At 67.8% G+C, this 113,304-nt stretch carries 103 protein-coding genes, 3 tRNA genes and 2 pseudogenes (1 of these 108 only partly in view); 65 read left to right on the top strand and 43 right to left on the bottom strand.

The window, feature by feature from the left end:
• From FN976_RS15320 to FN976_RS15295, 6 genes are all read right to left on the bottom strand, one after another.
• Positions 1-291, bottom strand: the 5' end (the start) of a protein-coding gene (locus tag FN976_RS15320; RefSeq protein ID WP_145893908.1) for a 50S ribosomal protein L25/general stress protein Ctc. Its footprint begins 417 nt before the window's first position; only the first 291 of its 708 coding nucleotides appear in the window; the start codon lies at positions 289-291; its stop codon lies beyond the left edge, outside the window.
• A gap of 82 nt (positions 292-373) precedes the next feature.
• Positions 374-1,351, bottom strand: a complete 978-nt coding sequence (locus FN976_RS15315; protein WP_145893907.1) for a ribose-phosphate pyrophosphokinase — start codon at positions 1,349-1,351, stop codon at positions 374-376.
• Positions 1,352-1,420: 69 nt separating this feature from the next.
• Positions 1,421-1,497: transfer RNA gene (locus FN976_RS15310), tRNA-Gln, on the bottom strand.
• Positions 1,498-1,517: 20 nt separating this feature from the next.
• Positions 1,518-2,381, bottom strand: coding sequence for a 4-(cytidine 5'-diphospho)-2-C-methyl-D-erythritol kinase (gene ispE / locus FN976_RS15305; RefSeq protein ID WP_145893906.1), 864 nt, complete (start codon positions 2,379-2,381; stop codon positions 1,518-1,520).
• A gap of 11 nt (positions 2,382-2,392) precedes the next feature.
• Positions 2,393-2,890 (bottom strand): outer membrane lipoprotein LolB, encoded by a 498-nt coding sequence (locus FN976_RS15300; protein WP_145893905.1) that lies wholly within the window; start codon positions 2,888-2,890, stop codon positions 2,393-2,395.
• Positions 2,890-4,644 carry a tetratricopeptide repeat protein gene (locus FN976_RS15295; RefSeq protein WP_145893904.1) on the bottom strand — a complete coding sequence of 585 codons (1,755 nt, stop codon included), beginning with the start codon at positions 4,642-4,644 and terminating at the stop codon, positions 2,890-2,892. The genes FN976_RS15300 and FN976_RS15295 overlap by 1 nt, the downstream gene beginning before the upstream one ends.
• A gap of 41 nt (positions 4,645-4,685) precedes the next feature.
• Between FN976_RS15295 and mutM the strand changes: the two genes are divergently transcribed.
• The 3 genes from mutM to mutY are packed head-to-tail and all read left to right on the top strand — an operon-like array spanning position 4,686 to position 8,551.
• A complete protein-coding gene (mutM, locus tag FN976_RS15290; protein WP_145893903.1) occupies positions 4,686-5,501 on the top strand; it encodes a bifunctional DNA-formamidopyrimidine glycosylase/DNA-(apurinic or apyrimidinic site) lyase in 816 nt (271 codons plus the stop codon).
• 57 nt (positions 5,502-5,558) lie between these two features.
• Complete coding sequence (locus FN976_RS15285) at positions 5,559-7,523, top strand: dynamin family protein (RefSeq protein WP_145893902.1); 1,965 nt, start codon at positions 5,559-5,561, stop codon at positions 7,521-7,523.
• Positions 7,520-8,551: an A/G-specific adenine glycosylase gene (gene mutY, locus FN976_RS15280; RefSeq protein ID WP_145893901.1), complete on the top strand. Its 1,032-nt coding sequence runs from the start codon at positions 7,520-7,522 to the stop codon at positions 8,549-8,551. Before FN976_RS15285 ends, mutY begins: the two co-directional genes overlap by 4 nt.
• Before the next feature lie 26 nt (positions 8,552-8,577).
• Here the strand turns inward: mutY and rapZ are convergent, their stop codons facing one another.
• The 3 genes from rapZ to FN976_RS15265 are packed head-to-tail and all read right to left on the bottom strand — an operon-like array spanning position 8,578 to position 11,988.
• Positions 8,578-9,462 carry an RNase adapter RapZ gene (gene rapZ, locus FN976_RS15275; protein ID WP_255440453.1) on the bottom strand — a complete coding sequence of 295 codons (885 nt, stop codon included), beginning with the start codon at positions 9,460-9,462 and terminating at the stop codon, positions 8,578-8,580.
• A complete protein-coding gene (gene recN, locus FN976_RS15270; RefSeq protein WP_145893900.1) occupies positions 9,446-11,098 on the bottom strand; it encodes a DNA repair protein RecN in 1,653 nt (550 codons plus the stop codon). The genes rapZ and recN overlap by 17 nt, the downstream gene beginning before the upstream one ends.
• Positions 11,095-11,988, bottom strand: coding sequence for an NAD kinase (locus FN976_RS15265; RefSeq protein ID WP_145893899.1), 894 nt, complete (start codon positions 11,986-11,988; stop codon positions 11,095-11,097). Before FN976_RS15265 ends, recN begins: the two co-directional genes overlap by 4 nt.
• 42 nt (positions 11,989-12,030) lie before the next feature.
• Between FN976_RS15265 and hrcA the strand changes: the two genes are divergently transcribed.
• The 3 genes from hrcA (at position 12,031) to FN976_RS15250 (ending at position 13,404) form a co-directional block, all read left to right on the top strand.
• Positions 12,031-13,035, top strand: coding sequence for a heat-inducible transcriptional repressor HrcA (hrcA, locus tag FN976_RS15260; protein ID WP_145894072.1), 1,005 nt, complete (start codon positions 12,031-12,033; stop codon positions 13,033-13,035).
• Between the two features lie 95 nt (positions 13,036-13,130).
• Positions 13,131-13,337, top strand: coding sequence for a hypothetical protein (locus FN976_RS15255; protein ID WP_145893898.1), 207 nt, complete (start codon positions 13,131-13,133; stop codon positions 13,335-13,337).
• Positions 13,328-13,404, top strand: a tRNA-Ile gene (locus tag FN976_RS15250). The genes FN976_RS15255 and FN976_RS15250 overlap by 10 nt, the downstream gene beginning before the upstream one ends.
• 28 nt (positions 13,405-13,432) lie before the next feature.
• Here FN976_RS15250 and FN976_RS15245 read toward each other — a convergent pair.
• The 4 genes from FN976_RS15245 to FN976_RS15230 all read right to left on the bottom strand — a co-directional run bounded on the left by FN976_RS15245 (position 13,433) and on the right by FN976_RS15230 (position 15,903).
• Positions 13,433-13,639 (bottom strand): hypothetical protein, encoded by a 207-nt coding sequence (locus FN976_RS15245; RefSeq protein ID WP_145893897.1) that lies wholly within the window; start codon positions 13,637-13,639, stop codon positions 13,433-13,435.
• A complete protein-coding gene (locus FN976_RS15240) occupies positions 13,640-14,650 on the bottom strand; it encodes an isopenicillin N synthase family dioxygenase (RefSeq protein ID WP_145893896.1) in 1,011 nt (336 codons plus the stop codon).
• 35 nt (positions 14,651-14,685) lie between these two features.
• Positions 14,686-15,090 (bottom strand): hypothetical protein, encoded by a 405-nt coding sequence (locus FN976_RS15235; protein WP_145893895.1) that lies wholly within the window; start codon positions 15,088-15,090, stop codon positions 14,686-14,688.
• Between the two features lie 72 nt (positions 15,091-15,162).
• On the bottom strand, positions 15,163-15,903 hold the full coding sequence (locus FN976_RS15230; RefSeq protein ID WP_145893894.1) for a siderophore-interacting protein: 741 nt from the start codon (positions 15,901-15,903) through the stop codon (positions 15,163-15,165).
• A gap of 37 nt (positions 15,904-15,940) precedes the next feature.
• On the opposite strand from FN976_RS15230, the gene FN976_RS15225 reads away from it, so the two are divergent.
• Entirely contained in the window at positions 15,941-16,417 is a 477-nt protein-coding gene (locus FN976_RS15225; protein ID WP_145893893.1) for a MarR family winged helix-turn-helix transcriptional regulator, read from the top strand.
• 11 nt (positions 16,418-16,428) lie between these two features.
• On the opposite strand, the gene FN976_RS15220 is transcribed toward FN976_RS15225, so the two are convergent.
• Entirely contained in the window at positions 16,429-18,051 is a 1,623-nt protein-coding gene (locus FN976_RS15220; protein WP_145893892.1) for a Na+/H+ antiporter, read from the bottom strand.
• Positions 18,052-18,112: 61 nt separating this feature from the next.
• Positions 18,113-18,979, bottom strand: coding sequence for a nucleotidyltransferase (locus tag FN976_RS15215; protein ID WP_145893891.1), 867 nt, complete (start codon positions 18,977-18,979; stop codon positions 18,113-18,115).
• 139 nt (positions 18,980-19,118) lie between these two features.
• Here FN976_RS15215 and FN976_RS15210 point away from each other — a divergent pair, with 139 nt between their 5' ends.
• The 3 genes from FN976_RS15210 to FN976_RS15200 all read left to right on the top strand — a co-directional run bounded on the left by FN976_RS15210 (position 19,119) and on the right by FN976_RS15200 (position 21,210).
• The gene (locus FN976_RS15210; protein ID WP_145893890.1) at positions 19,119-19,898 is read left to right on the top strand and encodes a metallophosphoesterase family protein; all 780 of its coding nucleotides are present in this window, start codon (positions 19,119-19,121) and stop codon (positions 19,896-19,898) included.
• A 33-nt stretch (positions 19,899-19,931) separates the two neighbouring features.
• On the top strand, positions 19,932-21,122 hold the full coding sequence (locus tag FN976_RS15205; protein ID WP_145893889.1) for a lipase family alpha/beta hydrolase: 1,191 nt from the start codon (positions 19,932-19,934) through the stop codon (positions 21,120-21,122).
• Positions 21,123-21,133: 11 nt separating this feature from the next.
• A tRNA-Arg gene (locus tag FN976_RS15200) sits at positions 21,134-21,210 on the top strand.
• Between the two features lie 113 nt (positions 21,211-21,323).
• Here the strand turns inward: FN976_RS15200 and FN976_RS15195 are convergent.
• Positions 21,324-21,599: a hypothetical protein gene (locus FN976_RS15195; protein ID WP_145893888.1), complete on the bottom strand. Its 276-nt coding sequence runs from the start codon at positions 21,597-21,599 to the stop codon at positions 21,324-21,326.
• On the opposite strand from FN976_RS15195, the gene FN976_RS15190 reads away from it, so the two are divergent.
• From FN976_RS15190 to FN976_RS15165, 6 genes are all read left to right on the top strand, one after another.
• Positions 21,577-22,134, top strand: a complete 558-nt coding sequence (locus tag FN976_RS15190) for a hypothetical protein (protein ID WP_145893887.1) — start codon at positions 21,577-21,579, stop codon at positions 22,132-22,134. The two genes, FN976_RS15195 and FN976_RS15190, sit on opposite strands and share 23 nt — an antisense overlap.
• Positions 22,135-22,300: 166 nt before the next feature.
• Positions 22,301-29,458 (top strand): HAMP domain-containing protein, encoded by a 7,158-nt coding sequence (locus FN976_RS15185; protein ID WP_145893886.1) that lies wholly within the window; start codon positions 22,301-22,303, stop codon positions 29,456-29,458.
• Complete coding sequence (locus tag FN976_RS15180; protein WP_255440452.1) at positions 29,455-31,125, top strand: response regulator; 1,671 nt, start codon at positions 29,455-29,457, stop codon at positions 31,123-31,125. Before FN976_RS15185 ends, FN976_RS15180 begins: the two co-directional genes overlap by 4 nt.
• Positions 31,126-31,144: 19 nt before the next feature.
• Complete coding sequence (locus FN976_RS15175) at positions 31,145-31,537, top strand: hypothetical protein (protein WP_145893884.1); 393 nt, start codon at positions 31,145-31,147, stop codon at positions 31,535-31,537.
• Between the two features lie 7 nt (positions 31,538-31,544).
• Positions 31,545-31,808 carry a DUF5985 family protein gene (locus tag FN976_RS15170; RefSeq protein ID WP_145893883.1) on the top strand — a complete coding sequence of 88 codons (264 nt, stop codon included), beginning with the start codon at positions 31,545-31,547 and terminating at the stop codon, positions 31,806-31,808.
• A gap of 61 nt (positions 31,809-31,869) precedes the next feature.
• The gene (locus tag FN976_RS15165) at positions 31,870-32,136 is read left to right on the top strand and encodes a DUF5985 family protein (protein WP_255440450.1); all 267 of its coding nucleotides are present in this window, start codon (positions 31,870-31,872) and stop codon (positions 32,134-32,136) included.
• A gap of 81 nt (positions 32,137-32,217) precedes the next feature.
• Here the strand turns inward: FN976_RS15165 and tcuB are convergent, their stop codons facing one another.
• From tcuB to FN976_RS15120, 10 genes and pseudogenes are all read right to left on the bottom strand, one after another.
• Positions 32,218-33,378, bottom strand: coding sequence for a tricarballylate utilization 4Fe-4S protein TcuB (gene tcuB / locus FN976_RS15160; RefSeq protein WP_145893882.1), 1,161 nt, complete (start codon positions 33,376-33,378; stop codon positions 32,218-32,220).
• Complete coding sequence (tcuA, locus tag FN976_RS15155) at positions 33,365-34,771, bottom strand: FAD-dependent tricarballylate dehydrogenase TcuA (RefSeq protein WP_145893881.1); 1,407 nt, start codon at positions 34,769-34,771, stop codon at positions 33,365-33,367. Before tcuA ends, tcuB begins: the two co-directional genes overlap by 14 nt.
• A gap of 60 nt (positions 34,772-34,831) precedes the next feature.
• Positions 34,832-35,014 (bottom strand): hypothetical protein, encoded by a 183-nt coding sequence (locus FN976_RS28895; protein WP_186510922.1) that lies wholly within the window; start codon positions 35,012-35,014, stop codon positions 34,832-34,834.
• Between the two features lies 1 nt (position 35,015).
• A pseudogene (locus FN976_RS15150) lies at positions 35,016-35,198 on the bottom strand (LysR family transcriptional regulator); the annotation flags it as partial.
• A gap of 10 nt (positions 35,199-35,208) precedes the next feature.
• On the bottom strand, positions 35,209-36,012 hold the full coding sequence (locus FN976_RS15145; RefSeq protein WP_145893880.1) for an SDR family NAD(P)-dependent oxidoreductase: 804 nt from the start codon (positions 36,010-36,012) through the stop codon (positions 35,209-35,211).
• Positions 36,013-36,062: 50 nt separating this feature from the next.
• Positions 36,063-37,208 carry an extracellular catalytic domain type 1 short-chain-length polyhydroxyalkanoate depolymerase gene (locus tag FN976_RS15140; protein WP_255440449.1) on the bottom strand — a complete coding sequence of 382 codons (1,146 nt, stop codon included), beginning with the start codon at positions 37,206-37,208 and terminating at the stop codon, positions 36,063-36,065.
• Positions 37,209-37,300: 92 nt separating this feature from the next.
• On the bottom strand, positions 37,301-38,692 hold the full coding sequence (locus FN976_RS15135) for an efflux transporter outer membrane subunit (RefSeq protein ID WP_145893879.1): 1,392 nt from the start codon (positions 38,690-38,692) through the stop codon (positions 37,301-37,303).
• Positions 38,693-38,697: 5 nt separating this feature from the next.
• On the bottom strand, positions 38,698-41,919 hold the full coding sequence (locus tag FN976_RS15130; protein WP_145893878.1) for an efflux RND transporter permease subunit: 3,222 nt from the start codon (positions 41,917-41,919) through the stop codon (positions 38,698-38,700).
• A complete protein-coding gene (locus FN976_RS15125; RefSeq protein ID WP_145894069.1) occupies positions 41,916-43,073 on the bottom strand; it encodes an efflux RND transporter periplasmic adaptor subunit in 1,158 nt (385 codons plus the stop codon). The genes FN976_RS15130 and FN976_RS15125 overlap by 4 nt, the downstream gene beginning before the upstream one ends.
• A gap of 146 nt (positions 43,074-43,219) precedes the next feature.
• Positions 43,220-44,056, bottom strand: coding sequence for an alpha/beta hydrolase (locus tag FN976_RS15120; protein ID WP_145893877.1), 837 nt, complete (start codon positions 44,054-44,056; stop codon positions 43,220-43,222).
• 123 nt (positions 44,057-44,179) lie between these two features.
• Here FN976_RS15120 and FN976_RS15115 point away from each other — a divergent pair, with 123 nt between their 5' ends.
• Genes FN976_RS15115 through FN976_RS15100 form a run of 4 tightly spaced genes read left to right on the top strand, consistent with a single transcriptional unit; the run spans position 44,180 to position 47,982 of the window.
• Positions 44,180-45,094, top strand: coding sequence for a LysR family transcriptional regulator (locus FN976_RS15115; RefSeq protein WP_145893876.1), 915 nt, complete (start codon positions 44,180-44,182; stop codon positions 45,092-45,094).
• A gap of 28 nt (positions 45,095-45,122) precedes the next feature.
• Positions 45,123-46,061 (top strand): hydroxymethylglutaryl-CoA lyase, encoded by a 939-nt coding sequence (locus FN976_RS15110; protein ID WP_145893875.1) that lies wholly within the window; start codon positions 45,123-45,125, stop codon positions 46,059-46,061.
• Positions 46,054-47,235, top strand: a complete 1,182-nt coding sequence (locus tag FN976_RS15105; protein ID WP_255440448.1) for a CaiB/BaiF CoA transferase family protein — start codon at positions 46,054-46,056, stop codon at positions 47,233-47,235. Before FN976_RS15110 ends, FN976_RS15105 begins: the two co-directional genes overlap by 8 nt.
• Before the next feature lie 12 nt (positions 47,236-47,247).
• Positions 47,248-47,982: a ribonuclease activity regulator RraA gene (locus tag FN976_RS15100; RefSeq protein ID WP_145893873.1), complete on the top strand. Its 735-nt coding sequence runs from the start codon at positions 47,248-47,250 to the stop codon at positions 47,980-47,982.
• Between the two features lie 69 nt (positions 47,983-48,051).
• Here FN976_RS15100 and FN976_RS15095 read toward each other — a convergent pair whose 3' ends face one another.
• On the bottom strand, positions 48,052-48,945 hold the full coding sequence (locus FN976_RS15095) for a LysR family transcriptional regulator (RefSeq protein WP_145893872.1): 894 nt from the start codon (positions 48,943-48,945) through the stop codon (positions 48,052-48,054).
• 60 nt (positions 48,946-49,005) lie between these two features.
• Between FN976_RS15095 and FN976_RS15090 the strand changes: the two genes are divergently transcribed.
• From FN976_RS15090 to FN976_RS15065, 6 genes are read left to right on the top strand one after another with little or no spacing between them, the layout of a single operon-like run.
• Entirely contained in the window at positions 49,006-50,370 is a 1,365-nt protein-coding gene (locus FN976_RS15090; protein ID WP_145893871.1) for an acyclic terpene utilization AtuA family protein, read from the top strand.
• Complete coding sequence (locus tag FN976_RS15085; protein WP_145893870.1) at positions 50,367-50,699, top strand: AtuA-related protein; 333 nt, start codon at positions 50,367-50,369, stop codon at positions 50,697-50,699. Before FN976_RS15090 ends, FN976_RS15085 begins: the two co-directional genes overlap by 4 nt.
• Before the next feature lie 17 nt (positions 50,700-50,716).
• A complete protein-coding gene (locus tag FN976_RS15080) occupies positions 50,717-51,685 on the top strand; it encodes a Bug family tripartite tricarboxylate transporter substrate binding protein (RefSeq protein ID WP_145893869.1) in 969 nt (322 codons plus the stop codon).
• A gap of 24 nt (positions 51,686-51,709) precedes the next feature.
• Entirely contained in the window at positions 51,710-52,678 is a 969-nt protein-coding gene (locus FN976_RS15075) for a threo-3-hydroxy-L-aspartate ammonia-lyase (protein ID WP_145893868.1), read from the top strand.
• 27 nt (positions 52,679-52,705) lie between these two features.
• Positions 52,706-53,983, top strand: a complete 1,278-nt coding sequence (locus FN976_RS15070) for a toll/interleukin-1 receptor domain-containing protein (protein WP_145893867.1) — start codon at positions 52,706-52,708, stop codon at positions 53,981-53,983.
• A 13-nt stretch (positions 53,984-53,996) separates the two neighbouring features.
• The gene (locus FN976_RS15065; protein WP_186510917.1) at positions 53,997-54,533 is read left to right on the top strand and encodes a 5' nucleotidase, NT5C type; all 537 of its coding nucleotides are present in this window, start codon (positions 53,997-53,999) and stop codon (positions 54,531-54,533) included.
• 2 nt (positions 54,534-54,535) lie between these two features.
• On the opposite strand, the gene FN976_RS15060 is transcribed toward FN976_RS15065, so the two are convergent.
• Genes FN976_RS15060 through FN976_RS15045 form a run of 4 tightly spaced genes read right to left on the bottom strand, consistent with a single transcriptional unit; the run spans position 54,536 to position 55,976 of the window.
• Complete coding sequence (locus FN976_RS15060) at positions 54,536-54,853, bottom strand: hypothetical protein (protein WP_186510916.1); 318 nt, start codon at positions 54,851-54,853, stop codon at positions 54,536-54,538.
• Positions 54,854-54,873: 20 nt separating this feature from the next.
• Positions 54,874-55,341, bottom strand: a complete 468-nt coding sequence (locus FN976_RS15055; protein ID WP_145893864.1) for a metallophosphoesterase family protein — start codon at positions 55,339-55,341, stop codon at positions 54,874-54,876.
• A 9-nt stretch (positions 55,342-55,350) separates the two neighbouring features.
• Positions 55,351-55,551 (bottom strand): hypothetical protein, encoded by a 201-nt coding sequence (locus FN976_RS15050; RefSeq protein ID WP_145893863.1) that lies wholly within the window; start codon positions 55,549-55,551, stop codon positions 55,351-55,353.
• 2 nt (positions 55,552-55,553) lie between these two features.
• Entirely contained in the window at positions 55,554-55,976 is a 423-nt protein-coding gene (locus tag FN976_RS15045; RefSeq protein ID WP_145893862.1) for a VOC family protein, read from the bottom strand.
• A gap of 68 nt (positions 55,977-56,044) precedes the next feature.
• On the opposite strand from FN976_RS15045, the gene FN976_RS15040 reads away from it, so the two are divergent.
• Positions 56,045-57,787: an IlvD/Edd family dehydratase gene (locus FN976_RS15040; protein WP_145893861.1), complete on the top strand. Its 1,743-nt coding sequence runs from the start codon at positions 56,045-56,047 to the stop codon at positions 57,785-57,787.
• A gap of 2 nt (positions 57,788-57,789) precedes the next feature.
• On the opposite strand, the gene FN976_RS15035 is transcribed toward FN976_RS15040, so the two are convergent.
• The 4 genes from FN976_RS15035 to FN976_RS15020 form a co-directional block, all read right to left on the bottom strand.
• Complete coding sequence (locus tag FN976_RS15035; protein WP_145893860.1) at positions 57,790-61,128, bottom strand: response regulator; 3,339 nt, start codon at positions 61,126-61,128, stop codon at positions 57,790-57,792.
• On the bottom strand, positions 61,125-62,252 hold the full coding sequence (locus FN976_RS15030; RefSeq protein ID WP_145893859.1) for a response regulator: 1,128 nt from the start codon (positions 62,250-62,252) through the stop codon (positions 61,125-61,127). Before FN976_RS15030 ends, FN976_RS15035 begins: the two co-directional genes overlap by 4 nt.
• A gap of 508 nt (positions 62,253-62,760) precedes the next feature.
• Positions 62,761-63,228: an SMI1/KNR4 family protein gene (locus FN976_RS15025; RefSeq protein WP_145893858.1), complete on the bottom strand. Its 468-nt coding sequence runs from the start codon at positions 63,226-63,228 to the stop codon at positions 62,761-62,763.
• Complete coding sequence (locus FN976_RS15020; RefSeq protein WP_145893857.1) at positions 63,216-68,237, bottom strand: RHS repeat-associated core domain-containing protein; 5,022 nt, start codon at positions 68,235-68,237, stop codon at positions 63,216-63,218. Before FN976_RS15020 ends, FN976_RS15025 begins: the two co-directional genes overlap by 13 nt.
• 229 nt (positions 68,238-68,466) lie before the next feature.
• On the opposite strand from FN976_RS15020, the gene FN976_RS15015 reads away from it, so the two are divergent.
• The 13 genes from FN976_RS15015 (at position 68,467) to FN976_RS14955 (ending at position 81,320) form a co-directional block, all read left to right on the top strand.
• Positions 68,467-69,195 (top strand): TetR/AcrR family transcriptional regulator, encoded by a 729-nt coding sequence (locus FN976_RS15015; protein ID WP_145893856.1) that lies wholly within the window; start codon positions 68,467-68,469, stop codon positions 69,193-69,195.
• A 3-nt stretch (positions 69,196-69,198) separates the two neighbouring features.
• Positions 69,199-70,995, top strand: coding sequence for an acyl-CoA dehydrogenase C-terminal domain-containing protein (locus FN976_RS15010; RefSeq protein WP_145893855.1), 1,797 nt, complete (start codon positions 69,199-69,201; stop codon positions 70,993-70,995).
• On the top strand, positions 70,992-71,459 hold the full coding sequence (locus tag FN976_RS15005) for a DUF2147 domain-containing protein (protein WP_145893854.1): 468 nt from the start codon (positions 70,992-70,994) through the stop codon (positions 71,457-71,459). Before FN976_RS15010 ends, FN976_RS15005 begins: the two co-directional genes overlap by 4 nt.
• Entirely contained in the window at positions 71,459-72,331 is an 873-nt protein-coding gene (locus tag FN976_RS15000; protein WP_145893853.1) for an alpha/beta hydrolase family protein, read from the top strand. The genes FN976_RS15005 and FN976_RS15000 overlap by 1 nt, the downstream gene beginning before the upstream one ends.
• Positions 72,332-72,412: 81 nt before the next feature.
• On the top strand, positions 72,413-74,812 hold the full coding sequence (locus tag FN976_RS14995) for a 3-hydroxyacyl-CoA dehydrogenase/enoyl-CoA hydratase family protein (protein ID WP_145894068.1): 2,400 nt from the start codon (positions 72,413-72,415) through the stop codon (positions 74,810-74,812).
• A 56-nt stretch (positions 74,813-74,868) separates the two neighbouring features.
• Positions 74,869-75,282, top strand: coding sequence for an endonuclease domain-containing protein (locus FN976_RS14990; RefSeq protein ID WP_145893852.1), 414 nt, complete (start codon positions 74,869-74,871; stop codon positions 75,280-75,282).
• Positions 75,279-76,484, top strand: coding sequence for an acetyl-CoA C-acyltransferase (locus tag FN976_RS14985; protein ID WP_145893851.1), 1,206 nt, complete (start codon positions 75,279-75,281; stop codon positions 76,482-76,484). The genes FN976_RS14990 and FN976_RS14985 overlap by 4 nt, the downstream gene beginning before the upstream one ends.
• 131 nt (positions 76,485-76,615) lie before the next feature.
• On the top strand, positions 76,616-77,479 hold the full coding sequence (locus FN976_RS14980; protein WP_145893850.1) for an alpha/beta hydrolase family protein: 864 nt from the start codon (positions 76,616-76,618) through the stop codon (positions 77,477-77,479).
• On the top strand, positions 77,476-78,288 hold the full coding sequence (locus FN976_RS14975; protein WP_145893849.1) for an acyl-CoA thioesterase: 813 nt from the start codon (positions 77,476-77,478) through the stop codon (positions 78,286-78,288). The genes FN976_RS14980 and FN976_RS14975 overlap by 4 nt, the downstream gene beginning before the upstream one ends.
• A 4-nt stretch (positions 78,289-78,292) precedes the next feature.
• The gene (locus FN976_RS14970) at positions 78,293-79,030 is read left to right on the top strand and encodes an SDR family oxidoreductase (RefSeq protein ID WP_145893848.1); all 738 of its coding nucleotides are present in this window, start codon (positions 78,293-78,295) and stop codon (positions 79,028-79,030) included.
• Entirely contained in the window at positions 79,030-79,620 is a 591-nt protein-coding gene (locus FN976_RS14965) for a 2-hydroxychromene-2-carboxylate isomerase (protein ID WP_145893847.1), read from the top strand. Before FN976_RS14970 ends, FN976_RS14965 begins: the two co-directional genes overlap by 1 nt.
• A complete protein-coding gene (locus FN976_RS14960) occupies positions 79,617-80,384 on the top strand; it encodes an enoyl-CoA hydratase (protein ID WP_145893846.1) in 768 nt (255 codons plus the stop codon). Before FN976_RS14965 ends, FN976_RS14960 begins: the two co-directional genes overlap by 4 nt.
• A gap of 108 nt (positions 80,385-80,492) precedes the next feature.
• Positions 80,493-81,320 (top strand): SDR family oxidoreductase, encoded by an 828-nt coding sequence (locus FN976_RS14955; protein ID WP_145893845.1) that lies wholly within the window; start codon positions 80,493-80,495, stop codon positions 81,318-81,320.
• A gap of 12 nt (positions 81,321-81,332) precedes the next feature.
• Here the strand turns inward: FN976_RS14955 and FN976_RS14950 are convergent, their stop codons facing one another.
• Entirely contained in the window at positions 81,333-82,295 is a 963-nt protein-coding gene (locus FN976_RS14950) for a tripartite tricarboxylate transporter substrate binding protein (protein ID WP_145893844.1), read from the bottom strand.
• 152 nt (positions 82,296-82,447) lie between these two features.
• On the opposite strand from FN976_RS14950, the gene FN976_RS14945 reads away from it, so the two are divergent.
• Positions 82,448-83,245 (top strand): IclR family transcriptional regulator, encoded by a 798-nt coding sequence (locus tag FN976_RS14945; protein ID WP_186510915.1) that lies wholly within the window; start codon positions 82,448-82,450, stop codon positions 83,243-83,245.
• Here FN976_RS14945 and FN976_RS14940 read toward each other — a convergent pair.
• The 3 genes from FN976_RS14940 to FN976_RS14930 form a co-directional block, all read right to left on the bottom strand.
• Positions 83,242-84,090, bottom strand: a complete 849-nt coding sequence (locus tag FN976_RS14940) for a helix-turn-helix transcriptional regulator (RefSeq protein ID WP_145893842.1) — start codon at positions 84,088-84,090, stop codon at positions 83,242-83,244. The genes FN976_RS14945 and FN976_RS14940 overlap by 4 nt on opposite strands.
• A gap of 78 nt (positions 84,091-84,168) precedes the next feature.
• Positions 84,169-85,920 (bottom strand): hybrid sensor histidine kinase/response regulator, encoded by a 1,752-nt coding sequence (locus FN976_RS14935; RefSeq protein ID WP_145893841.1) that lies wholly within the window; start codon positions 85,918-85,920, stop codon positions 84,169-84,171.
• Positions 85,917-86,534 carry a response regulator transcription factor gene (locus FN976_RS14930; protein WP_186510914.1) on the bottom strand — a complete coding sequence of 206 codons (618 nt, stop codon included), beginning with the start codon at positions 86,532-86,534 and terminating at the stop codon, positions 85,917-85,919. Before FN976_RS14930 ends, FN976_RS14935 begins: the two co-directional genes overlap by 4 nt.
• Positions 86,535-86,740: 206 nt before the next feature.
• On the opposite strand from FN976_RS14930, the gene FN976_RS14925 reads away from it, so the two are divergent.
• The 12 genes and pseudogenes from FN976_RS14925 to FN976_RS14870 all read left to right on the top strand — a co-directional run bounded on the left by FN976_RS14925 (position 86,741) and on the right by FN976_RS14870 (position 95,875).
• A complete protein-coding gene (locus FN976_RS14925; protein WP_145893839.1) occupies positions 86,741-87,586 on the top strand; it encodes a class I SAM-dependent methyltransferase in 846 nt (281 codons plus the stop codon).
• Positions 87,583-88,122, top strand: a complete 540-nt coding sequence (locus tag FN976_RS14920) for a DUF3455 domain-containing protein (protein ID WP_145893838.1) — start codon at positions 87,583-87,585, stop codon at positions 88,120-88,122. Before FN976_RS14925 ends, FN976_RS14920 begins: the two co-directional genes overlap by 4 nt.
• 9 nt (positions 88,123-88,131) lie before the next feature.
• A pseudogene (locus FN976_RS29490) lies at positions 88,132-88,962 on the top strand (alpha/beta fold hydrolase).
• Positions 88,963-88,966: 4 nt separating this feature from the next.
• On the top strand, positions 88,967-90,166 hold the full coding sequence (locus tag FN976_RS14910) for a vanadium-dependent haloperoxidase (protein WP_145893837.1): 1,200 nt from the start codon (positions 88,967-88,969) through the stop codon (positions 90,164-90,166).
• Positions 90,163-90,699: an OsmC family protein gene (locus FN976_RS14905; RefSeq protein ID WP_145893836.1), complete on the top strand. Its 537-nt coding sequence runs from the start codon at positions 90,163-90,165 to the stop codon at positions 90,697-90,699. Before FN976_RS14910 ends, FN976_RS14905 begins: the two co-directional genes overlap by 4 nt.
• A 50-nt stretch (positions 90,700-90,749) precedes the next feature.
• Positions 90,750-91,208, top strand: a complete 459-nt coding sequence (locus FN976_RS14900; RefSeq protein WP_145893835.1) for a hypothetical protein — start codon at positions 90,750-90,752, stop codon at positions 91,206-91,208.
• A 14-nt stretch (positions 91,209-91,222) separates the two neighbouring features.
• Positions 91,223-91,579 carry a YciI family protein gene (locus FN976_RS14895; protein ID WP_145893834.1) on the top strand — a complete coding sequence of 119 codons (357 nt, stop codon included), beginning with the start codon at positions 91,223-91,225 and terminating at the stop codon, positions 91,577-91,579.
• A 92-nt stretch (positions 91,580-91,671) separates the two neighbouring features.
• Positions 91,672-92,097, top strand: a complete 426-nt coding sequence (locus FN976_RS14890) for a YciI family protein (RefSeq protein WP_145893833.1) — start codon at positions 91,672-91,674, stop codon at positions 92,095-92,097.
• Between the two features lie 7 nt (positions 92,098-92,104).
• The gene (locus tag FN976_RS14885) at positions 92,105-92,632 is read left to right on the top strand and encodes an SRPBCC family protein (protein ID WP_145893832.1); all 528 of its coding nucleotides are present in this window, start codon (positions 92,105-92,107) and stop codon (positions 92,630-92,632) included.
• A 31-nt stretch (positions 92,633-92,663) separates the two neighbouring features.
• Positions 92,664-93,077: a VOC family protein gene (locus tag FN976_RS14880; RefSeq protein WP_186510913.1), complete on the top strand. Its 414-nt coding sequence runs from the start codon at positions 92,664-92,666 to the stop codon at positions 93,075-93,077.
• 6 nt (positions 93,078-93,083) lie between these two features.
• A complete protein-coding gene (locus FN976_RS14875) occupies positions 93,084-94,364 on the top strand; it encodes an RNA polymerase sigma factor (RefSeq protein ID WP_145893830.1) in 1,281 nt (426 codons plus the stop codon).
• Between the two features lie 128 nt (positions 94,365-94,492).
• Positions 94,493-95,875: an MATE family efflux transporter gene (locus FN976_RS14870; protein WP_145893829.1), complete on the top strand. Its 1,383-nt coding sequence runs from the start codon at positions 94,493-94,495 to the stop codon at positions 95,873-95,875.
• Here the strand turns inward: FN976_RS14870 and FN976_RS14865 are convergent.
• Positions 95,859-96,452: a DUF2889 domain-containing protein gene (locus FN976_RS14865; protein ID WP_145893828.1), complete on the bottom strand. Its 594-nt coding sequence runs from the start codon at positions 96,450-96,452 to the stop codon at positions 95,859-95,861. The two genes, FN976_RS14870 and FN976_RS14865, sit on opposite strands and share 17 nt — an antisense overlap.
• An 87-nt stretch (positions 96,453-96,539) precedes the next feature.
• On the opposite strand from FN976_RS14865, the gene FN976_RS14860 reads away from it, so the two are divergent.
• The 9 genes from FN976_RS14860 (at position 96,540) to FN976_RS14820 (ending at position 108,213) form a co-directional block, all read left to right on the top strand.
• Entirely contained in the window at positions 96,540-99,227 is a 2,688-nt protein-coding gene (locus tag FN976_RS14860) for an excinuclease ABC subunit UvrA (RefSeq protein ID WP_145893827.1), read from the top strand.
• A gap of 31 nt (positions 99,228-99,258) precedes the next feature.
• Entirely contained in the window at positions 99,259-100,191 is a 933-nt protein-coding gene (locus FN976_RS14855) for an adenylate/guanylate cyclase domain-containing protein (protein WP_145893826.1), read from the top strand.
• Positions 100,192-100,260: 69 nt separating this feature from the next.
• Entirely contained in the window at positions 100,261-100,926 is a 666-nt protein-coding gene (locus FN976_RS14850; protein WP_145893825.1) for a TetR/AcrR family transcriptional regulator, read from the top strand.
• Positions 100,923-101,813, top strand: coding sequence for an SDR family NAD(P)-dependent oxidoreductase (locus tag FN976_RS14845; RefSeq protein WP_255440444.1), 891 nt, complete (start codon positions 100,923-100,925; stop codon positions 101,811-101,813). The genes FN976_RS14850 and FN976_RS14845 overlap by 4 nt, the downstream gene beginning before the upstream one ends.
• 14 nt (positions 101,814-101,827) lie before the next feature.
• Positions 101,828-103,417 (top strand): acyl-CoA carboxylase subunit beta, encoded by a 1,590-nt coding sequence (locus FN976_RS14840; protein WP_145894067.1) that lies wholly within the window; start codon positions 101,828-101,830, stop codon positions 103,415-103,417.
• A 10-nt stretch (positions 103,418-103,427) separates the two neighbouring features.
• Positions 103,428-104,606, top strand: a complete 1,179-nt coding sequence (locus FN976_RS14835) for an acyl-CoA dehydrogenase family protein (protein WP_145893824.1) — start codon at positions 103,428-103,430, stop codon at positions 104,604-104,606.
• Between the two features lie 4 nt (positions 104,607-104,610).
• Positions 104,611-106,512 carry an ATP-binding protein gene (locus FN976_RS14830; RefSeq protein WP_145893823.1) on the top strand — a complete coding sequence of 634 codons (1,902 nt, stop codon included), beginning with the start codon at positions 104,611-104,613 and terminating at the stop codon, positions 106,510-106,512.
• Between the two features lie 55 nt (positions 106,513-106,567).
• A complete protein-coding gene (locus tag FN976_RS14825; protein ID WP_145893822.1) occupies positions 106,568-107,731 on the top strand; it encodes an acyl-CoA dehydrogenase family protein in 1,164 nt (387 codons plus the stop codon).
• The gene (locus FN976_RS14820; protein WP_145893821.1) at positions 107,728-108,213 is read left to right on the top strand and encodes a thioesterase family protein; all 486 of its coding nucleotides are present in this window, start codon (positions 107,728-107,730) and stop codon (positions 108,211-108,213) included. Before FN976_RS14825 ends, FN976_RS14820 begins: the two co-directional genes overlap by 4 nt.
• Positions 108,214-108,232: 19 nt before the next feature.
• On the opposite strand, the gene FN976_RS14815 is transcribed toward FN976_RS14820, so the two are convergent.
• On the bottom strand, positions 108,233-109,378 hold the full coding sequence (locus FN976_RS14815; protein ID WP_145893820.1) for a helix-turn-helix transcriptional regulator: 1,146 nt from the start codon (positions 109,376-109,378) through the stop codon (positions 108,233-108,235).
• Between the two features lie 150 nt (positions 109,379-109,528).
• Between FN976_RS14815 and FN976_RS14810 the strand changes: the two genes are divergently transcribed.
• From FN976_RS14810 to FN976_RS14800, 3 genes are all read left to right on the top strand, one after another.
• Positions 109,529-110,053 carry a hypothetical protein gene (locus FN976_RS14810; RefSeq protein WP_145893819.1) on the top strand — a complete coding sequence of 175 codons (525 nt, stop codon included), beginning with the start codon at positions 109,529-109,531 and terminating at the stop codon, positions 110,051-110,053.
• 82 nt (positions 110,054-110,135) lie between these two features.
• Complete coding sequence (locus FN976_RS14805) at positions 110,136-110,825, top strand: DUF6781 family protein (protein WP_145893818.1); 690 nt, start codon at positions 110,136-110,138, stop codon at positions 110,823-110,825.
• A complete protein-coding gene (locus tag FN976_RS14800; RefSeq protein ID WP_186510912.1) occupies positions 110,825-111,583 on the top strand; it encodes a hypothetical protein in 759 nt (252 codons plus the stop codon). The genes FN976_RS14805 and FN976_RS14800 overlap by 1 nt, the downstream gene beginning before the upstream one ends.
• Positions 111,584-111,614: 31 nt before the next feature.
• Here FN976_RS14800 and FN976_RS14795 read toward each other — a convergent pair whose 3' ends face one another.
• Both FN976_RS14795 and FN976_RS14790 read right to left on the bottom strand, forming a co-directional pair.
• Positions 111,615-112,739 (bottom strand): ABC transporter substrate-binding protein, encoded by a 1,125-nt coding sequence (locus tag FN976_RS14795; RefSeq protein WP_145893816.1) that lies wholly within the window; start codon positions 112,737-112,739, stop codon positions 111,615-111,617.
• A partial coding sequence (locus tag FN976_RS14790) for a type 2 periplasmic-binding domain-containing protein (RefSeq protein ID WP_489885973.1) occupies positions 112,736-113,304 on the bottom strand: 569 nt, incomplete at its 5' end. The genes FN976_RS14790 and FN976_RS14795, both read right to left, overlap by 4 nt.

Raw genomic sequence — 113,304 nt, 5'->3', positions numbered from 1 at the left:
GGTGTTGGCATCCACGCGCTGGAAGTCGATGTGCTGGACTTGCTGCTTGTACGGGTGGTACTGCACGTCGCGCAGCAGCACCTTGCTGGTGGCGCCGGCCAGTTCCATCTCGAGGATGGTGGAGTGGAAGGCTTCCTTCTTCAGGGCGTGCCACAGCGCATTGTGGTCGAGCTCGACCAGCTGCGGCTGGCCGGAGCCCCCATAGACGATGCCGGGCGTCTTGCCCACGATGCGGAGACGGCGGCTCGCACCCGTGCCCTGCTTGGCGCGCTCGAAAGCGACGAATTTCATGTTCATTCTCCAGACTGGGGAGCCGGCCGCGACCAGCCTGGCCCCCATTTCAAAATGGCCCGCGAACGGGCCCGCGACGCTCTCAGAACAAGTTCACTTGATCCGAGAACAAACTCATCACCGACTCGCCCTTGGCGATGCGCTGGATCGTTTCGGCGATCAGCGGCGCCACGGTGAGCTGGCGGATCTTGCTGCAGCCGCGCGCGGCGTCAGACAAGGGAATCGTGTTCGTCACCACCACTTCGTCCAGGGCCGAACCCTGGGCGATGCGGTCGATGGCGGGGCCCGAGAAGATGGCGTGCGTGCAATACGCATAGACCTTCTTCGCGCCGCGGTCCTTCAGCACCTCGGCCGCCTTCACCAGCGTGCCGGCGGTGTCGATCATGTCGTCCATGATCACGCAGTTGCGGCCTTCGATCTCGCCGATCACGTGCATCACTTCGCTCACGTTGGCCTTGGGCCGCCGCTTGTCGATGATGGCCAGGTCGGTGTTCAGCTGCTTGGCCAGCGCCCGGGCGCGCACCACGCCGCCGACGTCGGGCGAAACGACGATCAGGTCGTCGTAGTTCTTGCTGCGCACGTCGCCCAGCAGGACCGGCGACGCATAGATGTTGTCGACCGGGATGTCGAAGAAGCCCTGGATCTGGTCGGCGTGCAGGTCCATCGTCAGCACGCGCGCCACCCCCACCGTTTCGAGCAGGTTGGCCACCACCTTGGCCGAGATCGGCACCCGGCTGGAGCGCGGCCGGCGGTCCTGCCGCGCGTAGCCGAAATACGGGATCACCGCGCTGATCCGCTCGGCCGAGGCGCGCTTGAGCGCATCGACCATGATCAGCAGTTCCATCAGATTCTCGTTCGTCGGGGCGCAGGTGGACTGCACCACGAACACGTCGCGCGCGCGCACGTTCGTGTTGATCTCGACCGTCACTTCGCCGTCGGAAAAACGGCCCACCGACGCCGCGCCCAGGCTGATGCCCAGGTGGCTGGCGATTTCCGCGGCCATTGCCGGATTGGCATTGCCCGTGAACACCATGAAATCGGGAGGAGGCGCAGCCTGCATCGACGGTCCCAGCGATCTGATTAGTCAGTGGGGGACAGAGCGCGCTCTGTCCCCGGTTTCTCGTGTTTCTGGCAGGGGAGGAAGGACTCGAACCCTCGAATGCCGGAATCAAAATCCGGTGCCTTAACCAACTTGGCGACTCCCCTACACGGGTCGCCGGCTGAAATCAGCCGCCAACCGATGAATCGTCGCTGGGTGCCCATCCCACCAGGGGATGAACATCCAAATTGCCGCATACACGAACCCGCCAGGCCTCCGGGGCTTCGGCCACCGTCTCGCCGGGCTGCAGCAGCGCGAACACCGCGCTGCCCGAACCGGTCATCCGGCCATGCAAGCCCTGCGAACCCAGCCATTCGAGCGCCCTTCCGACATCGGGACAGAGCTCTCGCGCCACCGGCTCCAGCACGTTCGTGCCAAAACCGAACGGGTTTGCAGCAAAGCCTGAAATTATAGCAGTGTCGCTGTCGCGTTTCAGGCCGGGGTGGCCGAAGATGCCCTTCGTGGCCAAGCCCGCGGGCGGTTTGACCACGGCAAATCGGGCCGCGGGCAGCGCCAGGGGCGTGATCTGCTCGCCGATGCCCTCGACCCAGGCGTTGCGTCCACGCAGGAAAAACGGCACGTCCGCGCCCAGCGCCAACCCGATCCGCTCCAGCCGGGCGAGCGGCAAGCCGAGGCGCCAGAGGCGGTTGAGTGCCAGCAGGCAGCTCGCCGCGTCGGAGGACCCGCCCCCCATGCCCGCTTCGGCCGGGATGCGCTTTTCGATCTGGATGTGCGCCCCGAGCGCAGTGCCGCTTTCCTGCTGCAGGGCGCGTGCTGCCCGCAGGACCAGATCGTCCGCCGGCAGCTTCTGCTCGCCCAGGTCTTCCCGGCTCAGCTGGCCATTGTCACGCCGCTCGAAGTGCAGCGTGTCGTGCCAGTCGATCAGCATGAAGGCCGACTGCAGGAGGTGATAGCCGTCCGGCCGGCGACCCGTGATGTGCAGGAACAGGTTGAGCTTGGCCGGTGCCGGCACGTCGTACAACGCGCGCATGGTTGATGTTTTCAGCGCTCGAAGGCAACACGCAACTCGGCGACCGGAGGCGGGGCGTTGCGCTGAGCGCGCAGCCGTCCCTGGGCAACCTGGCTGACGTCGGCCTGCCAGCCGGCCACGGGCGTTTCGACGCCCCGCAACCAGTCGAACAGCGCGGTGATCGGCAGCGGCGCGCCCGTCGCCTGCACGGCGAGCGCCTCCACCGATTCGAACTGCTGCACCTTGTCGCCCGAACGCAGCGTGGCCGCGCCAGGGGACCAGGCCAGGACGGCGAGCGTCCCGCCCAGTGGATTGAACAAGGTCAACTGACCGGTTTCGGGTCGGCCCTGCAACTCGAAGCCCGCCGAAAACGACTGGCTCTGGTTGCCTTCGACCGTCAACGCCAGCCGGCCCGACCAGACCTGTGCCTGCGGGTCGGCCGGCGCCTGGCGCACCGGCGTGGCACAACCCGCGAGCAACAGGCCCAGCGCAAGCGCCCACGCCGCCAAACGTGCAACGCGAACCAGCATCAGGGCTTGACCTTGAGCCGCTTCAGGGTCTCCTGCAGCGTCTCGTTCTCGTTGTTCAGCAGCAGGCCTTCGCGCCAGACGCTTTGCGCCCGATCCCGCTGGCCCAGGCTCCACAGCACTTCGCCCAGGTGCGCGGCGATTTCGGCGTCGGGCTTGGCCTTGTAGGCCGTCTCGAGGATCCGAACCGCTTCGGCCTTGTTCCCCATGCGGAATTCGACCCAGCCCAGGCTGTCGCTGATGAAGGGGTCGCCCGGCGCGAATTCCAGGGCTTTCTGGATCAGTTGCTTGGCTTCGGGCAGCCGGATGTTGCGTTCGGCGAACGAATAGCCCAGGGCGTTGTAGGCGTGGTGGTAGTCCGGCTTGGCCGCCATGATCTGCCGCAGCAGCTTCTCCATGTCGGCGAAGTCGCCCAGCTTCTCGGCCATCATGGCCTGGTCGTACAGCAGGTCGGTTTCGCGCGGGTCCTTCGCGATCGCCTCGGCCAGCAGGTCGTAGGCCGGCTTGTATTGCTTGTTCTCGCGCAGCAGCTGGATTTCGGCCATCAGTTTCATGCGCGCATCGCCCGGGTTGCGGTCGGGGATGGTGCGCAGCAGCTTGCGGGCCTCGTCCAGCTTGCCCTGGCGCGCCAGGATGGACGCACGCCGGCTCTGGGCCGCCAGCAGGTCCTGCGAACTTTCGATGCGGTCGAGATAGGCCGAGGCGGCGGGGAAGTCGCGGCGCTTCTCGGCCACCTGGGCGAGCGACAGGTAGGCCTGGGCGAGCCCGCGGCTGCGCTCTTCACCGGTGCGTTGCGCCTGGGCCAGTTCCACGTAGCGCTTGAGCGCGGCTTCGGCGGGCACCAGCTGGTTGTCCTGGACCAGCAGGGTGCCCTGGACCAGCCAGGCCTCGGCAAATTCCGGCCGCTCGCCGGTGATCGCCTGCAGCTGCTGCAAGGCCTCGGCGTAGCGCTGGCCGTCCAGCAGGGCCCGCGCGTAGCCCATGCGGATTTCGGGCAGCGGCTTGCCTTCCAGGTATTTCTTGACCAGGGCTTCGGCCTGCGGCTGCTTCGGCTCCATCAGTTCCAGCGCGAGAAGGGCGGGTCCTTCGGCGCGCGCGTTGAGCGCCTGGCCGCGGCGGGCGGCCTCGAGCGCCCCTGGTGCGTCGCCGGCGGCCAGGCGCATGCGGCCGATTGCCGTCCAGGCCGGGGCGCCCGTCGCCGGGTTGCCGATGTATTCCGTCAGGGCCTGCTCCACCATCGCCGCCGCCTGCTTCTTGTCGCTGACGCGGGCGAAGTTGCGCGGAATCACGGCGATGACGGCCGGGCGGTCCTTGGGGTCCGCCAGGGCGATCTCGTTCTTGAGGATCTCGGAGCTTTCCGGCACGCGGTTGAGCGCCACCAGGATCTGCAGGACGTAGCGATTGGCCTCGCGCGATTGCGGGAAGGCCTGCTTCCAGGCCCGCGCGGCCTGCAGCGCCGACTCGCCGGAGCGCGCCTGGAAGGCGAGTTCCACGGCGCGCTGGTAAAGCGCGGCGTCGTTGGTCTTGCGCGCGGCGTCGAGGATCAGCGCGAAACCGGTGCCCGGCTCGTTGGCCCGGACGTTGAGTTCGCCGAGCAGCAACTGGTAGAAAAGTTCAGCGTCGAGACTGCTGGACGGCGGTGCGGCAGGCGTCGCGGAAGCCGCGGCCAGCGGGGCTTGCGCCATCTGGGCGTGCGCGGCCGGCGCGCCCACCAAGGTCAGCAGCGCCAGCAGCGCAGCAGGGGTCATACGGGTCATCGACCCATCATAATCCGAGGCCCGTTTTCAGGGCCTCTCCCATGCCCGAACTGCCCGAAGTCGAGGTCACCCGCCTCAGTTTTGCCGATCGCATCGCAGGCGCCCGTGTGGCCGCCGTGCGCCTGGGCAAGCCGCTGCGCTGGCCCCTGGGCTGCCTGCCCGCCCAGCTGGTCGGGCGCGAGGTGACGGGTGTGCGGCGGCGGGGCAAATACCTGCTGCTGGACCTGGACGAGGGGCTGCTGCTGCTGCACTTGGGCATGTCGGGCAGCCTGCGGTTCGCGCCGCAGGTGCCGGAAGCCGGCAGCCACGACCACTTCGACCTCGTCACCGACCGCGGCGTGCTGCGGCTGAACGACCCGCGGCGCTTCGGCGCCGTCGTCCATGCCGCCTCCGAGTCGGCGCCCGAAGCGGTCAAGCTGCTGGGGGGCCTGGGCGTCGAGCCTTTGCTCGAGGGCTTCGACGTGGACCACTTCCACGCGGGCCTGAAGCGCCGCAAGGCCCCCATCAAGCAGGTGCTGCTGGCGGGGGACCTGGTGGTGGGTGTAGGAAATATTTATGCGTCGGAAGCCCTGTTCCTCGCCGGCATCCGGCCGACGCTGCGAGCCGACCGGGTCAGCCGCCCGCGCGCGGCCCGCCTGCGCGAGGCGGTGCGTGAAGTGCTGACCCGCGCGCTCGCCAAGGGCGGCAGCACCCTGCGGGATTTCTCCAACGCGCATGGGGAGTCCGGGTACTTCCAGCTGGAGGCGATGGTCTACGACCGGGCGGGGGAGCCGTGCCGGGTCTGCGGCACGCCCATCCGGGTGATCCGGCAGGGCCAGCGCGCAACGTTTTTCTGCCCGCATTGCCAGAAACCATGAGGCTGCAAAAGCGCCGAATGCTATAGTCTTTGCGACTGACGGGGACCCAGGACACCAGTGGCGACATCATTCAACGAACAGTTCGACCAGCACGGTGCGTGGCGCCGCGAATTCGCGCTGCGGCTGAAATTGCTGTCGGAATGGCTCAAGGACCACGAGCTGCTGGACGCCGCCGTCGAGGAGCGCCTGCGCCGCCTCGAAGGCTCGATGCGCTCCGACAAGGTCATGGTCGCCTTCGTCGCCGAGTTCTCGCGCGGCAAGTCGGAGCTGATCAACGCGATCTTCTTCGCCGGCTACAAGCGCCGCATCATGCCGGCTTCCGCCGGGCGCACGACGATGTGCCCGACCGAGCTGGGCTACGACGCCGACGTCCCGCCCTGCCTGCGCCTCTTGCCCATCGAGACGCGCCTGCACATGCAGCCGCTGATGGAATGGCGCATGGTCCCCGAGAAGTGGACGCGCATCGACCTCGACGTCAACGACCCGGCGCAGCTCGCCAAGGCCTTCGAAAAGGTGGCCGAAGTCGTGCGCGTCACCAAGGACGACGCCAAGGCGCTCGGCTTCTGGCACGACGACACGCCGGAAGACAACCCCCCGCTCGGGTCCGACGGCCTGGTCGAGGTGCCCAAGTGGCGCCACGCCCTCATCAACATCGCCCACCCGCTGCTCAAGCAGGGGCTGGTCATCCTGGACACCCCGGGCCTGAACGCGATCGGCGCCGAGCCCGAGCTGACGGTCAACCTGATCCCGCAGGCGCACGCCGTCGTCTTCATCCTGGCCGCCGACACCGGCGTCACCAAGTCCGATCTCGCCATCTGGCGCGAGCACCTGATCGCCGAGGACGCCGACACCGACGCTCGCCTGGTCGTGCTGAACAAGATCGACACGATGTGGGATTCGCTGAGCACACCCATCCAGGTGCAGGCCCAGATCGACCGGCAGCGCGCGACCACCGCCGAGATCCTCGGCCTGCAGGTGGAGCAGGTGATCCCCGTCTCGGCCCAGAAGGGCCTGGTCGCCAAGGTCAACGACGACATGGAGCTGCTGCAGGCCAGCCGCCTGCCGGTGCTCGAGCAGGCCCTGTCGCAGGGGGTCATGGGGCAGCGCCAGAAGATCCTGCGCTCCGCCGTCTCCGGCAGCATCGGCGACCTGCGCCTCGAGGCGACGCGGGTCATCCAGATCCGCCGGCGCGACCTGGCCGAGCAGATGGTCGAATTGAAAGGCCTGCGCGGCAAGAACACCTCGGTGATCAAGCACATGCGCGCGCGCATCGAGCAGGAGCAGGGCGATTTCGACGCCAGCGGCGCCAAGATCCACGCCGTCCGCTCCGTGCACCTGAAGCTGCTGCGCGAGGTCTTCAGCCTGCTGGGCAACAGCACCCTGAAGACCGAGATGACGGAGCTCACCACCGCGCTGCGCCAGCCCGGCATCAAGCTGGGCGTGCGCAAGGCGTACTCGGAAACATTCGACCGCTTGCGCGCCGGCCTGCGCAAGGCGGCCACCACCAGCGCCGACATCCAGTCGATGCTCACGGGCACCTTCAAGCAGCTGAACGCCGAATACGGGTTCTCGTTGCAGGCCCCGCGTGAACCCGAGCTGGCCCGCTATGAGCGCGACCTCGACCTCGTGGAACGCAGCCACAACCAGTACCTGGGCATGAGCAACGCCCTGCGCCTGGCGCAGCCCGAGTTCGCCGACCGCCTGGTGCGCGCCCTGGCCACGCGCCTGCGCGTGATCTACGAATCGGCGCTGGGTGAAGTCGAGCTGTGGAACAAGTCGGCCGCCGCGCAGCTTGACGCGCAGCTGCGCGAACGCCGCCGCAATTTCGGCCGCCGCATCGAAGCCATCGAGCGCATCCAGCAGGCAGCGAGCGGCCTGGACGACCGCATCTCCGAGATCGAGTCGCAGGAAGCCACGCTCGACCAGCTCGATGCCAAGCTGGCCGAACTCACGGCGCACCTGACCAGCACGTCGGTGTCCGCCGGCGCTGCCAACTCCGACTCGGCCCTCAAGCAGGCATGACGATGGCCGGCTTCGCCGGCCATGTCGTGCGCTGGCAGCGTGAGCACGGCCGCCACCAGCTCCCCTGGCAGAACACGCGCGACCCGTATCGCGTCTGGTTGTCCGAGATCATGCTGCAGCAGACGCAGGTGTCCGCGGTGCTCGGCTACTACGACCGGTTCCTCCAACGCTTCCCTGATGTCGCGGCACTGGCCGCCGCGACGCTCGATGACGTGCTGGCGCTGTGGGGCGGCCTCGGCTACTACAGCCGGGCGCGCAACCTGCACCGCTGCGCGCAGGAAGTGATGCAGCGCTTCGGCGGTGCGTTCCCGCGCACCGCCGCGGAGCTCGTGACCTTGCCCGGCATCGGCCGGTCGACCGCGGCCGCCATCGCATCGTTCTGCTTCGGCGAGCGCGCGGCCATCCTCGACGGCAACGTGAAGCGCGTGCTCACGCGCGTGCTGGCCTTCGAAGCCGACCTGGCGAGCGCGGCCAACGAGCGCATCCTGTGGGACCACGCGGAAGCGCTGCTCCCGAAGCGCGACCTGCAAGAGGCGATGCCGCGCTACACCCAGGGCCTGATGGACCTCGGGGCCACCCTGTGCCTGCCGCGCAATCCGTCCTGCCTGCTGTGCCCTTTGCAGGGCCTCTGCGCCGCCGCGCGGGAAGGCCGTCAGGCCGAATTCCCGCGCAAGACGCGCAAGCTCAAACGCAGCGCCGAGTCGCTCTGGCTGCTGCACGCCCGTTCACGCGAAGGCGCGATCTGGCTGCAGAAGCGGCCCACGCCCGGCGTCTGGGCCGGCCTGTATTGCCTGCCGGTGTTCGGCGACCGCGCGGCGCTCGAAGCCGCCTTGCCCGCGTCGGCAAGGCGCAGCCTGCGCGACGCCGAGCCTTTCGTGCACGTGCTCACCCACAAAGACCTGCATCTGCATCCGGTGGCGGCGCAGCTGACTGGTGCCTGGGCTGCGGAAGGCGCTTGGTTCGAGCCGCACCAGTGGGTCAAGCTCGGCCTGCCCACGCCCGTGCGCAAGCTGCTCGAAAAGATGTGAGGCCCGTTTCTCTGCCGCCCAGGCTCCTAGGGGTGTCCCAGCTCGCGGTGGCGCTTTAGGGTGGTCCAGTTGGAGCCGAATTCCGTGGCCAGCTTTTCGACGAGATACACCGAACGGTGCTGCCCACCCGTGCACCCGATGGCCACGGTGACGTAGCTGCGGTGGTTGCGCGCCAGCGGCCCCAGCCAGTGCCCGATGAACCGGGCGATGTGCTGGAACATCTGCTCCACCTCTGGATAGCTGCGCAGGTAGTCCACCACCGGCTGCTGCAAGCCCGTGAGATCGCGCAGCTCGGGTTCGTAATGCGGATTGGGCAGCATGCGGACGTCGAACACGTAGTCGGCGTCCACCGGGATGCCGCGCTTGAAGGCAAACGATTCGAACACCAGCGTCAGCTGCCCCGGCGGCGCGGAGATCAGCGACTTGATATAGCCCTGCAGCTGCGCCGGCTTGAGCACGCTGGAATCGATCACGTGCGCGTTCTCGCGCAGCTCGGCGAGCAGTTCGCGTTCGAGCTCGATGGCATCCACCAGCGCGCGCTGCTGGTTGATGCCTTCGTCAGGCCCGCCCGCGCGGTTGGACAACGGGTGACGCCGCCGGGTTTCGGAAAAGCGCCGCACCAGCGTGTCGGTGGTCGAATCGAGGAAGATCTGTTCGACGGCGATGCCTTCCTCGCGCAGTTCGACCAGCTGCGCCGGCACCAGCGGCAGCGAGGTCGCGCTGCGCACGTCCATCGCGATGGCCACCCGGTTGGCCATGTGGTGCTGCTCCAGCGCCACGAAGGACAGCAGCAGTTCCGGCGGCAGGTTGTCGACGCAGAAGTAGCCGGCGTCTTCCAGTGCGCGCAGGGCGACCGACTTGCCCGAGCCGGACATGCCGGTGATCAGGACGAGTTCAAGCGGCGCTGTCACCCAGCATTTCCTTCGCGTGCGCAAGCGTCGTGCCCGACAGCCTTTCGCCCCCCAGCATGCGTGCGACTTCCGCCACGCGCTTCTCCCCCTCGACCGGCGCGACGCTGCTGGCCACGCCCTTGGCATCGCTCTGCTTGGCGACGACCAGGTGGTGGTCCGCGCAGGCCGCGACTTGCGGCAGGTGGGTGACGGCCAAGACCTGGCGGTCACGCCCCAACTGCTTCATCAGGCGCCCCACGGTTTCGGCCACGGCGCCGCCGACACCCGAGTCGACCTCGTCGAAGATCAGCGTTTCGGCCGCGCCGAGCCGGCTGGTGGTGACGGCGATGGCCAGCGCAATGCGCGAGAGTTCGCCGCCGGAAGCGACCTTGCCAATGGGGCGCGGGGTGCCGGATGCATGCCCCGCGACCAGGAAGGCGACGTCCTCCAGGCCGAAAGCGGTGGGCGCCTCGGACTTCTCGAGGGCCACCTCGAAGCGGCCGCCCTGCATGCCCAGGCCCTGCATCGCCTGCGTGACCGCCTTGGCGAGCTGCGGGGCAGCCTTCGCACGCGCCTTGGACAACGTGCGCGCCTCGGCCAGGAAGGCGTCGTGCTCCTTCTTCTCCGCCGCTTCCAGCGCGGCCAGGTCCGCCGCAGCGTCGAGTTTCTGGAGCTCGTCCTTCCAAGCGGCCAGCAGGCCCGGCAGTTCCGCCGGGGCGCGCTTGTAGCGGCGGGCGAGCGAAACCCAGGTGCCCATGCGTTCGTCGAGTTCGGCCAGGCGCTGTGGGTCGAGTTCCGTCTTGCGCAGGTAAGCCTGCAGCGTGTGCGCCGCGTCTTCCGCCTGCGCGAGGCTGGAGGCCAGAACTTCACAAGCCTCGCGGAACTGCGGCTCCAGGTGTTCCTGCGCCCGCAGCGCCTCCAACGCCTGCGCGAGGGAGCGGCAAGCGCCGCCATCGTCGCCATCCAGCAACTGGCCGGCGCCGTGTGCCGCATCGAGCAGGGCTTGGGCATGCGACAGCCGGGTGTGGCTGGCGTTCAGGTCGTCCCACTCGTCCGCGCCTGGAGCAAGCTTGTCCACCTCGCCGATCTGCCAGGCGAGGCGTTCGCGCTCGCGCTGCAGCGAATCCTGCGCCGCGCGCGCATCGGCCAGCGTCTTCTGCGCCGACCGCCAGCGCTGCCACAACTGCTGCAGCGCCTGGGTGCTGGTGCCCGCGTAGCCATCGAGCAGGGCGCGCACCGAGGCCGGGCGTGTCAGGCTCTGCCATGCGTGCTGGCCATGGATGTCGACCAACTGTTCGCCAATCTCCCGCAGCTGCGCCGCCGTCGCCGCGCTGCCGTTGATCCAGCCGCGGCTCTTGCCCTGGCTGTCGATGCTGCGCCTGAGCAGCAGGGTGTCTCCGGCGTCGAAGCCGGCTTCCTCCAGCCAGCCCAGCAGCGTGGCGGGCAGGTCGAATTCGGCGCTGATCTCGGCGCGAGCGGCGCCTTCGCGCACCACCAGGGCCTCGGCGCGGGAGCCCAGCGCCAGCTGGAGGGCGTCGACCAGGATGGACTTGCCCGCACCTGTTTCGCCGGTGAGCACCGAGAAGCCGGCCCCCAGCTCGAGTTCGAGCTCGCGGACGATGGCGAAATCGCGCAGGGCGATGCGTTTCAAAGTCATTGCGCTTCGTTCCAGTGCAGCTTCTTGCGCAGCGTGTCGAAGTAGGTCCAACCCTTGGGATGCAGGAATCGTACCCTGTGCTGCGAACGCCGCACGGTGATGCGGTCCCCGTGCAGCAGCGAGGCAAGGGACTGCATGTCGAAGTTGGCGCTGGCGTCCCGGCCGGCCACGACTTCGATCGCGATCTCCACGGCGTCCGGCAACACCAGCGGCCGGTTCGACAGCGTGTGCGGCGCGATCGGCACCAGCACCCAGCCTGGAGTGGACGGATGCAGCAGCGGCCCGCCGGCGGAGAGCGCGTAAGCGCTGGATCCGGTGGGCGAAGCGACGATGAGCCCGTCCGCCCGCTGATTGGCGACGAAATGGCCGTCGACCTCCACCCGCAGTTCCACCATGCCCGACGTGGCACCGCGGTTCACCACCACGTCGTTCATGGCCAGGGCGTCGAACACGACGCGGCCGTCGCGCATCACGCGAGCGTGCATCAGCGAGCGGTGGTCCTCCTCGTATTCACCCGCCAGCATGGGCGGCAGCACCGTGCGGAAGCTCTCCAGTGCGATGTCGGTGATGAAGCCCAGCCGGCCCTGGTTGATGCCGACCAGCGGCACGCCATGCCGGGCCAGCTGCCGGCCGATGCCCAGCATGGTGCCGTCGCCGCCCACCACCAGCCCCAGGTCGCACTGCGCGCCGATCCCCGGAACGTCCAGGGTGGTGTAGCCTGTGATGCCGGCATTGGCCGCGGTATCGCGTTCCACCACCACCTCACAGCCCTGCGATGCCAAAAAATTCGCGATGTCTTCCAGCGCGGCCCGTGTCGACGCCCCCGCGCCGGCCGGAACCGTCGCCTGGTACTTGCCGATCAGGGCAACCTGCCGGAAGATGGATTTCATCGGCAAATTACATCACTAAAATTCCCCAAAGACCCCCTCATGATGCTGGATGATCGCGCCAAACTGTTGTTGAAGGCCCTGATCGAGCGCTACATCGCCGAGGGCCAGCCCGTGGGTTCGCGCACGCTGTCGCGCGCTTCGGGGCTGGAACTGTCGCCCGCCACGATCCGCAACGTGATGTCGGACCTGGAGGAGCTGGGCCTGGTCGCCAGCCCGCACACCTCGGCCGGCCGCATCCCCACCGCCCGTGGTTACCGTTTGTTCGTGGACACCATGCTCACGGCCAAGCGCGACGAATTCGCCACCCCCTCGTTGCCCCCCGACCAGCCGCAGAAGGTCATCGCGCATGCGGCCCAGCTGCTTTCCAGCATGTCGCAATTCGTGGGCGTGGTGGTCGCGCCGCGCCGCAGCTCGGTGTTCCGCCACATCGAATTCCTGCGGCTGTCGGAACGGCGCTTCCTGGTCATCATCGTGTCGCCCGACGGCGACGTGCAGAACCGCGTGGTGCACACCGCCGCGGATTACACCCAGTCGCAGCTGGCCGAGGCGGCCAACTACCTGAACGCCAACTACGCGGGCCTCACCATCGAAGCCGTGCGCGAAAGGCTCAAGGGGGAGGTCGACGAGTTGCGCGGCGAAATCGTCGTGCTGATGAAGACGGCCGTGGAGGCGAGCTCCGAGGCGTTCACGCAAGAGCAGGAAGACGTGGTGATCTCCGGCGAGCGCAACCTGCTGGCGGTGAGCGACTTCTCCGGCGACATGTCGCACCTGCGGCGCGCTTTCGAGCTGTTCGAGCAGAAGACGCAGCTGATGCGCCTGCTGGACGTGTCCAGCCAGGCCGAAGGCGTGCGCATCTTCATCGGCGGCGAGAGTCACATCGTGCCGTTCGAAGACCTTTCCGTGGTCAGCGCGCCGTACGAGGTGGATGGGCAGGTGGTCGGCACGCTGGGCGTGATCGGGCCGACGCGCATGGCCTATGACCGGATGATCCAGATCGTGGACATCACCTCCAAGCTGGTGAGCAACGCGCTGAGCCACAACCGTTGACGGCTTGGCCGCGGCACGCGGTTGGGCAATAGCGCACAAGTTTCCTGGTCACTGTTTCATGGTCTGCGGCCCGGCCCGGCGGCACGATGAAGGCCATGAAGAAGTACATCACTGCGGCCACCAATTCCTCACAGACCTGCGAGTTCAAGCGGATGCGCCGCGAGCTGCATCGGTGCGCGGGACGCGTGCGCCGGGTGCCGATGGCCGGCGTCGAGGTCGCCTACCTGGCGCTCGCCGACTGGCTGGCCGCCACGGGCGAGCAGGCCCAGCATCCCTACAATCCCGAGTTGGCGGGCCGTTAGCTCAGTTGGTTAGAGCAGGGGACTCATAATCCCTTGGTCGCAGGTTCAAGTCCTGCACGGCCTACCAGGTGCCTTGCGCACGCCGAGGTCCAGGCTCAGGGCCTGGACAGCGGGGTGGGGTAAGTCAAATCCAGGCGTTCGCGCACATGCCGCACCGCCTGTGCGTGGCGCTCCTGCTTCCTCAAGACCTGGACCAGGGTGCCTTGCCCGGCCTGGTGCTTCAACAGCGCGTCGTTCAACTCGAAGCGGGCAATGAGCACCTCCGTCCAGCTGACCGCGATCGCGCACGCCTCAGCCAGCAACTACCCCGCCTTCGGCAGCGACCGGCGAAGCTCCGGAAACACCTTCCCCACCTTCGCGGTGACGTAGTCGCCGTACGTCCCGTGGAACGCCTGCAGGTTGGCGCCGTCCCAGCGCCGCCCGCTGTCGTCCTGGCCGGGTCCCGCGCCCGGCACGGGGGCGATCACCGTGTCGAAGTCGGGATCGAAGAACAACGGGATCGACAGGCGGTCACGCCCGCTCGTGTTGATGGCCACGCGGTGCGGCACCGAGCGGTAACGTCCGCCCGTCATGCGGTCCAGCATGTCGCCGATGTTGCACACGAAGGTGCCGGCGATCGGCGGCGCGTCGAACCAGTCTTCATCCTTGCGCACCTGCAGGCCACCCACGTCGTCCTGCCACAGGATGGTGAGCAGGCCATAGTCCGTGTGCTCTCCCACTCCCCACGCGGCGGGCACGTCCTCGGGCGCAGGGCGGGTGGGGTAGTTGAAGAAGCGCAGCAGCAACAACGGATCATGCGTGCCGTGTTCGTCGAAGTAGGACTCGGGCAGCCCAAGTCCCAGCGCGCAGCCGCGCATCAGCGCGTGGCCGAGTGCTTCCAGTGCATCGATGTAGGCCAGCACGGTCTCCCGGAAGCCCGGGATGGCAGGCCACAGGTTGGGACCGTGCAGGATGACGCCATCGCGCACCCTCGGGTGCTCCGGCGGCAGTTCGCTGCCGAGGTACAGCCCTTCTTTCCAGTCGGGCCGCCCCGAGGTGAGTTCGCCCCCTGCCGGAAAGAAGCCGCGCCACGCGGTGCCGCCGGCCGCCATGGGGATGCGCATCTTCTCGGCCTCATCCAGCGCGAAGAAGGCGCGCGCGAGCCGTTCGACTTCGCCCACCAGCCTGGCGTCCACGCCGTGCCCGGAAACATAGAAGAAGCCCCAGCTGCGCGCCGCGGCGTCCATGTCCCTGGCCGCGGCAGCGCGCGCGGCCATGCCGGCGTGCGGATCCACCAGCGCGCTGACGTCAACGAGAGGGGGTTGGGCCCGCATCACGCTCGAACCGGCGGCTGACGTTGCCGGTGCCGCTACCTGGCGTAACCCGCTGGCGCGGTGGGCCCGGGGGCGACCGGATTCGTGACCGTCGCCGCGCGGGGAACGATGGGCTGGACCTGGTTGTTGCGCGCGCTGCGCGCCCAATCCTCGGCGGCGGCCGCACGCTGGACCCGGGCCGCGTGCTCGGCCTGGGCCGTGTGGTGGCGCTGCACCTCCCGTGTCCGCTCCCGCGACTGGTGCTGCGCGTTCCGGAGGCGCTGCTTGTCAGCGGGCGTGAGATCCACCGAGTTGCGGCTGGCGTTCACGGGCTGAGCTTCGGTGGCGCAGGGCGCGTCCGTGTACGTGACGGCGTCGCCTTCATCGCTGACGCACTTGTTCACTGCCCAGGCATGCGGGATGAAGCAGGCGGCGGCGAAGGCGATGAACAGGCTGCGCATGGGAAGGTCTCCAGCCCACGATTGAACCATGCAGCGTTTCGCGGCTCAAGGGGGCGGTGTAAACCTTCCTGATCAGTCCGGCAGGTTTTCGTGGTGAGCCGGGGCGCCCTGTTTCCAGTAGGCGGCCGCACGGATCGCATGGCGGTCGTGGCCCTTCTCTTCCACCAGCACGCGGCGCACGGCGGCGGCGATGCGGGCCTCGGCCGCGCACCAGGCGTAGCCTTCACCGGTGGGCAGTGCGAGGGCCTGCGTCGCCGCGAGCAGCTCGGCAGGTGTTGGCGCCCAATGCACTGTGAGCTCCGCGGCACTGGCGAACTCGCGCCGGTCGGCGGGGTCGGCCACTTGCCCGAGTACCGTCACCCGCGCGCCGGCCGGGAGTTCTTCCAGGCGCCGCGCGATGGCGGGCAGGGCGGTTTCATCGCCCACCAGCAGGTGCCAGTCGTAGTCGACCGGGATGATGAACGAGCCGCGCGGACCCGCGATCGTCACGCCCTGGCCCACGGCCGCCTGTGCCGCCCAGTTGGCCGCCGGTCCATCGCCATGCAACGCGAATTCGATGGTGAGCTCGCGGGCGACGCGGTCGAAGCGGCGCGGCGTGTAGTCACGCATGGCCGGCGCGCCGTCGGCGCCATGCACGATGAATTTGACATGGTCGTCGAAGGACGGCGAATCGAAATCGGCCAGCGCCTCGCCGGCGAAAGTGATGCTCCGGAAGCTCGCGCCGAGCGTGGCGACGCCAACGACCTCGACCGGGCGGCGCTTGGGTTCCTGGCGCACGCGTTGCACGCGGCTGGCGGCGATGGGTTGGTTCATGGGAGCGCTGGCTTTATAGGAGATAATGTCAACCATTATGGCCAAGACAGGTGACATTGTCAACCATCCGGGCGCAGGCACGGATGAAGGCGCGGACGACGTGCTCGAGCTGGTTCACCGGCTGATGCATGACTACCGTGCGCTGCAGTACCGCGCGCTGCGCGACGCGCCCCATGGCGTGACGCACATGGAGGCCAAGGTGCTCGCCTTCTTCCAGCGGCACCCGGGGGCGACGCAGAGCGACCTGGCGCAGCACAGCGGTCGCGACAAGGCGCAGCTGGCCCGCCTGATCAAGAGCTTGCGCGAGCGCGACCTCCTGGTCGCGGAAGTCGACGCGGCCGACCGGCGGAACGTGCGGTTGTCGCTTTCGCCGGAGGGCCTCGCGATCCAGCGCGCGCTGCGCGTGCAGGCGAAGAAGCTGGGGGCGAAGGCGGTGAGGGGCCTGAGCGAGCGCGAACACCACCAGCTGCTGGCACTGCTGCGCAAGGTGCGCGGGAACCTGGCGGAGGAGTGAGCCGCGGCCCGTCAGTCGCCGGCGCGGCTGGCGGCCAGGTTCGTCGGCGCTGTCGTGCCGGCCGGCGTGGCAGCCGGCAAGTGGGCCTGCTCGTAGTCCAGCATCTCCATCAGGTGATGCATGACTTCGTCGCCGATCGCGTTCTCGCGCCACAGGCGGATCAGCTCGCGGCGCTCGGCCTGGATCGCCGCGTGGCGCAGGCGCGTCACCAGCTCCATGCGCGGCGTGAGTTCCTCGCCATCGGAGGCCACCAGCGCGATCCGTTCGGTGATCTCGCCCTTCAGGCCATCGGCCCAATGCGCAGGCACGCCCTCGGCGGCCAGCGCGCCGTCGATGGCCGCGAGCGCGGCCGCGCTCATCGCCGCGCGCACGCGCAGTTGCTCGTCGTGCAGGCTCCAGTCGCTGCCGACCTTGAGCCGGCGGATCAGCGGCGTCAGCGTCAGGCCCTGGCCCACCAACGTGGCCACGATCACCACGAAGGTGAGGAAGATGATGAGGTCGCGATGCGGAAATGGCTGGCCGCCGGGCAGCGTCAGGGGCAAGGCAAGTGCCGCGGCCAGCGAGACGATGCCCCGCATGCCGCACCAGCCGATGATCAGCAGCTCACTCTTGCGCGGCGGCGCTGCCTGCACCAGCAGGCGCTGGGCCAACCAGCGCGGCAAGTAGGCTGCTGGCAGGACCCAGGCGAAGCGCACCGCGATCGCCACGGCGGTGACGACGATGCTGATGGCCGCGAGCAGGCCGGTCGGATAGCGGCCCAGGCTTTCGAGCACGTCCGAGAGCTGCAGCCCGATCAGCGTGAACACCAGGCTGTTCAGCAGGAACACCAGGAGGTTCCAGACCGAGCGCGCCATGATGCGCATTTCCGCCGAGACGATTTCCGGCGCGTAGCGCCCGCGCACCAGGCCGGCCGCCACCACCGCGAGCACGCCCGAGACGTGCAGCGCTTCCGCGACCAGGTAGGCCGTATAGGGAATGGTGAGGACCGTGAGGACCTCGATGAACGGGTCGCCCAGCCGCTTGTGGATGGCGATGAAGACGTGGGCCAGCGCCACGCCCACCGCAATGCCGCCGGCCGACACCAGCGCGAATTGCCCGGTGGCTTCGACGAAGGAGAACGCGCCCGTCAGCACCGCGGCCACGGCGAACTTGTACAGCACCAGGCCCGAGGCATCGTTGACGAGGCTCTCGCCTTCGAGGATGGTGACGATGCGGCGCGGCATGTTCACGCGCGAAAGGATGGCGGTCGCGGCCACGGCATCGGGCGGCGACACGATGGCGCCCAGCACGAAGGCCACGGCCCACGGCACGTCCGGCACCATCAGCTTCAATGCCGCGCCCACGGCCAGCGTCGTCACCGCGACGAGGCCGATGGCGAGCAGACCGATCGGCCGGATGTTGGCCTTGAAATCCGACCATGAGGTGAGCAGCGCCGCCTGGTACAGGATGGGCGGCAACACGGCCACCAGGATGAGCTGCGGGTCGAACGCGACCTGCGGCAGGTTGGGCACCAGCCCGAGCACGGCGCCGCCGGCCACCAGCGCGATCGGATAGGGGAATTTGAAGTGGCGCGCGACCCAGCCCAGCGCGACCGCGCTGAGCAGCAGGACAAGCAGGAGTTCGAGGACCGCCATGGGCCCCCGATTATCGCTGGGCCACTTGGCTGGCCCGGCCGTTTCCCTGCCGCCCAGGCTCCTAAGCCGCGAGCCCGCCGCTGGGTGCGACTGGCAACGCCGGATCCAGTTGCCGCGCGGGGATCGCCTCGGTCCAGCGGGCGACGTCGTCCTCGGTCATGGTGCTGACGGGTGTCAGGCGTCCGTCGACATAGCCAAGCTGCTCCACGTCATGCAGGTATTGCTCACGCGACAGCAGGGTGCCCGCGCAGACGTGCGGATCGGCGGCCGGCGGCTGGGCCGATTCGGCCGCCAGGCGCGCGGTCAGTTCGTCCATCAGCCATTGCGGCACGCGGTGCCGCTCGCCGGGGTAGATGTAGCCGAAGAGCGTCAGGTGGGCCAGCAGCACGCGCCAGTTGGCGCTGAAGCGCTTCAGCAGGCCCGGCCAGTCCAGGTGTTCCGCGTTCGCCTGGATCAGGTGGGCCACGTCGGCGCCGTCGTAACGCTCGCGCTCCATGATGAAGGCCTTGGAGAGCAGGCCGTCCTCCGCATTCGCGATCCGCACGGGCACGCCCAGCACGTCCGCCTCCGGGTTGTCGCGGAACCAGCTTTCGTTCACCGGCGTCAGGCCGTTGCCCGAATTGAAGATCAGGTCGATGAAGTCGGCCCCCGCATAGACCTTGGCGAGCCAGTGCGGGTAGGTCAGTTCGGCCTCCCATCCTTCGGCCCGAGCCAGCGCGGCCACGCGCTCGTAGTCCTCGCGGCGGATGAACAGGTCGAGATCCTTGGTCGAGCGCCGGATGCCGGTGAAGCAGGCATGGGCGAAAGCCCCGCCCACCAGGAATGGGATGTCCGCATCGACGAGCAGGCGCAGCGCGCGCCGGTAGAAGGCGGCCGTGTCTGGCGCGACTTCTTCCTCCAGCGATGGGGCGAGTGGGGCGGTAGGCATGGTGCAGACTAACCCGGCAGAACGCCGGGGGAAGCAGACGTGTCACCTCATGCGGAGTCAGCCCCCGCCTACAGCCAGGACGGCGGAAAGGCCGCAGCATGGAGGTCTTTCAACCTCACGCCCCTCCAAGATCCAACCCATGCCCAAGTCGGCCACCCACGTGCGCTTCGCCGTCGTCGGCGACATCCACGTCAACAAGGACTCCGGCGGGACGCTCCGCGGCTTCTTCGCCCAGGCCTCCGAGGCCGCCGATGCGCTGCTGCTGTGCGGCGACCTCACCGATTACGGCACCGCGGAGGAAGCCCACATCCTGGCGGATGAACTGGGCGCCGTCTCGGTGCCCATCATCGCCGTCCTGGGGAACCACGACTACGAATCGGGCACGCCGGAAGTGGTGGTCGAAACGCTCACGCGTGCGGGCGTGCGGGTGCTCGATGGCGAGGCCTGCGAGATCGAAGGTGTCGGCATCGCCGGCATCAAGGGCTTCGCGGGCGGCTACGGCCGCGGCTCGCTCGGCGCCTGGGGCGAACCCGCGATCAAGATGTTCGTGCAGGAAGCCCTGCATGAGGCCATGAAGCTCGAGTCGGCACTGGCCAAGCTGCGCATGCCGCGACGCATCGCGATGCTGCACTACTCGCCCATCGCGGGCACGATCCAGGGCGAGCCACTCGAGATTTTCCCCTTCCTCGGCAGCAGCCGCCTGGAGGAGCCCCTGCTGCGCTACCCGGTGGATGCCGTCTTCCACGGCCACGCCCATCGCGGTACGCTGGAGGGCAAGACCATCAATGGTGTCCCGGTGTTCAACGTCGCCAAGCCCTTGCTGACGCGAAGCCGCCCGGACCGCCCGCCGTTCCTGCTGTACGAACTGCCGCGCGAGCCCGTCGAGGAAGCGCAAGGCACTTTGGTGGCGACGCCCTAGATTCACCACGCACGCGCCAGTACCATCCGGCGCATGCCTACCTCCCGCTCCCCTGTTGCCGCGCCGCGGATCTCCACCGACGTGCGGGGCGGCGTCCGCCTGGCCGTCGAAGGCGTGCAGGGCGTGGTCGACATCGTCGAATCCATGCACCAGCGCATCGCGAGCCTGGCGCCGCCTTTGGGAACGGTCCCCGACCGCCGTACGAGCGGCATCACCGGTTTCGTCTATCGCCGCGTGCGCGGCACGACGCGGCTCGTCGGCTCCGGGCTCGACCTGGCGCTGGCTGCGGCCGAACGCCTGGTGCCGGGAGCCACGCAACGTGGGGACGCACCGCAGCGCGACGCCGTCGTCGCCGCACTGAACGGCATCTGCGGCGATCACCTGCACCGCACCGGCAACCCGTTGGCAGTGACGATGGAATTGCGCCCCGCCGCGGGGGCCACACCGAGCCCCCACTTGCTGGTGCTGGTGCACGGCCTGTGCATGACCGGCAGTCAATGGGACCATCGCGGGCATGACCACGGAATGGCCCTGGGCGACGCGCTGAAAGCGACGCCGGTGTACGCCTCGTACAACAGCGGACGCCACATCGCCGTGAATGGCGCGGAACTGGCGGGCCGCATCTCTGAACTGGTTGCGTCGTGGCCAGTCCCAGTCGCTTCGGTCACCCTGATCGGCCACAGCATGGGCGGCCTGGTCGCGCGCAGTGCGGTCGCACGTGCATCTGGCAGCGGCATGCCGTGGGCGAAGCTGCTGCGCGCCATGGTCTTCCTAGGCACGCCGCACCACGGCGCACCGCTGGAGCGCGGTGGGAACTGGGTGCACCGGGCGCTGGGCGTGTCGCCGTATGTCGCGCCCTTCGCGCGGCTCGCGGGGCTGCGCAGCGAAGGCATCACGGACCTGCGGCATGGCAACCTGCATGGCGCCGGCACGGAGAGCCGCTTCGCCCCGGGACACGTGCCGGCCGCGGTGCCGTTGCCGGTGGGTGTCGCTTGCTACGCCATCGCCGGCTCACTGCGTCCGGCGCCGCTGGGTGATGGCCTCGTCACCGTGGCCAGTGCGCTGGGGCGCGCGGAGAGCCCGGAGCGCGACCTGGCGCTGCCGGCCAACCGCGTGCGCGTCATCGAAGATTGCGGGCACCTCGACCTGCTGCATCACCCGGAAGCTTTCGGCCAGATGCGGCAGTGGCTGGTGGGCGAACGGGCTCCAAATCAGCTGCTATAATCTGCGGCTTCGCGGCTGTAGCTCAGTTGGATAGAGTACTTGGCTACGAACCAAGGGGTCGTGGGTTCGAATCCTGCCAGCCGCACCAAAAAAATCGTAAAGGAATCAAGGGCTTGGAGAGAAATCTCCAGGCCCTTTTTCTTTGGTTGCGAAGACCGGGGCCCCATCCCACGGGATCGCGCGCCCGGCCCTGAGCGGCGGCTACTTGTCCTTCTTGTCCTTGTTGTGGCCCTTGGCCTTGCCCTGGCCACGGTTGCCTGGACCGTCGGCGTTGATGTCGCTGCTCACCGCGCCGGCGCTGACCGCGCCGGTGCCACCCGCGCCGGCACCCGCAGCTGCCGCGCCGCCGAGGGTCGAGGTCGTGCTGCCACCGCTGGCGCCCGCCTGTGTGTTGCTCGTCGTCGCCGTGTTTTGCGTCGCGCTCGTGCTCTGGTTGGTCGTGCCGCTCGGGCTGATGGTGACGTTGCTGTGCGGCATCGCCCTGAAATTCGCATCCGTGTTCACTGACGTGCCCGCGCTTGGCGCCACCGACTGGCTGGCATTGGTGCTGGTGGTGCTGCCGGCCTTGTTCGTCGTGGTGCCGGTGCCCGACCCGCTGCCTGCCTGGGTGTTGCTCGTGGTTCCGGTGTTCTGGGCCGCCGAGGTGGTCTGGTTGGTCGTGCCGCTCGGGCTGATGGTGACGCTGCTGTGCGGCATCGCCCTGAATTCCGCATTGGTGTTGACGGACGTGCTGGCGCTGGGGGCGACCGACTGGGTGGCTCCGGTGCCGGTGTTGCTTGTCGCCGTATTGCCGGTCTGGGCGAGGGCCAGGCCGCTGGAAGCCGCCAAGGCGACAGTTGCGAGGATGTTGAGTTTGGTCCTGATCATTTGCGTCTCCGAAGTAGATGCAAAAATATCCGTGTGCGTGTGCGCCGCCAAACGTCAGTGGCGTGCCATAGCGTCCGACGGTGTGCTCTTACGACCGCTGCCGAGTCTCATCGGATTGGCGAACACCACGCACCATCGCCGTTGAGTGGATGAGGGTTTTCACCATGAGCCGGGGCATGGCGAAGCCCGGTCTTGCCGGTTTGTCGGAAACGTCCTACGGAAGGGCGCGCTGCCATGGAAGACACTGCAACTGACGAGCAGTTGCCGGGCGAATGTGGGACTGCTTTCATGAACCACACCGCAGGACTTTCATGGATCAAGCCGTTCACGCCCCGTCCGTCAAGAAGAGGTCGAGCAAGTCCGCGGTTGCGCGCAAGACCAAGACCCCAGGCCTTGCGGCCATCCACACACGCGACGGCACAGACGCCCCGGAAATCCGGTCCCGCCTGCTGCTGTCCGCCATGACGGCTTTCGCCGAGGGTGACTTCACGGCCCGCTTGCCGTCCGACTGGAGCGGCATGGATGCCCGGATCGCCGAGGCTTTCAACCAGAGCATCCGCAATGCCCAGCAGATCACCGGTGAAGCGGCGCGTCTCAGCAACACGGTGGGCAAGGAAGGCCGGCTGGCCGAGCGGATCGCGGCACCCGCGGTCATCGGGGGCTGGGCCAACCAGGTCGACTCGCTCAATACACTGATCGATGACCTGGTGCGGCCGACCACCGACATCGCCCGCACGATCGGCGCGGTGGCCAAGGGCGACCTGGGCCAGTCGATGGACCTGCAGGTGGACGGCCGTTCGCTCAAGGGTGAGTTCCTGCGCTCGGCGAAGCTGGTCAACACCATGATCGAGCAGTTGGCGGTGTTCACCTCCGAGGTGACGCGGGTCGCCCGCGAGGTGGGTACCGAGGGCAAGCTGGGCGGCCAGGCCAAGGTCAAGGGGGTGTCGGGCGTCTGGAAGGAACTGACGGACTCGGTCAACCAGATGGCCGGCAACCTGACGGCGCAGGTGCGCAACATCGCCGACGTGACGATCGCCGTGGCCAACGGCGACCTGTCCAAGAAGATCACGGTGGACGTGCGCGGCGAGATCCTGCAGCTGAAGGAAGCCACCAACACCATGGTGGACCAGCTGCGCTCTTTCGCTTCGGAGGTGACGCGGGTCGCGCGCGAAGTGGGTACCGACGGGCGCCTGGGCGGCCAGGCGGTGGTGCCCGGCGTGGCCGGCACCTGGAAGGACCTGACCGACTCGGTCAATTCGATGGCCAACAACCTCACGTCGCAGGTGCGCAACATCGCGACCGTGACGACGGCCGTGGCCCGCGGCGACCTGTCGCGCAAGATCACGGTGGACGTGAAGGGCGAGATCCTGGAGCTGAAGGAAACCATCAACACGATGGTCGACCAGCTGAACGGCTTCTCGTCCGAGGTGACGCGGGTCGCGCGGGAGGTCGGCACCGAAGGCAAGCTGGGCGGCCAGGCGCAGGTGCCGGGCATCGCCGGCACCTGGAAGGACCTGACCGACTCCGTGAACTCCATGGCGTCCAACCTCACCGGCCAGGTGCGCAACATCGCCGGCGTGGCCACGGCCATTGCCAAAGGCGACCTGTCGTCCAAGATCACGGTGGAAGTGAAGGGCGAGATCCTGGCGCTGAAGGAAACCATCAACACGATGGTGGACCAGTTGAACGGCTTCGCGTCCGAAGTCACGCGGGTGGCGCGCGAGGTCGGCACCGAAGGCAAGCTGGGCGGGCAGGCGCAGGTGCCGGGCGTGGCGGGCACCTGGAAGGACCTGACGGACAACGTCAACTTCATGGCCTCCAACCTCACGGGCCAGGTGCGCAACATCGCCGAGGTGACCACCGCGGTGGCAAACGGTGACCTCTCCAAGAAGATCACGGTGGACGTGCGTGGCGAGGTGCTGGAGCTGAAGAACACCATCAACACGATGGTCGACCAGCTGAACGGCTTCGCTTCCGAAGTCACGCGGGTGGCGCGCGAGGTCGGCACCGAAGGCAAGCTGGGCGGCCAGGCCCAGGTGCCGGGTGTCGCGGGCACGTGGAAGGACCTGACCGACTCGGTCAACTTCATGGCGTCCAACCTCACGGGCCAGGTCCGCAACATCGCGGAAGTGACGACGGCCGTGGCGCGCGGCGACCTCTCCAAGAAGATCACCGTCGACGTGCGCGGCGAGATCCTGGAGCTGAAGAACACCATCAACACGATGGTCGACCAGCTGAACGGCTTCGCGGGTGAAGTGTCGCGCGTGGCGCGCGAAGTAGGCACCGAAGGCAAGCTGGGTGGCCAGGCCCAGGTACTGGGCGTGGCCGGGACATGGAAGGATTTGACCGACAACGTCAACTCCATGGCCTCGAACCTCACGGCCCAGGTCCGCAACATCGCCGACGTGGCGACGGCCGTGGCCAACGGCGACCTCTCCAAGAAGATCACGGTGGACGTGAAAGGCGAGATCCTGGAGCTGAAGAACACCCTCAACACGATGGTCGACCAGCTGAACGGCTTCGCGTCGGAAGTGACGCGCGTGGCGCGCGAAGTGGGCACCGAGGGCAAGCTCGGGGGCCAGGCGGTCGTGCGGGGTGTCGCGGGGACGTGGAAGGACCTGACCGACAACGTCAACTCCATGGCCAACAACCTGACCGGCCAGGTCCGCAACATCGCGGACGTGACGACGGCGGTGGCGCGTGGCGACCTCTCGCGCAAGATCACGGTGGAGGTGAAGGGCGAGATCCTGGAGCTGAAGAACACCATCAACACGATGGTCGACCAGCTGAACGCGTTCGCCGCCGAAGTGTCGCGGGTGGCGCGCGAGGTGGGCACCGAAGGCAAGCTGGGCGGCCAGGCGCAGGTGCCGGGCGTGGCCGGCACCTGGAAGGACCTGACCGACAACGTCAACTTCATGGCGTCGAACCTCACGGGCCAGGTGCGCAACATCGCGGACGTGGCCACGGCCATCGCCCGCGGCGACCTGTCGCGCAAGATCACGGTGGAGGTCAAGGGCGAAATCCTCCAGCTGAAGGAAACCATGAACACCATGGTCGACCAGCTGAACTCCTTCGCCGGCGAGGTGAGCCGCGTCGCGCGCGAGGTCGGCACGGACGGCAAGCTGGGCGGCCAGGCGGCGGTGGAGGGCGTGGCGGGCACCTGGAAGGACCTGACCGACAACGTCAACTCGATGGCGTCGAACCTGACGAACCAGGTCCGCAACATCGCGGACGTGACGATCGCTGTGGCCAACGGCGACCTGTCCAAGAAGATCACCGTGGACGTGCGCGGCGAGATCCTGGAGCTGAAGGAAACCATCAACACGATGGTCGACCAGCTGAACGGCTTCGCTTCGGAAGTGACGCGCGTCGCGCGCGAAGTGGGCACGGAAGGCAAGCTGGGTGGCCAGGCGCAGGTCCCAGGCGTCGCGGGCACCTGGAAGGACCTGACGGACAACGTGAACTTCATGGCCAACAACCTGACGGGCCAGGTTCGCAACATCGCCGACGTCGCCACCGCCATCGCCCGCGGTGACCTGGGGCGCAAGATCACGGTGGACGTGAAGGGCGAGATCCTGCAGCTGAAGGAAACCATCAACACGATGGTCGACCAGCTGTCCGCGTTTGCCTCGGAAGTGACGCGCGTGGCGCGCGAGGTGGGCTCCGAAGGCAAGCTGGGCGGCCAGGCCGCGGTACCGGGCGTGGCCGGCACCTGGAAGGACCTGACCGACAACGTCAACTCGATGGCGTCGAACCTGACCAACCAGGTCCGCAACATCGCCGAAGTGACGATCGCCGTGGCCAACGGCGACCTGTCCAAGAAGATCACCGTCGACGTGCGCGGCGAAATCCTGCAGCTGAAGGAAACCATCAATACGATGGTGGAGCAGCTGCGCTCGTTCGCCTCGGAAGTCACGCGCGTGGCGCGCGAGGTCGGCACCGAAGGCCGCCTGGGCGTGCAGGCCGTGGTGCCCGGCGTGGCCGGCACCTGGAAGGACCTGACCGACTCGGTCAACACCATGGGCGCCAACCTCACGTCCCAGGTGCGCAACATCGCCGAGGTGACCACCGCCGTGGCGCGCGGCGACCTGAACCGCAAGATCACGGTGGACGTGAAGGGCGAGATCCTGGAGCTGAAGAACACCATCAACACGATGGTCGACCAGCTCAACTCGTTCGCCGGCGAGGTGACGCGCGTGGCGCGCGAGGTCGGCACCGAAGGCAAGCTGGGCGGCCAGGCCCAGGTGGGCGGCGTCGGCGGCACCTGGAAGGACCTGACCGACAACGTGAACTTCATGGCGTCGAACCTCACCGAGCAGGTGCGCGGCATCGTGAAGGTGGTGACCGCGGTGGCCAACGGGAACCTGTCGCAACGCCTGACGGTGCAGGCCAAGGGCGAGGTGGCGGCGTTGGCGGACACCATCAACGGCATGACGGACACGCTGGCGACCTTCGCCGACCAGGTGACCAACGTGGCGCGCGAAGTCGGTGTGGATGGCCGGCTCGGCGGCCAGGCCAACGTGCCCGGCGCGGCCGGCACCTGGAAGGACCTGACCGGCAACGTGAACCTGCTGGCCGCCAACCTGACGACGCAGGTCCGCGCCATCGCCGAGGTCGCGACGGCCGTGACCAAGGGCGACCTGACACGCTCCATCCAGGTCGACGCGAAGGGCGAGGTGTCCGAGCTCAAGGACAACATCAACACGATGATCTCGAACCTGCGCGAGACCACGGAATCGAACCGCGAGCAGGACTGGCTGAAGACCAACCTGGCGCGTTTCACCGGCATGCTGCAGGGGCAGCGCGAACTTTCCACCGTGGGCAAGATGCTGCTGTCGGAGCTGGCGCCGCTGGTCAACGCCCACCAGGGCAGCATCTACCACAGCAGCCGGGCCGGCGAAGAAGGCGGCGAACTCGTGCTGCTGGCGAGCTACGCGCAGGCCGGCAGTGTGAGCCTCTCCTCCACCATCGCGCTCGGCGAGGGCCTGGTCGGCCAGTGCGCCGTGGAGAACCGCCGCATCCTGATGACGGACGTGCCGCCCGACTTCGTCAGCATCGCGTCCAGCCTGGGCGCGGCGCGCCAGGTGAGCGTGGTGGTGCTGCCGGTGCTGTTCGAGAAGCAGACCAAGGCGGTGATCGAGCTGGCCTCGCTGCACCCGTTCACGCCCGTCAACCTGAACTTCCTCGACCAGTTGGCCCTGGGCATCGGCGCCGTGTTCAACACCATCGAGGCCACGATGCGCACCGAGGGCCTGCTGAAGCAATCGCAGGAACTGACGGTCGAGCTGCAGTCGCGCCAGGCCGAACTGCAGCAGACCAACGAGGAGCTGGGCACCAAGGCGCGGCTGCTGGCGGAGCAGAACGCCGAAGTGGAGCGCAAGAACTCCGAGGTGGAGCAGGCCCGGCGCGCACTGGAGGAAAAGGCCTCGGAACTGGCACTCACCTCCAAGTACAAGTCGGAGTTCCTGGCGAACATGTCGCACGAGCTGCGCACGCCGCTCAACTCCATCCTGATCCTGTCGCAGCAGCTGGCCGAGAACAACGCGGGCAACCTGCTGCCCAAGCAGGTGGAGTTCTCGCGCAACATCAACTCCTCCGGCAGCGACCTGCTGAACCTGATCAACGACATCCTGGATCTGTCGAAGATCGAATCGGGCACGGTGACGGTGGATGTGGAAGAGATCCCGTTCGCCGGCCTGCGCGACAGCATCGACCGGAACTTCCGGCACGTGGCCGAGGCGAAGAACCTGCCCTTCCTCATCCGCTTCGCGGACGACCTGCCGCGCTCGATGGACAGCGATCCGAAGCGGCTGCAGCAGATCCTGAAGAACCTGCTGTCCAATGCCGTCAAGTTCACGGCGCAGGGCCAGGTGGAAGTGCGCGTCGGGCTGGTGTCCAGCGGCTGGAGTCCCGATCACCCGGTGCTGAACCAGGCGCAGCACGTGGTGGCCTTCGCGGTGGAGGACACCGGCATCGGCGTGCCACCCGACAAGCAGCGGCTGATCTTCGAGGCCTTCCAGCAGGCCGACGCCGGCACCTCGCGCAAGTACGGCGGCACCGGCCTCGGCCTGGCGATCAGCCGCGAGCTCGCGGCGCTGCTCGGCGGCGAGATCAAGCTCGCCAGTGTGCACGGCAAGGGCAGCACGTTCACGCTGTACCTGCCGCTGCACTTCGCGGGCCTCGACCAATCCACCGTCACGATCAACGCCAAGGGCAACGACCCGGCGCCGGTGATCACGCTGCCCGTGGCGCGTGAGGAGCACGTGCTGGACGACCGTGACCAGATCGAGCCCGGCGACATGGTCATCCTGGTGATCGAGGACGACCCGCACTACGCGCGCATCCTGCTGGGGCTGGCGCGCGACAAGGGCTTCAAGGGACTGGTGGCGACGAAGGGCGCGATGGGGCTTTCGCTCGCGCGCCAGTACCAGCCGGCCGCGATCTCGCTGGACATCTTCCTGCCCGACATGCTGGGCTGGACCGTGCTCAACCAGTTGAAGCTCGACCCGATGCTGCGCCACATCCCCGTGCAGATCATCACGCTCGAAGAGGAAAGGCAGCATGGCCTGTCGCACGGCGCCTTCGCCTATCTGCTGAAGGAGCCGACCACGGCCGGACTGGAGGCCGCGTTCGACCGGCTGAAGGAGTTCACCGTCCCGCGCACCAAGCGGCTGCTGGTCATCGAGGACAACGAGATCGAGCGCAATGCCGTGGTGGAGCTGCTCGGCTACAAGGACATCGAGATCGCCACGGCGGGCAGCGGTGAGGAAGCGCTGGCCGTCCTGGCCGAGGCCACGGTCGACTGCATCGTGCTCGACCTGCGGCTGCCCGACATGTCGGGCTTCGACCTGCTGGAGAAGATCAAGGAACTCCCGGCCGCGGCCGCGATCCCCGTGGTGGTCTTCACCGGGAAAGACCTCAGTGCCGCCGAGCAGAACCGCCTGGGCACCATGGCGAAGAGCATCGTCCTGAAGGACGTCCGGTCGCCGGAGCGGCTGCTGGATGAAACGGCGCTGTTCCTGCACCGCGTGGTCACGCAGCTGCCGGCCGAGCGGCAGGCGATGCTGGAAAAGTTGCACAACTCGTCCGAGGTGCTGCGCGGCCGCAAGGTGCTGGTGGTGGACGACGATGCGCGCAACATCTTCGCGCTGACCTCGGTACTCGAGAACCACGAGATGAACGTCATCAGCGCGACCAACGGCCGCCACGCCATCGACATCATCAAGAGCACGGACGGCCTCGCGATGGTCCTGATGGATATCATGATGCCGGAAATGGACGGCTATGAAACCATGCGCGAAATCCGCAAGGAACCCGAGTTCCGCACGCTGCCGATCCTGGCACTCACGGCCAAGGCGATGAAGGGCGACCGGGAGAAGTGCCTGGAGGCGGGCGCCAGCGACTACATCGCCAAGCCCGTCAACACCGACCAGCTGCTCTCGCTGATGCGCGTATGGCTGTTCCGATGAGCGCTGCCGGTGGCGCCGGGCAGGTCAACATCCTGATCGTCGACGACGAGCCCCGGAACCTGGCCGTGCTGGAATCGGTCCTGGACGACCCGGACTACCGGTTGGTGCGCGCGAACTCGGGCGACGAGGCGCTGCTGGCCCTCATGGCCGACGAGTTCGCCGTGCTGGTGCTCGATGTGCGCATGCCCGGCATGACCGGGTTCGAACTGGCCCAGATGATCAAGGAGCGCAAGAAGACGGCGCGCATCCCGATCATCTTCCTCACCGCCTATTACAACGAGGACCAGCACATCCTCGAAGGCTACGGCACCGGCGCGGTGGATTACCTGCACAAGCCGGTGAATCCGTCCATCCTCCGCTCGAAGGTCTCGGTGTTCGCCGAGCTGCACCGCACCGGGCGCGAGCTGGCGCTCGCCAACGAGCGGTTGACGGCCGAAGTGGCCGAGCGCCGCAAGGCCGAGCGCAACCTCAGCGAACTCAACGAACACCTGGACCGCCGCGTCAGCGAGCGGACAGTGGCGTTGCAGGCCAGCGAGGAGCGCCTGCTGGAGGCCAGCCGCCGCAAGGACGAATTCCTGGCCACGCTGGCGCATGAACTGCGCAACCCGTTGGCGCCGGTGCGCAACGCGATCCAGTTGCTCAAGCTCAAGGGTGGAGCGTCGGCTGACGTGCTGTGGGCCGGCGAGCTGATCGACCGGCAGATCAGCGCGATGGCGCGGCTGATCGATGACCTCATGGACGTGAGCCGCATCAACCAGGGCCGCATCGAGCTGCGGCGGGAAGAGCTGCCGCTCTCGGTGGTGCTGGGCGATGCGTTGCTGACGGTGCAGCCGCTGATCGACGAGCTGGGCCACACGGTCAGCGTGGCCGCGGCCGAGGACGAGATCCTGGTCGACGCGGATCGCGCGCGGCTCGCCCAGGCCTTCACCAACATGCTGAACAACGCGGCCAAGTACATGGACCGCGGCGGCAGCATCGGCGTGTTCGTCGAGCGCAGCGGGGATGAAGTGGTGGTCCGCATCAAGGACAACGGCATCGGCATTCCGGGGCATCGCCTGGAGCGGGTCTTCGACATGTTCTCGCAGGAAGAGGCGGCGCTGTCGCGCTCGCGCGGCGGCCTGGGGATCGGCCTCTCCCTGTCGCGCCGCCTGATCCAGATGCACGGCGGCAGCGTGACCGCGGTGAGCGACGGGCCGGGGCGCGGCAGCGAGTTCCTGGTGCGGCTGCCCTGCGCGCAGCCCAGCGTGCGCACCCCCAGCGCGGAGCGTGCACCACCGGTCTTCGCTCCAATCGCCCAGATGCGCGTCCTGGTGGCGGACGACAACAAGGACGCGGCCGAAACGCTGGCCATGCTCCTGGAGATGATGGGCCACTCGGTGCGCCAGGTGCACGACGGCGAGGCCGCCGTGGCTGCCGCGGCCGAGTTCGCGCCCCAGCTGGTGTTGCTCGACATCGGCATGCCGAAGCTGAATGGCTACGAGGCTTGCCGCCGCATCCGCACCCAGGCGGACGGCCGTGCCATGACGGTGGTGGCGATCACGGGGTGGGGCCAGCCCGAGGACCTGCAGAACGCCCGGTCGGCCGGTTTCGACCGCCACATGGTCAAGCCGATCGACATGAACCTGCTGGCCGCGCTGCTGTCCGACAGCACGCCCGCCGCCGGTTGAGACCAGGGATGCCAGGCGAATGAGTGTTCGCGAAGTCCCTCCGGATTTGCGCCGTTTCATCGCCGCCGCGATCCCGTCGGTCCCGTTCCTGGAGGCCATGCTGCTGCTGCGGTCCGATGCGCCCGCTTCCTGGAACCCGGCACGCCTCGCCCAACGGCTCTACGTGTCGCCGGCCGACGCGGCATCGCTGCTGAAAGCACTGTGCGCCTCAGGGATGGCGCGCCCGGCGGAGGACGACGAGCAGGTGCAGTTCGGTCCGCAGACGCCGGAACTCGCCGGGCTGCTGGACCGGCTGGCCGAGACCTACACCAGCAACCTGGTCGGCGTGACCGACCTGATCCACTCACGCGTCGACAAACGGGCGCAGCGGTTCGCCGATGCCTTCCGCTGGCGCAAGGACGAAAACCAATGAGGGCGCCATGGCCGCACTGATCTACTCCCTCTGCGCGCTCACGTGCCTCGCATGCAGCGTGCTGCTCTGGCGTTCCTGGGCGGGCTCGCGCCACCCCCTGCTTTTCTGGAGCGGTATCTGCTTCACGCTGCTCACGCTGAACAATGCGCTGCTGGTGCTGGACAAGGTGGTGTACCCGGTCGAAGTCGATCTGACGGTGTGGCGCCTGTCCGCGGCGCTGGTGGCCCTGGTGGTGCTCGTCGGCGGCATGATCTGGGAGGAGGATCAATGAGCACCGCACGGCCGCTCCGAAGGTGCTCAGCCCCGCAGTCCGCAGGACGGAGGGAATCCGAATGAGCCTCACGGAACAGATGCTCACGGGCGCGATCGCGTCGCTCTCCTTCGTGGCGGGTCTGCTCTTCCTGCGGTTCTGGCGGAGCACCAGGGACCCGTTCTTCCTGCTGTTCGCGCTGTCCTTCGGGCTCGAGGGCTGCAATCGCGTCGCGCTTGGCATGCTCGCGGCAACGGACGAGAACCTGCCCTTCGTCTACCTGGTGCGGGTGATCTCGTACGGCCTCATCCTCGTGGCCATCTGGCAGAAGAATCGCAGGGGCCGATAGCGCGTCAGGCAGCCAAGCCCCTGTGCCTCGGTGGGTGTGGCGCAGCGCAGGACGCGATCGGTCACGGTTGTTCTCCGGAGGTCAATCGGCGCCCAGCTGCAGGCGGCTCGGCTGGCGCCGTTCGATCGCCCACTTCAGCAAGGTCGCCACGCGATAGACCGCATGGGCGAATTTGCCGTAGGGCAGGGTGAGGAAGAGAGCCATCACCGTCCCGAGGTGAACGGCGAGCAGCAGCGCCATGGCCCCGGTGTCGCGCAGGGCCAGGAGCGCGAGGCCGGTGAGGCTGGTGGCGAACAGCAGGACGATGAAGGCGCGGTCCATGGGCCGCTGCGCGGGGTCGCCGTGCAGCGGATGGCGGCGCAGGTTCAGCCAGAGCAGGCCGGCCGGGCCGGCGAGCAAGCCGAGGCCGCCAACGGTGCCCAGGAGCACTGGCATGCTGAGGATGGGGTACGGGGCCTGCAGGCCCAACACGTAGTGATAGAGCGTGGCCACGCTGGTGGAGGCGAAGCACAACATGAAGCCGTAGAAGGTGAGATGGTGGAAGCGGCGCCGCAGCAGCGTGGACCTGTCATCGGCTTCGTTGCAGCCGTCGCCATGGCCGCCATCGAGATAGGTGAGCGCCAGGGCGTTGCGCACCGCCTCGCCGGCCGATTCGCCTGTCACGACCCCTGGCGACTGGCCGCGCCAGAATCGCACTGCGCCGATCGTGAGCGCGAGCACCGCCCAGCCGAAGGCCAGGCCGAACATCCACACCATGGTTCCATGGGGAAACACGGCGTAGAAGTTGCCCGCGAGCGGTTCGTGGAAGAGCGAGCCGCGTTGCGCCAGCAGCATCACGAGGAAGAGCGCGAGTCCGCCGGCCGTGGCCAGGGCCAGCGTCAACCCGTTGTTGCGGTACAGCGCGCCCAACGGCTGCGGCCAGGCGTAGCCGGCGTAAGTCTCGTGCCGCACTTCCGCCATGGCGCGCGGCACATTGACGGCGAACTCGTGCGGCGGCGCGTACTGGCAGGCGTGCAGGCAGGCGCCGCAGTTGTGGCACAGGTTGGCGAGGTAGTGCGCGTCGCCCGCGCTGAAATCCAGCCGCCGCGCCATCGCGGGAAACACCGCGCAGAACGACTCGCAGTAGCGGCAGGCGTTGCAGATCTGCAGCTGTCGCGCAGCCTCCGCGGTCGCCGCGCTGTGCGCGGCTTCGCCGTTGGCAAGTGCCACGGCCTCCCGCGCGAGCGCATCAAGCGATTGCATGGGCAGTCTCCGTCGCCAAGGCCGCGCGTGCCGCTTCGGTTCCGGCGATGCGCCCGAAGGCCGTGCCGATGCTCATGCCCACACCGGCGGTGTAGCCCTGGCCCAGGACGTTGCCGGCCATCATCTCGCCCGCCACGAACAGGTTGCCGCTGGGTTGGCTGCCGAAGTAGACGCGCGCCTGCGCATCGGTTTTCAAGCCCAGGTAGGTGAACGTGATCCCCGGACGCAGTGCGTAACCGAAGAACGGCGGCTGATCGATCGGCCGGGCCCAATGCGTCTTGGGCGGCGTGAGGCCTTCGGTGCGGCAATCGTCCAGCACGGTGTGGTCAAACTGGCCGACGCGGCAGGCGGCGTTGTACGCATCCAGCGTCTGCACGAACCGATGCTCGTCCAGCTGCAGCGCGCGCGCCAGTGCGGGCAGGCTGTCCGCCTTCACGCCGGGGAACACCGGCGGCATGAAGCGGCCGACCGCCTTGCTGTCGATGATGCAATACCCCACCTGGCCCGGCTGCATCGCCACCAGCCGGCCCCAGATCGCATAGCGCTTGGGCCAGAAGTCCTCGCCCTCGTCGTAGAAGCGGACGGCGTCGCGGTTCAGCATCACCCCCAGCGAGACCGCGTCCACCCGTGTGACGATGCCCCCGTCATACAGTGGCGCGCGTGCATCGATGGCCACGCAATGCGCCTGCGTCGGATCGCCGATGATGTCCGCGCCCTGGGCCATCATGTGCTTGAGCAGCACGCCCTGGTTGAAGCGCGTGCCGCGGATCAGGAAGTTGTCGGCGGGCCATTCGCCGCGTTCGTTCTGGCCCCACGCTTCCCGCAGCCATTCGCGGTTGGACTCGAAGCCACCGGCGGCCAGCACGCAGGCCTTCGCTTCGAATCGCTTCGATCCCGCGTGCGCCGCGACGAAGCGGCCATCTTGCAGTTCCAGCGCCTCCACCGGTGAGTCGTAACGCACTTCGACGCCAAGGCTTTCCGCGCTCCGGTAGTAGGCGTTGACCAGGGCCTTGCCGCCGCCCATGAAGAAGGCATTGGTGCGCGACAGGTGGAGCGTGCCTGCCAGCGAGGGCTGGAAGCGCACACCGTGCTTGCGCATCCAGGGCCGGCAGGTGGCCGATGCGCGGATCACCAGCCGCGCCAGTTCCTCGCTGGTCTTGCCCGCGGTGACCTTGCGCAAGTCCTGCCAGAACTCCTCCTCGCGGTAGGCCTCCAGCAGCACGTCCTGCGGTTCGTCGTGCATGCAGCGCAGGTTGCGGGTGTGCTGCGAGTTGCCGCCCCGCCACTCGCGCGGCGACGCTTCCAGCAGCAGGACGCTGGCACCCGCCTCGCGGGCCATGAGGGCGGCGCAGAGGGCCGCGTTGCCCCCGCCGATGACGAGAACATCATGCATTGGAGCTGCACTGTAGGTGGGAAGCGGGCGGCCGACCAGCAGCCAACGCTGAAGGGGGTATCAGGGATCGAGATGGCTGAACCGGGCGCCGGCCCAGCGGCCTTTGGCGACGAGTTCGCTTGCGCAGTCCGCCAGCACGACGCGCACCGCGCGGCCGGCCGGCGACAGCTCCTCGTCGGACACGCTGCACAGCGAGTTGAGGCGCCGCAGGCGCGCACCGGCGATTTCCGCCACTTCGAACACTTCCGGCTTCGGTGGGTGAGACGCCCTTGGACCCGCGTTGCAGCAGCCGGGTGGACAGTTCGCTTTCCAGCCGCGCGACCTGCTGGCTGAGCGCCGACTGCACCACGTCCAGGTCGATCGCCGCCCGGCTCATGCTGCCGAGTTCGACGATGCGCACGAAGTAGCGCAGTTGCCGCAGTTCCATGCGCAGCCGCTCAGAGCGCCTTGCGGCCGATCACGCCGCCGATGCGCCGCACCAGCCACTTGGGCGTGCCGCGCGAGGCGATCATCGCCGTGCGGTTGAGGATGCCCGGCACGCAGATCACCTCGCCCTTCATGCAGGCGGCAAAGCCTTGCCGCGCGACGTCGTCCACGTCGCCGACCAGGAAGCCCGGCAGCTGGTTCAGGCGTGCATTGGCGCCGCGCGCCCCCTGCAGCATGTTGGTGGCGGTGATGCCCGGGCAAAGCGCCGTGACCGTCACGCCGGTGCCCTGCAATTCTTCGGACAGCGATTCGGTCAGCGACAGCACGTACGCCTTGGTCGCGGCATAGGTGGCGAGCGTGGGCACGGGCTGGAAGGCGGCGATGGAGGCGACGTTGAGCACCCGGCCGCGGCCGCGCTCGACCATCCGCGGAACGAAGTGCGCGAGCAGGGCGGTCAGGCCCGTGATGTTCAAGTCGATCAGCTGCTGGTGGTCCGCGGGCTTCATGCCGGCGAAGGAGCCCTGGTGGAGCACGCCGGCGTTGTTGACCAGGACGTCGATGGGCCGGCGCTTGCGCTTCAGGGTGGCGGCCAACTTGGCCGCTGCGCCATCGACGCCGAGGTCGGCGGGCTCGCACCAGACCTTCACGCCATGGCGAGCCGCCAGGTTCTCGGCCAATGCCTCCAGCTTGTCCGCGCTGCGTGCCACCAGCACCAGGTGGTGGCCGGCTTGCGCGAAGCAGTGCGCGAGCGATTCGCCGATGCCCGAGGAGGCGCCGGTGACGAGGACCGTGCTGGTGGGCGGGGCTGCGGGCATGGCGTCTCCGGGGGCAGTAGGCGCCCATTGCACCACAGCCGGGTGCGCGCCTAGGAAGCGGGGCGCCGGTGCCGCAGGAAGAAGCGCAGCATGGCCGCGGAAGCGGAAGGCCCCGACGGATCCGTGTACGACCCCGCCGCGTCGCCGCCCGACCAGGCGTGCGGGCCCGCGGCCACTTCCCAGTATTCGAGCATGACGGTGCCATCGTCGCGGCTGTAGGACGTGCGCATCGCGGCGCGGTCACCTTCGGTCGACTTCGTCAGTACGCGTTTCAGTTCGCCGCCGGACTTCAACGCCGCCACCGTTTCCTGCACGATCTGGCTGCCGTTCGACGGATGCACGGTCTTGTCGGCGCTGCCGTGGAACACGATCGTCGGCAGGGCCGCGGCGGCTTGCCGCGGCGCACCCGTCTTGCGTTGCGCCTTGCGCATGGCGGCGAAAGCCGACACGACGTCGTTCGCGGAGCCGGGGCCCAGCCCCGAATGCACGCCCACTGCCGCGAACACGTCAGGGTAGAGCTGCGCGACGATCGTCGCCATCGCCCCACCGGCCGAAAGGCCCGCGACATACACGCGGCCGGCGTCCCCGCCGTGCTGCTCGACCACCTGGCGGGCGAGCGAGGCGATCATCTCCGGCTCGCCGCTGCCGCGCCGCTGGTGCGCCGGTTCGAACCAGTTCCAGCAACCCATCTGGTTGGCGCTGCGCAGCTGCTCGGGGTAGACCACGATGCACTGCTGCTCCTGGGCCAGGACGTTCATGGCCGTACCGGCCGCGAAATCGGCGGCGTCCTGCTTGCAGCCGTGCAGCAGCACCAGCACGGGGCGGGGTCCTTGGGCCGTGCCGGCGGCGGCATCGGGCGTGAAGAGGCGGTAGTTGTAGCTCTTGCCGCCGGAAATGAAGACGTGGCTGTCGAAGGCACCCGGGCGGTGCACGGTGTCGGCGGGCGCAGGTTCTGGCTCGGGGCGCGCGATGTCGGGTTGCGCCGGGAGTTCGCGGAAGGCAACGTCCTCGACTTCGGGGAGCACGTGCGCCATCGGCGCAGCGGGGTTCGCGGCCCGCGGCTCAGCTTGTTCCGTTGCGGGCTTGGGGGCACGCAGCCCCTGCAGCGCGCGCTGGATGAGCCGCGTCGCTTCCGCCAGCTTGCCCTGCCGGGTGAGCCGGGTGGCGTCCGTCATGTCTTCGAGAGGGGTGTACATCTGTTCCTTCGAGTATGTTGCGGTGCAACAATACTCCCATCTCGGGCTTCCGGGCGCGGTTGCAAGGCCGCTGCAAGCAATTGGGCGGCGTCCTACCCCCAGCCGCCGCCCAGCGCCCGGATCAGGCCGACTGTCGCCTGGTACTGGCTCGAACGCACCTGCAGGGCCTGGCGGCGGTTGCGCAGCTCGCTGCGGCGCGCGTCCAGCAGTTCCAGCTGGCTCACCAGGCCGCTGCGGTAGCGGGTGTCCGAAAGCGTGGTGGCCCGGCGCGCCGCGTCCACGGCGCGGCCTTGGGCGCCTGCCTGCTCGTGCAGCAGCCGCAAGGCGGCCAGCTGGTCCTCCACGTCGCGGAACGCGACGAGTACGTTGCCGCGATAGACCGCCAGCGCTTCGTCGAGCCGGCCTTGCGCGCCTTGCACCCCGGCCTCACGCCGCCCGCCATCGAAGATCGGCAGCGAGAGCAAGGCGCCGATGCTCCACGCGCGCGCCGACCACTTGAACAGGTCGCCGAGTTCGGGCGACGCGAAGCCGCCGTCGGCAGTCAGCGTGATGCCGGGGAACCATGCGGCCTGTGCAATGCCGACACGGGCTTGCGCCGCGAGCAGCGAGGCTTGCGCCGCCGCGACGTCAGGACGGCGGGTGAGCACGGTGGCTGGGACGCCAGGTGGGATCACAGGCAAGGCCGTGCGCCAGTCGGGCGCTTCCTGCAAGGTGAAGCCCGAGGCGACTTCACCGACGAGCACCGCGAGCGCGTGCTCCGTCTGCGCACGCTGGCGGTCCAGCGCCAGCAGCTCCGCTTCGGTCGCCGCCAGCTCCGACTGCACGCGCACCACATCCAGCTCGGCGATGTCACCGGCCTGGAAACGCCGCTGCGTGAGCCGCAGCGTGTCGGCATGCGCTGTGATGGTTTCGCGCACCAGGGCCCGCTCGACATCCAGCGCACGCACGGCCAGATAGGTCTGTGCCGTCTCGGCCTGCGCCAGCAGGCGCGTGCTTTGCAGCAGGGCCTCGCGCGCCTGGGCATCGAGGGTCGCGGCGTCCTGACTGCGTGCGAGCCGCCCGAAGAGGTCGACTTCGTACGACAGGCTTGCGCCGGCTTGCAGCAGGGTGCCAGGCGCCGCGCCGGCTGCGGTGTTCGCGCCAGCCTGGCGCGTTGCGCCGGCCCCCACGCCGATCTGCGGCATGCGGTCCGCCTGCGCGTTGCGCACCAGCGCGCGCGCCTGGGCCAGGCGCGCGGCGGCTTCCTGGATGCTGGTGTTGCCCGCGCCGGCGCGCATCACCAGGTCATCCAGCACAGGGTCGGCAAAGGCCTTCCACCAGGTGCCGCGGTCCTGGGCTTCGGCGGGGGCCGCCACGGTCCACGGTTGCGCGCTTCGCTTGAACTGCGCGGGCGCCTGCGGTGAGGCGGGCAACTCGGGCAGCGCGGTGGCGCAGCCGGCCAGCAGCAACGCGGTGGCCAGCGGGAGCAATCTGAGTTGGTTCATGTGATTCATTCCTGGTGCGGCGCGGCTACCACGGGGCGGGCGGAGGCGCCGCCACCAAAGCTTTCGGGCTGCGGCACGGTGCCATGCAGCTTGAGCGGCCGGTTGCCGGTGAGGGCGCGCAGCGCGACGTAGAACACGGGCGTGAGGAACAGGCCGAACGCAGTGACGCCGATCATCCCGGCGAACACCGCGATGCCCATCGCCTGGCGCATCTCGGAGCCGGCGCCGCTGGAGAGCACGAGGGGCAGCACGCCCATGACGAACGCCAGCGAGGTCATGAGGATGGGGCGCAGGCGCAGCCGGCTCGCCTCCAGCGCGGCCTGCACGGGCGTGCGGCCGGCGAACTCCAGTTCGCGCGCGAACTCCACGATCAGGATCGCGTTCTTCGCGGACAACCCCACCAGCACCATCAGCCCGATCTGCGTGAAGACGTTGTTCTCCCCGCCTGCCAGCCAGACGCCCGTCATTGCCGCAAACAGGCCCATGGGGACGATCATCAGGATGGAGAGCGGCAGCGTCAGGCTCTCGTACTGCGCGGCCAGCACCAGGAACACCAGCAGGATGGCGAGCGGGAATACCCACACCGCGGAATTGCCGGCCAGGATCTCCTGGTAGGTGAGGTCCGTCCACTCGAAAGCGATGCCCTTGGGCAGCGTCTCCGCGGCAATGCGCTCGATGGCCGCCTGGGCCTGGCCCGACGAGACGCCGGGCGCCGGCCCGCCGTTGATGTCGGCGGTGAGGTAGCCGTTGTAGCGCATGGCACGTTCCGGGCCGAAGCTGGATTGGACCTTCATCAGCGCGGAGAGCGGCACCATCTCGCCCGAAGACGAACGCACCTTCAGCGCGCCGATGTCTTCAGCGCGGGCCCGATATGGGGCATCCGCCTGCACCCGCACGCTGTACGTGCGGCCAAACTTGTTGAAGTCATTCACGTAGAGGCTGCCCAGGTAGGTCTGCATGGTGTCGAACACGTCCGTCACCGCCACGCCGAGCTGCCGCGCCTTGGTGCGGTCGATGTCGGCGAAGAGCTGCGGCACATTGACTTGCCAGCTGGTGAACATGCCGGCCAGCTCGGGCGTCTGGTAGGCCTTGGCCATGAACGCCTTCACCGCGCCGTCCATCGCTTCGTAGCCGAGCGAGCCGCGGTCTTCCAGCTGCAGCTTGAAGCCGCCTGTCGTGCCGATGCCCTGCACGGGCGGCGGCGGGAACATCACGATGAACGCGTCCTGGATGCCCGCGTAGGCCTGGTTCAACTGGCCGGCGACCGCGCCCCCGCTCTGGTCTGCGCGCTTGCGTTCGTCGAACGGCTTGAGCATGGCGAACACGATGCCGGAGTTGGAACTGTTGGTGAACCCGTTGATGGACAGCCCCGGGAAGGCCAGCGTGCCTTCCACGTTCGGGTTCTTCTCGGCGATCTCGCCCATGCGGCGGATCACTTCCTCCGTCCGGTCGAGCGTGGCACCGTCAGGCAACTGGGCGAATCCGATCAGGTACTGCTTGTCCTGCGCCGGGACGAAGCCGCTGGGCACGATTTTGAACAGGCCCACCGTCGCGACGGCGAGCACCAGGTAGACGCCGAACATCACGGCCTTGCGTTTGACAGCGCCGCGCACGCCGCCGCTGTAGCTGGTGGCGCCGCGCTGGAACACGAGGTTGAAGCCACGGAACAGCCAGCCGAAGGCACGGTCCATGCCGCGCGTCAACGCGTCCTTGGGCGCGTCGTGACCGCGCAGCAGCAGGGCGGCCAGCGCGGGCGACAAGGTCAGCGAGTTGATCGCCGAGATCACCGTGGAGATCGCGATGGTCACCGCGAACTGGCGGTAGAACTGGCCGGTGAGCCCGCTGATGAAAGCCAACGGCAGGAACACGGCGACCAGGACCAGCGCGATGGCGACGATAGGACCGGACACTTCCTTCATCGCCTGGTAGGTCGCCTCGCGCGGCGACAGCCCGCCTTCGATGTTGCGCTCCACGTTCTCCACGACGACGATGGCGTCGTCCACCACGATGCCGATCGCCAGCACCAGCCCGAAAAGGCTGAGCGCGTTGATCGAGAACCCGAGCAGGTGGAGCACGGCGAACGTGCCGACCACCGACACCGGCACCGCCAGCAGCGGGATGATCGAGGCGCGCCAGGTCTGCAGGAACAGGATGACGACCAGGACCACCAGCAGGATGGACTCGATCAAGGTCTGCACGACCGACTTGATCGAGGCGCGCACGAACTGCGTCGGGTCGTAGGCGATCCGGTACTCGACGCCTTCCGGCATCGACTTGGAGATCTCGTCCATGGTGGCGCGCACCTGCGAGGAGATGTCCAGCGCGTTCGAGCCCGGCGCCTGGAACACGCCGATGCCGACGGCCGCGTCGTTGTTCAGCAATGAACGCAGCGAGTAGTCGGCGGCGCCCAGTTCGGTGCGGGCGATGTCGCGCAGCCGCGTGACGGCGCCGTCGGTGCCGGTCTTGACGACGATGTCGCCGAATTCCTCCTCGTTCTGCAGCCGGCCCCGCGCATTCACGGAGAGCTGCAGGTCCACGCCCGGCATCCCGGGCGAAGCGCCGACGACGCCGACGGCGGCCTGCACGTTCTGCTCGCGGATCGCCTTCACCACGTCGCTGGCCGCCAAGCCGCGCTGCGCGACCTTCTGTGGATCCAGCCAGATCCGCATCGCGTATTCGCCGCCGCCCCAGATGGCGACCTGGCCCACGCCCTGAATACGTGCCAGCCGGTCGCGCACGTTCAGCACGCCGTAGTTGCGCAGGTAATCCATGCCGTAGCGGCCGTTGGGCGACACCAGGTGCACCACCATCGTGATGTCGGGTGTGCTCTTGACTGTGGCGAGACCCAGGCGGCGCACTTCTTCGGGCAGTCGCGGCTCGGCCTGCGCCACGCGGTTCTGCACCAGTTGCTGCGCCTTGTCGGGATCTGTACCGAGCTTGAAGGTGACGTTGAGCGTCATCAGGCCGTCGGTGGTGGCCTGGCTGCTCATGTAGAGCATGCCTTCGACACCGTTGATGGCTTCTTCCAGCGGCGTCGCCACCGTTTCGGCGATCACCTTGGGGTTGGCGCCGGGATACGTCGCCCGCACCACCACCGAAGGCGGCACGACCTCGGGATATTCCGAGATCGGCAGCCCGCGCAACGCGATCAGCCCGGCCAGGAAGATCAGCACCGACAGCACGCCGGCGAAGATCGGCCGGTCGATGAAGAACTTGGAGAAGTTCATCCCGCCTTCCCTTCCATCGGCACCGCTTGCGGCTGCACCACGGCGCCGGGGCGCACGCGCTGCAGGCCGTTCACGACGATGCGCTCGCCGCCCTTCAGGCCGCTCTGCACCACGCGCAGGCCGTTCACCGGCGCGCCCAGCGTCACCTCGCGGTATTCGGCCTTGTCGCCCGTGCCCACCACCAGCACGTACTTCTTGTCCTGGTCGGTGCCCACGGCGCGCTCGCTCACCAGCACGGCGCGGCCGGTCTGCGGCTGGCCCATGCGGATGCGGGCGAACTGGCCGGGCATCAAAGCGCCATCGGCGTTGTCGAAGGCGGCGCGCACGCGCACCGTGCCGCTCTTGGCGTCCACCTGGTTGTCGATCAGTTGCAGGCGGCCGCGGTGCGGCGTGTCCGCCGATGCCGCCGTGCCCATTTGCACCGGCACGCGTGCTATCAGCTGGCGGGCGCTGGCGCCGGTGTGCAGGTCCTTCAGCGCCTTGGCGATCACCTGTTCGTCGGCGTCGAAGCTGGCGTAGATCGGGCTGACGGACACGAGCGTGGTCAGCACCGGCGCACCAGGGCCCGCGGCGACGAGGTTGCCGGCCGTCACTTCCACCTTGCCGATGCGTCCGGCGATGGGCGCGCGCACCTGTGTGTAGCTCAGGCTCAGGCGCGCGCTCTGCAACTGCGCCTGCGCGGCGCGCAGGTTGGCCTCCGCCTCGCGACGCGCGTTCTGGCGCTCGTCCAGTTCGCGCTGCGCGATCGCCCGGTCTTCCCACAGGCGCTGCGCGCGCGTGAATTCGCTCGTGGTGTGGGCGACGCGCGCTTCGGCGGCAGCCACCTGGGCTTCGGCCTTTTCCACATCGGCCTGGTACGGCGCCGGATCGATGCTGACCAGCAGGTCGCCCTTGTGCACCAGTGCGCCTTCGCGGAAATGCGTGGCAAGCACGGCACCGGCCACCCGCGAGCGCACTTCGACACGTTCAACGGCTTCGAGCCGGCCGGAGAATTCGTCCCAGGCGGTCACGTCGCTTTCGGCGACGGTGGCCACGGAGACAGGAATGGCCTGGGGCGCGCCGGCGGCGGCCGTGGCCTGCGCCTTGCCGCTGGGCAGGCCGAACACGATCGCCATCGTCGCAGCCGTGGCGGCGGCGATGGCACCGGTGGCCATCCACCAGGGACGGGAACGGGAGTAGACGTGGAGTTTCAAGTTTCTTTCCTTCTCGGTTCTTGTTCGGGCAAAGCAGGGGCTGGCCAGGCCCGCGAATCTCGGGCTTGACACGATGTCAACGTCAAGGGGAGGGTTGCGAGGCGCGCTTAGGTGGGCGGCGGCGTCGGTGCGTAGAGGAAGCCGCGCAGGTGCTCACGGACCGTGTCCGCGCAGGCGCACATTTCGGCGCCGGTTTCGCCCAGCGATTCGGGCCAACCGGTGTTGGGCGGCAGCAGGCCGCTGCGCACGGGGATGCCGGCCTCCTGCAGGCGCCGCGCATAGGTCAGCGCTTCGTCCCGCATCGGATCGTCACCACCGGTCAGCACCAGCGTAGGGGGCAGCCCGGCGAGGCGCAAAGCGCGGCCGGGGACTGCGTAAGGGTGTTCGGCATCCATCGGGCTGCGCAGGTACTTGCGCCAGCCTTCAGTGAATTTGCAACCGGCGAAGTCGCAGGTGGCTTCGCGCAGCGAAGCCGTGCCGGTGCACGGATCGAGCATGGGCGCCACCAGCAACTGGCCGGCCAGCGGAGGATGCGCACGGTCGCGTGCCACCAACGCCACGGAAGCGGCCAGGTTGCCGCCGGCTTCCTCGCCGGCGACGAACACGCGGGCTTCCTTGCCGGCGAGCTGCGCGCGGCTCTTGTAAAGCCACTCCAGCGCCGCATATCCGGTTTCCACGGCCTGCGGAAACGGATTCGCGGGGGCGAGGGGGTAATCGACGGACAACACGACCGCATCCGCCTCGGCCAGCAGGCGTGCCAGGCAGGCGCCGCTGTCCAGGTCGCCCTCGACGAAAGCGCCGCCGTGGAAGTGCAGGACCAGCGCACGCTCCCGGTCCCCACGGCGCTTGGCACCGTACTGGCGCATGCGCACATCGCCATGGCCGGCCAGCGCGACGACGCTGTCGGACTCGGGCACGGCGGGCAGGGACACGGTGGAAGGCATGGTTCGAATATAGGCACAACGAATCTGCGGATAAAGCGGGCTCCTGCCAGTTGTCTGTTTCCACCGGGTGAACAATCGCGGCCTTGAATTCCCGGAATCGGGAAGAACTGGAAGAAAAAGAAGATGGACCAGATTCAGTCGATGCGCGTGTTCGCCCGCGTGGTGGAAGCCGGCAGCTTCACCCGCGCCGCCGAATCGCTGGACTTGCCCAAGGGCACGGTGACCAAGTTCGTCCAGCACCTGGAGACTCGGTTGCGCGTCAAGCTGCTGAATCGCACGACGCGGCGGGTGACCGTCACGCCGGACGGCGCGGCCTACTACGAGCGCACGGCGCGCGTGCTCAACGACCTCGACGACATCGAGGCCAGCATGAGCAATGCGCAAGCCAACCCGAGCGGGCGCCTGCGGGTCGACGTCGGCTCGTCGGTCGCCAGCCTGATCATCATCCCCGCGCTGCCGGAATTCTTCCGCCGCTACCCGGAGATCCAGCTCGACCTGGGCGTGGGCGACCGGCCGGTGGACCTGATCGGCGACAACGTCGATTGCGTGATTCGCGGCGGCGATCTGGTCGAGCAGTCGCTGGTGGCGCGGCGCATCGGCAACATGTCGCTGGTGACGGTGGCGACACCGGACTACCTGAAGCGCCATGGCACGCCGCGCCATCCGCTGGAGCTGGAAGACAAGCACACCACGGTCAACTACTTCTCGCCGCGCACGGGGCGCCCGTTCCCACACGAGTTCGTGAAGGACGGCGAGATGCTGGAGATCAGCGGGCGCTACAGCGTGGCGGTCAATGAATCGAATGCGCACTTGGCGGCTGTACTCGCGGGGCTGGGCGTTTCGCAAACGGTGGTGTTCAGCGCGGCACCGCATCTCGCGAGCGGCGAGCTGGTCGAAGTGCTCACGGAGTGGACGCGACCTGCCATTCCGCTGCATGTGGTGTACCCGCCGAATCGCCACCTGAGCGCCAAGGTGAGAGCTTTCGTCGAGTGGACGGCTGAGTTGTTCGCGAAGCACCCGCACCTTCACCGGAGCTGAACACACCGCGCTCCGGCAGAATGGGCGGATGACAGCCCGGGAACCCGAAGTCCTGATCAGCGAAGTGGGCCCGCGCGACGGCCTGCAGTCCGTGCGTGCGGTCATGGCCACGCCCGACAAGTTCGCCTGGATCACGGCGCTGCACGCGGCAGGCATCCGCGAGATCGAAGTCGCGTCCTTCGTTCCGGCCAAGCTGTTGCCGCAGATGGCGGACGCGGCGGAAGTCGTGCGGCATGCGCTCGCATTGCCCGGCTGGACGGTGATGGCGCTGGTGCCCAACCTGCGCGGCGCCCAGGCGGCGCTGGCGGCCGGCGTGCGCAAGATCACCATTCCGGTGTCCGCCAGCGAAGCGCATTCGCTTGCCAACGTGCGCAAGACGCGCGAAGAGATGGTGGAAGAGGTGCGGACCATCGTCCGGCTGCGCGACGGGGCCGCGCCGGACGTGCTGGTCGAGGCTGGCCTCTCCACGGCGTTCGGTTGCACGTTGCAAGGCGACGTGAAGGAAGACGACGTCGTCTGGCTGGCGGCCCAGGTAGCCGCGGCGGGCGTCGACGAATGCGGGCTGTCCGACACGACTGGCATGGCCAACCCCGCGCAGGTGAGACGCCTCTTCCAGCGCGTGCGCGCCGAGATCGGCGAGAAGACGGGCGCGGCCCACATGCACAACACTCGCGGGCTGGGGTTGGCGAACTGCCTTGCGGCTTACGACGTCGGTGTGCGCACTTTCGATGCGTCGCTGGGCGGCCTGGGTGGTTGTCCCTATGCGCCCGGCGCTTCCGGCAATGTCGTCACCGAAGACCTGGTGTTCATGTTCGAGGCCATGGGTGTGCACACCGGCATCGATCTGGAAAATCTCATGGCGGCGCGTGCGCCTTTGCAAGCTGGCTTGCCGGGCGAGCCGGTGTACGGCATGACGCCCGAAGCGGGCCTGCCCAAGGGCTTCGTGCAGGGACATGCGCATGCCTGAGAACACGCTGCCGAATACGCTTCCTTATGCCGGCCTGCGCGTCGTCGAGTTCACCCACATGGTGATGGGCCCGACCTGCGGCATGGTCCTGGCCGACCTGGGGGCAGAGGTCATCAAGGTCGAGCCATTGGCCGGCGACAACACCCGGCGTCTGCTGGGCTCCGGGGCCGGATTCTTTGCCTTGTTCAACCGCAACAAGAAGAGCATCGCGCTCGACCTGCAATCACCTGAAGGCCGCGAAGCCGCGCTGCGCCTGGTTGCCACCGCCGACGTGGTCAGCGAGAACTTCAAGCCCGGCACCATGAAGAAGCTGGGGCTGGATTACGCCAGCCTGAAGCAGCTGAACCCGCGGCTGGTCTACGTCAGCCACAAGGGCTTCCTGCCGGGTCCCTACGACCACCGCACGGCGCTCGATGAAGTGGTGCAAATGATGGGCGGGCTCGCCTACATGACGGGCCGCCCCGGCGACCCGCTACGGGCGGGAACCAGCGTCAACGACATCATGGGTGGCATGTTCGGTGCCATCGGTGTGATGGCGGCGCTGGCGCAGCGGGAGAAGACCGGGCATGGGCAGGAGGTGCAGTCCGCCCTGTTCGAGAACAACGTGTTCCTGGTGGCGCAGCACATGATGCAGTACGCGGTCACGGGAAAGCCTGCGGCACCCATGCCGGCCCGCATTTCGGCTTGGGCCGTGTACGACGTGTTCCAGGCGCGCGGTGGTGAGCAGATCTTCCTGGCGGTCGTGAGCGATTCGCAGTGGGCCGTGTTCTGCGACGCCTTCGGATTCGCCGACCTCAAGGACGACGCGCGGCTGAAGACGAACAACGAGCGCGTGGTGGCGCGCGAGTGGCTGATCCCGATGCTGCGCGAGCGCATCGCCAGATACGGTGTCGCCGAGCTCTCCGCCATGTTCGAGAGGCATGCCTTGCCCTTCGCACCCATCACCAAGCCGGAGGACCTGCTGGACGATCCGCACCTGCAAGCCACCGGCGGCCTGGCACCCATCACGCTGCCTGATGGCCGTGAGACGCGCACCGTGCTGCTGCCGCTGACGCTGGATGGCGAGCGTCCCGGTGTCCGGCTCAATCCGCCGCGCCCGGGTGAGCACACGCGGGAACTGCTCGCCGAGCTGGGCTACTCGCCTGAAGAGATCGATCGACTCACGAAAACCTGAAGGAGACCGGCCATGGCCGCTGTGGAATCCCAGCCCCTCGACGACAACGTGGTGCGTGCGCTGCAAGGCGTTTCGACCGCCACGCTCACCACCGTGCTGCTCAAGCACGGGCTGCGGAATGTGTGGATCCGCGGCACGCGGCCGCTCGCGCCGGGCTATCCGCGCATCGTGGGACGCGCGTTCACGCTGCGCTTCGTCTCGGCGCGCGAGGACCTGGCGACGCCGGCTTCCTGGGGCTCGCCGATCTCGACCCGAGCGGCCATCGAGGAAATGCCGGCCGGCTGCATCGCCGTGGTCTGCGCCATGGGCGTGACGGATGCCGGCATTTTCGGCGACATCCTGTGCGCGCGCATGCAGAAGCGCGGCGTGGGCGCGCTGGTGACCGACGGTGTGGTGCGCGACGTGGCCGGCGTGCTCGGCACGCACCTGCCCGTGTGGTGCCAGGGCACAGCCGCGCCGGCATCGGTGGCCGGACTCACATTCGTTGGCTGGCAGGAACCCATCGATTGCGGCGGCGTCGCGGTGTTCCCCAATGACATCATTGTGGTGGACCAGGACGGGGCGGTGCTGATCCCGGCCGCGATGCTGGATGAAGTGCTGGCCGCCTCGGTGGAGCAGGAACGGCTGGAAGGCTGGATCATGAGCCAGGTGGAGCAGGGCGTGAAATTGCCGGGACTGTATCCGCCGAACGAGGAGAACAAGGCGAAGTACGCGGCCTGGGTGAAAGAAATGTCATCCCGGACTTGATCCGGGATCCATCGGAGCACGTCGACACGCCGCCATGGATGCCGGATCAAGTCCGGCATGACAGCACTTCTAGTCGCGCGCCTGCGCGACGATCTCCGCCACCATCGCCTGCGCTGCCACTGACAGCGTCTTGCCCTTGCGACGCGCCAGGTAGATCGGCCGCACCAGGTGGGCCGCGCGCACCGGCACCGCGGCCAGCTCGGCGCGGCGGAAGTGGAACAGCGTGAGTTCCGGCACGACGCTCACGCCCAGGCCTTGCGCCACCAACGCAGCAACGGTCGCGAGGTGCTCCGCTTCCAGCCCGCCGGCGTCCCCGAGCGGCTGCGCCTGGGCTGCGTCGATGCATTGGCGCACGCTGCTGCCGCGCGCGAGGTGAATGAACTCTTCTTCCGCCAGTTGCGGCAATGTCACCCAGCGCTTGCGCGCCAGTGCATGGTCGGGCCGGCACACCAGGAAGAAGCGTTCCTGCTTCAGTTCGGTCAGGTCGAACTCCCGCAGGTCACCGCCCGCGGTGATCGCCATGTCGACCGTGCCGGCCCGAAGCAGGTCGAGGCTGCGCTGCGCCAGCGAATCGAACAGCTGCACGCGAATCATCGGGTTGGCCGCGCGATAGCGCGCGATGACCTGCGGCATCCAGACCGCCGCAACCGAAGGCAACGCGGCCACAGCCACCTTGCCGACGCGCCGCGTGGCGAGATCCTGCAGGTGCGCCAACGCATGCCGCAGGTCCTGCTGGATGCGCCGCACCTCCTCGACGAAGACTTCCCCTTCGGGCGTGAGGGCGACGTTGCGCGTGGAGCGCACGAACAGGGCGACGCCCGCCACCTTCTCGATGCGCGCGATCTTGTGGCTGAACGCGCTCTGCGAAAGATGGCAGCGCTCGGCGGCGCGAGTGAAGTGCTGCGCTTCGGCGAGCGCGAGGAAGGCCTCGAGGTCGCGGGACGAGAGATTGATTGGCTGCATCGATCAATTCATCGAAGAATTCCATTTTACAGATGACCGGCGGTGCCGGACGATGCGGCCATGGCTTCCAAGGGCATGCTGCGCATCGGGGGCGGCGCCGGTTTTTCCGGCGACCGCTGGGACGCGGCCGTCGCCGTGGTCGAGACGCTGGCGCGCGCTGGCGGTCCGGCCGTGCTGATGTTCGAGACGTTGGCCGAACGCACGCTGGCGCTGGCCCAACTGCAGCGCCGCGACAACCCCGATGCCGGCTGGGAGCCTTCGCTGGAGCGTTTCGTGCAGCCCGTGCTGGCGCGTTGCATCGCGGCCGGCATTCCCATCGTCGGCAACTTCGGCGCGGCCAACCCTCGTGGCGCTGCGCACAAGCTGCAGGCGCTGGCGGCTTCGTTGGGGCTGGGCACGCTGAAGATTGCTGTGGTGGAAGGCGACGACCTGAAGGCGGCTTTGCCGCCCGATCGGCTGGCCGAATTGCTGCCGCCGTCCCTGCGAGACCGTCCGCTGGTCAGCGCCAACGCGTACCTGGGCGCGCAGGAGATCGCCGCAGCCTTGCGCGGCGGCGCGCAAATCGTGGTGACGGGCCGCGTCGCTGATCCGGCGTTGGCCCTGGGGCCCATCCTCGCGCACTTCGACTGGAAGGCCGACGCCTGGGACCTGCTGGCCTGCGGAACCATGGCGGGCCATCTGCTGGAATGCGGGGCCCAGGTCACCGGCGGCTACTTCGCCGACCCGGGTTTCAAGGACGTGCCGCGTCTCGCGGAAGTGGGCTTCCCCATCGTCGAGATTCACGCGGATGGGGGCTTCGTGGTGACCAAGGCCGAGGGCACGGGTGGCATCGTGAACCGCGCCACCGTCATCGAACAACTGCTGTACGAAGTGCACGATCCCGCCGCTTACCTCACGCCGGACGTCGTGGCGGACATCAGCCAGGCCGAAGTGGTCGACCTGGGCGGTGACCGCGTGGAAGTGCGTGGCATCCGGGGCCAACCCGCACCGGAGCGCCTGAAGGCGACCGTCTGCTACGAAGGCGGCTGGCTCGCCGAAGGCGAGATCTCCTATGCCGGCCCCAACGCCGCGGCCCGCGCGCAATTGGCAGGCGACGTCGTGAAGCAGCGCGTCCATGCGCTGGGCCTGACGCCGCTGGCCCTGCGCCGCGACCTCATCGGCGTCACCAGCGTGTTCGCCGACGACGCCGGGGCCTGGTGGGACGGCCAGCCGCCCCCTTCCGCTCCCGATGTCCGCCTGCGCATCGCCGCCAGCACCGCCACGCGCGGGGAAGCCGAAGCCATCGCCCGCGAAGTGCTGGCGCTCTACACCTGCGGCCCCGCCGGCGGGGGCGGCGTGCGCACGCATGTGACGCCGCGCTTGGCCAGCGACTCCTGCCTGGTGCCGCGCCAGTGGCTGCAGCCCCGCTGGAGCTTTGCAGAATGAGCGCATCGCGTACCGTCCTGCTGCATACCCTGGCCCATGGGCGCACGGGCGACAAGGGCAACCGCTCCTCCATCAGCGTGATTGCCTATGATGCAGTCCACTGGCCGTTGCTGGTCGAGCAAGTCACCGAGGCACGCGTGGCGCAGTTGTTCGCTTTCCGCCGCCCCAGAGCGGTCAAGCGTTACCTGCTGCCGCAACTGTGCGCGATGAACTTCGTGATCGACGACGTGCTCGATGGCGGCGTGAACGGCGCGTTGAACCTCGACGCGCACGGCAAGACGCTGGCCAGCCTGCTGCTGACACTGCCCATTCCGATTTCTGACCCATGACGACAAGGAGACTCCCCATGCGCATCCCGCGCCGCCTGCTGGCCACCCTGGCCGCGACCGTTCTCTTCAGCCCGCTGGCATTCAGCCAGGCCTTCCCCAACAAGCCGATCAAGGCCGTGGTGCCGTTCGCGCCCGGCAGCGCCACCGACCAGATCGGCCGCGCGTTCGCCGCCGAGATGGTCAAGGTGCTGGGCCAGCCCATCGTCGTGGACAACAAGCCCGGCGTGAACGGCATGCTCGGCGCGGCCGAAGTCGCCAAGGCCGCGCCGGACGGCTACACCATCCTGATCGGCACGAACAGCACGAATGCCGCGCTGAAGTTCCTGCAGAAGACGCTGCCCTATGACCAGGACACGGCGTTCGCGCCCGTGGGGTACATGGGATCCGTCCCCCTGATCGTCGGCATCAATAACGACGTGCCGGCGAAGACGCTGAAGGAATTCGTCGACATGGCCAAGGCCAAGCCCGGCCAGGTGACCTTCGCCAGCGCCAGCACGTCGCAACTGGTCTCCAGCGAGATGCTCTCCAGCATGGCGGGCGTGAAGATGACCAACGTGCCTTACAAGAGTGGCCCGGCGGCCATGACCGACCTGATCGGCGGCCAGGTGAACATGTTCACCGCCGACTTCGCCGTGATGCTGCCGCAGGTGAAGGGCGGCAAGGTCCGCGGCCTGGCCGTGACCTCTTCCAAGCGCTCGGCGGCCATCCCGGAGCTGCCCACCGTGAACGAGGCGCTGGGGCTGAAGGACTACGAACTCATCGCCTACTTTGCCGTTTTCGCGCCCGCCGGTACGCCGCCGGACGTGATCGCCAAGCTGAACCAGGCCGTGAATGCGGCGGCCAACAGCAAGGAAGTGCAGGACAAGTTCGCTGCCATCGGTTTCGCGGTCGAGCCGGGCACGCCGGAAGCCCTGGCACAGCGCGGCCGGCTGGAAACGGCCAAATGGGGCAAGGCCATCAAGGACGCCAAGATCGAACCCCAGTGAGGCGGTGCGGGCAAAATAGCCCGCATGCTCCAGTTCGAAGACGTCCAAGCCGCCGCAGCGCGCATCCAGGGGGTTGCCCACCGCACCCCCGTCCTGACCTCCCGCACCCTGGACGAACTCCTGGGTTGCGAGGTCTTCCTGAAGGCCGAGAACCTCCAGCGCATGGGGGCCTTCAAGTTCCGCGGCGGCTACAACGCCGTCAACGCGCTGACCGATGAACAGCGCCAACGCGGGGTCGTCGCCTTCTCCTCGGGCAACCATGCACAGGCCGTGGCACTGGCCGCCCGGCTGCACGGCTGCCCCGCCACCATCGTCATGCCGCATGATGCGCCCGCGCTCAAGCTGGCCGCCACGCGCGGCTATGGCGCGGAAGTCGTCATCTACGACCGCTACAAGGAAGACCGCGCGGCCATCGCCCGCAAGCTGGTCGAGGAACGCGGCGCCAATCTCATCCCGCCCTTCGACTACCTGCCGGTGATGGCGGGGCAGGGCACCTGCGCGCTGGAACTGCTGGAGGACGTCCCTGATCTGGACTCGCTCATCGTCTGCGCCGGCGGTGGCGGTTTCCTCTCGGGCTGCACGGTCGCGGCCAAGCACCTGCGCCCGGAGATCCGCGTCTATGGTGCGGAGCCGGAACGCGGCAACGACATGCAGCAGTCGCTGCGGGCGGGCCGCATCGTCAGCATCGATGTGCCGCGCACTATCTGCGATGGCCAACAGACGCAGGCTGTCGGCGTGAACCCGTTCGAGGTGATCCAGGCGCTGGTGACGGACGTGCTCACGGTTGGCGATCCGCTGGTGGTGGAAGCCATGCGCTTCGCCTTCGAGCGCATGAAGATCGTGCTGGAGCCGTCAGGCGCTTGCGCACTGGCGACGCTGATGCAGCACAAGGAGATGTTCGCGGGTCAGCGGGTTGGAGTGACGCTGTCCGGGGGGAACATTGGCATCGACCGGTTTGTGGCGTTGATCACGGGCGCTGAAAAGGTCGACTGAAGCGCCGGCGACAGGCATCATCCCGCCATGCCCGGCATCAAGCTCCAGAAGCGCGACAAAGACTTCTTTGTCAGCTACGGTCATCCCGACGTCGCGAAGGTGGCCGACATCGTTGCGTTGCTTGACGACAAATGCGGACTCCGCCTGTGGTTCGATGCGATAGAGGGCAATGCCGCCCAGCGCTCCTCGGAGCTGCTGAGCGGCGCGATCCGCAACTGCCGCGGCACACTGATCTGCCTGTCCAAAGCCTGGCTCGCTTCGACGTGGTGCAAGGCCGAATACGAGGTCTCGCTCAACGAGCAGCGCGCGAACGACGGGTTCGAGTTGGTCTGTGCGCGCCTGGACGACGCGGAAGCGCCCCCTTGGCTTCAGGCCTCGGAGATCATTGATTTGAGGCAGCTGGACGCCCGCGGCATGGCGCGATTGCTTTGCTCGCTGGCGTCTGATGTTCCGCATCGATTCGACAACGAGCACGACGTCTATTTGGCCGTGCCCTGGAGCAGGCGTTCGGCGCTCGCGCGGGAATCCCTGGAGGTGTTACGTAACGTAGGCTGGCGATTGATCGGCGACGCGCCGAACCTCATGCATCTCGCGGACGACCGGGTCCGAGCCATCCAGCGGACGACACGTGGTGTCGTCGCGTTGCTGCCACACGATCCCACTCAACCGGGGTCCGCAACTTCCCCGTACATCCTGGAGGAGGCACAGTTCGGCCTGCAGCAGGAGTTGCCGGTGCTGCTGCTGGTCGAGCCCGGTGTCGCCGTGCCCGCCGACATGGTCCAGAGCAGTTTTCGTGGCGCCGCCTTCGAACTCCAACCCTCGACCGAAGGTCGCCGCGCACTCGCGGATCACCTGGACATCTTCGACGAGTACCTCAAATCCAGGCCGCGCAAGAGAGCCGGTTCGTACATCTTTTGGGCATCCTCGCTTCGAAACGACCCGGACGGGGCGGGCGCTGTCAGCTCCGTGATCGAACGGGCAAGCAACATGGAGTGTGTCCGCGGCGTCAGGCTCGCCGAGGACAATGTCCAGAAGGCCATCATCGACCGGATCCGCCATGCCGCCTTGGTGGTCGCCGATGTGTCGGATGATCACCGCAATACCTTGATCGAGGCCGGTATCGCAATGGGCACCGGCACCCCATTGCGGCTCATGTGCCGCGAGCCTCCGGCCGGCACTCCGCTGAAGAAGCGCTTCATGTTCGAAGGCCAGGAATTTTTCTGGTATCGGAACGAGCAGGAGAGGCTGTGTCTGGCCTACTACTTCGCGCGGCAGTTTCGCCGCCGGGTCTATGTGGTCCGCTGATGTGAGCAGGGGCGTGCCGCTGGCGCTCGTGGACCTGGGCGATACCCTGGCGGAATGCACGCCCGCGCTGGAAGCCGGTCTGGCCCGTTTGGGTTCGTCCCACGCGGCTCTCGGTGCCGATGTTCGCCGGCTCCACGTCATGTCCGCCCCGGGCTTCTGGCTGCAGCTGGTGCCGCGGCCGGCTGGCTTCGCGCTCCTCGGCCAGCTGAGGGAGGCCGGCTATCGTGTGGCGGTGCTGACGAAGGGGCCGCGAGCGCCGGGCCATGTGTGGGCCGACAAGGTTGCCTGGTGCCGGGCGCACCTTCCGGACGTCCCGGTCATCATCACCGACGACAAGAGTTTGGTGGCTGGCGACCTGCTGGTCGACGACTGGTTGCCCTACGTGGAAGACTGGCAGCGTTGCTGGCCGGGGGGGCGTGCGATCGTTCCGGCACAGCCGTGGAACAAGAGCATGACGTCCAATGGACGGAGGATTCGCGACGATGGTGCGATGGCACCTGTGATTGCCGCCTGGCTACGAGACAAGGGAGCTGATGCGGCGGTGCCGTGATCCTATCGCTCGATCAGGTCGGCGATCGCCCAGCGCCCCTCGAGCTTCTGGGCGAAGACGAAGAAGCACTTGCCTGACGCGCCGCAGAGCACGAATCGCGCGTGCCCCGAGTCCGGGCCATCTGAAAATTTGAACCCGGCAAAGCGATCGAGGCCGATGGTGTGCGGCGCGACTCCGAGCTTGTCGCCCAAGAGGGCCCGAGCCAGCTCGTAGGGCTCGGACCTGGTGATCCACAGTTGGCCAAGCGCCGCGATGGCAATGAGCACGGCGACGATGAACGCGGCGATGCCGAGAGGTTTCCAGCGCGCGATTCGCGTCAAGGGTTTCGCACGCTTCTGCACTACGCCAGCTCCACCACTCTGGCTGAAGCCGAGGCGCCGTCGACAAGTATTTGGGCAATGCTGATCGGCAACCTGAACCGCCGAGGGCCGGCGCTGCCTGGATTGACGAAGAGGACGCCGCCCTTCTCTTCGACCTTGGGGCGGTGCGAGTGCCCGGAAACAACCACCTTGACGCCCGCGCCCGCAGGATCGATGTCGATCTCGTTCAGGTCATGGATGACATAGACGAAGATCTTGCCGACCTGGACGAGTTCAGATTTCAGGAGACGCTGAGCCCAGGCGCCCTTGTCATTGTTCCCGCGCACCGCAGTCACTGGTGCGATGGTCGCAAGCTCCGCGAGGACACTTGCACTGCAGATGTCGCCGCCATGGATGATCAGGTCGCTTCCGCGCAGGAACTCCTTGGCGCCCGGCCGGAGGAGGTCATGGGTGTCCGAAATGACGCCAACGCGGATGGGCACGGTCATGACGCCAGGCTACTCGTCCAGCAACCCACCTTTATAGAAACTCCACGCCGTCCCGTCGTGCAGATAGAAATGTCCTTCCGCACACGCATCCTTGCCGGGAAAGTAATCGCGGTACGCCTTGGGCACCAGCCGCGCCAGCTGCTCGTCGTCCAGCTCGTCGAATTCCTCGGGCGAGATGGACTGGCCGACCCGCAGGCGCCGTCTTTCCATGGCTACTTGGCGAACACCTGGCCCATGTCGGCGAAGGCCTTGAACTCCAAGGCATTGCCCGACGGGTCCAGGAAGAACATGGTGGCCTGCTCGCCCACTTCGCCCTTGAAGCGCACGTGCGGCTCGATGATGAATTTCGTTCCGGCGCCCTGCAGCTTGGCGGCCAGTTTCTCCCACGCGGGGATGTCGAGGATCACACCGAAGTGCCGGACCGGCACCTGGTCGCCGTCGACGTCGCCCGTCGGCGCGTTGCGGCATTCGTCGGGCGACAGGTGCGCAACGACCTGGTGGCCGTAGAAATCGAAATCGACCCAGGCGTCGGAGCTGCGGCCTTCGGGGCAACCCAGCAGGTCGCCATAGAAGCGACGGGCTTCGGCGATGTCACGAACGGGGAAGGCGAGGTGGAAGAGGGGGGTGGCGGGCAAGGGGAAAACTCCGTGAGACAGGTGTACGCTAGCCGCCATTGTCTCCGGGCTCGAAAGGCGGCGTGCGGATGAGTGATCCTAAAGACGAAAGTAGCAAGCCCGCGGGCATGCGCAAGGGCCTGGTGAACTATGGCGACGCCGGGTTCTCGCTGTTCCTGCGCAAGGCCTTCATCAAGGGCGCTGGGTACACGGACGCCGCGCTCGACCGCCCCGTGATCGGCATCACCGACACCGGCAGCGGCTACAACCCCTGCCACGGCAACATGCCGCAGCTGCTGGAAGCCGTGCAGCGCGGGATCATGCTGGCGGGCGGCCTGCCGGTGAAGTTTCCCACCATCTCCATCGGCGAAAGCTTCGCGCAGCCGACCAGCATGTACCTGCGCAACCTCATGTCCATGGACACCGAGGAGATGCTGCTGGCGCAGCCGATGGACGCCGTGGTGCTGATCGGCGGCTGCGACAAGACCGTGCCGGCGCAGTTGATGGGCGCCGCCTCCGCCGGCCTGCCGGCCATCCAGCTCATCACCGGTTCCATGCTGACCGGCTCGCACCGCGGCGAGGTCGTCGGTGCCTGCACCGATTGCCGGCGCTACTGGGGCCGCTTCCGCGCGGAGGAGATCGATGCGCAGGAGATCGCCGCGGTCAACAACCAGCTGGTGCCCAGCGTCGGCACCTGCTCGGTGATGGGCACGGCCAGCACCATGGCCTGCATCGCTGAAGCGCTGGGCATGACGGTGCCGGGCGGCGCGACGCCGCCGGCCGTGACGGCGGATCGCATGCGCGTGGCCGAGGCAACCGGCGCCGCCGCCGTCCAGATGGCGAAGCAGCGCCTCGCCATCGACAAGATCCTCACGGAGAAGGCCTTCGAGAACGCGATGCGCGTGCTGCTGGCCATCGGCGGCTCCACCAATGCCATCGTGCACTTGACCGCCATCGCGGGGCGCATGGGTTTCGAAGTCGACCTGAAGGCGCTCGACCGCATGGGCAACGAGACGCCGGTGCTGGTGGACCTGAAGCCTTCCGGCGCGCACTACATGGAGCACTTCCACGCGGCGGGTGGCATGGCGACGTTGCTGCGCGAACTGAAGCCGCTGCTGCACCTGGACGCGCTGACGGTGACCGGCCGCACGCTGGGCGAAGAGCTCGAAGACGCGCCAGCCGCCTTTGCGCAGGACGTCGTCAAGACCCGCGCCAACCCGATCTACCCGCAAGGCGGCATCGCCGTGCTGCAAGGCAACCTGGCGCCGGGCGGCGCCATCATCAAGCAGTCCGCCGCCGCGCCGAAGCTGATGGAGCACGAAGGCCGCGCCGTTGTGTTCACCGGTCTGGAAGACCTGGCCAACCGCATCGACAGCGACGACCTCGACGTGACGGCCGACGACATCCTGGTGCTGCAGAACATCGGCCCCAAGGGTGCGCCCGGCATGCCGGAAGCGGGCTACATCCCCATTCCGCGCAAGCTGGGGCGGCAGGGCGTGAAGGACATCGTGCGCATTTCCGACGGCCGCATGAGCGGCACGGCCTTCGGCACCATCGTGCTGCACGTCACGCCGGAGTCGGCGATCGGCGGGCCGCTGGCCTATGTGCGCGATGGGGATCGCATCCGCTTGTCGGTGAGCCGGCGCGAGTTGCAGCTGCTGGTGACAGATGAAGAGCTGGCGCGCCGGGCGAAGGAATCACCGCAGACACCGCCGGCTGCGCCGCGCGGCTATCGCAAGCTGTTCCTGGAGACGGTGACCCAGGCGGACCAGGGGGTGGACTTTGATTTCCTGCGGGAGCCGCGGGTCAAGGGGCGCGTGCCCAAGGCCTGACCTCAAGCCCAGCCCTCGATGGCTTTCCGCGTCTCGACCCACAGCGCATTGAGCTCCGCCGACCGCTCCGCCGCATCGCCCGGCCAGCCGGCCTTCGCATCCGTTTCCAGGGACCCGGCGGCCAGGTGGAGAGCCGTCGCCCCCACGTTGCTGGCCGACCCCTTCAACGCATGCGCCGCAACGGCCAGGGCAGCGGCATCCTGCGCCGCCACCGCCGCGGCGATCGCCTCCAGCCGCGCCGGTGTGTCGGCGGTGAAGAGCCCGATCACTTCGCGCGTGAGCGTCAGCTCCTCGTCGTCGAACTCGCGGAATTCCTCCAGCCGGCTGAAGTCCATCAGCGGCGCCGCCGGCTCCACGGCAGGCGCGGCGGAAGGTGCTGCAGTGACAGGGCCAGCCGGCGCCGCCCCAGCGGGCGCCTCCACCACCCCGATCCACTTCTCCAGCGCCTGCGCCAGCGCCGCCACCTGCAGCGGCTTGGTGAGGTAGGCATCCATGCCGGCCGCCTCGCAACGCGCGCGGTCCTCGTCGGAGGCGGCCGCCGTCACCGCGATGATGGGCGGCGCTTCGTCGCCCCAGGCCGACTGGATCTGCCGCGTCGCCTCCAGCCCGTCCAGCTCCGGCATGTTCACGTCCATCAGGATGGCGGCGATGCGTTCCTTGCGCGCCGCGGCCTGGGCCACGGCTTCCACCGCCTGCTGCCCGTCGGCCGCGGTGCGCACCTCGTAGCCCAGCTTGAGCAGCATCGCGCAGGCCACCTTGAGATTGACCGCGTTGTCGTCGGCGACCAGCACCGTCGCGTGCTTCTTGTTGTCCACGACGGCGGGCGCCACCACCGCACCGGCGGCCTCCGGCGCCAGGCAGCGCAGCACGGTTTCGAACAGCTGGCTCTGGCGCGCCGGCTTGAGCAGGCGGGCCTGGAACAACTGCGCGCTCTCGTGCGCGGCCGGCATGAAGCCGGAACTGAGCAGCACGATGGGAATGTCGCGCCAGGCCGGCTCGTCCTTCAGCGCCGCCGCGAAAGCCACGCCATCCATGTCGGGCATGTGCATGTCGGTGATGATCACTTCCGGCCGCGCCACCGTCTGGCGCAGCCAATCCAGCGCCTCGCGCGCGCTCTCGGCCGTGGCCACCTGCATGTCCCACAGCTGCAGTTGCCGCGTGAGCACGCGCACGTTGGTGGCATGGTCGTCCACCACCAGCACGCGCGCGCCCATCAGCCGCCCCGCATCCGCGGGACTGAAGCTGGGCGCGAGTTCCGTCACCGGCGCGGCCACAGTGAACCAGAAGGTCGAGCCCTTGCCGTAATCGCTTTCCACGCCGAGCTGGCCATCCATCAGCTCCACCAACCGCTTGCAGATGGCCAGGCCGAGGCCGGTGCCGCCGTACTTGCGGGTGGTCGAGGCGTCCACCTGCGTGAACGCCTCGAACAGCGAGTTCACCCGCTCCGGCGGGATGCCGATGCCGGTGTCGCTGACGCGGAACTCCAGCAGCGCGCGGCCCTGGCCGTCGTCGGCTTTCAGCTGCCGCACGTGCACCGCCACCTCGCCCTTGGCCGTGAACTTCACGGCGTTGTTGATCAGGTTGATGAGCACCTGGCGCAGCCGCGTCACGTCGCCCTTGATCGCCGCCGGCACCGCGCCCGGCCCCGTCTCGGGGATGTCGATGATCAGCTCCAGCCCCTTTTCACGCGCACGCGGGGCGGCGATGTCGCAAGCTTCCTCCACGGCGGCACGCAGGGCGACCGGCTCCTCCTCCAGCTCGAGCTTGCCCGATTCGATCTTGGAGAAATCGAGGATGTCGTTGATGACCGCCAGCAACTGGTCGCTGGAGAGCCGGATGGTTTCCAGGTAGTCACGCTGCTCGGAATTCAAGGGCGTCTCGGCCAGCAGGGTGCTCATGCCCACCACCCCGTTCAGCGGCGTGCGGATCTCGTGGCTCATGGTTGCGAGGAAAGCCGCCTTGGCGCGCGCCGCGGCCAGCGCCTCCTCCCGCGAGGTGGTGAGTTCGGCGGTGCGCTCCTCCACCCGCGCCTCCAGCGTTTCGTTGGCCTGCTGCAGCGCCTCGGCGTCTTTGCGCACCTGCGCGCGGAACGCCTGCAGCTGCTCCGCGCTGTCGTGCAGCACCTGCGACAACTGCCGCACCTCGCGGATGCGCGTGTCGCCCTGGATCACCGGCACCTCGCCGCGCCCCAGTTGCTCCGCGGCCAGCGACAGGCGCCCCAGCCGCCGCCCGATGCCGCGCGCCAGCAGGAAGGCGATGAGCGTGCCCAGCGCCACCAGCACCACGCCGCCGGTCGCGGCCTGCTTCGACGCCTTCGTGATCTCGCCCGTGAAGTCGCTCTCCGGCGCCGCCACCACCAGCGTCCAGCGCAGCCCCAGCGCTTCGCCGAAGGGCCGCTGCACCATCAGCAGCGTGTCGTTCTCCAGCGGCAGGCGCTGCAGCCGCGTGTCCGCCGCCACCGAATCCTCGGACTTGCGGGCGCGCAGGCCTTCGAGCGCGGAGAAGCCCGCGCGGATGATCGTGTTGGCGCTGTCTTTCGGCGTGCGCAGGGCGAAGCCGCCGGGGAATTCCACGAACAAAGCATCGCCGGCCGAACTGGCCACCAGCTGGTTCTTGTCGTCGATGACGAAGGCCGCGCCGCGCGCGCTGATGCGCTGGGTGCGCAGCACCTCGGCCAGGCGCTGCAAGTACAAGTCGGCCCCGAACACGCCGGCCGCGCCGCCATCGGCATCGAACACCGGCTGCGACAGGCTCACCATCAGCTGCTTGCGCTCGGGCGACACGCGCACCGGCGAGAACACGCGGTCCTTCGCCTGCATGGCCCCGCTGTACCAGATGGTGGTGCGCGGCTCGAAGCTGGAAGCGTCCACCGGCAGCGGCTTGCGCCGGTCCCCCGGCTCCTGCGCCAGCCAGAAACTGCGCGCCGTGCCGTGCATGGCGCGCATGGCCACCTTGGTGGCCTCGGGCATGGCCTCCACGCCGAAGTATTCGCCGCGCAGGTTGGCGAAGTGCACGGTGGGCACCTCGGGTGACATGCGCGTGATGACGAAGGCGGTGGGCTCGAAGCGCGGCAGGTTGCGCAGCCATTCGCGCGCCTTGGCGGTCTGCGCCGCGTTCAGGCGCTCGGGGAAGAGGCCATTGAGCACGTCGTGCGCCGACTGCAACTGGTTCTCGGTGCCGGCCTGCACGCCCTCGGCCACGTGCGTGAGGATGCGCCCGCCCAGCTCCTCCACCGAGGCCGAACCGGCCCGCCCGAGCGTCCACGCCACCAGCAGCGCCGGCACCGCGGCCAGCAGCACCAGGCTGGCCGCCAGGATGCGCCGCAGCGGGACGAGCCTCATCTCTTCATGGGTGCAGCGAGTCCTGTGAGTTCGGCCGCGTCGATGGGCTGCGAGCGGCCCGGCAGCTCCAGCATGGCGCGCGGCCCGGTCTGCACGGCGCCGGTGACGGCGCGCAGCGTGGTGACGCTGGCCGCGATGGGCCAGCCCAGGCGCGCGGCCTCCTTCTGCAGCGACATCGTGGCGCTCACCACGTCGCCCACCGGCAGCACCTGCGTGCCGCCGTGCAACGGGTCTTCCAGCTGCGTGAGCGTGACGGGCCCGGAGTTGACGGCCACGTTCACGGTGAAGGGCGGCAGGCGCCGGCTGGCGTACTGCGCCTCGAGATAGGCGCGGATGCCGCGGCTCGACTCCACCAGGCCCAGCGCCGTGCGCACCGCGCGCAAGGCGTGGTTCACCGTGTCGGTATTCGTGTCGTCGGTGAACACGGCGAGCAGGCCTTCGCCGATGAACTGCATGTAGCGCGCGCCGAACAGGTGGGCCGTGTCGTTGGCGTTGCCGTAGAACTTCTTGATCAGCTCGGTGAGCTCCAGCGCCGTCAGGCGCTCGGCCACGCCCGCGTAGTGCGGGATGTCGACGAACAGCACCGTGGCCGTGTCGAAACGCTCGTCGGTGGCGCCGCCCTGGCCGGTGGGCCAGCGCTCGCTGAGCTCGGTGGCCAGGCGCGACTCGTAGCGGCGCGCCAGCTCGTCGCGCTGCTCCTCCAGCGCGAGGCTCACCGCCGACTGGATGGCCGAGGCCTGCAGCGAAGCCTGCATCTGCACCTTGTTCAGCTGCGCGGCCACGGCTTCGCGCAGCTCCATCGGCTTGAAGGGCTTGGTGATGTAGTCGTCGGCCCCCGTCGTCATGCCGATGCGCATGTGCGCGCGCTCCTGCAGCGAGGTGAGCAGGATGACGGGGATGCTGGCCAGCGCCGGGTTCTGGCGCAGGATGCCCAGCATCTGGAAGCCGGTCATCTGCGGCATCTGCACGTCGCTGATGATCAGGGCAGGGCGGCTCTCTTCGACGAGCGAAAGCCCTTGCGCGCCGTTCTCGGCGGCCAGGACTTCGTGGCCGTCCTTCTTGAGGACGGTCGCGACCAACGTGCGCGTGGCGGCGTCATCCTCCATCAGGACGATCAGTGCCATGTGGTTTTCCCTTGATGTTTTGGCCCACTGTACGACGGGGGCCCGACGGGAATCTTACCGTTGGTTTTGCGTGGTCGGAGGGAAGTAGTTCAAAAGTAGGCGAAAGGATGGCAAGTGCCTTGGTTGAGCCAGATCCCTACTTCGCATCCCGAGCGCTCAAGGATCGATCCACTACCTGCTTGCCGGTAGCGTAGCAAGATCGACCAGCGGCCACCCTGGGGCGGTTTCAACTCTAGGTGCACTATTGTCGAGGCCAAGCCAAAGCAGTCGTCAGGCCCCAGCATCGGCGAGTGCAGAGCCTCTTCGTCCGGTTCGAGGTGTTGCACGCGCCAGTAAGACTGCAATGTCTGCACCAGCGCGATCTCCCCCGAGCCTTCCTCAGTAGTGCCTCATGCGATCTAACTGGATCAACATCGGACCAATTTCCCCGAACCGATGCGCAAATATGAAAGTGGCCTTTCGAATATGGCCCCAAAATCCCCGTTCCTCTCTGAGCCGAATCAGCTCCCTACCATTCATATTTCTGAGTTTCTAGGCTGTTCACCCAATCCACGAGCTTGTAGTCACGACGGACAAGCTCTTCAATGAACTCCAAGAAATTTTTCGACATTACCGCGAAGACGGGTTCGGATCGGCAGAGGTAGAAGATGCGCCCGCTAGAGTCGAAAGCGTAGAAGTTGCCCAGAATATCCTGGGCGAATCGAGCGCCACCTTTCAGGTGACCACTCTCGATACTTACTAACCAATCTCTTCGGAAGCTTAACTCTTCATCAATGTCGCCATACCCAACTGCCAGGAGCCAGTTGCGAAGATCAAGGGGTAACGGAGTTCCAATTTCTTCCGCCACTTTGCTTAGCTCATCAGAGGAAGTGGTGGCGTAAGGTTTGAATATTGGCTTCCTTCGCAACAAGCCCTTCCGACTTGCGGAGAGCACTGTCTTGGTGAGACCGGTGACATCTAAAGTCATCTTCTGCACTCGCAACTGTTCATGGCCGCTGAAGCTGCTCCGTACAGGGCTGCACCAGGGGTGTAGGGCATCCGGTTCGGCGCCCTGCGCCACGCCGGCCAAGTCGGATATTTTCCGCCGACGCCCGCCGCAGTTGCGTCCATGAGGTCGTGCAGATCTGGCCGTGTTCCCGTTGTGGGAATGTAGTCACCGTTTCCTCGATTGCCTGTCTTGCTCCATCGGCTACCCCGATTCCAACTTGCAGGCGTTCCCGAATGAGAGAAGTTGGCCCAATTGTTGGGACTGCTCGCCTTTGCAACTGCCTTAGTCCCCCCCACAAAGCCTGTAGCAACGCTTGCCACCATGCCAGCAACTTCACCCGCTGCGTAGCCGCCGGAGCACCTGTTGACACTTCCAATGTCGAATTGCTCTCGAACAGCACCCGATATACCGAAGGTCAGCACGTCCCCAAGCCCCCCTCCAAAGTCTTCTGCCCACTGCGGAGCAGTCGGCATATCTGCCCACCCGAACAAGCCATACGGATCCACCAAGCTTAGGGGACTCCCCTCCACATAGGCGTACGAGTTGATTCCCCCCGCCAACCCTATCGGATCACTCTGCGTATACCTTCCGTGCCCCGGATGATAGGTCCTGAAGTAGTTGTAAAAGCTCCCCGTCTCCTCATCCGCATACTGTCCCGGAAACCGCAGATTCAGTTCCACGGCATTGGTCGCCTTCAACAGCACGGGTTGATTGGTGATCGCCTGCTTCGGCTTCTCCGTCGCCTTCAGCACCCCCGTGGGCTTGTTGTTGCCGAAGGCGCTGTAAGGCCACTGCCAAACCACTTCCTTGGCCTCGTTGGTCATCAGCCTCGGTGTCCCGAGATGGTCTGGGTGGATGGCAAAGAACTTCCCGTTCCGGTAGATCCCCACTGGAATGGCCTGCCCGTCCTCCGTCGGTAGCCAAAGGTACTCCGTCCTGCCCTTGCCCTTGGCGCTCCCGTTGTCGTACTCCCCCAGCACGGCCCAGCTGGGGATTTCGTTGTCGTCGCCAAAGACGAAGCCGGTGCCGATACTCGTGTTGGCCGCAGCCTTCACGAACAGCCAGCCGAACTGCTTCTTCAGCCAGGTGACGAAGTCCGCCCCCAGCGTTTCCTCGCTGGGCAGTGTCTGCTCGGCCACCGGTTCGCTCTTGAAGACGCGCTGGCCCAGCGCATTCGTCAGGTAGCTCACGCCCGCGGCTTCGCCGTCCTTGAAGACCCGCACCTTGGCCAGCCGGTTGCTCGCGTCGTAGTCGAAGCTCCTCAAGCCATCGCTGGTCAGGGCACCGTTGGCGTCCAGGCTGTAGGCGATGGGGCTGATCACCACGCTCCTGGTGTTGCCCTTGTTGGTGGTGGTCACCGTCTGGGTGAATCCCAGCAGGCGATTGCTAGTGGCCTCGATGTTCAAAGCCTGGCTGGTGCTCCTGGCGAAGTCGGTCTGGTCGAACTCGCCGTCCAGGTCGGTGTCGCTGGTGGCCGTGTCGATGGCGGTGAGCCGGTTGCTGTTGGCATCGTAGGTGTAGCGCGTGTCCGAGCCGCTTCGGCCGAAGCCCACCAGGCGGTTGCGGGTGTCGTATCCGGCCTGCCAGCTTATGGGGGTGATGTAGACCGTGCCCGTCCCCCGCGCGTACAGGCTCTGGGTGATGCCGGAGATGCGGCTGGCCGCATCGAAGGTGTAGCTGGCGAACTCGGTGGCCGTCATGCGGCCATCCAGGTCGAAGGACCTTGAGGCGCTGTCGCCGTTGAACCAGGTCCAGGCCTTGGGCTGGTCCAGGGCCGTGTAGGTCAGGTTGCTCAGGAAGGGCTGCACCGGTTTGGGCCGGTTGACGTTGGCGCTGGGCTCCTGCACGTCGATGCCGGTGATGCGGCCGTTGCTGCGCTGGTAGCTGACCTTCAGGCCGCTGGGGTAGGTGATGCCTTCCAGCCGGCCTTGGCCATAACCGTATTGCAGGCGGAAGCGGCTGGGCGTGCCCGGCACATCATTCACGTCCTGGGTCTTGGCGGTGACGCGGCCCAGCGCATCGCGCTCATAGGCGGTGACGCCGGATTTGTCTTCGATGCGGCCGACCGCGCCGGCCGCGTCGTAGCTGTAGAAGACCTGGTGGCCAGCGGTGTACTCGATACGGCTCACGCGGCCCAGCGCGTCCCGCTCGATGCGGCTGATCTGGCCCTTGGCATCCTCGGTCTGGATCACCTCGCCGTTGGCGTCGCGGGTGTAGCGGATGGTGCCGATGTCGGGGCTGGTTTCGCTGGTCACCTCCCCGAAGGCGTTGGTGACGTACTGGGTCGAGACGCCCTTGGGATCGGTGACGCCAGTCAGCTGGTCCAGCTGGTTCCAGGCCTGGCTGGCGGAGGTGTTGTCTGCGAAGGTGGTGGCGGTCAGTCGGCGCAGGGAGTCCAGCGTCTGACGCGTGCTCTGGTTCAGCGGATCGGTCTGCCGCACCAGTTCGCCGTTGGCGTCGTAGCCGAAGGTGCTGCGGCCGCTGGCGGTCTGTACAGCGTCCAGCCGGCTCAGGGCATTGATGGTGCGCGTGGTGGCCCAGGCGATGGCGCCACTGGCGTCCTTCACTTCCTCGCGCGTTCGGTTGCCCGCGGCGTCTAGGGTGTAGCTGACGGTATTGCCGCGGTTGTCGGTGGCGCCGGTCAGGCGCTGGGCGGCGTCGTAGGCGTAAGTGACCTGATAGCCGTCGGGCAGGGTGGAACTGGTCAGCTGGCCCGTGGCGTTATAGCCATAGGCGCTCGCTTCGCCAGCCCGCTGAATGCCTGTGAGACGCCCGCGTGCGTCGTACGAATAGCTGGTGACCAGGCCGCCCGGGTCGGTCTGGGTCAGGATGCGCCCCGCGGCGTCATGGGTCCAGCGCGTTTCGCGGTTCAGTGGATCGCGCACGCTGGTTCGGTTGCCCGCGCCGTCGTAGCCCAAGCGCCAGGTGCCACCCTCCGGGTCGGTCAAGGTGTCGACCAAGCCTTGCGCCGTATACGTCCAGGCCCACGCGCGCGTCTGGCCGCTGGCGCTGTCAGTGATGGTCTCACTTAGCTTGTTGCCACTGGCGTCGTAGGTCGTGGCCGTGACGCGTCCAGGCTCGGTGACGCGAACCGGCAGCCTGAAGGTCGGATGCCATTCGATCGCCGTTGTCCGCTCCTGTGGCGTTCCGACGGCGTGCGTGGTGGAAAGGCGCAGTTCGCGCGACGCGTCCTCCGTGTGCGTGGTCACGTTCCCTTCGAAGTCCACTTCGCGCACGGGCAACAGGGACCCGCCGTAGCCGCGCGAGGCCATGCTCTCGCCTTCGAACGGCCCGCTGGCACCGGTGCGTCGCACGGTGCCGTCGCCGCCTTGCCACTGGTACTGCTGCACGTTTCCGTTCGGGTCGCGGACTTGCGCGCTCAGCTTGAAGTGGTCAGGGCTCACGTTCGTCCCACTCACCACACTCCCGGCGAGCGGCGAGGGCGACTGGTATGTCACGCTGTAGCTGTTGGCACCCAGCGCATGGCTGGTGCCGGTCGCGCGGCCCTGGGCGTCGTAAGTGAAGGTGGCGTAGCGCTGGCCGTTTTCATCGGTGATGCCCGTCAAAGCGGCAGCAAATCGGGTGTCTTCGTAGTGGTACTGACGGGTCTTGCCGTCAGGGAAGGTGACGCCTGAGAGCCGACCTTGGGCGTCATACGCATAGCCGACCGTGCTGCCGTCGGGTGCCGTCGCACCAGTCAGGCGGCTGCCCGCATAGGTGAACTGCAGGGCTCGGCCGAATGCATTGCTCACCCGCACCAAGTTGCCGGCGAGGTCGTAACTCAAACTCATCGTCCAGCCGTTGCGCTGGGTGATGTCAGCCAGCCTGGAGCCCTCGAACCGGTACCGTGTTTCGTCGAACGCACGGGTGTACACGAAGCCGCCGCCGGATTCGATCAAGGTGTCGGCCCGGCTTTCGCTGGAGAACCAGGAGCCGGTGAGAAGCTTTTCGAACACGATCGTGCGCCCATCGCCCAGTTGGACGGTGCGCATCTTGTCGGCCACCATGGTCGTCTGGCCGGCGAAGCCGTGCGTCCACCCGGCCCCCAGCCCAATGTGCGGCACGCCTTGACTGCGGTAGTTGCGCACCAACGACAGCGCATGGGCTCCTTCGTCGATCCAATCGGACTCCGATTGCTGCTTTTCTCCGGTGGCCGGTTGCACGGGGTTCCCGAACCCAGGCTCGCACACGTCGCAGTGCGTCACGACCGCGCCAGTCTCCGCGGTGTTGCTGCAGCCGATGCAGGTAGCGGTGAATTTCTCCGTCGTCTCTTTCTGAAAGGGCGGGATGTAGGTGAACCGGTAGATGCCGTCTGCATCGGTCAGCCCAGTGATGTTGCCTTGGCCCACCCAGATGTTGACCATGCTGCCGGGCACGGGCGCGCCCCCGCGTGTGACACGGGCTTCGTAGGTCAAAGGTGGCCCTGCGGGCAGCGCCCGTGTGTGAGTTCGTCCGCTCAAGGTGATGACGACGGGATCTGGCGGCGGAACCGCGCACCGCTGCGTCTGTGGGTCCCAGTTCATCCCCGCCGGGCACGCACATGTTGCTTCCGGCGTCAGCCCGGAATTGGCGGGGCAGAAGCAGGCGGGACCCGCATAACCTCTTGGTCCCCATGTTTCGAACACCGGCCCTTGGCCCCAGTTGCTCGAGAAAGTGTCCTGGCCCGCCATGACGATGTTGGTGTTCGCCCAATTACCACCGACGAACCCTGGAGAGATGGCGGGCGTGCTCAGCGTGCATTGAGTGCTGACGGAGCCCTGCTGGCCGCACCAGACGATTCCTCCGCGGGCGGTGTGAGCAGCCGCGTATTGGTCGCAGTGCTCTTGCAGCGCCGCCTGGATTCCAGTGACGTATTTTTCAGGGATGCACTGCGGCCAACCGTGGACCCGGCAGGCGGGTGGTGGCGCAGGCCCGCCGAATTGCTGCTGGGTCGAGGCCGCGAATGAAATGGAAAATAGTGCGCACGCGAGCGCAGCGCGTAGCCATGCAACGAACATGATCTTCCCCCCTTTTTCGCTTCATTGTGTACTAAATGAGGCTTTTGTAAAGTAATTGAATTCCTTTGGGTACTCCGTTGGGATGAGATTTCGCGACCTTTGTTTTGCGGGTTTACCCGGTCTTTCGCTAGGGCCCATGCCCTAACTCCCTCTCCCTGCTATTGCCTTCGACAGCTTTCATGCAAAATAGAACGACCGTTCGTTTTATTTGCCCTGGAACCCACCCGCCATGTCGGTCACCGAATTGCCCCTCAAGGCCCGCCGCTCCCCCGCGCGCGACGGCCAGGTCCTGCAGAAGGGCCAGCAGACCAAGGCCGCCATCGTCGATGCCGCGCTCGGGCTGGCCACGCAGATCGGGCTCGAGGGCCTTTCCATCGGCGCGCTGGCCGAGGTGACGCAGATGAGCAAGTCGGGCGTGTTCGCCCACTTCGGCTCGCGGGAGGAGTTGCAGATCTCCGTCATCCGCGAATACCACGCCCGCTTCGAGGAGGAGATCTTCTACCCCGCCACCCGGGCCGAGCGGGGGCTGCCGCGGCTGCGCTCCATGTTCGCGCACTGGATGAAGCGCACCTCCATCGAGATCGATTCGGGCTGCATCTACATCAGCGGCGCCGTGGAGTTCGACGACCGGCCCGGCCCCGTGCGGGATGCCCTGGCCAGTTCGGTGCAGACCTGGCATGCCGCGCTGCGGCGCACCATCGCCATCGCCAAGCAGGAAGGCCACATTCTTGATTCGGTGGACGAGGACCAGATGCTGTTCGAGATCCACGGGCTCATCCTGGCGCTGCACTACGAGGCGCGCTTCCTCAAGAACCCCGGCTCCATCGCCCGCGCCAACGCGGGTTTTGAAAACATCCTGCGGCGCTACGGCGCCGCCGAGACCGCGGCCGCCGCTGCCCCTGTGGCAGCCAAGGCGGCCACTGCCAAATCCCAACGAACCGCCAAAAGCAAGGAGTAACCCATGCCCGTCTACAACCCGCCCCTGCGAGACATGCAGTTCGTGATGCACGAGGTGCTGAAGGTCGCCGACGAATACAAGGCGATGCCGCGCCACGCCGAGACCGACGCCGACACCATCAACGCCATCCTCGAAGAGGGCGGCAAGTTCGCGAGCGAGGTCACCTTCCCGCTCAACATCAGCGGCGACGAAGAGGGTTGCAAGCTGAACCAGGAGACCCACGAGGTCACCACGCCCAAGGGCTTCAAGGAAGCCTATGCCAAGTATGTCGAGGGCGGCTGGCCCGCGCTGTCGTGCGACCCGGCCTTCGGCGGCCAGGGCCTGCCGATCACGGTGAACCAGTGCTTCTACGAGATGCTGAACAGCGCCAACCAGGCCTGGACGATGTACCCGGGCCTGACGCACGGCGCCTATGAGGCGCTGCATGCGCACGGCACGCCCGAGCAGCAGCAGACCTACCTGCCCAAGATGACCAGCGGCGAGTGGACGGGCACCATGTGCCTGACCGAGCCGCATTGCGGCACCGATCTGGGCATGCTGCGCACCAAGGCCGAGCCGCAGGCCGACGGTACCTACAAGATCACCGGCAACAAGATCTTCATCTCGGCCGGCGAGCACGATTTCGTCTCCAACATCATCCACCTGGTGCTGGCCCGCCTGCCGGACGCACCGCAGGGCAGCAAGGGCATCAGCCTGTTCATCGTGCCCAAGTTCCTGGTCAATGCCGATGGCTCGCTGGGCAAGCGCAACGGCGTCTACTGCGGCGGCCTCGAGCACAAGATGGGCATCCACGGCAACGCCACCGCGCAGATCGTGCTGGATGGCGCTGTCGGTACGCTGGTCGGCCAGCCGAACAAGGGCCTCAACGCCATGTTCGTGATGATGAATGCCGCGCGCATCGGCGTGGGCTGCCAGTCGCTGGGCCTGACCGAAGTGGCGTACCAGAACGCGCTGGCCTATGCCAAGGACCGCATCCAGATGCGTTCGCTGTCGGGCGTGAAGGCCAAGGACAAGCCGGCCGACCCCATCATCGTGCACCCCGACGTGCGCAAGATGCTGCTCACGGCCAAGGCCTATGCCGAGGGCGGCCGCGCGCTGTCGCTCTACTGCTCGCTGCTGATCGACCGCGAGCTGCATCACCCTGACGAGAAGGTGCGCAAGGAATCCGAGGAAATGGTGGCGCTGCTCACGCCCATCGTGAAGGCCTTCCTCACCGACAACGGGCACATCGCCACCAACGCCTGCATGCAGGTGTTCGGCGGCCATGGCTTCATCAAGGAATGGGGCATGGAGCAGTTCGTGCGCGACAACCGCATCAACATGATCTACGAAGGCACGAACACCGTGCAGTCGCTCGACCTGCTGGGCCGCAAGGTGCTGGGCAACAACGGCGCCACGCTCAAGAAGTTCGGCAAGTTGGTGGGCAAGCTGGTGGAGGAAGAGGGCGTCAACGAGAAGATGGCCGAGTTCATCAACCCCATCGCCTACCTGGGCGACCAGATGACCAAGTTCACCACCGAGCTGGGGTTCAAGGCGTTCCAGAACGCCGACGAAGTGGGCGCGGCCTCGGTCGACTACCTGCGCGTGATGGGCCACCTGGTGTTCGGCTACTTCTGGGCGCGCATGGCGCAAGTGGCGCTGAAGGAGATCGAGGCCGGCAACACGGATCCGTTCTACCAGGCCAAGCTGCAGACGGCGCGGTTCTACTTCGCGCGGCTGTTCCCGGAGACGGCGACGCTGATGCGGACGGCGCGCGCGGGCGCGAAGTCGCTGCTGGACACGGAAGCGGCGCTGGCATGAGCTCCACCCCGTCATCCCCGCGGAGGCGGGGATCCAGGGCTTCCGTTTTCTTGGCTCTGGCTTTCGTCGCCACCTCCGCCTTCGCCCAATCCACCCCCGCCGGCCTCTGGCGCAACATCGACGACAAGACGGGCGAGGCCAAGGCCGAGATCCGCATCGCCGACAACGGCGGTCTGCTGAACGGCAACATCGTCAAGCGCCTCGCCAAGGACGCCAAGCCCGACGCGGTGTGCGAGGAATGCAAGGACGACCGCAAGGGCAAGCCCATGGACGGCCTCGAGATCATCCGTGGCGCGCGCAAGTCGCCCGAGGGCAACGTGTGGGAAGGCGGCAAGATCCTCGACCCCGAGAACGGCCGCGAATACACGCTGCGCCTCACGCCGCAGGAAGGCGGCAAGAAGCTCGACGTGCGCGGCTCGTTCGGCCCCTTCGGCCGCACACAGACCTGGGTGCGGGTGCAGTAATGGGCGAAGCCATTCGCGCCCAGCTGAACATCGGCCACGGCAGCGGCCCTGCCGCGCCGCGCTGGTTCTGGCACCACCAGCTGAAGAAGCCGTTCTTCGGCCGCTTCATGAAGGACTGGCGCTGGCCCGCCGGCGTTTCCGAGGAAGGCTGGGAACGTGTGTCGATCGCCAGCGAGAGCCAGTCGCGCCTGGTCGCCATCGTCAAGCAGGTGCCGCAGGCACGTGGCGTGGTGGTGTGCGCGCATCCCATGGGCCTGGCGGCCAAGGGGTTCTGGCTTCGCTACGGCCATGCCCAGGCGTTGCTGGATGCCGGGTATCACGTCGTCGCCTACGACTTCAACGGTTTCGGCGAAAGCCCGTCGACCAATTTCGACTACCCGCTGGACGCCATGGCGGCGGGGCTGTGGGCGCGTGCCCGCTTCCCCGGGCTGCCGGTGCACGCGCTGTGCGCCTCGTTCGGCGGCAACAACACGCTGAGCGCGATCTCGCGGCCCGACTTTCCGTATGACAGCGTCATCGCCGAGGGCGTCGCGCCTTCGCTGCCGCAGTTCTGGAAGGCCTATCCGTTCGCGCATGCGGTGCTGGAGCTGTCGCGCATCGTGGCGCCGGCCGGCGAGCGCAAGATCCGCCCCGTCGCGCACCTGCCGCATGCGCGGCCGGGCGTGCCGCTGCTTCTGATCAGCAGCCACAAGGACACCTGGACGCCGATGGCGTTCGGCGATGAGCTGGCCGCGGCCGTCGCGCCCACCACCCCGTTGCGGCGCCTCATCCTCGACAAGGCGGAACACACCCACGGCATGCGCGACGAGCCCGAGCGCTACCTGCCTGCCGTGCTGGACTTTTTAGACGCGGCAACGCCCGCGCGCAGTTAACTGGAGTTTTGCGTGTACAAAGACCGTGACGAACGCGCCGGCGGCCCTGCCGCCGCGGCCAACGACGAAGGGACGAAGACCATGAGCCGTTTCCTGGTGAAGAAGGTGGCCGTGCTCGGCGCCGGCGTGATGGGGGCGCAGATTGCCGCTCACCTCGTCAACGTGAAGGTGCCGGTGGTGCTGTTCGACCTTCCCGCCAAGGAAGGGCCGAAGAACGGGATCGTTTCGAAAGCCATCGAAGGGTTGAAGAAGCTGAAGCCGTCGCCGTTGGGCGTGGTGGATGACGCTTCCCTCATAGTCCAGGCCAACTACGAAGAGCACATGGAGCAGTTGAAGGACTGCGACCTGATCATCGAGGCCATCGCCGAACGCATGGACTGGAAGCTCGACCTCTACAAGAAGATCGCGCCTTTCATCGCGCCGCACGCCATCGTGGCCTCGAACACCTCGGGCCTGTCGATCACCAAGTTGTCCGAGGCGCTGCTCGAAGAGATCAAGCCGCGCTTCTGCGGCATCCACTTCTTCAACCCGCCGAGGTACATGTACCTGGTGGAGCTGATCTCGACGCCGACGACGCAGCCGCTCGTGCTGGACCAGCTGGAGACCTTCGTCACCAGCGGCCTGGGCAAGGGCGTGGTGCGCGCCAAGGACACGCCGAACTTCATCGCCAACCGCGTCGGCATCGCCGGCATGCTCGGCACGATGCGCGAGGTGGAGAAGTTCGGGCTCTCGTTCGATGTGGTCGACGACCTCACGGGCAAGAAGCTGGGCCGTGCGTCCAGTGGCACCTTCCGCACGGCCGATGTGGTGGGCCTGGACACGATGGCGCACGTCATCAAGACGCTGCAGGACAACCTGGACGAGAAGAGCGATCCTTTCTACCCCAGCTTCGGCACGCCCGACGTGCTGAAGACACTGCTGGAGATGGGCAACCTGGGCCAGAAGAGCAAGGCCGGCTTCTACAAGAAGGTCGGGCGCGACGTGCTGCGCTTCGACGCGGCGTCCAAGGAATACGTGCCGGGCGGCGAGAAGGCCGACGAGGTCTATGGCCGCATGCTGAAGAAGCCGGCAGGCGAGCGCCTGAAGCTGCTGCGCGAAAGCTCGGGGCCGCAGGGGCAGTTCCTCTGGGCGATCCTGCGCAACGGCTTCCACTACGCCGCCGTGCATCTGGCGTCCATCGCCGAGACCGCGCGCGACGTCGACCAGGCGCTGCGCTGGGGCTTCGGCATGCAGCAGGGCCCGTTCGAGCTGTGGCAGGAAGCCGGCTGGCTGCAGGTGGCGCAGTGGATCAACGAAGACATCGAGGCCGGCAAGACTCTGTCGAAGGCGCCGCTGCCAGCCTGGGTGACCAAGGGGCCGGTGGCGGATGCGGGCGGTGTGCACACGGCTGAGGGTTCGTGGAACCCGACGTCGGGCAAGTTCGAGCCGCGGCGTGTGCTGCCGGTGTACCAGCGCCAGATCTTCCCGGAACTTTTGCGCGGTGAAGCCGGCCCGAAATTCGAGACCGCGGGCAAGACGCTGCACGAAGATGACGCCATCCGCCTCTGGACGCTCGATGATGAAATCCTCATCGCCAGCATCAAGACCAAGATGCATGCCATCAGCCCCGAGGTGTGCGAAGGCCTGATGCAGGCGGTGGACCTGGCCGAGAAGGACTACCAGGGCCTGGTGGTCTGGTCGGGCGACGAGCCTTTCAGCGTCGGCGCGGACCTGCAGGCGATGCTGCCGGCGTTCATGGTGGTCGGCGTCAGCGCCATCGACGACGCCGAAGGCTTCATGCAGCAGACGATGCTGCGCTTGCGCTATGCCACGGTGCCGGTCGTTTCCGCCATCCGCGGCATGGCGCTGGGCGGTGGCTGCGAGCTGGCGGTGTACTCGGCCAAGCGCGTGGCGGCGATGGAAAGCTACATCGGCCTGGTCGAAGTCGGTGTGGGCCTGGTGCCCGGCGCCGGCGGCCTGACCTACATCGCGCGCCGTGCCGCGGAGAACGCGGCGACCAGCACCGACAAGGACCTGCTGAAGTTCGTGACGGAGGGCTTCACCGCCGCCGCCATGGCCAAGGTGGGCACCAGCGCCCTCGAGTCGCGCAAGCTGGGCTTCCTGCTGGACGACGACATCGTCGTGCCGAACAAGGACGAGTTGTTGTACGTCGCCGTGCAGCAGGCCAAAGCGATGTACGACGTGGGCTATCGCCCGCCGCACAAGCGCCTGTTCCCGGTGGCGGGGCGCAACGGCAAGGCAACGATCCAGGGTCAGCTGGTGAACATGCGCGATGGCGGGTTCATTTCTTCGCATGACTTCCACATCGCGTCGCTGATTGCCGGCGTGGTAACGGGCGGTGATGTGGAAGCCAACACCATGGTGACCGAGGAGTACCTGATGACGCTGGAGCGGCACGCCTTCTGCGCGCTGGTGCAGCATCCGAAGACGCAGGAGCGGATCCTGGGGATGCTGAATACGGGGAAGCCGCTGCGGAACTAGATGGACGTGCCTTCCTCCTTCCCCCTCCGGGGGAAGGTCGGGATGGGGGCGCTCGAATGCGAAGCCAGGCCTTTTCCACCACACACGGCAACGCTCGCGCTTTGCGCGGCGCCATGACCGAATCGGAGAGGCGGCTGTGGTCGAAACTGCGTGGTGAGCAACTGGGTGTCAAGTTCCGCAGACAACACCCGCTCGGCAACTACATCGCTGACTTCGCTTGCCTGGCCCCGAAATTGATCGTCGAACTTGATGGTTCGCAGCATGCCGAGAAGCAACAGTACGACTCAAAGCGAGATGCATTCTTCCGCGGTCACGGCTTCCACGTCCTGCGCTTTGCCACGGATGCGCCGCTGGTGAATATCGAGGGCGTGGTGACAGTGATTCTTGAACAACTTGGATCGGCGGGCGAGCGCCCCCATCCCAACCTTCCCCCGGAGGGGGAAGGAGCAAAACCCAGGAGCCTTACATGAAGCAAATCCAGGACGCCTACATCGTCGCCGCCACCCGCACGCCCATCGGGCGCTCGCACAAGGGCTACTTCCGCAACACGCGCCCCGACGACCTGCTCGCGACGGCGCTGCGGTCGGCCATGGCGCAAGTGCCTGGCCTCGACCCGGCCGCCGTCGAAGACGTCATCGCCGGCTGCGCCATCCCCGAAGCTTCGCAAGGCCTCAACGTGGCGCGCATCGGTGCCGTGTTGGCCGGCCTGCCCAAGTCGGTCGGCGGCATCACCGTCAACCGCTTCTGCGCCTCCGGTCTTTCCGCGGTGCAGATGGCCGCCGACCGCATCCGCGTGGGCGAAGCCGACGTGATGATCGCGGGCGGCACGGAAAGCATGAGCATGGTGCCGATGATGGGCAACTCGCCGTCGCTCTCGCCCACCGTGTTCAGCAACCCCGACGACATCGAAAGCTACGGCATCGCCTACGGCATGGGCCTGACCGCGGAGAAGGTGGCGCAGCAGTGGAAGGTGAGCCGCGAGGCGCAGGACGAATTCGCCTACCGCTCGCACATGAAGGCCATCGCCGCGATGAAGGCCGGCGAGTTCGCCGACGAAATGACCGAGGTCGAAGTGGCGGAGCGTTCGGTGGACCTGGAGTCCGCCGAGGTGTCGGTGAAGACGCGCAAGGTCAACATCGACGAAGGCGCCCGGCCCGACACCACCGTCGAAGGCCTGGCCAAGCTGCGCACCGTGTTCGCGGCCCGTGGCAGCGTGACGGCGGGCAACAGCTCGCAGACTTCGGACGGCGCGGGCGCGCTCATCATCGTGAGCGAAGCCGCGCTCAAGCGCTACAACCTCACGCCGCTGGCGCGCTTTGTCAGCTACGCCAGCCGCGGCGTGCCGCCGCACATCATGGGCATCGGCCCGATCGAGGCCATTCCGGTCGCGTTGCGCAATGCAGGCCTGAAGCAGGACGACATCGACTGGTTCGAGCTGAATGAGGCTTTCGCTGCGCAGTCGCTGGCCGTGATCAACACGCTCGGGCTCGATACCAGCAAGGTCAACCCGATGGGCGGCGCGATCGCGCTGGGCCATCCCCTGGGCGCCACCGGGGCTATCCGTTCCGCGACAGTCATTCACGCGCTGAAGCGCAAGAATCTGAAGTACGGCATGGTGACGATGTGCGTGGGCATGGGGCAGGGGGCCGCGGGGATTTTCGAGCGGATGTGAGCGTTGAATTCCATTCCTCCTTCCCCCTTTGGGGGAAGGCCGGGTTGGGGGCGGCGCGGTGCCTCGCGTGCCCCCACCCCAACCCTCCCCCAGAGGGGGAGGGAGCAAGACCAAGAAAGAGGAGAACGAGCATGAAAGCTGTGACACTGAACGCGGCCGACGGCGCCCCTCTCGCGGCGCGCGTCTACGAACCGGCCGGCGACAGCCAGGGCAACGTCGTCATCGGCGGCGCCATGGGCGTGCGGCAGGACTACTACGCGCCGTTCGCGGAATGGCTGTCGCAGCAGGGCTGGCGCGTGACCACCTTCGACTACCGCGGCTCCGGCGAATCCGCACCGCGGAACCTGCGCGGCTTCAAGGCCGACCTGTTCGACTGGACGCGCGACTACGAAGCCGCCATCGACCACGCGCACGCGGCCTCGCCGCACAAGCCTCTCTACCTGCTGGGCCACAGCCTGGGCGCGCAGCTCCCCGGCTTCCTCGCCAACCAGGAAAAGGTCAGCGGACTGCTCAGCATCGCGGCGGGCAGCGGCTACTGGCGCGACAACGCGCCGCAATTGAAGCGCATCGTTCCGTACTTCTGGTTCTTCCTGGTGCCGCTCGCGACCAAGCTGTGCGGCTACTTCCCCGGCAAGAAGCTGCGCAAGGTAGGCGACCTGCCGGCGGGCGTGATCATGCAATGGCGCAAGTGGTGCCTGGACCCGAAGTACAGCGTCGGCGCCGAAGGCGAGCCGGCGCGCCAGGCCTACGCGCGCGCCAGGTTCCCGGTGCTCGCGCTGTCCATCACCGACGACGAGCTGATGACGCTGCGCGGCACGCACACGCTGATCGACCTGTACGAGAACGCGCCGCGCAGCGTGCAACGCATCGCGCCACAGGAGCTCGAAATGCGCCGCATCGGCCACTTCGGCCCGTTCCGCAGCAACCAGGAAACCAAGCTCTGGCCCCGCATGGCCGGCTGGTTGAGCGGCTTCGCGACACCTGCGGCCGCATGAGCGAAGCGTCGCATCCCTTCGACCAGGCCATCGCCCTTGTGCCGCAGGGCGATGGGGAATTCCTGGGACACACGCATCCGGGCTACGCCAACTTCATCGGCCCCTATGGCGGGATCACGGCGGCACAGACGCTCAACGCCGTGCTGCTGCACCCGCAGCGCCTGGGTGAGCCGGTGGCCTTCACCGTGAATTTCGCCGCGGCTCTGGCGGACGGCCCCTTCACCGCCAAGGCGCGGCCGGCCCGCACCAACCGGTCGACCCAGCACTGGATCATCGAGCTGCTGCAGAACGGCGAGGTTGTGGCCACGGGCACCGCGCTCACGGCCGTGCGCCGCGAAACCTGGAGCGGCCACGAAGCCGTCATGCCCGAGGTCCCGCGGCCGCTCGACGTTCCGCGCACACCGCGCAAAGGCGTCGAATGGCTGCACCGCTACGACATGCGCTTTCTCGAAGGCATGGTGCCGCGCAAGTGGGAAGGCCAGGGCGCCGATGAGAGCGTGACCCGCCTCTGGGTGCGCGACGAACCGCTGCGGCCGCTGGACTTCGCTTCGCTCGCCGCATTGGCCGACAACTTCTTTCCGCGCATCTGGCTGCGCCGGGCCACCCAGACGCCGATCGGCACCGTCACGATGACGGTGTACTTCCATGCCGACAGCGCGGTGCTGGCGCAGACGGGCACCAGCTTCCTGCTGCTCCAGGCCAAAGGCCAGGGTTTCCGCAACGGCTACTTCGACCACACCGGCCAGCTCTGGAACGAGGCCGGCGAGCTGCTGGCGACGACGACACAAGTCGTCTACTACAAGGAGTAGCGCGATGAGCAACGATGCCAGGGCGCCTGTCGCCGTGGTGGTGGGTGCGGGCGACGCGACTGGTGGGGCCATCGCCAAGCGCTTCGCGCGCGGCGGCTACACCGTCTGTGCCACGCGCCGCAGCCTCGACAAGCTGCAGCCGCTGCTGGAAGAGATCCGCGCGGCCGGCGGCACGGCCCATGGCTTCCCCACCGACGCGCGCAAGGAGGAGGAGGTTGTCGCCTTCTTCGAACAGGTCGAGAAGGACATCGGCCCGGTCGAGGTGATGGTGTTCAATATCGGCGCCAACGTACCTTCGAGCATCCTCGACGAGACCGCGCGCAAATACTTCAAGATCTGGGAGATGGCCTGCCTGGGCGGCTTCCTGAATGGCCGCGAAGCCGCGAAGCGCATGGTGACGCGCGGCAAGGGCACCATCATCTTCACGGGCGCCACGGCTTCGCTGCGCGGCGCCGCCAATTTCGCCGCTTTCGCAGGCGCCAAGCACGCGCTGCGGGCGCTGGCGCAAAGCATGGCGCGCGAGCTGGGTCCGCGGGGCATCCACGTGGCGCATACCATCATCGATGGTGCGATCGACACCGAGTTCATCCGCGAGAACTTTCCGGAGCGCTATGCGTTGAAGTCGCAGGACGGCATCCTCAACCCGGACCACATCGCCGAGAACTACTGGATGCTGCATTCGCAACCGCGCGATGCGTGGACACACGAGCTGGATTTGCGGCCCTATATGGAGAAGTTCTGATGGCAAAGCCGGTCGACTTTTATTTCGATTTCGGCAGCCCCGCTGCCTATCTCGCCTGGACCCAGATGCCACGCATCGCCGCGGAAACCGGGGCCACGGTCAACTACAAGCCCTTCCTCCTCGGCGGTGTCTTCCAGTCCACCGGCAACAAGTCGCCGATGGAAGTGCCGGCCAAGGGCAAGTACATGCTGGACGACCTGCAGCGCTTCGCCACGCGCTACGGCGTGCAGTTCGCGCACAACCCGCACTTCCCCATCAACACGTTGATGCTGATGCGCGGCGCCACCGGCCTGCAGTTGCGCGACCCGGCGAAGCTGCTGCCTTACGGCGACGCGGTCTACAAGGCGATCTGGGTCGACGGCAAGAACATGGGCGACCCCGCCACCGTGGGCGGCGTGCTGCAGGCCGCGGGATTCAACCCGCAGGAACTGCTGGCGCTGACGGCGGAGCAGGAAGTGAAGGACAAGCTGAAGGCGGACACCGCGGAGGCCGTCGCGCGCGGCGTCTTCGGCGCGCCCACCTTCTTCATCGATGGCCGCATGTATTGGGGCCAGGACCGACTCGATTTCGTGAAAGAGGCTTTGCAATGACCACTGACATCCTGACCCACATCGAAGCCGGCGTGATGACCATCACGCTGAACCGGCTGGAGCGCAAGAACTCCATCACCTCTGCGATGTACGGCGCCATGGCCGACAGCCTGGCCGCCGCGCAGGAAGATGCCGCCGTGCGCGTGGTCGTGCTGCAGGGCCACGAGACGGTGTTCTCGGCCGGCAATGACATCGGCGACTTCCTGAACAAGCCGCCTTCGGGCGAAAACTCACCGGTGTTCCGATTCCTGCACGGCATCGCCACTTTCCCCAAACCGTTGCTGGCAGCGGTGTGCGGTCCGGCGGTGGGCGTCGGCACGACCATGCTGCTGCATTGCGACCTGGTCTATGCCGGCGACAACGCGGCCTTCTCCATGCCGTTCGTGAACCTGGGCCTGTGCCCGGAAGCCGCGTCGAGCTTCCTGCTGCCCAGGATGCTGGGCTATCACCGCGCGGCCGAAGCGCTGCTGCTGGGCGAGCCCTTCATGGCCGAAGCCGCGCTCGAGGTCGGCCTCGTCAATCGTGTGCTGCCGCCGACCGAAGCCAACAACTATGCGCAGGCGCAGGCGCGCAAGCTGGCCGCCAAGCCGATCTCGGCCCTGGTGGAAACCAAGCGCCTGATGAAGAAGGGCCAGCAGCAGGAGGTGGCGCAGCAGATGGCCGACGAGGGTGCGAGCTTCCGCCGCATGCTCGGCGAGCCCGCCGCGAAGGAGGCGTTCACGGCGTTCATGGAGAAGCGGAAGCCGGATTTCTCGAAGGTGTGAGGATCGTCATCCCTGCGGAGGCAGGGATCCAGGGGCATCCGATGCAGGGTGCCTCGTCAACGCCTGGATTCCTGCCTGCGCAGGAATGACGGCAGTTCAGGAGCAACCATGTCCCTCAAAGGCAAAACCCTCTTCATCACCGGCGCCTCCCGCGGCATCGGCCTGGCCATCGCCAAGCGCGCGGCTGCCGATGGCGCCAACATCGTCATCGCCGCCAAGACGACGGAAACCAACCCGAAGCTGCCCGGCACGATCTATAGCGCCGCCAAGGAGATCGAAGCCGCCGGCGGCAAGGCCTTGCCGCTCCAGGTCGACATCCGCGAAGAGGCCAACGTGCTCGACGCCGTGCGCCAGGCCGTCGAGGCGTTCGGCGGCATCGACATCCTGGTCAACAACGCCAGCGCCATCAGCCTCACCGACACCGAGAACACGCCGATGAAGCGGTTCGACCTGATGAACGGCGTGAACGCGCGCGGCACCTACCTGTGCACCTACGCCTGCCTGCCGGAACTGAAGAAGTCCGCCGCCGCCGGCCGGAATCCGCACGTGCTGACCATGTCGCCGCCGCTGTCGATGAAGGAGCACTGGTTTTCTTCGCACACGGCGTACTCCATGGCCAAGTACGGCATGAGCATGTGCACGCTGGGCCACGCGGGCGAGTTCAGGAAGTTCGGCATTGCGGTCAACAGCCTGTGGCCGCGCACGGCGATCCACACGGCAGCGCTGCAGATGATCCCGGGCGTGGACATCAACATGTGCCGCAAGCCGGAGATCCTGTCCGACGCCGCGTACTTCATCCTCACCAGCCCGAGCACCACCACCGGCAACTTCTTCATCGACGACACGCTGCTGGCGCAGCATGGCGTGACCGACCTGGAGAAGTATTCGGTGAAGCCGGGGACGAAGAAGTTCATCCCCGACTTTTTCGTGGACTGAGGTCCGGCGTCCTCAAGCCGGCTTCGCCAGCCCCAGCCGGTCGATCAGCGCCTTCTCGCGCTTGAAGGTTTCCTCGGCGAACTTGCGGTAGCCGTCCGAGCTCATGTAGTTGGGCAGCATGTCGTACTTGGCGAGCGCCTGCACGTAGCTCGGCTCCTCCATCGCCTTCTTGAAGCCGTCGTGCAGGCGCTTGACGATGGCGGGCGGGGTGCCCTTGGGTGCGCCGAAGCCGAAGGGCGAGTTCTGCACCACCGGGATGCCGAGCTCCTTCAGCGTGGGCACGTCCGGGAAAGTCGGCAGGCGCTTGTCGCCCCAGGTGTTGAGGATGCGCAGCTTGCCGGCCTGCACCAGCGGCGTCCAGCCGGTCGAGTCGGAACCCGCCATCACGTGGCCGCCCAGCAGTGCCTGGTTGAGCTCCGCGCTGCCCTTGTAGGGCACGTGCTGCAGCTGGATGCCGGCGTGCTGCGCGATCAGCTCGGTGGTGAGGTGCGGGCTGCTCAGCGTGCCGGTCGAGGCATAGGACAGCTTGCCCGGGTTGGCCTTGGCCCAGCCGACGAAGTGCGTCCACGTCTTCAGCGGCGAATCGGCCGGCACCACCATGCCGAACGCGTAGCCCGTGACGTTGAGCACATAGGCGATGTCGTTGACGGGGTGCCAGTTGATCTTGGTGGTGTACGGCAGCCGGAAGATGCCCAGCGGCAGCTGCGCGAGCGTGTAGCCATCGGGCTGGGCGTTCTGCAGGGCCACGGCGGCCAGGGTGCCGCCAGCGCCGGCCCGGTTCTCGATGATGACCGGCTGGCCGAGGATCTTCGACGCGTTCTCCGCCAGCTGGCGCATCGTGATGTCGGTCGGCCCACCGGGGCTGAACCCGATCATCAGCTTGATGGGCCGCGCCGGGAAGGTCTGAGCCGAGACGGCGAAGGGCGAAGCCACGACGCTGGCGGCGGCGGCTTGGATGAGTTGGCGGCGTTGCATGTGGGATCTCCTGAACGATGAGGTTTCGCGTATCGGAACAAACGGGACAATCGACTATAGGGCCCGGTTGCTTCGACAGAGCTCCGGGTTTATGCCAACGTCGCCGGTCGCCTGTGCGACTACAGTTCCGCATATCGGAACCAGGAGGCGGAATGCCAGCAAGCGGCGGATTCACCGAAGACAGGCGCTACGTGGCCGCGCTGGCGCGTGGGCTGGACGTGCTGCAAGCATTCCGCTACGGCGAGCGCTGGCTGACGCACCAGGAGATCACGCGCCGTACCGGCTTGCCCAAGGCGACGGTGTCGCGCATCGCGTTCACGCTGGTCTCGCTCGGCTACCTGCGGCAGGACGGCGCCAAGGGGAGCTACGGGTTGGGCAACGGAGGCCTCACGCTGGGTTTCCGCGTGCTGGTCAACGCGGAGATCGCCGCCATCGCGCGGCCGGAACTCGAGGAACTGGCGCAGTTGTCCCAGGCCGCGGTGTCACTGGGCGTGCGGCACCAGTTGTCGATGGTCTACATCGCGCATGCGCGCGGGCAGGCGCGCCTGACGCTCTCGCTGGACGTCGGGGCGCGCATCCCGATCGAGAGCACGTCGATGGGCCGCGCCTTCCTTTGCGCGCTGCCCGCGCACCGGCGCGCGGAACTCGACCGGCAATTGCAGGACAAGCTGGGCGCCGACTGGGGTCCGCGGGCCGCGGCGCTGGACCGGGCGGCGCAGCAGTGGCGGGACACGGGCTTCGTCACCTCCGAGGCGGAGTGGGAGTCGGACATCAATGCCGTCGGTGCGTCGATCGACCCGGGCCATGGCGCCGAGCCCTATGCGATCAATGTCGGCGGCCCGACCAACGTGCTGACGCGGGAGCGGATGTACGAGGAGCTGGGCCCGCGCGTCGCGCAGGCGGCGCGCCGCATCGAACAGGGGCTGCGGTTCCAGGCTGCGCAGGCTTAGCTGGCGACCATCTCCCGCGCGACCTGGTCGCGCCGCCACGAAGCCGGCGGCTGCCCGATCATCCGCTTGAAGGCGCGGGAGAACGCGGCTTCCGACTCGTAGCCGACGTCTTCCGCAATGGAAGCCACGGGGCGCCGCGTCTCCAGCAACATGCGCGAGCCGAGCTGGATGCGCCAGCGCGCCAGGTACTGGTTGGGCGGCTGGCCCAGCGCCTGGTTGAAGCGGTCGTGCAGCGCGGAACGCGAGAGGCCGACGCGATGGCCCAGTTCCTCCACGGTCCACGGGTGCGCCGGGCTGTCGTGCATCGCCGCCAGTGCTCGTGACACATAGCGGTCGCGCAGGCCGGCCAGCCAGCCCTTGGCACCGTCCGGCAGTTCCTCGAAATAGAGCCGCACCGTCTCCGCCAGCAGTGCTTCGGCCAACCGGACGAGCACCACGTCGCTGCCCGCCGGCTGGCTGCCGCAGCCGCGCGCGGCCTCGCCGGCCAAACGCGCCATCCACGGGCTGCAGCGCGCCGCCGGCAGGTGGAGCAGACGTGGCCACGATTCGATCAGCAGGCGGGCCGCCTGCGCGTCGTGCTGCAGGCAGCCACGCACCAGCGTCCCCCCCGGCTGCGGCGTGATGCGCACGCCCCCTCGCGGCGCCAGCACCAGGTCGCCGGTGCGCAGCAGCACGTCTGCCTCACCCTCCACGGTGGCCAGCGCTTCGCCGCGCAGCACCATCGCCATGAGCAGCGGGCCGCCGCACGGAGTGTCGCAAGCGTGCGCGGGGTCCGCGATCACTTCGAAGGCCGCGCTTTGGAGCCGCACGGTGCGCAGGAGGTCGGAGAGGGTGTCGTGGTTCATGGTGGGTGGCGACTGTGCCGCACCCACTGGCTGGGCCACAGATGCCATAGGCCCGGACGGACCATGACCAAAGTCACATCAGTGCACTAGTTCACGCAGCGCGCCCAGCAAACGGGCGCTCGAGACGGGTTTCACCAGCAACGGCAGGCCATGTTCGGTTGCGGCGCGGCGCAAGCCCGAGTCGGTCTCGCCCGTGATCAGCAGGACCTGCTTGCCGCGCAGGCGCAGTTGCAGCGCGACATCCAGGCCCGACTCGCCGCGCGGCAACCGCACGTCGCAGATCGCGACGTCGGTCTTCGCGGAATTCGACATCGCGTCGGCGGCATTCTCCACGTGCGTCACGCGCTGGCCCCAGGACTGGAGCAACTGCCGCATGGCACTGGCGACCAGCAGGTCGTCCTCGACGATCAGGATGTCGCGCGGCGGCAGGCCGGTGCCGGTGTCCGGCATTTCCAGCGGCATCGCGCCGGAAATGGACTCCGGCGCGGGCATCGTGTCGAGCGCGGACGATGCCAGGTCGCGCGCGTTCGGCGCCACGGTGGCCTGCTGCAGCAGCACGGTCATGCAGCAGCCCCGGCCCGGCTCGGAGCGCACCAGCAGGCTGCCCTCCATCAGGTTGGTGAAGCGGCGCGAGATCGCGAGGCCGAGGCCGTAGCCCTGCTGGCGGTTGCGCGCGTCGTTGTCGATCTGCACGAACTCTTCGAAGATCTTCCCCTGGGCATCGAGCGGGATGCCCTTGCCCGCATCGCGCACCTGCAGTCGCCAGCCGCTTTCCGCGCGCCGCACCGCGACCACCACCGAGCCGCCGCGCGGCGAGAACTTGATGGCGTTGTCGATCAGGTTCGACACCACGCGCTTCAGCATCAGTTCGTCGGCCAACGCATAGCGCTCGTCCTCGGCCAGCGCGATCAGGCGCACCCCGGCGCGTTCGGCCACCGCACTGTGCTGCAGGATCAGGCTGCGCACCACCTGGCCCAGGTCGACCGACTCCATGCGTGGCTGCAGCACGCCGGCGTCCATCCGCGTGAGGTCGAGCACCTGCGAGAGCAGGCCGTCCAGCGCCTTCCAGCTCAGGCGGATGCCTTCGACCGCGCGTTGCGCGTCCTTGTCGCCGCTGGCGGCGCTCATGCGCACCAGCGGGTCGAGGTACAGGCCGATGGCGTGGACGGGCTGGCGCAGGTCGTGGCTGACCGCGGCGAAGAAGCGCGACTTCGTGAGACCCACGCCGGCCATCGCATCGGCGGCGCGTTCCGCGCGGCGGCGCTGCTCGAACTGCTGGTCGAGCGTGCGCTCGTGGAAGCGGGAGGCCATGACGACCGTGGCGATCATGAAGAACCCGCCGATGCCCATCAGGAACAGCAGCGTGTTGTGCTGCATCACGCCCTCGGCGATGCAGCGCAGTGCCGTGGGCGCGATGATCAGCGTCACCGCCACGGCGTTGCGCAGGAAGTCGGCGGAGAGCCGCAAAGCGGCCACCGTCGCCGCGCCGAACAGGTGGACGCCCAGCAGCGTGAGCATCAGCATGTTGCCGGACACGAAGCAGAAATACGCGGCGCCGCCGATGGCGCCCGTGTGCACCCAGGTGTAGAAGCGGTAAGCGCCGCGCCGCTGCGCCTGGGGCAGCGCCGCGAACCACGGGCGCGTGGCGTGCCAGTAACGCAGCGTGCCGGTGAAGGCGCAGATGCAGAACCAGGTGAAGGGCTGCCACCACGGCAGCACCGTCATGTACAGCAGCGCCCCGAGCAGGTCGGTGGCGCGGAAGATCAGGTAGTTGGCCGGCGTGTGGGTGCCGTCCTCCGGGTCGGGCCGGTGGTCGAGGACACTGCTCACGTGATATCGGGGTCGTATTGAGCGGCCTGCGTGCGGTTCGAAACGTTCAGCGCGCGGAAGATCTCGGTCATGTAGTTCTTGACCGTGCCCTCGCTGATGTTCAGCTTCTGCGCGATGCGCTTGTTGGTCATGCCCTGCTTCAGCAGCGCGCGCACTTCCTCCAGCCGCGGCGACAGCCCGATCTCGGCCGCGGCCTGCGCCTCGGCCGGCTGCACGAACATCAGCTTGATGCCCTGCAGCGCGGCGTCGATCGCCACGCGCATGTGGTCGGCCGTCGCGCTCTTGGGCACGAAGGCGTGCACGGTGGGGATCTCGAGCGTGCGCCGCACCACATCGGGGGAGGTCAGGGCCGAGATGCACACCAGCGGCAACCGCGGATGGGTGCGGGCCAACTGCGCCAGGCGCGCGCCACGGTCCATCCCGGGCATGTTGAGGTCCACCAGGGCCAGCTTCACCTGCGGCGCGTTGGCCGCACGCTCCAGCGAATCCGCATCGTCCGCCTCCAGGAAGCGCACGTGGGGCAGCATGCCCGAGACCATCAGCTTCAGCCCGTCGCGGACCAGGTTGTGGTCATCCGCAATGATGAAAGTGACGCCGCTTTCGGCAGCTTGCATTCCAGGTTCGATCGCCATGGCGCGAGCGTAGCGAGATCGGACTTTTGTCACAACCGCCCCGAGGGTGAAATTGGTCATGCACCCGCCAAGGAATGCACAGACCGCGCCCCGCCTGGACTTTCGGTCAAGAGCGGGCGACGCGCAGAGAAGGCCGCAACGTCGCTTCCTTTCAACAATCGCGGTCACCTTAACCAACGGAGGCTTTCATGTCCCAGACCGCCACCCCCACGGCAAACACCACGGCGACCGCCAACCCCGATTTCGCCGCCATCAAGCAGAAGCAGCAGGCCACCTGGGCCAGCGGCGACTTCGCCGTCGTCGGCACCACGCTGCAGATCGTCGGCGAGAACCTCGCCGAAGCCGCGGACATCCGCGCCGGCGAGCTGGTGCTCGACGTCGCCGCCGGCAACGGCAACGCCACGCTCGCGGCGGCGCGCCGCTTCGCCCGCGTCACGTCCACCGACTACGTGCCCGCGCTGCTCGAAAAGGGCGAAGCCCGCGCTCGCGCCGAAGGTCTGGACGTCACCTTCCTGCCGGCCGACGCCGAGGCGCTGCCCTTCGGCAACGACGTGTTCGACGCCGCGCTCTCCACCTTCGGCGTGATGTTCGCGCCGCAGGCCGAGCGCAGCGCCGCCGAACTGGTGCGCGTGGTGCGCTCCGGCGGCCGCATCGGCCTGGCCAGCTGGACGCCCTCGGGCTTCCTGGGCGACCTGTTCAAGACCATCGGCAAGCATGTGCCGCCGCCGGCCGGCCTGCGTTCGCCCATGCAATGGGGCGACGAGGCGCGCATCGGCGAACTGTTCGCCGCCCATGGCGACGTGCAGTGCACGCGCCGCAACTTCATGATGCGCTACCAGTCGGCCGAGCACTGGATCGCCGTCTTCCGCACCTTCTACGGCCCGACGCACAAGGCCTTCGCCGCGCTGCAGCCCGCGGCGCAGACCAAGCTGCATGAAGACCTGGTGACGCTGCTGGAAGCCGCCAACCGCGGCGGCCCGGCCTCGCTGGTCGTGCCGGCCGAGTACCTCGAAGTCGTGGTGACCCTGAAATGAAGCGCGCGCACTTCTTCCACTGGAGCGCCGCGTTCGCCGCGCTGGTCGCCGCCGGCTGTGCCACCACGGCACTCGAGGCGCCGCTCGCCACGGTGCCCGCCAAGCTGCAACCCGCGGGCGAGACCATCAGCCACGTCGTCCCGGCCAAGGGCGTGCAGATCTACGAATGCCGCGCCAAGGCCGGCGCCGCCGGCCAGGCCGAGTGGGCGTTCGTGGCGCCCGAGGCGGAGCTGTTCGACCGCCGCGGCGTGCGCATCGGCAAGCACTACGGCGGCCCGCACTGGGAAGCGCTGGACGGCAGCAAGGTGGTGGCGGCGGTGCGGGAACGCGCCGACGCGCCGGCCGCGGACGCCATCCCCTGGTTGCTGCTGGGCGCCCGCCCGGTCGGCCCTGCGGGCGAGTTCAGCAAGGTCACCAGCATCCAGCGCGTGAACACGGTCGGCGGCATCGCGCCGCGCGACGGCTGCGGATCCGCGACGCTGGGCCGCCAGGCGCGTGTCGCCTACACGGCCGACTACTACTTCTTCAGCCGGTAAAGCCACGCCATGCTGCTTTCGAAGAATCCGCGCGCCCAGCCGCACGTGCGCATCCAGGGCGAAGGCCCGCCGGTGCTGTGCCTGCATTGCAACGCGGGCAGCTCGGGGCAGTGGCGCGGCCTGATGGACCGCCTGGCGCCGCGCTATCGGGTGCTGGCCCCGGACCTGTACGGCTCCGGCCGCAGCCCAGACTGGCATTCGGACCGGGTGATCCGGCTGCAGGACGAGCTGGAACTCATCGAGCCGCTGCTGGCGGTCTCCGATGAACCGGCCGTCGTCGTCGGCCACTCCTAGGGCGCGGCGGTCGCGCTGCTGGCAGCGCTGCGGCATCCGAAGCGGGTGCGCGCGCTGGTGCTGTACGAGCCCACGCTGTTCGCGCTGCTCGACGAGGAGTCGGCGCCGCCAAACGCGGCCGACGGCATCCGCAACGCCTGTGCTGCCGCGTCGGACGCGCTGGACCGGCACGACACGGAAGCGGCCGCGCGCGCCTTCTTCGACTACTGGAGCGGCACCGGCACCTGGGACGCCATGCGCGAGGAGCAGAAGCGTTCACTCGCGGCCAGCATCGTCCACGTGCGGCGCTGGGAGCACGCGCTGTTCCGCTCGCGGATACCCGCCAACGACCTGCGCGCGTTGCACATCCCGGTGCTGTGCCTGTCGGGCTCGCGCACGACGGCTTCCGCGCTCGGTGTGCTGCGCGTGCTCGCGCGCCACCTGCCCAACCTGAAACGGCAGGAGTTCGCCGGCCTCGGCCACATGGGTCCGGTGACGGACCCCGAACCGGTGAACGCCGCCATCGCCCATTTCCTTCATCAACTTGACCAACCCCTGGACCACTGAAATCATGAAAACTCTCTCCCGCATTGCCTTGGCTGCCTCGCTGCTGGCCACCTTCCACGGCGCGCAAGCCGACGCCGTGACCGACTGGAACACCCGCACGGGGGACTGGATGATCGAGGCGCGCCTGGGCACGCCGCCGGCCATCCGCATCTCCGCCATCGTGCAGACCGCCGTGTTCGACGCGCTGAACAACCGCGCGCCGGGTGCTTCCGCCGACGCCGCCGTGGCCGCCGCGCACCGGGCGACCCTGGCGAAGCTGATGCCGGCGCAGGAGGCCGCCGTCGGCACCGCCTACCAGGCGGCGCTGGCCGCCATCGCCGATGGCCCCGCCAAGGTGGCGGGCATCGAGGCCGGCGAGAAGGCCGCCGCCGCCGTGCTGGCCGCGCGTGCCGACGATGGCGCAACCGCTGCCGAGCGCTATCGCCCGGCGACCGCGCCCGGCGCCTACGTGCCGACCGCGGTCCCGGCGGTGCCGCAATGGCCGCAGCGCAAGACCTGGGTGCTGGCCAAGCCCGACCAGTTCCGCGCGCCGCCGCCGCCCGCGCTGACCAGCCCCGAATGGGCGCGCGATTTCAACGAAGTGAAGACCTTCGGCAGCCGCACGAGCACCGTGCGGAACGCGGAGCAGACCGAGATCGGCCGCTTCTGGGAGTTCTCGCTGCCGCCCATCTACAACGGCGTGGTGCGCTCCGTCGCCCAGGCGCCCGGCCGTGACGTGCTGCAGAACGCGCGCCTGTTCGCCGCGGCAGCGCAGGCGATGGACGACGCGATGATCGCCGTCTGGGATTCCAAGTACCACTACAACTTCTGGCGCCCCATCACGGCCATCCGCAATGGCGACGCCGACGGCAACGACGCCACCGAGCGCGACGCCGGCTGGGCGCCTTTGATCGACGCGCCGCTGCACCCCGAGTACCCCAGCGCGCACAGCATCCTGGCCGCCGCCGTCGGCACCGTGCTGAAGGCGGAAACGCTCGGCGCGGCCGTGCCGGCGCTCAGCACCACCAGCCCCAGCGCCAAGGGCGTCACGCGCCGCTGGACCCGCATCGACGACTTCATGAATGAAGTGGCGCAGGCCCGCGTCTATGAAGGCATCCACTATCGCTTCTCGACCGACGCCGGCCTGGCGATGGGCCGCAAGGTGGGCGAAGCCGCGGTGCGCAAGCACTTCGGCGCGGCGGCCGTGGCCGCGGTGGCGCAGTGACGCAGCAAGCCATCCGGCAAGGCCTGGCCGGGGTGCTGCAGCACTATGCCCAGCATCCCGAGCAGGCGGTCGGCAACGACCGACCCGCCACTGCTGTCGTGGAGCAGGGGCTGCGCTGCCGCGCCGAGGGACCGAACGGCGCGGTGCTGGTCACCGACATGCCGGTGCCTTTGGGCGGCGGCGCATCGGCTCCCACGTCGGGCTGGTTCCTGCGCGCCGCGCTCGCGACTTGCGACGCCACCATGATCGCGTTGCGCGCGGCGCAGCTCGGTGTGACGCTCACGCAGCTCGAGGTGACCGTGGAGAGCCGCTCCGACAACCGCGTGATGCTCGGCGGCGCCGAGGGCGGCTGGCCCGGGCCGTTGGACATGCGCGTGCGTGTGCGCATCGCCGCCGATGGCGTGCCGGCGGAACAATTGCACGCGATCGTCGACTGGGCCGAGTCCCATTCGCCGGTCGGGGATGCGCTGAAGCGTGCAGTCGCGGTGTCAGTGGAAGTCGAAACCGCGGCGCACGCGGCAAATGTCACATAGTGTTTCTTTCGGTGGGCGGACAATCCTTCCAGGACTTTGGAAGGACCTCCTTGAGCGTGTACGACCACGAGATTTCCAGCGACCTGCTGGCCCGCACGGAGCCACCGGAGCGGGCCGCGGCCATGCTGCTGGGCCTGGGCATGTTCGCGCTGGCACGGCTGGACCTGCATCTGGGCCTGCCGATGGACAGCGCGGAGCCTTCGAGTTTCATCGCGAAGCTGGAGCGCCTGCAGACGCAGGTGCGTGGCATGCCGATCGGTGAGCTGCGGGGCGGCTACCAGGCCTGGATCGAGCGCTGCAAGGCCTCGCCGCTGGTACGCAACGACAACGCGGGCGGCCGCTGGGTCCCGGACGCGCGCAGCGGCAACGTCGTGAGCGTCGTCACCCTGGCGGGCGGCGAGAAGCAGCAACAGGGCTATGGCCTGGTCGAGCTGGAAGCGGCGGTCGAGGAACTGCGCGAACTGCTGACCCTGCTGACACGCCTGCGGCGCGAAGGATCCGCAGCCTAGCTATCATCCGGCGCATGCCCTACATGCTCCTCATCCACGAGCCCCTCGGCCAGCGCGCCACGCGCAGCCGCGCCGAAGGGGAAGCAGTGTTCGAACGCATGGTCCGCTTCGGCGACGAGCTGCGCACGCAGGACGTGCTGCTGGCTGTCGAGTCGTTGGCCAACCAGGACGCCGGGGCCACGCGCGTGCAGGTCCGTGGCGGCAAGGCTTCCGTGGTCGATGGGCCGTTCGCCGAGGCCAAGGAAATGGTCGGTGGCTTCTATCTCCTGAACGTCAAGACGCGCGAGGAGGCGCTGGCGATCGCCAGGCGCTGCCCGGCCGCGGAATGGGCGACGGTCGAAGTGCGCGAAACGGCGCCCTGCTACGTATAGTCTTACGGGTTTTCTCCGATCGGCATCTCGTCGATTCCGCCCGGTCTCCTTCGTCGTGCAGGTAGAAGCCGCACACCACAAGGAGAGCCACCATGCGATTCATGATCATCGTCAAGGCCACGCCCGACAGCGAGGCCGGACGCTGGCCCGAGGACAGCGACAAGATGTTCGAGGCCATGCGCGTCTACCACGAAGACCTGGCCAAGGCCGGCGTCCTGCTGGACGGATCCGGCCTGCACCCCAGCAGCAAGGGCTGGCGCATCCGCTACGCGCCGGATGGAAAACGCACCGTGGTCGACGGGCCCTTCGCCGAATCAAAGGAACTGATCGCCGGCTACACGCTGATCCAGGTGCGCTCCCGCGAGGAGGCGCTGGAGTGGACGCGCCGCTTCCCGAACCCGGTGGGCTTCGACCAGCCGGCCGAGATCGAAGTCCGGCAGCTGTACGACATGGAGGACTTCCAGGGCATCGCTTCCGACAGCGAGATCGAGAAATTCCGCGAACTCGGGATGAAGTGAGGCCGCCATGCTCAAGACCATCGCCCTCATCGCCGTCGCCGGCATCGGCCTCGTGCTGATCGCTGCCGCGTTCCGCCCCGACACCTTCCGCGTGCAGCGCAGCGTGCGCATCGCGGCGCCGCCGGCCACCATCCACGCATGGATCAACAACGTCCAGCAGATGAACAGCTGGAGCCCCTTCGTCAAGAAGGACCCCAGCATCAAGGGCACGTACCGCGGCCCGGCCGCCGGCCCGGGCGCGGCCTACGACTTCGACGGCAACGGCCAGGTCGGCAAGGGCAGCGTGGAGATCACCGGCTCCACGCCGGAAAAGATCACCATGAAGCTCGACATGCGCGAGCCGATGGAAGGCCACAACGTGATCGAATTCAGCCTGGTCCCGCAGGGGAAGGAGACCGAAGTCACGTGGGCGATGCACGGCCCCAGCCCCTACATCGGCAAGCTGGTGGGCCTGGTCTTCAACATGGACAAGATGATCGGCCGAGATTTCGAAGCGGGCCTGGCCGACCTGAAGGCGCGCGCCGAACGCGCCTGAACCACCCAACGCCACCAAGGAACAAAACATCATGGCACGCCAGATCTTCGTCAACCTGCCCATCAAGAACATGGAGAAGTCGCAAGCCTTCTTCGGCAAGCTGGGCTTCACGTTCAACCCGCAGTTCACCAACGAGCAGGGGGCCTGCATGGTCATCAGCGAGGGCAGCAACTACGCCATGCTGCTGGTCGAACCGTTCTTCCAGTCCTTCATCAAGAAGTCGATCGCCGACGCCACCAAGACCACCGAGGTGCTGATCTGCCTGTCGTGCGAAAGCCGCGCCGAGGTGGACGACATGGTGAAGAAGGCGGTGGCGGCCGGCGGCAAGCCGCACGGTACTTCGAATGACCACGGCTTCATGTACCAGCACGGTTTCGAGGACCTGGATGGCCACATCTGGGAAGTGATGTACATGGATCCTGCCGCCACGCCTCCGCAGATGTGACCGGCCATGCACTCCGCCACCCACCAGGCGATCGCGGCGGTCTGGCGGATCGAATCCGCGAAGATCGTCGCCACCATCGCGCGCATGACCCGCGACATCGGGGTGGCGGAGGAGCTCGCGCAGGACGCCCTGGTGGCGGCGCTGGAACACTGGCCGCGCGAAGGCGTGCCCGACAAGCCGGGCGCCTGGCTGATGACCACCGGCAAGCGGCGCGCGCTCGATCACCTGCGGCACCGCAAGATGCAGGGCGAGAAGCTCGAGGAACTCGGCCTGGACCTCGAAGCGCAGGAGGCGCTCGTCGTGCCTGACTTCGTCGATGCGCTGGACGCGGCGCGCCAGGACGACATCGGCGATGACCTGCTGCGGCTGATCTTCACGGCCTGCCATCCGATCCTGTCGACCGAAGCGCGCGTGGCCCTCACCCTGAAGCTGCTGGGTGGCCTGACGACGCACGAGATTGCGCGCGCCTACCTGGTGCCAGAGGCGACGATCGCGCAGCGCATCGTGCGCGCCAAGCGCACCCTGAGCGAGGCCCGCGTGCCCTACGAAGTGCCGCGCGGACCCGACCTGGCGGAGCGGCTGGCCTCGGTGCTGGAAGTCATCTACCTCGTCTTCAATGAAGGCTACACGGCGACGGCGGGCGAGGACTGGATGCGGCCAGCGCTGGCGCAGGAAGCGGTGCGGCTCGGCCGCATGCTGGCCGAGATCGCGCCGCAGGCGTCGGAAGTGCATGGGCTGGTGGCACTGATGGAGTTGCAGTCGTCGCGCCTCGCCGCGCGCACCGACGCGCAGGGCCGGCCCATCCTGCTGACGGACCAGGACCGCGGCCGCTGGGACCACCTGCTGATCCGGCGCGGGCTCGCGGCGCTGGAACGGGCCGAGGCGCTGGGCGGGACGCTCGGCATCTATGCGCTGCAGGCGGCCATCGCCGCTTGCCACGCCCGCGCGCCGACCGCGGAGCAGACGGACTGGCAGCGCATCGCGGCGCTCTACGACGCGCTGGCGCAGGTCGCGCCTTCGCCCGTCGTCGAACTGAATCGCGCCGTTGCCGTGGGAATGGCCTTCGGCCCGGCGGCCGGGCTCGAGATCATCGATGCGTTGCAGGGCGACAAGTCGTTGCGCAACTACCAGTGGCTGCCCAGCGTGCGCGGCGACCTGCTCGCCAAGCTGGGGCGCCATGCCGAGGCGCGGGAGGAGTTCCTGCGCGCCGCGCAGTTGGCCGGCAACGCGCGCGAACGCGAGCTGCTCACCGCGCGCGCCGACGCCATGACTGCAGCGCGGAACTGAAAAGCGCACCGCAGGGGCTTTCGGTTCCTGATTCAATCCCGTCATTCCCGCGCGGGCGGGAATCCAGAGCTCCTGTCTTCAATCCGGGAGCCCTGGATTCCCGCCTCCGCGGGAATGACGAATTTTCCATGTCCACTCCCCCCGACCTCCTCCACGGCCCCATCCTGCCAACGCTGGTCCGCCTCGCCATCCCGAACGTCTTCGCGATGGCCGCGGCCACCGCCGTCGGGATCGGTGAGACCGTCTACGTCGGCCTGCTCGGCAAGACCGCGCTGGCCGCCATGGCGTTGGTGTTCCCGCTGGTGATGCTGATGCAGATGTTCTCCGCGGGCGCCATGGGGGGTGGCGTCTCGTCCGCCATCGCCCGGGCGCTGGGCGCGGGCCAGCCGGCGCGCGCGCAGGCCTTGGCGCTGCATGCGGTGTGCATCGGGCTCGCCGCCGGGCTGGGGTTCACGCTGCTGCTGTGGGCGTCGGGCGCCGCCATCTTCCATGCGCTGGGCGGCCGCGGCGACGTGCTCGCGGTCGCGGTGGAGTACGGCCTCTGGGTCTTCGCGGCCACGCCCGCCATCTGGCTGTTCAACACGCTGATCTCGGTCGCCCGCGGCACGGGCAACATGCGCATCCCCTCGGGCGGCATCCTGGCGGTTGCCATCGTGCAGGTGATCCTGGGCGCCGTCCTGGGCCTGGGGTTGGCGGGCGTGCCGCGCCTGGGCATGCCCGGGGTGGCCCTCGGACAGGTCATTGCCTACTACGGTGCGGCGGCGGTGCTGTGGTGGTACGTGCGGCGCGGACCTTCGCGCATCCGGCTCAAGCTGCGCGGCATCCCGCTGCAGTGGGCGCTGTTCAAGGACATCCTGCGGGTGGGCGCGCTGGCCTGCCTCTCGCCGATCCTGACGATCGGCACCGTGCTGGTCGTCACGTCGCTGGTGGCCGCGCATGGCAACGACGCGCTGGCGGGTTACGCCGTCGGTTCGCGCCTCGAGTTCCTGCTGGTGCCCATCGCCTTCGCCGTCGGCGTGGCGGCCGTGCCGATGGTCGGCATGGCCATGGGCGCGGGGCAAGTGGCGCGCGCCCGGCAAGTCGCCTGGGCAGCGGCCGGCCTGTCGGCGGCATTGCTGGGAAGCGTCGGGCTGCTGTTCATGGCCGCGCCCGACTTGTGGGCCGCGATGTTCAGCAGCGACCCGGCCGTGCTGGAGCAGGCGCGCAGCTACCTGCGCTGGGCCGGGCCGGGGTTCGGCTTCTTCGGGCTCGGCCTCACGTTGTACTTCGCGGCGCAAGGCGCGGGCAACGTCGTGGCGCCGGTGACGGCTTCGGTCCTGCGCTTCGCTTTCGTGCTGGGCGCCGGGCATGCGCTGGCGGCCGCGGGCGCCGGGTTGTGGTCGCTGTTCGGCCTGGTGGGTGCTGCCATGGTGCTTTATGGCGGCGTCACCGCCCTCGGTGTGCACCTGACCTCATGGGGTCCGCGTGCGGCCCCCGTCGCAGCGAACGCGGGACTCAGTCGGACTTCTTGACGCCGCGATAGAAGTGCGGAGCGACGCGCTGCACCACCGGGCCGTCGAAGGCCCACGCCATGCACTGCCCCATGAAGAAGGGCGGCTTCTCCGGAATGGGCCGCGGGGCGCCGGGCACGCGCTCCTTGCGCGCCTTGTAACCCGGGATCATCTGGAAGGCAGCGGTCGCGGCGTTGAAGATCAACTCGCGCAAATGTGTACAACCGGCTGTGCCGCCGATGGCCCCCTCGATCGCCTTGCGCCAGCCCGGGCCCATGGTCAGGCCCACCAGCTTGCGCATGGGCGCATCGGCGGCGTTCTGGCATTCGCCGAAAGGCGCCGACTGCGTCACGGTCTGGATGTCGCGAATCGTCAGCCCGTCGTCGACCGTGACGCGGATGCGCATGTGGTGCACGGGCTCGCCCGCCGGCAGCAGGCCTTTCTCGTGCATCTGCACGTCCTCGGCTTTCGTGTCCACCAGCTCGCAATCGAGGTCCCACAGGCCGTCTTCGCGCAGGAAGCCTTCGAAGGCGATGCGGCGGGTGTGGATGGGGCGGCGCGGCTGCGGGGCGGGCAGCGAGGAGGGCAAGGCGGACATGCCGCAATTTTAGGCGGCGCGCCTCCTACAACACTTTCGGTTGTGTCCCACGCTGTCGCTGCGGAGACGCGTCTACCTTGGCGCAAGATGGCGAAAGAACGCAAGACAACCAGCCACGGCGAGCCGGCGGCACCTGAACCGGGCGCCCGTTCGCCCTTCCTGCCCACCGGGTTCGTGCGCGTGCGCGGCGCGCGCGAACACAACCTGAAAGACGTCGATGTGGACATCCCGCGCGACGCCCTGGTGGTGTTCAGCGGCGTGTCAGGCTCGGGCAAGTCCTCGCTGGCCTTCGGCACGGTGTACGCCGAGGCGCAGCGGCGTTACCTGGAATCCGTCTCGCCCTATGCGCGGCGGCTCATCGATCAGGCGGGCGTTCCCGACGTCGATTCGATCGAGGGGCTGCCGCCGGCCGTCGCGCTGCAGCAGCAACGCGGGACGCCCAGCACGCGCTCCTCGGTGGGCAGCGTCACCACGGTTTCGAATTCCCTGCGCATGCTCTATTCGCGCGTGGGCCGCTACCCGCGCGGCGCGCCCATGCTGTTCGCCGAGGATTTCTCGCCCAACACGCCGCAGGGCGCCTGCCCTCGCTGCCATGGGCAAGGCCGCATCTTCGACGCGACCGAGGCCACGATGGTGCCCGACGATTCGCTGTCGATCCGCGAGCGGGCCATCGCCGCCTGGCCACCGGCCTGGCATGGCCAGAACCTGCGCGACATCCTCGTCACCTTGGGTCACGACATCGACAAGCCGTGGCGGGAGCTGCCGAAGAAGGTGCGCGACTGGATCCTCTTCACCGATGAAACCCCGACGGTGCCGGTCTATGCCGGCTTCACGCCCAAGGAAACCCGTGCCGCCCTGCGCAGCAAGATGGAGCCCAGCTACATGGGCACGTTCACCAGCGCGCGCAACTACGTGCTGCAGACCTTCGCCACGAGCCAGAGCGACATGATGAAGAAGCGCGTGTCGCAGTTCATGACCAGCGGCCTGTGCCCGGTGTGCGCAGGCAAGCGCCTGAAGCCGGAGGCGCTGGCGGTGACGTTCGCCGGGTATGACATCGGCTCGCTCTCGCAACTGCCCATCGAGCAGGTGGCGCGCATCCTGCAGCCCGCGGCTCAGGGGCACAGCGACCGCGAGGGCGGCGAAGGCGACACGCTGACCCGCGAGGCCTCGAAACAGTCCACGCGCGAGCGCGTGGCGCGCGGCGGTGCATCCCATGCGGCGGCGCCGGACGTGCGGCTGACCGGCCATCTTTCGGAAGAGAAGCGCATCGCGGCGCAGCGCCTGGCGCAGGAGGTGCAGTCGCGCCTGCAGGTGCTGCAGCAGCTCGGCCTGGGCTACCTCTCGCTGGAGCGCAGCACACCGACGCTGTCTCCTGGCGAGCTGCAGCGGCTGCGCCTGGCGACGCAGCTCGGCTCGCACCTGTTCGGCGTGATCTATGTGCTGGACGAGCCATCGGCCGGTCTGCACCCCGCCGATGGCGAAGCGCTGCTCACCGCGTTGCAGCGGCTCAAGGCCGCCGGCAACTCGGTCTTCGTCGTCGAGCACGACCTGTCCTTGATGCGGCGCGCCGACTGGCTCGTGGACGTCGGCCCTGCCGCCGGCGAACAGGGCGGCGAAATCCTCTACAGCGGGCCGCCGGCCGGCCTCGAAGACGTGGCCGCGTCGCAGACGCGCCGCCATCTCTTCGCCCATGCGCCCCTGGAACGCCGCGAGTCGCGCGAACCTAGCGGCTGGCTGCGCCTGCAAGGCATCACCCGCAACAACTTGCACGCGCTCGACGCCGCGATCCCGCTGGGGTGCCTGACGGCGGTCACGGGCGTGTCGGGCTCGGGCAAGTCGACGCTGGTCAGCCGCGCGCTGCTGGAACTCGTGGCGCGGCACCTGGGCAGCGCGCTGCCGGATGAAGAGGAGGAGGTCGAAGGCCTCCTGGATGCTTCCGCGAGCGACGCCAGCTGGTCCGGGCGGTTGGCCGGCGACACCGGCGCGATCCGCCGCCTGGTGCAGGTGGACCAGAAGCCGATCGGCCGCACGCCGCGCTCGAACCTCGCGACCTATACGGGATTGTTCGACGCCGTTCGCAAGCTGTTCGCGGCCACGCCCGCCGCGCGCAAGCGGCGCTACGACCCCGGTCGCTTTTCCTTCAACGTGCCCAAGGGCCGCTGCGCGACGTGCGAGGGCGAGGGCTTCGTCTCGGTGGAACTGCTGTTCATGCCCAGCGTGTACGCGCCTTGCCCGGACTGCCATGGTGCGCGCTACAACGCGCAGACGCTGGAGATCGAATGGCGGGACCGCAACGTCGCCCAGGTACTGGGCATGACGGTGGACGAGGCTGCGGCGTTCTTCGCCGACGAGGCGCCCATCCTGCGACCCCTGCAGGTGCTGCAGGACATCGGGCTGGGCTACCTGCGCCTGGGCCAGCCGGCCACCGAGTTGTCGGGCGGGGAGGCGCAGCGCATCAAGCTGGCCACGGAACTGCAGCGCGCGCAGCGTGGCGACACGCTCTACGTGCTGGACGAACCCACCACCGGCCTGCACCCCGCCGACGCCGACCGGTTGATGGCGCAATTGCAGCGGCTCGTCGATGACGGGAACACCGTGGTGGTGGTGGAGCACGAGATGCGGGTGGTGGCGCAAAGCGACTGGGTGATCGACATGGGTCCCGGTGCCGGAGCCGAAGGCGGGCGCATCGTGGCCGAAGGGCCGCCTCCGGTCGTGGCCCGGGCTCCGGGCAGTCGCACCGCTCCTTACCTCGCCGAATGTCTGACTGGCGTGTAAACTGCCCGAGAACCCACTTCTCGCGCAAGGGATGACCGCTCGCACCACCGTGATGTTCGCCGACCTGACGGGCAGCACCGGCGTGTTCGAGGCGCTGGGCAACGAGGCGGCCACCCAGACCATCACCGGCCTCACCAACTGGATCGGCCAGGTCTGCCAACAGCACCATGGCCGCGTCGTCAAGACGCTGGGCGACGGCGTGCTGGCACTTTTTCCCGACGGCGAGAACGCCATCGAAGCCGTGGTGCACATGCAGCGCGAGCATGAAAAGCGCAAGAAGGCTCGCGGCCCCGCCCACCTGATGGATCTGCAGGTCGGCCTGGATTGCGGCGAGATCGTCGAGGTCGACGGCGACTGCTACGGCGACGCTGTCAACGTGGCTTCCCGCATGGCGGATCTCTCCGGCGGCCGGCAGATCTGGGCCACCGACAGCGTCACCGGCCAGGTCGAATACCCCGCGCCGGGCGTGCGCTTCCACGCGCTGGGCAACGTCACCATCCGCGGCAAGGCGCAGCAGCGCAAGGTGTTTCGCGTCGAATGGGAAGACCTGGCCACCGACATGATGACCTTGCCGGGCTACGCGGCCCCCAAGGCGCCCGGCGGCGGGCCGCTGGCCCAAGGGCTGATCGAGCTGACCTACCTCGACCAATGCCAGGAATTCCCCGCCGAGAACCTGCCGGTGCACATGGGGCGCGCTCGCGAGGCGGAATTCGTGGTGAACGACCGCCATGTCTCGCGCCTGCATGCGCGCATCGAATGGCGCAACCCCACCTTCGTGTTGGTGGACCTGAGCAGCTTCGGCACCAGCGTGCGCTTCACCGGCGCGCAGACGGTGCTGACCTTGCGGCGCGACGAATGCGTGCTGCACGACAGCGGCGAGATCGCCTTGGCACCGAGCTTCGATGACCTGATGGTGCCGACGGTGAACTTCTCGCTGGCGGTTGGGCCGGGGGCGAAGCGTTGAAGCCCGGCCACTGATTTATACCAAGCGCGCGCTTGCTATAAATCGTCCGCTCTGCTATGGTCGCGGGCCATGGAAGCCCCTGCCGTCCGCACTGCGCCCGTTGCACCGGCGGCGAAACGGCCGCGCGGGCGCCCGCGCAAGACGGTCGATGAGCGCGACGACGGCAACCGCCGGCAGGCGCTGATCGTCGGCGCCGCCAAGCTGTTCCGCCGCAAGGGCTTCGACGCCACCAGCACGCGCGACATCGCCGCCGCCGCCGGCATGCAGAGCGGCTCGCCCTTCTATCACTTCAAGAGCAAGCAGGCGTTGCTGTTCGCGGTGATGGAAGAGGGCATGCGCTCCGCGATCGCTCACCAGCAGGTGACGCTGCAGAAGGCGCAGACCCAGGGCACCAGCAGCGCGGAGTTGCTGCGGACGCTGGTGCGCCACCATTTCGACATCCTGCTCGGCCCGGGCAGCGACTTCATTCCCGTGATGCTGTACGAGGCGCGTTCGATCACGCCGAAGCAGCGCACGGTGCTGGCCGAACTGCAAAGCGAGTACGAGGCGCCGTGGGTGCCGGTGCTGGAAGCACTGCGTGCCGAGGGCCGGCTGCAGGCCGACGTGAAACTGGCGCGCCTGCTGATCTTCGGCGCGCTCAACTGGTCGGCGCAGTGGTACGACCGGCGCAAGGGTGCCACGCTGGAGGGCCTGACGGCCGCGGCCATGGCTTTGTTCATCGGGGAGGCATCTTGAGCACCGGCTACCGTTCCGTTTTCGCGCCCGGCCTGTTCGCCGGCCGCATCGTCGTCGTCACCGGCGGCGGCTCGGGCATCGGGCGCTGCACCGCGCACGAACTCGCTGCGCTTGGCGCGCACGTGGTGCTGGTCGGGCGCAAGCTCGAGAAGCTGCAGCACGTGGCCGGCGAGATCGTGGCCGACGGCGGCCGTGCCAGCTTCCATGCCTGCGACATCCGTGACGAGGCGGCGGTGCAGGCCATGGTGCGGGCCATGGTGGTGGCGCACGGCCGCATCGACGGCCTGGTGAACAACGCCGGCGGCCAGTACATCACGCCGGTCGAGAAGATCAGCGCCAAGGGCTGGGACGCGGTGATCGCGACCAACCTCACCGGCGGCTTCCTGGTGGCGCGCGAGTGCTACCTGCAGTCCATGCAGGCGCACGGTGGGGCCATCGTCAACATCGTGGCCGACATCTGGGGCTCCATGCCCGGCATGGCCCACAGCGGCGCGGCGCGTGCGGGCATGGTGAGCTTCACCGAGACGGCGGCATTGGAATGGGCTCGCAGCGGCGTGCGCGTGAATGCGGTGGCGCCGGGCTACATCGCCTCCAGCGGAATGGACCACTATCCGCCCGAAGCGGGGCCCATGCTGCGCGAAATGCGCGAGACCGTGCCGGCGGGGCGCTTCGGCAACGAGGCCGAGACGTCGGCCGGTATCGTCTATCTGCTGAGCCCGGCCGCCGCTTTCGTCAGCGGGATCGTGCTGCGCATCGACGGCGCGCGGCCGCAGGTGCGCATGGGCTGGGGGCAGGTGGCGGCGCCGGTGGAGGCGCAAGGGCGCGATGCGGTGAAGCCGTTCGACGGGTTTCATCGGTACGTGATGCCCAAGGTGTTCCAGTCGTGAGCGTTGCCGCCCGCATGCAGGAACGGCGTGACGCCATGCTGGGCCGCATCGCGCAACTGCGCGCCCTGGAACAGCGCTCGGCCGACAAGTCGGCAGAGGCCAAGCCGGTGTTCGACAAGCGCGGGCAGCTGCTGCCGCGCGAGCGCGTGGCGTTGCTGCTGGACCCGGGCACGCCCTACCTGCCGCTGTGTTCGCTGGCCGGCTTCCTGCAGGACAGCAAGGACCCGGCGGCTTCGGTGCCGGGGGGCGGCATCGTGGCCGGCATCGGCTTCATCGCCGGCGTGCGCTGCATGGTCGTCGCCAGCGATTCCGGCATCGACGCCGGCGCCATCCAGCCGATGGGCCTGGACAAGATCCTGCGGGTGCAGGAACTGGCGCTGCAGAACAAGCTGCCCTTCGTGCACCTGGTGGAGAGCGCCGGCGCAAACCTCATGAAGTACCGCGTGGAGGGCTTCGTGCACGGCGGCGCGTTGTTCCGCAACCTGGCGCGCTTGTCGGCGGCGGGGATTCCGGTGATCACCGTGCAGCACGGCTCGGGCACGGCCGGCGGCGCGTACATGCCGGGCCTGAGCGACATCGTGATCATGGTGCGCGGCCGCTCGCGCGCGTTCCTTGCCGGGCCGCCGCTGCTGAAGGCGGCCACGGGCGAGGTGGCGACGGAGGAGGAACTGGGCGGAGCGGAAATGCACACCGGTGTCTCCGGGCTGGGTGAGTACCTGGCGGAGGATGACCGGGAGGCGTTGGGGATCGCACGCGACGTAGTCCATCACCTGTCATCCCGGGCTCGACCCGGGATCCATCGTGGCGAGGCACCATGGATTGCGGATCAAGTCCGCAATGACAGCCAGGAGGAATTGCTCTCGATGATCCCGCTGACTCTCCGCGAACCCGTCGACATGCGCGACATCGCACGCCGCCTCGTCGACGACGGCTTCCTCGAATTCAAGCCGCTCTACGGCGCGGCCACCGTCTGCGCGCAGGGCCACATCGCGGGCCACGCAGTCGGCTTCATCACCAACAACGGCCCGATCGACGTGCCCGGCACCAACAAGGCCACGCACTTCATCCAGTGGATGTGCCAGCTGGGCCACCCCATCATCTACCTGCAGAACACCACGGGCTACATGGTGGGCAAGGAGAGCGAGCAGGGCGGCATGATCAAGCACGGCAGCAAGATGATCCAGGCCGTGACGAACGCCACGGTGCCACAGATCACGATCCAGTGCGGCGCCTCCTTCGGCGCAGGCAACTACGGCATGTGCGGTCGCGGTTACGCGCCGCGCTTCCTCTTCAGCTGGCCGAGCGCGAAGACCGCGGTGATGGGCGGCGAGCAGGCCGCCCGCACCATGCAGATCGTCACGGAGGCGGCGCTGGCCCGCAAAGGTATCGCGGCCGACCCGGAGCAATCGAAAGCGCAGTTCGACAAGATCGTCGCGGTTTTCGAATCGCAAGCCGATGCGTTCTACACGTCAGGTCTGCTGCTGGACGACGGCGTGATCGATCCGCGCGACACGCGGGCTGTCCTGGCGTTTTGCCTGGAAACGATCGCGGAAGCGGAAGCAAGGCAGTTGAACCCGATGCAATTCGGTGTCGCAAGAATGTAGGAGACAAACCATGCAATACACCCACGAACACCTCGAGATCCAGAAGACCCTCAAGCGCTTCATCGACGAAGAGATCAACCCGCACGTCGACGAATGGGAAGCCGCGGAGATCTTCCCCGCGCATGAAGTGTTCAAGCGCCTGGGCCATCTCGGCCTGTTGGGCCTGTGCAAGCCGGAGGAATACGGCGGCGCCGGCCTCGACTACTCGTACTCCATGGCGATGGCCGAAGCGCTGGGCCATACCGAATGCGGCGGCGTGCCCATGGCGATCGGCGTGCAGACCGACATGGCCACGCCGGCATTGGCACGCTTCGGCAGCGACGAACTCAAACGCGAGTTCCTGGCACCCGCCATCGCCGGCGACATGGTCGCCTGCATCGGCGTCAGCGAACCGGCCGCCGGGAGCGACGTTTCGGGCATCAAGAGCCGCGCGGTGAAGGACGGCGACGACTACGTCATCACCGGCCAGAAGATGTGGATCACCAACAGCCTGCAGGCCGACTGGATGTGCATGCTGGTGAACACGGGCGAAGGTCCGGTGCACAAGAACAAGTCGCTCGTGATCGTGCCCATGCGCGAGAACGGCAAGCTGCGCAAGGGCATCGAGGTGGCGCAGAAGATCCGCAAGATCGGCATGCATTCCAGCGACACCGGGCTGATCTATTTCGACGAGGTGCGGGTGCCGCAGCGCTACCGCATCGGTGCCGAGGGCCAGGGGTTCATCTACCAGATGCAGCAGTTCCAGGAAGAACGCCTCTGGGCCGCGGCGAGTTGCCTGCAGTCGCTCACCAACTGCATCCAGTGGACCATCGACTGGGCGCAGGAACGCAAGCTGTTCGGCGCCGCGCTGGCCGACCAGCAATGGGTGCAGTTCAAATTGGCCGAATGCAAGACGGAAGTGGAGGCGTTGCGCGCGCTGACCTACCGTGCCTGCGACCTGTACGTGCAAGGCCAGGACGTCCTGGAACTGGCGTCCATGGCCAAGCTGAAGGCCGGCCGCCTGAACCGCACCGTGCCCGACACCTGCCTGCAGTTCTGGGGCGGCATGGGCTTCACGCTGGAAAACAAGGTCTCGCGCATGTACCGCGACGGCCGGCTCGGCTCCATCGGCGGCGGTGCCGACGAAGTGATGATGGGCATCCTGGCCAAGCTGATGGGCATCGCCAAGCGGCCGCCGGCGCAGCACTGACGCAATGCGACGCCTCCTCATCGCCAACCGCGGCGAGATCGCGCGCCGCGTGATCCGCACGGCGCATGCCATGGGCATAGCGACCGTGGCCGTGCATTCGGATGCGGATGCCGCGGCGCTCCACGTGCGCGAGGCCACGTATTCGCATGCCCTGGGCGGCAACGCCTCCGCCGACACGTATTTGCGCATCGACAAGCTGCTGCTGGCGGCGCGCGAGACCGGCGCGGATGCGGTGCATCCTGGCTACGGTTTCCTGAGCGAAAACGCCGAGTTCGCGCAGGCCGTCGCCGATGCGGGGCTGGCCTGGGTCGGGCCATCCGCCGAAGCGATCCGCAAGCTGGGGAGCAAGTCGTCGGCGAAGCAGTTGGCCGAGGCGCGCGGTGTGCCCTGCCTGCCGGGCTACCAGGGTGACGACCAGTCGGATGAGCGCCTGGAGACGGAGGCCCGGCGTGTCGGCTTCCCGGTGATGGTGAAGGCCGCCTCCGGCGGTGGCGGCCGAGGGATGCGCCTGGTCACCGAAGCGTCGCAGCTGCGTGCCGCCGTCCAGAGCGCGCGCTCGGAAGCGCAGTCGGCCTTTGGCTCGGGTGAATTGCTGCTGGAGCGCGCCCTGCTGCGCCCGCGCCATGTCGAGGTGCAGGTGTTCGCCGACGCGCACGGGAACTGCATCCACCTGGGCGAGCGGGATTGCTCGGTACAGCGGCGCCACCAGAAGATCGTCGAGGAAACGCCGAGCCCGGCCGTGGACGCGGCACTGCGTGAACGCATGGGACGTTGCGCCGTCGAGCTGGCGCAAGCTGCGGGCTATGTGGGCGCCGGGACTGTGGAGTTCCTGGTCGAGGGCGGCGAGTTTTTCCTGATGGAGATGAACACGCGGCTGCAGGTGGAGCATCCGGTGACGGAGATGGTGACCGGACTGGACCTGGTCGAGTGGCAGATCCGCGTCGCGCGCGGCGAACGTTTGCCGCTGACGCAGGAGCAGATTCGCTTCCAGGGCCACGCGATCGAAGTCCGCCTGTGCGCAGAAGACGAATCGTTCACCCCGCACACCGGCATGGTTCTGCATTTTCTCCCTCCCCCTCTGGGGGAGGGAGCGGGGCCCCCACGAAGCGCCGCTTCGTGGGGTGCAGGTGGGGGTGGGGGCGCGCGCGGCACCACCTTGCGCTTCGACCACGCCATCTTCGAAGGCCTGGAAGTCTCCCCCCACTACGACTCGATGCTCGGCAAGCTGATCTCCCACGCCTCAACCCGTGCCGAGGCGCTCTCGCAACTCGCAGTCTCCCTCGACCGCTTGCAGGTCCTGGGGCTACCGACCAACCGCGCCTTCCTGGCCGCATGCCTGCGCCATCCGGTTTTCGGAGCAGGAGAAGCGCTGATCCCCTTCCTCGCGGACCACGGCGACGCCTTGCGCACGCAACTGGCCCAAGCCGAAGCCGCCATCGCCGTGCCCTGTGGCGTCGCCGCCATCGTGGGCCAGGCTCCCACTCCCGTGCTGGCTGTTCCCTTCCGCCGCCCGCTGCGCCTGCGGCACCGGGGCCAGATGCATGAAGTTGGCGATGCGCCGGCGAGGTCGCCCCTCTTGTCGGTGCGCGTCTCGAAGCAACGCTTCCACATCCAGCAAGGCGCCATCGACCTCTTCATCGAAGACGCCTCCTTCGACCCGCCCACCTCCGGCCCCGGCGCCAAATCCGCGAACGAACTGCGCGCTCCCTTCAACGGCAAGGTGATCGCCGTCAAGACCCAGGCGGGCGACACGGTGCGCAAGGGCGACACGCTGCTGGTGCTGGAATCGATGAAGCTGGAACACGCGCTGGCCGCGTCGCGAGACGGCATCGTGAAGAGCCTGCACGTCGAGCCCGGCCAGCAGGCCGCCACGTCGCAGGTCCTGCTGACGCTGGAGCCGGCATGAGCCGCCGGGCCGCCCCAAGGCGAATCCCGCAGTCCGAAGGACGGAGGGTCGTCCAGTGAACAGCCTCGAGCTCGCCTCCGAGATCGAGGCATTCACGGACAGCGTGCGCCGATTCACGCTGGAGCGCATCGCGCCGAACGCTGGCGAGTGGGATGCGGCGGGAGAGATCCCGCGCGCTCTGTACCACGAGGCTGCGGCGCTCGGACTGCTCGGCCTGGGCTACCCGGAAGATCTGGGCGGAACGCCGGCCTCCTTCGCGCTGCGCAACGCCATGTCGGTCACCATGAGCCGGTACGGCGGCAGCGGTGGCGTGCTGGCAAGCCTGTTCTCGTTGAACATCGGCCTGCCCCCGGTGCTGCGGCATGGCAGCGCGGCCTTGCAGCAGGAAGTGATTCCAGCCGTCTTGCACGGCGAGAAGATCGCTGCCCTGGCCATCACCGAGCCCGGTGGCGGCTCCGACGTCGCGGCGGTGCGGACAACAGCACGCCGCGATGGCGACGAATACGTCATCGAGGGCGAGAAGGTCTTCATCACGTCCGGCATGCGGGCCGACTGGATCACCGTCGCGGTTCGCACGGGCGAGCCGAGCAGCAAAGGCGCCGGCGGCATCTCCATGATGGTTGTGCCCGGCGACGCCAAAGGCCTCTCGCGCAGCCGCCTCGACAAGATGGGCTGGCTTGCCAGCGACACCGCGCACCTGCGCTTCGACGGCGTGCGCGTGCCGGCCCGCTACCTCGTCGGCGACGAAGGCGCGGGCTTCAAGATCATCATGAGCAACTTCAACGGTGAGCGGCTGGCGATGTCGGCCATGGCGCTGGGTTTCGCGCAGGCCTGCTACGACGAGGCCCTGGACTGGGCGCGGCAGCGCAAGACCTTCGGCTCCGCGCTGGTGGAGAAGCAGGTGGTGCGCCACAAGCTGGTCGACATGCAGATGCGCATCGCCTCCACCGAAGCCTGGCTGCAAGCGGTCACCGCATTGGCCGACGCCGGGAAATTGGAATCTGACCCCAATTGCGTGGCGCAGGTCTGCATGCTGAAGAACCACAGCACGCAAACCATGCAGTTCTGCGCGGACGCCGCGGTGCAGACACTGGGGGGCATGGGCTTCATGCGCGGCACCAAGAGCGAGCGGATCTACCGCGAGGTCAAGGTGATGATGATCGGCGGCGGCGCCGAGGAGATCATGAAGGACCTGGCCGCGAGGCAGTTGGGTCTATGAGCAAGAAGACCACGACGGTGCCCGCGGCGTTCGAACCCGAATTCGTGGAGGCGCTGAGGGTGATGTTCGAAGAGCACATCACGTTCAACCGTGTGCTGGGCCTGAAGATTGCCGACGTCCAGCCGGAAGTGGTGACGGGCAGCATCGCGATGAAGCCGGAGCTGGTGGGCCACTTTCACTACAACCGCGTGCATGGCGGCGTGACGAGTGCCTGCCTGGACGCCATGGGCGGCCTGGCCGCCATGGCCGCCATCGGCGCGCGGCACCTGGACGAGCCGGTGGCCGAACGCATGCAGCGCTTTTCCAAGCTCGGGACCATTGACCTTCGCGTCGACTACCTGCGTCCGGTGATCGGGGATCGCTTCGACCTGCGCGCCGAGGTGCTGCGGCTCGGCTCGCGCGTGGCGACCACGCGCATGGAATGGAAGGGCGCCGACGGCAAGCTGCTCGCTGTGGCGATGGGCGCCTACATCGTTTCCTGAGCTTGCCGGGAGCGGGCGGCTACAGCCGCATGCCGCGCAGCAGGACGAGCAACTCCGACTGCGACGCGCAGCCCGTCTTCGCCAGCAGGCTGCTGATCTGGCTGCGCACGGTGCTGATGGCGCTGCCGCTCTCCTCGCCGATCCCGGCGGGCGTGCGGCCGTCCAGCAGGCCGCCCAGCACGCGGACCTCCGCCGGCGAAAGCTGGAAGAGCGTGGCGACGGATTGCGCCACTTCGCGCCCGCCCGCCCGCGGCAATTCCACCAGCAGCAGGAAGCACTCGCCTGCGCCCACCACCGGCGGGCCGTGCGCCGAGCCTTCGGGAACCCGCAGCAGTGAGGCGCTGATGACCTGCGGGGGATCGTTCGGCAGCAGTGCCTTGATGCGCGCGGGGGTTCCGCGCCGGGCCAGTCCGAGGGCCTCCGCCACGGACGGCGCGCATCGCGTGCCCAATGCGCGCAGGCGACCGAACCGGAAGCAATCGGGCGGCAGCGTCGCCAGGAACCCCGCGCCGGCGGCATTGTGCTGCAGCACGGCGCCAGCCCGGTCGAGCACGATGCTCGCGATGTGCATCGCGCTGAATGCCTCGTGCGACCGCTGGTCCGCCAACCATCCGATGCGGCGCTGCACCCGCAAGGCGCGCCGGAAGTGCGGCAGCAAGGGCCGCAGCCTGTCGCGTTGGCTGAAGGAGAAATCGTCCACCCCGGGACGCCGGTGCCACACGAGATTGGTGAATGGCATCGCGTCGGTGTCATGCCCATCGAACAGCACGGTACCGACCATCGAATGGATGTCGTGCTGGCGCGAGAACTCGTTGTAGAACGCGGTGCGGCGCAATTCACCGGGGGCCACGAGTTCGGAGCCGACCACCAGGGTCTCCTGCTTCATCAGGCCCCTGCGCTGCGCTGCCAGCGCCCAGGGGTCCTGCGAATGCCAGAAGCGGCCGAACTCCTCGGGCATCTCGGGCGCATGGTTGAACATGTGCACGACGGCCTTGGGATCGACGTCGCTGTGGGTGCTGAAGAAGAACGAGGAATCGGCCGCGATGGCGCCGGCAACAAGGCCCATCGCCGCCGTCCAGCGCTGGGGCTCGAGGGCCGCGTCGTAGATCGACGCGACGATTTTCTCCGTTTCGGAACTGCGTACAGCTGCTGTTGTTCTCGTCATTTGTGCCTGCGACAAGCGCACAAAAAATAAAACCTATCCGCTACACACCCTTCCGCCACGTGGAGGATGTCATCGCGAGTGTAGATGTTTCCAATCGAGACACCGTCGAAGCATGACGGCTTTCTGCAACGGGCCTACGAGAGGAGAATCATGCCCACTCAACGACTGCGCACCTTGTTCCTGGCCACCGCCATCGGCGTCCTCGCCGGTTGCGGCGGCAGCGATGATGACGGCGGGGCTGCCACGGCGCCCACGCCCAGTCCCGCGCCACCGGCGGCGACCGCGATCGAGAGGTACACAGGAAACTGGACCGTCTGCAATTTCGATGGCCCGACCGCTTCCGAATTCGAGACGCTGCAGGTCACCAGGACCAGCGACACGACGGCATCGTTCACGGTCGACTCCAAGACCTACGCTACCTCCAACTGCACCGGCACCGTCGTCAGGAGCGACGCGAGCAGTGGAACGATCTCGATCGTCGGCACGAAGGCCATCGGAACGGAGACGGTCGACAAAGTGAACGTGGCCGCTGGCGGAAGCACCGAGAAGCAGGTGTTCGTGGTGCGCGGGGACGGCAGGTTCTTCACCGGCATCCCCACCGACGAAACCGGCTCCAACCCCGACGCGGAAGGCTACCCGAGCGCGCTGGACAACCAGCCCTTCGTGCGTCCCTGACCGGCGGGCGCGGCCGGGATCGATTGTGCGGATGGTGGCCCCTCGCTATAGTGGCCTGGCCACCACTTTCACAGGACCTTCCATGGCCGCCAAATTCGGATTCGACGCTGACGCCCTGATCACCCAGTTCTCCGAAGCCTCCGCCCGCGGAGGCGAAACCCTGCGCAAGGCGGTGCAGGAGGCCACCTTGAAGGCCCTGCAAGGCCGCGAGCTGACCATGACGAACATCAAGGGCGCGCTCAAGCAGGTGACGGCCGCCGCAGCCAAGGGCGCCGGCCAGAACCCGATGGGCGCCGACCAGATGGAGCCGCTGCTGGCCAAGGCCATCGCCGGCATGGACGCCGCCTTGCTGCAGGCGGTGGAAGCGAACCGCCGCGCGCTGGAGCAACTGGTGGACCAGGGCGCGGGCCTGCGCGAAACCCAGGTGAAGAAGGCGCTGAACGACATCGAGAAAATGGAGGACATGTTCTTCGACACCGTGCGCAAGTCGCTGTCGCAGGCTTCGGGCCCCCTCGAAGGCGCCTGGGGCCAGGCGCTCGAGAAGCTGCAAATGAAAGGCTCCGGCACTGGCGCGCACGCGGCGCAGACGGTGCAGCAGCTCACCGAGCAGGCGCAGTCCGCCATGCGCGAAGGCCGCAACGCGAGCGTGAAGGCGATGGGCGCGCTGCTCGACAGCTACGCGGCACTGGCGAGCGGGGTGTTGATCGGGATGTCGCAGGGGATGCAGGGTGATGCGTCGCCGGCCCCGGCGGCCAAGGCCAAGCGCAAGTAGTGGATTCCGGGCGCCGCGACGTCTGCGGCTCCGGACTGCGCCTGCTGCTCGGCTTGGGACTTCTGAGGCAGGCGTCCGGTGCCCACGCTTTGAGCGGATCGCTCAAGTGGTCGGCGCGCCCCTGGTTGACCCGGCTCGACGAGGCGTCGGGTGCACTGTCTGCGGGCACCGCGACGCCACGCGCGTGGCAATCGGAAGTCGAAGCCGTCCTGGGGCGCCTGGAACTGCCGGACCTGCTGCGCTCGCTCGATTTCGAGCAACTGGCCGCATCCGCGAAGTTCCCCAGCCAAGGCGAAGGCATGGAGCGCCTGTATTTCCCCGGTGAGGACGGCCGCCTGCAGTTCCTGCGCTTCCGGCCTTACCTGTTCACGCTGCGCAAGGATGTCGCCGTCGTTCCCCACGGCCACCACAACATGGCGACCCTGCACATGGTGCTGGCGGGGGAGGCCCGGGTGCGCCACTACGACCGCCTCGAAGGGACGGACACGCACATGCTGATCCGCCCGGTCTCGGACGAAGTGGCGAAACCGGGCCACGTGAGTTCCGTTTCCGACGAACATCACAACATCCACTGGTTCCAGGGCCTGACGGAGCGGGTGTTCATGTTCAACATCGGCGTGTATGAAGTGCGGCCAGGCGCGCCGTCCGGCGAGCGCGATTATGTGGATGCCGCTGATGGAATCCTGGCAGGCGGCGGCGCCTTGCGCGTCGCACGGTTGGGGCGGTCCGCGGCCTATGCGAAGTACGGCCGCCTCTAGCGTCTGGCCAGGGGCCGTGGCCGCGGTTTGATCAGTACAGCAGCCGGCCGTCGCGCGTGACCACGCCAATGTCGACGTAGCGCGAGCCCTCGTTGCCGCCCGAGAATTCGACCACATAGCCGCCGAAATCGGCCCGCAGCCTGCGCAAGGCCGCCTGCAGTTTGATTGGCGTGATCGGCGACGGTGTGAGTTTCAAGGCCTCCACCAGAACGCGGCAACTGAGATAGCCCGTGAGGTGCAGTTGCGTCGACGCGGTTCCAGCGGGCGCATGCTTGGCCATCGCGGCTCGGAACTGGCGGCTCAGTCCCGTCGACGACGAGAAGGTATTCGGCGTCACCTGCGCAAGCCCGACGCCGAGCGCCTTGGCCTGGCCGACCTTCTCCAGGATCCCATGGACCGGCACATAGGACATGCCGTAGATGGGTGTGGCATCGCCGAGCTGCCGCACGTCGCGCACCAGCGAACTGCCGCTGTTCGGGACCAGCACCATGATGTACGCCTGGGCGTTGGTGGCCCGCAACTTCTCGGCCTCGGCCCGCAACGCGTCGGCAGCGGAAGCCACCGGGACGCGGCCGGTGATGGTCATCTGCAGCGAGGGCGCCAGGCCCTCGATGAACTTCATTCCACCGTGGCCGAACGGGATGTCCTGGTACACCACGGCAATGCGGCGCAGCCCGAGAGTGGCCAGGTGCTGCAGGATGCGCTTCAGTTGCGCTGTGTCGTTCGCATGGATGTGAAAGAGCCAGGGACTGCCAGGGTTGCGCAGGGCGTCCGCGCCGGGTGTGACGCCGACGACGGGAATCCTCAGCGCGTCAAGGACATTCTCCTCCAGCACCGCCTTCACGTTGGCGGAACCGAGCAGGTTGAGGAACGCCACCGGCTGCTCCCGGCCGGCGACTTCCTTCAGCTTCCGGACGGTTTCGGCCGGCTTGTACTGGTCGTCTTCACCGATGAGCCGTAAAGGCTGGCCGTTGATCCCACCGGCCGCGTTGGCTTCGTCGATGCAGGCCTGGCTGCCTTGGTGATTGGCCACGCCGTTGCCAGCCAGTGGGCCGCTCAAGGGTCCCACCTGCGCGACGACAAGTTCGCGCGCGGAGATGCCTGCGCACGCGAGTGCGATACAGAATCCGAGCAGGCCTGCCTGCGGGGTCTTCATCTTGCGGGCGCGGTCTTGCCGTGCTTCTCGATCAGTGCGCGCGCCGTCTCCAGCAGCTTCTTGCCGTCGTGGCCGCGCTTGTCCATGTCCTGCACCCACTCCACTTCGACCAGGCGCGCCTTGCGCTTGAACTCCTGGGCATCCGCGGCCGTGATCCGGTAGATCTGGTTCTTGCGGTCTTCCGCGGCCTTGCGCCCGGCCGGGTCATTGCCCTGCTGCGTCTTCCCGAGCCAGGCCGACGTGGCCATGCCGGAGTTGTTGTCGATGATCTTCTTCAGGTCCGGCGCCAGCGAGTTGTACTTCGCCTTGTTCATGCTCATCACGAACGTGGTCGTGTACAAGGCCCCGCCTGAGTTTTCGAACTCGCTGTGGAACTTGGTCAGCTCGTGCACCTTCACCGAGGGCACCACCTCCCACGGAATCACGCAGCCATCGATCGTGCCCTTGGACAGCGCATCGGGGATCTGCGGCAGCGGCATGCCCACCGGGGTGGCGCCGACGTAGCCGAGCATCTTGGTGATCTGCCGTGTCGGGCCGCGCACCTTCATGCCCTTCAGGTCGTCGG

The sequence above is a fragment of the Caenimonas sedimenti genome (assembly GCF_007833165.1).
Lineage (GTDB): Bacteria > Pseudomonadota > Gammaproteobacteria > Burkholderiales > Burkholderiaceae_C > Ramlibacter > Ramlibacter sedimenti.
Note: the sequence above shows the minus strand (reverse complement) of the source record. Positions and strands in the feature narration are given on the sequence as shown.

Coding starts and splice junctions, on each gene's coding strand:
- FN976_RS15015 (WP_145893856.1), top strand. CDS start 68,467: ATGTCGGTCACCGAATTGCCCCTCAAGGCCCGCCGCTCCCCCGCGCGC.
- FN976_RS15165 (WP_255440450.1), top strand. CDS start 31,870: ATGAGCCTCACGGAACAGATGCTCACGGGCGCGATCGCGTCGCTCTCC.
- FN976_RS14995 (WP_145894068.1), top strand. CDS start 72,413: ATGAGCCGTTTCCTGGTGAAGAAGGTGGCCGTGCTCGGCGCCGGCGTG.
- FN976_RS14925 (WP_145893839.1), top strand. CDS start 86,741: ATGTCCCAGACCGCCACCCCCACGGCAAACACCACGGCGACCGCCAAC.
- FN976_RS15175 (WP_145893884.1), top strand. CDS start 31,145: ATGAGTGTTCGCGAAGTCCCTCCGGATTTGCGCCGTTTCATCGCCGCC.
- FN976_RS14795 (WP_145893816.1), bottom strand. CDS start 112,739: ATGAAGACCCCGCAGGCAGGCCTGCTCGGATTCTGTATCGCACTCGCG.
- FN976_RS14855 (WP_145893826.1), top strand. CDS start 99,259: ATGACCGCTCGCACCACCGTGATGTTCGCCGACCTGACGGGCAGCACC.
- FN976_RS14950 (WP_145893844.1), bottom strand. CDS start 82,295: ATGCAACGCCGCCAACTCATCCAAGCCGCCGCCGCCAGCGTCGTGGCT.
- FN976_RS15140 (WP_255440449.1), bottom strand. CDS start 37,208: ATGTACACCCCTCTCGAAGACATGACGGACGCCACCCGGCTCACCCGG.
- mutM (WP_145893903.1), top strand. CDS start 4,686: ATGCCCGAACTGCCCGAAGTCGAGGTCACCCGCCTCAGTTTTGCCGAT.
- FN976_RS15255 (WP_145893898.1), top strand. CDS start 13,131: ATGAAGAAGTACATCACTGCGGCCACCAATTCCTCACAGACCTGCGAG.
- FN976_RS15095 (WP_145893872.1), bottom strand. CDS start 48,945: ATGCAGCCAATCAATCTCTCGTCCCGCGACCTCGAGGCCTTCCTCGCG.
- FN976_RS15235 (WP_145893895.1), bottom strand. CDS start 15,090: ATGCGCAGCCTGTTCATCGCCTTCGCCGCCGCCTGCTTCATCCCGCAT.
- FN976_RS14870 (WP_145893829.1), top strand. CDS start 94,493: ATGTCCACTCCCCCCGACCTCCTCCACGGCCCCATCCTGCCAACGCTG.
- FN976_RS14830 (WP_145893823.1), top strand. CDS start 104,611: ATGCGACGCCTCCTCATCGCCAACCGCGGCGAGATCGCGCGCCGCGTG.
- FN976_RS15220 (WP_145893892.1), bottom strand. CDS start 18,051: ATGGCGGTCCTCGAACTCCTGCTTGTCCTGCTGCTCAGCGCGGTCGCG.
- FN976_RS14805 (WP_145893818.1), top strand. CDS start 110,136: ATGGCCGCCAAATTCGGATTCGACGCTGACGCCCTGATCACCCAGTTC.
- FN976_RS15080 (WP_145893869.1), top strand. CDS start 50,717: ATGCGCATCCCGCGCCGCCTGCTGGCCACCCTGGCCGCGACCGTTCTC.
- FN976_RS15125 (WP_145894069.1), bottom strand. CDS start 43,073: ATGGCCACCGGTGCCATCGCCGCCGCCACGGCTGCGACGATGGCGATC.
- FN976_RS15000 (WP_145893853.1), top strand. CDS start 71,459: ATGGGCGAAGCCATTCGCGCCCAGCTGAACATCGGCCACGGCAGCGGC.
- FN976_RS15110 (WP_145893875.1), top strand. CDS start 45,123: ATGACAGCCCGGGAACCCGAAGTCCTGATCAGCGAAGTGGGCCCGCGC.
- FN976_RS14980 (WP_145893850.1), top strand. CDS start 76,616: ATGAAAGCTGTGACACTGAACGCGGCCGACGGCGCCCCTCTCGCGGCG.
- FN976_RS15040 (WP_145893861.1), top strand. CDS start 56,045: ATGAGTGATCCTAAAGACGAAAGTAGCAAGCCCGCGGGCATGCGCAAG.
- FN976_RS14810 (WP_145893819.1), top strand. CDS start 109,529: ATGCCCACTCAACGACTGCGCACCTTGTTCCTGGCCACCGCCATCGGC.
- tcuB (WP_145893882.1), bottom strand. CDS start 33,378: ATGCAATCGCTTGATGCGCTCGCGCGGGAGGCCGTGGCACTTGCCAAC.
- FN976_RS15185 (WP_145893886.1), top strand. CDS start 22,301: ATGGATCAAGCCGTTCACGCCCCGTCCGTCAAGAAGAGGTCGAGCAAG.
- FN976_RS15145 (WP_145893880.1), bottom strand. CDS start 36,012: ATGCCCGCAGCCCCGCCCACCAGCACGGTCCTCGTCACCGGCGCCTCC.
- FN976_RS15265 (WP_145893899.1), bottom strand. CDS start 11,988: ATGAAATCCATCTTCCGGCAGGTTGCCCTGATCGGCAAGTACCAGGCG.
- FN976_RS15085 (WP_145893870.1), top strand. CDS start 50,367: ATGAGCGCATCGCGTACCGTCCTGCTGCATACCCTGGCCCATGGGCGC.
- FN976_RS14960 (WP_145893846.1), top strand. CDS start 79,617: ATGACCACTGACATCCTGACCCACATCGAAGCCGGCGTGATGACCATC.
- FN976_RS14955 (WP_145893845.1), top strand. CDS start 80,493: ATGTCCCTCAAAGGCAAAACCCTCTTCATCACCGGCGCCTCCCGCGGC.
- FN976_RS15230 (WP_145893894.1), bottom strand. CDS start 15,903: ATGAACCAACCCATCGCCGCCAGCCGCGTGCAACGCGTGCGCCAGGAA.
- mutY (WP_145893901.1), top strand. CDS start 7,520: ATGACGATGGCCGGCTTCGCCGGCCATGTCGTGCGCTGGCAGCGTGAG.
- FN976_RS14860 (WP_145893827.1), top strand. CDS start 96,540: ATGGCGAAAGAACGCAAGACAACCAGCCACGGCGAGCCGGCGGCACCT.
- FN976_RS14890 (WP_145893833.1), top strand. CDS start 91,672: ATGCGATTCATGATCATCGTCAAGGCCACGCCCGACAGCGAGGCCGGA.
- FN976_RS14920 (WP_145893838.1), top strand. CDS start 87,583: ATGAAGCGCGCGCACTTCTTCCACTGGAGCGCCGCGTTCGCCGCGCTG.
- FN976_RS14895 (WP_145893834.1), top strand. CDS start 91,223: ATGCCCTACATGCTCCTCATCCACGAGCCCCTCGGCCAGCGCGCCACG.
- FN976_RS15295 (WP_145893904.1), bottom strand. CDS start 4,644: ATGACCCGTATGACCCCTGCTGCGCTGCTGGCGCTGCTGACCTTGGTG.
- FN976_RS15210 (WP_145893890.1), top strand. CDS start 19,119: ATGCCCAAGTCGGCCACCCACGTGCGCTTCGCCGTCGTCGGCGACATC.
- FN976_RS15195 (WP_145893888.1), bottom strand. CDS start 21,599: ATGCCGCACAGCAACGTCACCATCAGCCCGAGCGGCACGACCAACCAG.
- FN976_RS15050 (WP_145893863.1), bottom strand. CDS start 55,551: ATGGAAAGACGGCGCCTGCGGGTCGGCCAGTCCATCTCGCCCGAGGAA.
- FN976_RS14945 (WP_186510915.1), top strand. CDS start 82,448: ATGCCAGCAAGCGGCGGATTCACCGAAGACAGGCGCTACGTGGCCGCG.
- FN976_RS15030 (WP_145893859.1), bottom strand. CDS start 62,252: ATGGCACTGATCGTCCTGATGGAGGATGACGCCGCCACGCGCACGTTG.
- FN976_RS14885 (WP_145893832.1), top strand. CDS start 92,105: ATGCTCAAGACCATCGCCCTCATCGCCGTCGCCGGCATCGGCCTCGTG.
- FN976_RS14835 (WP_145893824.1), top strand. CDS start 103,428: ATGCAATACACCCACGAACACCTCGAGATCCAGAAGACCCTCAAGCGC.
- FN976_RS14815 (WP_145893820.1), bottom strand. CDS start 109,378: ATGACGAGAACAACAGCAGCTGTACGCAGTTCCGAAACGGAGAAAATC.
- FN976_RS14910 (WP_145893837.1), top strand. CDS start 88,967: ATGAAAACTCTCTCCCGCATTGCCTTGGCTGCCTCGCTGCTGGCCACC.
- FN976_RS15020 (WP_145893857.1), bottom strand. CDS start 68,237: ATGTTCGTTGCATGGCTACGCGCTGCGCTCGCGTGCGCACTATTTTCC.
- FN976_RS15120 (WP_145893877.1), bottom strand. CDS start 44,056: ATGCCTTCCACCGTGTCCCTGCCCGCCGTGCCCGAGTCCGACAGCGTC.
- FN976_RS14850 (WP_145893825.1), top strand. CDS start 100,261: ATGGAAGCCCCTGCCGTCCGCACTGCGCCCGTTGCACCGGCGGCGAAA.
- FN976_RS14970 (WP_145893848.1), top strand. CDS start 78,293: ATGAGCAACGATGCCAGGGCGCCTGTCGCCGTGGTGGTGGGTGCGGGC.
- FN976_RS15035 (WP_145893860.1), bottom strand. CDS start 61,128: ATGAGGCTCGTCCCGCTGCGGCGCATCCTGGCGGCCAGCCTGGTGCTG.
- FN976_RS15130 (WP_145893878.1), bottom strand. CDS start 41,919: ATGAACTTCTCCAAGTTCTTCATCGACCGGCCGATCTTCGCCGGCGTG.
- FN976_RS15215 (WP_145893891.1), bottom strand. CDS start 18,979: ATGCCTACCGCCCCACTCGCCCCATCGCTGGAGGAAGAAGTCGCGCCA.
- FN976_RS15300 (WP_145893905.1), bottom strand. CDS start 2,890: ATGCTGGTTCGCGTTGCACGTTTGGCGGCGTGGGCGCTTGCGCTGGGC.
- FN976_RS14990 (WP_145893852.1), top strand. CDS start 74,869: ATGCGAAGCCAGGCCTTTTCCACCACACACGGCAACGCTCGCGCTTTG.
- recN (WP_145893900.1), bottom strand. CDS start 11,098: ATGACTTTGAAACGCATCGCCCTGCGCGATTTCGCCATCGTCCGCGAG.
- FN976_RS15190 (WP_145893887.1), top strand. CDS start 21,577: ATGGTGACGTTGCTGTGCGGCATCGCCCTGAAATTCGCATCCGTGTTC.
- FN976_RS15090 (WP_145893871.1), top strand. CDS start 49,006: ATGGCTTCCAAGGGCATGCTGCGCATCGGGGGCGGCGCCGGTTTTTCC.
- FN976_RS14930 (WP_186510914.1), bottom strand. CDS start 86,534: ATGCAAGCTGCCGAAAGCGGCGTCACTTTCATCATTGCGGATGACCAC.
- FN976_RS15100 (WP_145893873.1), top strand. CDS start 47,248: ATGGCCGCTGTGGAATCCCAGCCCCTCGACGACAACGTGGTGCGTGCG.
- FN976_RS14880 (WP_186510913.1), top strand. CDS start 92,664: ATGGCACGCCAGATCTTCGTCAACCTGCCCATCAAGAACATGGAGAAG.
- FN976_RS15010 (WP_145893855.1), top strand. CDS start 69,199: ATGCCCGTCTACAACCCGCCCCTGCGAGACATGCAGTTCGTGATGCAC.
- FN976_RS14875 (WP_145893830.1), top strand. CDS start 93,084: ATGCACTCCGCCACCCACCAGGCGATCGCGGCGGTCTGGCGGATCGAA.
- hrcA (WP_145894072.1), top strand. CDS start 12,031: ATGCTGGATGATCGCGCCAAACTGTTGTTGAAGGCCCTGATCGAGCGC.
- FN976_RS14840 (WP_145894067.1), top strand. CDS start 101,828: ATGCAGGAACGGCGTGACGCCATGCTGGGCCGCATCGCGCAACTGCGC.
- ispE (WP_145893906.1), bottom strand. CDS start 2,381: ATGCGCGCGTTGTACGACGTGCCGGCACCGGCCAAGCTCAACCTGTTC.
- FN976_RS14975 (WP_145893849.1), top strand. CDS start 77,476: ATGAGCGAAGCGTCGCATCCCTTCGACCAGGCCATCGCCCTTGTGCCG.
- FN976_RS15225 (WP_145893893.1), top strand. CDS start 15,941: ATGGCCAAGACAGGTGACATTGTCAACCATCCGGGCGCAGGCACGGAT.
- FN976_RS15180 (WP_255440452.1), top strand. CDS start 29,455: ATGAGCGCTGCCGGTGGCGCCGGGCAGGTCAACATCCTGATCGTCGAC.
- FN976_RS14985 (WP_145893851.1), top strand. CDS start 75,279: ATGAAGCAAATCCAGGACGCCTACATCGTCGCCGCCACCCGCACGCCC.
- FN976_RS15170 (WP_145893883.1), top strand. CDS start 31,545: ATGGCCGCACTGATCTACTCCCTCTGCGCGCTCACGTGCCTCGCATGC.
- FN976_RS15005 (WP_145893854.1), top strand. CDS start 70,992: ATGAGCTCCACCCCGTCATCCCCGCGGAGGCGGGGATCCAGGGCTTCC.
- FN976_RS14965 (WP_145893847.1), top strand. CDS start 79,030: ATGGCAAAGCCGGTCGACTTTTATTTCGATTTCGGCAGCCCCGCTGCC.
- tcuA (WP_145893881.1), bottom strand. CDS start 34,771: ATGCATGATGTTCTCGTCATCGGCGGGGGCAACGCGGCCCTCTGCGCC.
- FN976_RS15205 (WP_145893889.1), top strand. CDS start 19,932: ATGCCTACCTCCCGCTCCCCTGTTGCCGCGCCGCGGATCTCCACCGAC.
- FN976_RS14940 (WP_145893842.1), bottom strand. CDS start 84,090: ATGAACCACGACACCCTCTCCGACCTCCTGCGCACCGTGCGGCTCCAA.
- FN976_RS15115 (WP_145893876.1), top strand. CDS start 44,180: ATGGACCAGATTCAGTCGATGCGCGTGTTCGCCCGCGTGGTGGAAGCC.
- FN976_RS15070 (WP_145893867.1), top strand. CDS start 52,706: ATGCCCGGCATCAAGCTCCAGAAGCGCGACAAAGACTTCTTTGTCAGC.
- FN976_RS15135 (WP_145893879.1), bottom strand. CDS start 38,692: ATGAACCAACTCAGATTGCTCCCGCTGGCCACCGCGTTGCTGCTGGCC.
- FN976_RS15240 (WP_145893896.1), bottom strand. CDS start 14,650: ATGCGGGCCCAACCCCCTCTCGTTGACGTCAGCGCGCTGGTGGATCCG.
- FN976_RS15055 (WP_145893864.1), bottom strand. CDS start 55,341: ATGACCGTGCCCATCCGCGTTGGCGTCATTTCGGACACCCATGACCTC.
- FN976_RS15075 (WP_145893868.1), top strand. CDS start 51,710: ATGCTCCAGTTCGAAGACGTCCAAGCCGCCGCAGCGCGCATCCAGGGG.
- FN976_RS15315 (WP_145893907.1), bottom strand. CDS start 1,351: ATGCAGGCTGCGCCTCCTCCCGATTTCATGGTGTTCACGGGCAATGCC.
- FN976_RS14865 (WP_145893828.1), bottom strand. CDS start 96,452: ATGTCCGCCTTGCCCTCCTCGCTGCCCGCCCCGCAGCCGCGCCGCCCC.
- FN976_RS15105 (WP_255440448.1), top strand. CDS start 46,054: ATGCCTGAGAACACGCTGCCGAATACGCTTCCTTATGCCGGCCTGCGC.
- FN976_RS14820 (WP_145893821.1), top strand. CDS start 107,728: ATGAGCAAGAAGACCACGACGGTGCCCGCGGCGTTCGAACCCGAATTC.